Genomic DNA, 115,343 nt, shown 5'->3' with positions numbered 1-115,343 from the left:
ATTTGATGCGATCAGCGCGAGTGGGGGCAGCAACCATGTCCGCGTGGATGTTAGAACTGGGCTGAGCTTGAGCGATTTTCCTTATGAAGAAGGACAAGTTGTCAATCTTCAAGGTGTATCCTCAATCTTTAAAGACGTATATCAATTGAAGGTTCGAGGAATAAACGATATTTCGCTTGCGCAGGCGAACGTTCCTCCGGCAACCTCTGCCGCTCTATCGGAGCAGCCGAACACGAACGGTTGGTTTAACCGGAATGTGACCCTTACTTTGACGGCTACGAGTTCGGAGCCGGCATCGACGACCTATTGGTTGAATGACGGAGCTGAGTCCGTATACTCGGGTCCTGTGGTTGTCGACAGAGAGGGGATCAACATCATTCAATACTACTCTTCTGCCGGTGGTGTGGCTGAAGAGACGAAGACGATGCAAATCAAACTGGACAGGACAGCCCCTGCCGTGACGTTGACCCAATCGGGAAGCCGAATCGGAGACGTATGGGAGCAGGATACCCTGAAGTTTGAGCTTCACAGCACGGATGAGATCTCAGGCGTCATTACCCAGAAGCTCCTACTGGACGGACAACGGATTGAAGCGGGTCAAACGATCAGCGCCAAGAAGCTGGGAACAGGAGAGCATGTCATTGAATACCGCGTAGAGGACGCCGCAGGAAACGCGGCCTCAGACCGCGCTGTATTCCAGGTGAAGCAGAAGAATGCCGCCGCAGCGCCGGGCATACCTGTACTGTCAGACAATAATGGTTATAATACAGGCCTTCGAGACGGAAATTACAAGGTAACGATGAATTTGTGGTGGGGTAATAACGGCTCGGAGTTCAAACTGTATGAAGACGGCATCCTGATTCAAACCATCCCATTAAAGGAGGCTTCTCCCTCGATGCAGACAGCTTCTGTCGATATTGCGGGAAAGGCCAACGGCGTATATACTTATGTCGGCGAATTGGTCAATGCATGGGGCGTATCGCAGTCGGAGCCCCTTCGCGTAACGGTGACGGATGCTTCACCGGGCAAGCCCGTATTGTCGCACGATAATTGGGACGGAGATGGCAGCTATCTGATTAGCGCGAACCTGTGGTGGGGGACGAATGCTACCGAATACCGTCTCTATGAGAACGGCGTCCTGATCGATACCCAGGCTTTGACCAACACTTCGCCTGGTATGCAGGCGGCTGTTACGGAAATCCATGATCGGGCGCCGGGTACTTACGAATATTATGCCGAATGGATCAATGCTGCAGGCGTAACGCAAAGCGACCGTATTCAGGTCCGCGTCAGAGCATCGGGCTACCTGCCGCAGCACGCCGCATAATTCATTTAATAGGATGACTTGCGAAAGGCCGATCGGACCGGGGGAACTCGGAGCCGATTGGTCTTTTTCTTTTTGGTATCTACACATGAAACCTTTCTTGGTTGGAAAGGGCTATCATGCCTGCCGATGGCTTTCGCAAAGAGTTTAATGGTTTTCTTGATTGAAGTATCGACGGTCTTCACCAATGAGGACCAGTTTGCTCTGTTTCCGAATTCAACATGCCCTCCGTGTATGGAGAACCATTAAATTGTATCCCTAGAGAGTGGGCTTGCCCCACTCCTTTTTTAATGGGCAAGGATTATAATCCATCGTGACAGCGAAAAGTTTGGATGAAGGGAGCGTGAACGTCAGAAAGCGATCTGCTTGCTTCCGATAAATGTTAGCGCCTTCACAAAAAACAAGAAGAATACAACCGAGCGAACAGAAGCTCCACTGCCTTATTGTCCTTGGGCAGATGAATAATCTTGAGGAGGTATTTATGCTTGCCATTAGAAAAGCAGTTAGTTTGTTGGTAGTGCTTGCCGTAATGATCACAGGATTCTCACCCCGAACTGCCGATGCTGCAGAAATCGATAGTTATTCAATTTCTTCAATGGATATGACGGATGCCGCTGATTCGGCATCTTTGGCACAGACCGCCAATGCTCCGGCCACGATACAAAATTACCCGATGCCATCCATCTATGCAGCATCCAGCGTGTTTTCGTTGAAAGCGAATAACGAAGCGATTCCTGTGATCAGTTATCTGGCTGATTATGATTATGCCCAATTTTCTTTTTCCGGCAGTGTCCGTATCGAAGTAACCAACAATGTGCCGATCACATCATTCTCCATCAGTCCTCAGGCTAAAAACATCGAAGGCGCGGTCAACGGGAACAAGCTGACGTTCACGCTTTCATCCTCAACCTATGTCATCGTAAAAATCAATGACCAGAGGAAGAAGATTGTCATCGCGGCAGACCCCTTGGAAACGGATATCCCCCCGTCCGCCGGTGCCGGGATATATAATGTGACGCAGTCGCCATATCACGCGGATAACACGGGAACATCGCTGGCATCAGACGCGATTCAGCAGGCGATCGATGACGCCCATCAAGCGGGCGGCGGCGTAGTATTCATTCCGGCAGGTGTTTATAAGAGCGGGAACCTGACATTAAAAAGCAACGTAACCTTTTACCTGGCCGGAGGCGCCGTCATTGTTGGCACGGGCAAAGGGGAAGACTACGTGATTGATTTTCGCAAGGATTCACGAAATGCGGATGGAACGTATTTTATTCGTACGGCCGTAGACTCCAGCAATATTACGATTCGGGGACGGGGAACCATCGATGGTAAAGGCATTGCGATGCGCGAGCGAAAAATGCCGGCGCCGAATAAAAATGAAGGATTTCTCAATAACCTGCTCGTTCCGATCGCAACATCCAATTTTACGTTTGATGGTTTAATATTGCGCGATGGCGGTTTCTGGTCGTTTATGGTGGTTCGCTCCGACAATGTAACCATCAACAATCTTAAGGGATTCCAGGATTTATACAAAATCGAGAATGACGTCATCGATATCAACGAGAGTCAGAATGTGCTCGTTCAACATTCGATAGCTATATCGGATGACGACACGTATTCCACTAAAACCTGGCTGCAGACGGGGATGTCAAAAGACTGGCCGGGCGAGCTTGAACATTTGGAGAATGTGGTTTTTGATGATGCTTTTGCATGGACAAGATGTGCGGCTTTCAAGATTGGCATGGGGGTAGCCCAGCCGCAGATCGGTGTTACGATCCGAAACTCGTATGTATTTCAAAGCGCCCGGGCATTGCTTATTGATCATGGTTACCAACTGAATACGCTACCTGAGGAAGGTTACGCCCAAAATATTACGTTTGAAAATATCGACATCGAACGCGTCGGTATCAATCAATTCGGGAACTATTGGCTTGGGGTTTCTACCAGCACTTCCGGCGATGTAAGCAATGTTGTCGTCAAGAACATCAATGTTCGCGAGACCGGTACTCAGAAATCCAGAATTTCCGGAAACGCCACCAAAGGCGGAAGAGTTAACGGCGTCACGTTCACGGATGTTTATGTTGAAGGCAAGCTTGCCGCAACCTTGGACGACTTGAATGTTACCGTTAATAACAATGTAAGCGGCATCGTCTTTGCCAACTCCAAGCCGCCGCTATTCAGCGACAATTTCGAAGACGGAAATACGGCGGGGTGGACGTCGGTGTCCGGCGGCTGGACCGTACCGAAAGTCGGCACGAATCACGTGCTGTCCAGCGGGAATCAGACAACCACATCCCTGATTACTGCGAATAGCGGTGGTTCATGGACGGATTACGCGTATGAAGCCAGATTAAGAATGCCCATCACCAACGCCAACGCGGGCGTTGTTTTCAGGGTGCAGGATGCACACAACTATTATATGTATCGAATTCACTCATCGAATCAACAGCTGGAGTTATTCAAATCCGTGAATGGACAACTGTCGCTTGTAAACAGCACGCCGTTCACGGCCATTGAGAAGCAGTGGTATACGGTTAAAGCGGTTATGCAAGGGAACACGATTGCCTGTTATGTGGATGGAGAATTGAAGATGGAATGGACCAATCCTGTAACCGAATTGACGGCAGGGGGGATCGGATTTCGGACCACCTCGGCTGGCGTCCATTTTGACGATGCCGTGGTTTCCCTCATCAGTAAAGCACCTGAGGGGATAGCCCTTTCACACAACAGCGTTGTTGAAAATACCACTGCAGGGGGCATGGTCGGAACATTTTCCACCAGCCATCCTGATGCGGAAGAAACCTTTGTTTATTCGCTGACAGCAGGTGATGGGGATGCAGACAACAGCAGCTTCATCATATCGGACAATAAGTTGTTTCTTGCCGTAACGCCTGATTACGAAGCCAAGGACACCTACAGCATCCGGGTGAGGAGCACAGATTCAGGGGGCCTGTATGTTGAGAAGATCTTTACGATCCATGTCACGGATGTGGATGAACCTCCTATGGATCCGGATCCTGCAGTCATCCAATTCAGCGACGATTTTGAAGATGGAAATACGCTAGGATGGACGTCTGCTTCAGGTTCCTGGAATGTGACCACTGACGGCACGAAAGCCTTGATCCAGAATCATTCAGAAACAGCGCTCATTACTGCCGGCGATTCTTGGACGGATTATACGTATGAAGCCAAAGTGAAAATGCCCATCACCAATGCCAACGCGGGCTTGATCTTCAGGGTACAGGATGCGAAGCATTTCTACATGTACCGAATCCATTCCTCAGCCCAAAAGCTGGAATTGTACAAATCCGTGGACAACGTCATGACCCTTGTATCCAGCACCCCGTTCACCGCTCAGGCGAACCAGTGGTATACGATGAAGGCTTCCATTCAAGGGAACACAATGAAAGGTTATGTGGATGGAGAACTAAAAATGGAATGGACCAATCCCGAAACGGAACTGACAGCAGGGAAAATAGGATTCCGAACCACCTCGGCCGGCGTAACTTTTGATGATGCTTTGGTTCTGACGCGTGACCCGATTTAGTTAGCAAAACATTCTGTATCGGTTAGTTCAGTAAAAAAGCCGATTCACAGGTCGGTCACAGTTCATGGGATCCCAAGAAGGAGCTGCCCCTAAAGCCATGACATGGCTGCTTGGGGCAGCTTCGTTTTTTTACGTTGTCGAACAGGAGCTGCAGTGACATAATCAAAGCAAACAATTTAACGGAAGGCGTGAAAAGCTTGGAGTACCTCCGCAGGCAATCGTTCCGCAACAAACTTAAGGTCGCTTTTCTGGCCGTCATCGTGCTTTCTGTTCTGATGACCGGAGGATTGTCTTATTATATCTCGACTGCGACGCTGGAAAAGAATGCGCTGAAGCTCACGCAGGACACGGTGGTCAGATCCGCACAGATTGTAGATGAGAAACTGAATAAACTGATGTTGATTATGATGACGTTTATGATCAGCCAGCCGTTCTACGATATGCTGAAGGATGCCGCCTCCGGGGATAGTAGCAGATATTACATGCATCTGAACGATCTTGACAACGTTTTCTCGCAGGCTCGGATCGCCGAGCCGCTAATCCAATCGATCTACGTCTTTACGCCGATTGGCGAATTTTATCCTTCGTCCATGAATCGGAATCGGCTCACTGCATTTGAAGATACCGTTTTGCATGCGCGCATTGAACAGGAGAAAAAGAATCTTTGGGTGGAAGGTCATGAGGATATGCTATTCTCCGGCAAGGAACGCGTGATCTCGCTCATATTGGAGCCGATCTTTGACACGCCGGTCAGCGGCGTTTATATTGTCGTGAATATCCGTGAGGACGGCTTCCGCAAGCTGGTACAGGGGAACACCGCGGAAGGGGCGTCCAGCTTCTTGCTGAACGCAGAAGGTGAGACGGTCTATCCCGTGAAGGAACCGCTGGCCAGGCAGGTGGTGGACGCGGGAAATTTAAGCGGGATGATAAACCGCTCAGAGGGAAGCCAACCCTTTGAACTGGACGGACAAACCTATCTGCTCAATTATGCCCGTCTCGGCATAGCGGATTGGACGATGACCACCATCCGTTCCCGGGACGATGTGCTCCATGACATGGTATATGTCAAATGGCTCATCGCCGGGGTTACACTGGCTGCTTTTACCGTTACTACGCTAATCTCGGGGGCATTTTCGCGCTATTTGCTGAAACCGCTGCAAGGGCTGCTGAAGGTGATGAAACGGGTTGAGAACAACGATCTGAGCGCCCGATTTGAAAGCGGCAGCGGAGATGAACTAGGTCAGGTGGGATACCGGTTTAACCGCATGCTCGAACAGATTGTAGTGTTAATCGACGAGGTCACGGAGGCGCAGACACATAAGCGGACTGCCGAGATCAAGGCACTGTCGGCGCAGATGGATCCGCATTTTCTGTACAACACGCTCAACACCATCTATTGGAAGTTGAAATTGAAGCAGATCGAGCCCTCGCAGCAAATGGTCATGTCGCTCTCCCGCCTGTTCCAGCTCGGGCTGAACAACGGTCAGGAGATTACGACCTTGTCGAAAGAACTGGAGCATGTGCGCCAGTATCTGGAGCTGCAGTTAAGCTGCTATGAAGGTTTATTCTCTTATGAGATCCATGCAGGTGAACCAGAGGTGTCATCGCTTTCGATTCCGCGCATCATTTTGCAGCCGCTGGTGGAGAACAGCATTTTGCACGGTTTCCGCGACCTGAAACACGGCGGCCGGATCGAGATCGAAATCGCCGGGGACGGGGAACGCTGGACGATTGCCGTACGCGATAACGGCATCGGCATGAACGAAGACCAGGTGCGCGCGCTCTTCTCCCGGGAATCGAAGAAAGGGTATGCGGTGTCCAATCTGATCCTGCGACTCCGCCTCTATTATGGGGACAGTGCGGAATTTCATGCAGACAGTGCGCCGGAGCGTGGAACCGAAATACGGATTTCTTTGCCCAAGAAAGGGGAGCATTTGGATGAGCAATTCTAAGGCGATCAGTCTCTGCATTATCGACGATATTAAAAGCGTGGTGGAGGGGCTGACCGCGATGAACTGGGAAGAGCAGGGGATTCGGGTCGCAGGCGTTTCGAGCAATGGGGAAGAGGGGCTTAAGCTGATCAATGGGTTGCGGCCGGATCTGGTTATTACCGATATCCGAATGCCGATCATGGACGGGTTGAGCATGCTGCGTTTGGTGCTGGAAGAGAACCCCGGCTGCAAAGTCATTCTGATCAGCGGTTATGCCGACTTTGAATATGCGCAGCAGGCGGTGCAGCTCGGAGCGTTTGATTTTGTGGTGAAACCCTTCTCAGAAGAAGACATGATGTCGGCTGTGCTTCGAGCAAGGGCAGAGATCATAGAAGAGAGGTCCAAGCGGATAAGTCTGAGGGAAATGGAGAACAAGCTCCGTGAGAGCATGCCGGCGCTGCGGCAGGAATACTTTGCGCTGCTCGTAAGCCACCGCACTTCATGGGAAGAGGCATCGGAACGGTGGGCGTTCTTGAACATTGAGCTGGAGCCGCGCGGTTTCGTGGTGATGCTGATTGAAATTGACCGTTTCCGGGAGCAGGTTGCCGAACAGTCTGTCCAGGAGATGGAACTGATCCGGTTTTCGCTGTTGAATATTATGCAGGAGACGCTTGCCCAGTATGCGTGCAGCGTTCTTTTCCGAGCCGGTCATGACCAGTACTTGGCCGTACTGAACGATACCGGACCGGACCGTCCGATCGAAATTGCCGAGCAGTGCTGCCGGAATATGGAACGATATACCAAGTTTACGGTCTCGGTCGGGGTCGGAGGCAGAGTGGAGGAGATCAGCGGGCTGCCGGATTCCTATCGTCAGGCCCAGCGTGCGCTTTCCCATCATCTGTTTACCGAAGGCAATGCGGCCATTATGTATGACGATATCCAGCAGAGCGGAAGTCAGGAGCCGCTGGCGCTGGAGTACAAGGAAGAACTGCTGCTGGCCCTACGTTCCGGGAATGCCGTCCGGACGGACGCGATGCTGTCCGCGATTTCGGAAGCGCTGCAGAAACGGATCTCCCGGCAAAATCCGGATTATCTCCTCAGTCTGTACGATGAGCTGGCCGCGTCTGCGATTCGAACCCTTTACGAAATGGTTCCGTATTCGGAGATACACCCGCTCATTCAGAGATTCAGAACGGTGCAAGGGACGGCGGGGTTGCCGTTGGCCTCTTTGCAGCGACAGCTGCTTGCCTTGTGCACGGAGGGAGCCGAACTGGTTCGCCGGAACAGCTTATCCGAAGGGCAGAAGGTGATTTATAAAGCCACCGCCTATATCATGGGCCGCTTGTCCGAGGATATTACCGTCGGTGAATGCGCCGCCCATGTGCATCTCAGCGCGAGCTATTTTTCCAGCCTGTTCAAGCAGGTGACCGGAATGACGGTCACACAGTATATCACCTCGGAGCGCATTCAGAAAGCGAGGCTGCTGCTGGTAGAGGGGGCGCAGGTGCAGGAGGTTGCTGCGGCAGTAGGGTATGAAGAGCGCAGATATTTCAGCGAGATGTTCAAGAAGATCACCGGCCAGACGCCGTCGGAATTCAGGGCGGGCTATCACATGGACCGGCCGGAGGCGTGAGGTTCGTGCTGGAGCAGACCATAGAATTCTATCCCTTGAGAGTGAATTTGCCTCACTCCTTTTCCGACTACGGGATTCTATAATTAAAAACGAGCTCACAATACTAACGTTAATCAAAGGGGTAGAATGTATGCGAAAAAAATGGTTAGGTCTCGGCCTGAGCCTCGTTCTGGCCGCCGGAATCGCAGGCTGCGGCGGGAGTGACAACAACAATGGCAATGACGGTACGTCGAATGGCAAGCCCGACGGCGGAACGGCAGCTCCACCCACCGAGGCGGGCCAACCCGTACAGCTTAAATACTGGACTGACGACCGTCATGACCAGGAGTATATCAAGGAATTGATCAACAAGTTTAATGAAACAAACGACGATAACATCCAGGTGGAATTGACGGTCATGTCCGAGAATTACGCGCAAAGCGTCGACATTGCCTTCTCCAGCAACCAGGCGCCGGATGTGCTGCGCTTAAAGAGCGCCAATACATCCGGATTTGTCAAAAAAGGGTATCTTGAGCCGATTGACGAGTATCTGACCGATGACTTGAAAGCGAAGTTCGGCAGCTTGCTGATCGACGATGTCAACCGGTTTGACGGCAAGGTGTACTCGCTCGCCAACACCGGCCTCACCATGCGTCTGGTCTACAACAAGGATCTCTTTGCCAAAGCGGGCATCGAGAATCCTCCGAAGTCGCTGCAGGAAATGGTGGACGATGCCAAGAAAATTACCGAAGTCGGCAAAGCCGAAGGCATTTATGGTTTTGCACTGAACTTCAAAAATCCGAAACAAGCATTTGACCGTTCCGTGCGGGAGATTCTTTCTTTGAGCGGCTACCAGGGACTTGGCTTTGATCTCAAGACAGGCCAATTCGATTTTGAGCCGTACTCGCAGGTCATCGAATATTTCAAGCAAATGTATAAAGACGGAAGCATCCTGCCTGGCGCGGAAGCGCTGGACATTGATCCGCTTCGCGCCCAATTCGCCGCAGGCAAAATCGGTATGTATCTTTCTTTCTCGACGGAGCCGGGCGTGTACATGGATCAATTCCCGACTGAAATCAACTGGGGAGGGGCGTTGGCTCCAACACTGGATGGTCAGATCAAGGGAACTTCCGAAATCGTATCCGCGGGAACGTGGCTCGGCATCAGCGCTCAATCGGCCCATAAGGAAGCGGCTTGGAAATTCATGCAGTATATGCACGGCGACGAGGTTCTGAAGACCTATCATGAAAAAGGCTTCGGGATAGCCATCGTGCCAAGCATTGTAGAGCAGGCTAAAGATCCGGAGATCAATGGCATGGAAGGTTTCCTGGTCGGGGAACACGACTCGCTCTGGCCTGCTTCGCCAAACGTTACTCCTGAGGGTTCCACCTACGCTGACGCTTTCTTCAAATATATCCTTACCGATGAAGATCTGAAAGCGATTACGGAAGATTTGAACACCAGATACAACGCCGCATTGTCCGGAGCGGTGGAGAAAGGCGAGGTCACTGTAACTCCGAACCCTGCCTTTGATCCAACCAAACCGCAGGGAGAATAACAGGCGAGGATGGGGCTGCTGCGCACTTTTTGGCGGACGCCCCTTTTCTTTCCCCTAAGGAGGAACGAATCGTGAGTTTTAAATGGAAACGCGCAGGGGAAAATGCTCTGTTTCTGTCCCCGAGCATCATTTTGACGGCGGCTCTGGGCATCTATCCCTTGTTATGGATGCTGCGCTATATGTTTTATGACTATGCCGGATACGGTGATGCGTTGTTTGTTGGTTTGGACAATTTCCGTCGGCTGATACGCGACGCGCTGTTCTGGGAATCGGTTGGCAATACCTTTATTTACGCCGGAGGCAAGCTGCTTCTAACGATTCCGTTGTCTCTGCTGCTCGCAGTCATCCTGAACGGCAAGCTGCGGGGCGGGAATCTGCTGCGCGGAATCTATTTTATGCCGACAATCATCAGCACTGCGGTTATATCCGTGGTGTTCTATACGATCTTTAATTCCTATAACGGAATGGTTAACACCGTATTGATGAAATTGCACCTGGTCTCGCAGCCGATCGATTGGCTCGGGCCGAAGCATGCGATGCTTACGGTCATTATTGTAGCGGTATGGGGCGCGGTCGGCAACTATATGCTGTTGTTTCTGGCCGGATTGCAGAGCATTCCGCGGGATTTGTACGAGAGTGCGGCGATGGACGGCGCGAACGCCGGAAGACGGTTCTGGAGCATTACGCTTCCCATGCTGGCGCCAATTGCCCAGTTGGTCATCATGCTCGCGATTATCGCATCCCTGAAAGGCTATGAGAGCATTATGCTCATTACGGAAGGCGGACCGATCGGCAAAACCGAGGTCATGTATCTCTATCTGTACAAACTGTTGTTCCCGGTATCCACGGGTTCGCCTGTCCAGCAGCAGCTAGGATACGGAAGCGCCGTAGGCTTCGCGAGCGCTGTAATTGTGGGAGCGATCACGGGCTTGTATTTCTTATTGAGCCGTAAAATGAACAAGTTGTATTAAAGGGTTCAAAAGTTTACATTACAACTTTGCGAAGGCCATTACGATTTGACAACAACGCCGCAGATCGGTTGATCATGAACGGCTGCAGGCGTGCAGGAGGATCAGCATATGAACGAACAGGTGTTACCCCAACAGCCGGACGCGCGAGGTGAAATCGCCGCCCGCCCGCCTTCCGGTCGCGCAGGCAGAATGATGGGCCGTGCGGTGATGTGGCTGTTTTTATTGATAACGGCGATACTGACACTATTTCCTCTATTCATGACATTGTTCGGTTCGCTCAAGACCGGCGCCGAAATGATGACCGGAGGAAGCTTGCTGCCGGCCAAGCTGCAGTTCGTCAATTATGCCGAAGCCTGGAAGCAGGCCCATTTTGCCCGTTATACCTGGAACAGCGTTCTTGTCAGCATTATGGTTACCGTCGGCACCTTGCTGGTCGCTGCCATGGCGGCTTATGTGGTAGAACGTCGCCATTTTCCTGGCAAATCCCTGTATGTGACGACGCAGGCGTCGATGATGTTTATATCCGTTGGTGCCATTGTGCTGCGCCCGCAATTCGATTTGATGGTTGCGCTGAACTTGAATACCACGCTGTGGGGAGTGATCCTCATTCTGATCAGCGCCCATTCCAGCACATTTTTTATGCTGCTGGGATTCTTCAAAGCGATTCCCCGCGAGCTTGATGAGGCAGCCATGGTGGACGGCTCCGGGTTCGTCCGAACCTTCTTCCGGATTATTCTCCCGCTCCTTACGCCGGGGCTTGGCGTGGCGGGGCTGTTTGCCTTCCGCCATGCCTGGAACGAATATATTCTGCCGCTGGTGTTCACGATGACGAACCCGCAGCTGCAGACGCTCACCGTCGGGCTGGCGAATCTTCGTTACGGTTCTTCCGCGGCCATGCAAATTCATTTGATGATGGCGGGAGCATGCCTGTCGATCTTGCCGATGCTTCTCGCTTACATTGTGGCGAATAAGTCCTTTATTCAAGTAACGGCCGGTTCAGTCAAAGGTTAAACTCAATTCCATATACAAGTGCGTGTTCAAAAAGTCCGGTTTTCAGCACCGAGAAGGTTGGATGAAGCCAGGGGCTGAGGAGCGGAGCGTACGTTTTGGGTACGTGAGCACCGGAAGGCACGTATGAATGCAAGATTCGATGCCGAGTTACTTCCTGATTCACTTCGTGATCAAAAGTGAACTTTTTGAACAACCTCTACAAGGAGCATGATGCAAATGAGAGATTCTATAGTAGGACCTTTGTTTTCCAGCCCGATCATTACCCGGCATGCCGCGAATCCGATTCTGACTCCGGGTGATGTACCCTACGGTCCGGCGTTGGTCTTTAATGCCGGGGTTACCAAATTTAAAGGCAAATACGTGATGGTGTTCCGCAATGACTACGGCGATGAACATCAAGGAATCATGGCTCCTCATCATACGACGAATCTTGGGCTGGCCTTCAGCGATGACGGTATAACGTGGGATGTGCAGCCGGAACCGTGCTGGTCCTGGCATGATGAGGAGGTGATCCGCGTGTATGATCCTCGGCTAACGGTGATCGGCGAGCAATGTTATATGTGTTTTGCGGTCGATACCAAGCACGGACTGCGCGGCGGCATTGCCGTCACCGAGGATTTCCGCTCCTTCGAGGTGTTGAGTCTGTCGCTGCCGGACAACCGCAACATGGTATTGTTCCCGGAGCGGATCGGCGGTAAGTATGTCCGGCTGGAGCGGCCGATGCCTGTATACAGTCGGGGCGGGATTGACCGCTTTGACATGTGGATGAGCGACTCGCCTGACCTGAAATACTGGGGCGATTCCAAGCTGCTGTTGGCGGTTGAAGATGTAGCTTATGCCAATGACAAGGTAGGCCCCGGCGCTCCGCCCGTCAAAACGAACAAAGGCTGGCTGACCCTGTTCCATGCCGTGGACATCGATCGCAGGCGGGGCAAGAACGGCTGGGAGGACAGCTGGAAGAAGCGCTATACATCCGGCATTTTGCTGCTTGATCTTGCCGATCCCAGCCGGATCATCGGCAGGGCAAAGACGCCGCTGCTTGCCCCGGAAGCCGATTATGAGACCGATGGAGGCTTTCGCAATCATGTTATTTTTCCGGGGGGCATGATTCTGGAGGATACCGGGGAAGTCAAAATCTACTACGGCGCCGCCGATACCGTAGAATGCCTGGCAACTGCGCATGTAGATGATTTGCTGCATCTTTGTCTGGAAGGTACAGTCAATAAGCAACTATGATCAGTTAAAGCAGAATGGAGGGGGTTTCGATGAAAGGACATATTACGTTGCCGTCCGTCAGCATTCCGGCTGCCCGCGAAGTGGATGTGCTGGTGATCGGCGGAGGAGCTTCAGGAATCGCCGCGGCCATTGCCGCTGCGAAAGGGGGAGCGCAAACGATGCTGGTGGAGCAGAGAGGCTTCCTTGGCGGCATGGGTACGGTTGCACTCGTTCCGGCTTTCTGTCCCTTTACGGATAAGCGGAAGCCGATTATCCGGGGGCTCGGCCTTGGTCTGATGGAACGAATGAAACAGGCATGCGATCCCCAGTACCGCGAGGAATATCAAGAAATGCTGGATTGGGTGCCAATCGATCCCGAAGTACTGAAACGAGTTTATGACGATGCCATTCTGGAAAGCGGCGTGATGCCGCTGTACCACACTTTTGTTTACGATGTTGTCCTGTCTGATGACCGTCGGAATGTTGAGGGTGTCATTGTCGTAAACAAGTCAGGACGATCTTTCATTCCCTGCCGGTATATTATCGATTGCTCGGGAGATGGGGATATTGCCGCACTGGCGGGAGTTCCTTTTCAGAAGGGCGGGGAAGCTGGCGAACTTCAGCCCGGCAGCATGTGTTATCTGCTTGCGAATGTAGACCGTCCAAGGTTCAAACGGTACCTGGAAGAGAGCGGGGACACGGGCCAACTGCACAAAACGGTGGAGCTGGCGATCGAGGACGGCGCACTGCCGGAGGGCCGCAAGTCGATCTCCGGCCTTGCTTGGGTCAGCGACTATTTGGTGGGTGTCAACTTCGGTCATGTATTCGGCGTTGACGGCACCCTTGCCGAGGATTTGACGCGGGGGGCGATTGAAGGACGCCGCACGGCGGAACGCCAGCTTCAATTCTTTCGCCGCTACGTGCCGGGTTTTGAGCATGCCCACATGGTGGCGAGCGGGGAGCAGCTCGGCATCCGGGAGACACGGCGTATCGAAGGGGACTATATCCTGACGGTCGAGGATTTCATTGCTGCGCGCTCCTTCCCGGACGACATTGCCCGCAACGCATACTACATCGATATTCATCTCGCCAACAGCAAAAGCGAAATGACCTTTAACCACCTGCCGCCGGGGGTTTCACACGGCGTACCATACCGGATTATGCTGCCGATTGGCATCGACAACCTTTGGGTTGCCGGCCGCTGCGTGTCTTCGGATCGAGCAGTGCAAGGCTCCCTGCGGGTGATGCCGAACTGCTTCTCCATGGGCCAGGCATCGGGGACGGCAGCTGCATTGGCGCTGCGGGACGGCACCGGCTCGCGCGGCATTTCCGTAGCCGAGCTCCAGGAGCGGCTGCTGGAACAGGACGTATGGCTGGGAGAAGATTTCATTCCGGACGAGAAGCAGAAGGAAGGGAAAACGACGTGAAGCAGCTTCCATTAACGGATGAGTGGTTTCACGGCGCGGTGTCGCTCGAGCGCAGGGAGAATGGAATCAAGCCCTGGCGTATTCCTTACATGGATTACGAACTGTATCCACCTGCGGGAATCGATGGCAAAGCCGAGATATGTGCCGGTATTCGCCTGCGGCTGCGCACGGACTCCACCGAGGTGGCAGTAACTTTTGCACCGCTTGCGGATGACGCCGCCATGGATTGCATGGCAGGAGGAGAATTACGCTTGACGCTCAGTCTGTCCGCTGGAGCGACAGAAGCCTTGTTCAGCGGACTTGAGAACGGATCCAAGGATTTGGAGATTTGGCTTCCGCAAAATATAGGGATGATCGTTACCGGCCTGCGAATTGGGGATCAAGCTCACGGAGTCCCGCTGCCGGATACCCGGCCCCGCTGGGTAACGTACGGCAGCTCCATTACCCAGTGCGTCGGGGCTTCCAGTCCCTCTCGCGCCTGGCCTGCCATTGCCGCCGAAGCCTGCGGTTTCAGCTTGACCAATCTCGGCTTCTCGGGCAACTGCCACATGGAACCGATGATCGGACGGTTGATTCGCGACTTGCCGGCCGATTTCATCTCCATTTGTGCGGGCGTGAACATCTATGGCGGAGGCACCTTAAGCCCACGTATGTTCAAACCGCTGCTGATTGGGCTGCTGAAGACGATACGCGACAAACATAGGTACACCCCGCTGCTTGTCATTTCTCCGATTTATGGCACTCTCCGCGAAACGCAGCTCAATTCGCTGGGCTTCACCCTGCCCATAATGCGAGAATTCATCCGCGAAACAGTGGAACTGCTAAGAGCTCGGGGTGATCGCCATTTGTACTATCAGGATGGCTTGGACTGGTTCGGTCCGAAGGATGAAGCCTTTCTGTCGGATGGCCTGCATCCTGGAGCCGAGGGATATGAGCTGTTAGGCCGGCGTTTTCGCGATCTTCATGAATTTGCGTTACAGGGTGTACATCAAAACGCGGAGAGCTGAATTTTTACTATACGGGTACGACCAATGGGAAGTCCTAACATAGAGGCGTTGTCTTTTTTAACTTGGTTGAACGAAAAAACCTGAACACTTCATAATAAGTCGCATTAGATGCGGCTTATTTGTTTTACCGGCACAAGAAGTTTTCTTTCATCTCTAATTTATAAAAAACCATTGCTACACCACTTTTTATAGCTTATCTCATTATAACGGGGCTATTTTTTTGTGCAGTTTTAGGAGCAGTTTACCGGAGTGGCAGCTGCTCCTTTTCTTTAAAGTTAGCGGGCGCCAAATACACAAGACTTATATTTATACCCGGGTGATATTGATATTTTGTTTTTACCCGGGTATAATTATTGAAAAAGAGCTGTAAAGATGGAGGTATAGAATGCAGACTGAACTAACTCAAATAAGCTGTACTGCCTTTGTAGGGGGAGAGAGCATTGCCAAAGGGTCATTGCAGCACGTTGTTGCTACCGTAAAGGATACCCTGGATGATGAGGAAATCGCCCGACTACTTATTTTTAACGATTTGACCGGAAAACCAATCGATATTGATTTTCGTGGAAAAACAGCTGAGGTACTTCAACGGTTGAGTGATCTCGCTGGCCATACTGCAGATGCGGAAGAAAGCAAACAACCAAGCAGGCGGGTTGGTCGTCCCAAGTTGGGGGTGGTATCTGGTGAGGTTACTTTGCTTCCTCGACATTGGGATTGGCTTAAATCTCAACCTGGGGGAGCTTCTGTAACTTTACGAAAACTGGTCGATGAGGCTCGTCGTTCCGGGAAATATGAGAGTGAGGTTCGCGCGGCACAAGAAGCAAGTTATCATTTTATGACGGCAATGGCGGGCGATTTCCCTCAGCACGAAGAGGCCTTGAGAGCACTGTATGCCGGAAACCGGGATCGTTTTTACCAATTAATTGACGATTGGGCACCCGGTATCAGAGACCATATCAAAACATTAGCCGAGAATGCCTTCATAAAGGAAGAGACCTAAGAACAACGCCAAAATTTGTTGACAACAGCAAAAAAAAAATCGAGAGGAATGTTATGAACGTGACTGAATTGATTCGTTACATTGAACCGACTCAAAACAACGGCATGAAGTTTGTACGCCGAAACATGGAGGGGGCTATATTCATGTTAAATCTGCTGCGTTTTCGTGATATCGCAGACTACACATCTCACCCTGAACTAGCCCCTAATGAACCGATCAGTGGGGCGGAAGCTTTCGACCGATACATGAAACACACACTCCCTTTTTTACATGAAAGTGATGGGGAGATCGTTTTTATGGGCAATGGAGGGGAATATCTGATTGGCCCCGAAGATGAAAGTTGGGATTTTGTCATGTTGATTCGTCAAAGCAGCATGCAGTCGTTTCTTGCCTTTTCGGATCATACAGCGTACTTGGCGGGTATTGGACATCGGACTGCGGCCCTTGAAGATTCCCGCCTGCTGCCCATAGCAGAAATTCCTAAAGTCATTTAGATGGAGGAGAAAACAACAATGAGTATTCTGAAAGTAAATGGTATTGATCTCGCCTATGACAGTTATGGCAACGAAACGGACGAAACGATCCTTCTGATCGCCGGGCTGGGAACTCAAATGATCCGTTGGACAGTTCCATTTTGTAAGATTTTGACGAAACGAGGATTTAGAGTCATTCGCTTTGACAATCGTGATACCGGACGATCCACACATTTTAACCAATACGCTGCATTGGATTTTGAAGCACTCGCAAAAACACTGATGTCGGGACAACTCCCCGATATTCCATATACACTTAATGATATGGCTGACGATGCGATCGGGCTCCTGGACGCACTTGGGATAAAAAAGGCACATTTGGTTGGCCGCTCAATGGGCGGCATGATTGCCCAGCTTACAGCCAGTCGATACCCTGAACGGGTTCTGTCCCTTACTTCCATCATGTCGACAACAGGAAACCCAGACCTTCCCCCAACATCCCCGGAAGTCATGGCATTGATGACTCGGCCTGCACCGAATCCGATGGAGGATGAGGCAGGGTATTTGGCTCATAATCTGGCTTTTGCCAAGCGCATTGCCGGTTCCGGCTATCCGTTCGAAGAGAACGAGTATCGTTCACTCATTCGAGAGGAAGTTCAGCGAGCTTATGACCCGGGCAGTATTGGGCGGCAAATTGCAGCAATTGCCGTTTCGGGCGACCGCCGTCCGCATCTGGCAAAAGTAAACGTTCCAGCATTGATCATTCATGGAATGGACGATCCGATGTTTGTCCCCGCATGTGGCAAAGACACGGCTGAAACCATCCCTGGCGCAGAGTTCATGTTGCTTGAAGGCATGGGACATGATCTGCCGCCGCAGCTGTTTGAAACCATTGCCGATGGAATTGAACGGACAGCCCGGCGCAGCGGATGATTTTAAAAATACGATGTTATCGCATGACTAGAACACTTTATCATTGAAAGCCGCTATTTTTAGCGGATCTGAGATAGCATTTTCTGCTGCTTCAGAGAATAAAAGATCTATAGACACGTCTGTCGCTAGCAGTAAGAGTAATTTGACACACGAAGACCTTGGGTTATAAATATTGATTATGATATTCTCCGTTGACAGATTTACATTATGCTTTGTCCAGTGAGCTTGTTTGGCAGCTTGTACTTTATGGAATTCACTTTGTGACATGGCTGTTATTCGGGGTTCTGATTGATTGGATAATTACACGATTGAGATTAAGATAGGAACCGCCATACTCTGGCGGTTTTTTTATGTCCATTAATAAAGGAGGACGCTAGGGCCGAATTGAGATAAGAACGGTTCTAAAGAGAGGTTCTTCTGAAAATGTCCTGATATGAAACCAAACTTTATTTGATACTATGTGTTTTATATATGTAGATACTTAAAAAAGTCTTAGTAGATGGCAAAAGTCGATGCCTCTACCGGGTATGCGTTGGTAAGCAGCATGGTCGGTACCGTTGCTTTGGCACGCGCGGTTAGTGATCCGAAGCTCAGCGATGATTTATTATTGGCAGGGAAAACCCAGGCTAAGTTAATCATAGAGTCTTATCTAGGTTAAAGGTAAATCTATTCATAGTGAACAGGGGGATAAATCTGATGATCATTAGAGAAGCAAGTAGCGCAGACTATCCACAATTGAGACAAATTTATCTTGAATCCCGTCGTGAAAGCTTTCACTGGGCCAATGCTGATGAGATGACGCTTGATGATTTTGACCAGGATACGTCCGAAGAACAAATTCTTTTGGCTGATGAGAACGCCCAAGTCCTTGGATTCGCCTCATTATATGTCCCTAATCGCTTTATTCATAATCTGTTTGTACACCCGGCTGCTGCCGGCAAAGGCATTGGCGATCTGTTACTCAAACGCGCTGTGGCAGAACTGGGGACACCCGTCACGTTAAAATGTGTCTCCGAGAATCATAAAGCGCTTCGTTTCTATAAAAAGCGGGGCTGGAAGGCAGTAGTAGAGGAAGGGCAATCTGGGGCGAAATATTGGGTTCTTGTTTATGAATGAATCCTGATGAAAAGAACTTGTACCGATTGCCCGGAATGGACAAGAACATAGTACTATTGCAGATTAATTTGAACACAAGGAAAAACTCCTTTTACAATCATTGTCAGTACGTTATAATACAATCACCAGGTGGATACCCAACAAAAAAGTGAAATATTGTAATTAATTAGTGGAGTCTAAGTGATAGCTGATACTGATTAACGGAACCTAGCATTGGGTGATGGACACCACGTAAATTTAGGTTGGATTATCTCCTTTTCACAGTCATGTAGTTACCCTCGGCTCGTCATAGTCTTGAGCCGCTTATTACATAATAGATATCGGAGGTATGGTTATGGTCAAGAAGAAAATTTTCACGGCGCTCAGCGCAGCTTTAATCGTCTCTATTCTGGCTACTGGCGTAATAGTCGCTACCCAAGGTAAAACAACGTTAGAGGTAGAGAAGACAGCAGGGGATAAAAAGGTTGAAGTTATTAAAGCATAAGCGAGACTTGCGCCTGAATTCAAAAGTCAATGGAATCAAAAAACTTTAAGAGTGGCAGCAACCAAAGATGAAGTGCTCCCTGCTAAGTAGAAAGTCAAAAACAAAAATAGTTCATTTATTAACCCCAGCTCGGTTAACCCAGCTGAGGTTTTTTCATTATCAGTATGCATTGAAAAAAATGCTGACCTGTGGATCCAGCTGTTTTGCTTTCCAGATGAAAATAATTATGGCCATCCACTGTGCGCCCAAGCCAGTCAAGGTTTGCTTCATTATTGGGCAGCAGAGAACTTGCGGGAGATTTCCCGATATGCTGTTGGTGACATGCCTTTTTTAGCCGTAAATTGTTTTATGAAGTAAGTGTCATACTCAAATCCGGTAGCACGTGCAATTTCATTTAAGCTCATGTCTGTATGAGTCAGAAGACTCCCCGCAACCTTCAAGCGGTGCGACAGTAAGTAACTCATCGCTGTGCACCCGCATCTTTCCTGAAACATCTTATTGAGAGAAACGCGGTTCAAGTACGCGCATTTTGTCAAATCTTCCAGGATGATTTTGTCCGGATAATTGGTGTGTATATATTCAAGAACTACATCCACAGGTGATTGTTCGCTGTCACGGTTTAAATCCTCAAGCACCCCTAATATTTGTATAAGGTATTTTTTTATTCTACATGCCCAGAGCGCATCGCTTTGCGCATACACTTCTGTGCCAAGCACAAAAAACCACTCAAATAATTGAGGATATGCCTTCTCGGTTATACGAGGTATCCCAGTTCGTCCAGGAGACTTATGAAACAGCGAAAGACCTGTTTGTATTTTCAAATCGGTCGGAAAGTAATTTTGTGTTTCAGAATGGGGGATCGAGTTAAGAAAATCAGGATGAAAACAAAATGATGATGCAGAAGCGTTGTGCTTATCTAAAACTTGTATCGTATCCTCTGCAGACAAACAAAGAATAGCGGGTGCTGAAATGGTGACCGGGCGTTCGTTCAATATCCCTTTTATACTTCCATTCGTAACAAAAACAAGAGTAAACCGCTCCGGGTAGGGGAAATGTGCAAAATCTTCGGCAGCTACAAATTCGATATTTACGGTTCTGTTTTTATGGCGGTCAATTTGTGACATAGTTCTCACCTGACAGATAGTATAGTTAAATCCTTCATTTATAACAGTGTATCACAAAAATACAAGGGATATAATTTAGATATTGACAGAAAGGTGGTTATAATAATGGCAATTAACATCGCAATTAACGGTTTTGGCAGAATTGGCAGACTTGCATTTCGGCAGCTTTTTGATACGGAAGGATATAGAGTTGCAGCCATCAATGATCTTACAAGTCCGCAGATGCTTGCGCACTTGCTGAAGCATGACACCACGCAAGGGCGTTATGATGCCAAGATTTCTTATAGCGAGAACAGCTTGAACGTGAACGGACTGGATATTCCGATCTATGCCGAACAAGACCCCGGAAAGCTCCCGTGGAAGGAACTGCAAATTGACGTTGTTCTGGAATGCACGGGCTTCTTCGCATCAAAAAAAGCGTCAGCGGCACATATTGAGGCAGGCGCCAAAAAGGTGCTGATCTCCACCACCGCCGGGAAGGATGTTCCCACAATTGTTTTCGGTATCAATGAACATACATTGACTAAGAACGACACCATTGTTTCGGCTGCTTCCTGTACGACGAACTGCCTTGCGCCAATGGCGTATTTCTTGAACGAGCTTGCACCACTCAAAAAGGGCTTTATGACCACCATACACGCTTACACAAACGACCAGAATACCTTGGATGGACCCCATGCCAAAGTCGACCTGCGGCGTGCGCGTTCTGCGGCGGGCAACATCATCCCGACCTCAACCGGAGCAGCAAAGGCAATCGGATTAGTGATCCCGTCCTTGGATGGCAAGCTGGATGGAACATCGCAAAGAGTACCGGTCATGGCGGGCTCACTGACAGAATTAACCGCAGTGGTAGGCGGCTCCGTGACAGCAGAGCAGGTCAATAAGAAGATGGAGCAGTCCCAATCGAATGAATATGGGTATACAGATGAACAGCTGGTTTCGTCTGATATTATCGGCATGACTTACGGCAGTTTGTTTGACGCAACCCAGACAAAGGTAACAGAGCTAGGAACAGATACATTGGTGAAAATTGCGGCATGGTATGATAACGAGAACTCCTTTACCAGCCAGTTAATACGCACCGCAAAATACCTAGCAAAATTGTAATGTTTAGCGGGCTAGAGGATACTAAAAAATGAGCGAATAACCACAAGAGCTGCCATAAGCGGTGAAACAGGGCATAGCACTTAAATTCACTTTAAAGTGGGGACAGATCCCCTAACGTGAGACAAATTAAAAACACCTTGAGGAGGATGCAATCATGTCGTAATGGTGCTTAAATTCCCAAACTTATTTTTGGATCTTTTCTTTATGACATGGCTACGAACTAAAATGGTTAGCGATATGATGTTGCCGGATTATGCGAATAATGCTAACCATGAGATTGTGCAGCTGAGTCATGATTTAATGAAATTTTAAGTCAAAATAATATCAAATCGGAAATACATGTTCAGTAATTGGGCGTTAATCTGAATATGAAAATCGAAATATATAGTTTTTCGTAGCATCCTTGACTAAACTAACGGGAAACGATAATTGAACAACAACAGCGGCAGTCTAAGACTTTATTTATCAAGTCTTGTTCTGTCGCTGCTTTATTTATTGGACCCACAAGAAGTGTCGAGGGACAAGTAGATGATCCCAAAGAAAGTTGTCGGAGGACAAGAACATAGTCCGATTGCCGATTAGATGTGTATCTAAAAAAAAGCGATTTAGTTAAACTGATCCTGTCATTTTAGTTGCTTAAAGTAGAAGCTTCCGCGTTTTCGTTGTATGATTCACGTTATAAAAGTAAACAAGTTTTAATTCGAATTTCCGAGGGTGATTTTTATCAAAATTTTCATCGAAGTAATAGACCATACAGAAGAAGAGGAGATCCGCATCAGGTGTCACCAAGTAGACGAAGAAATACATGAGCTCGTTAATAAAATAAAAACCGAAACTCTCATCATACTTGGTTATCATGAGGATAAGATCAGCCGCATCAAAATTAGTGATATTTATTATTTTGAAGCTGTTGACGGAAAAGTTTTTGCGTATTGTAAGAACAACGTTCATGAAGTCAAACAAAAGCTTTATGAACTGGAGGAACTTTGCAAAGAGAAACATTGTTTTCGCGCCTCCAAATCCACCATTCTAAATATAGCTAAGATTTCCAGTATTCATCCGTCGATCAGCGGCCGTTTTCAAGCATTATTAGATAACGGGGAGAAGGTAGTCATATCACGGCAGTATGTGCCAATGCTTAAACACCTACTTGGATTATAAAAGGGGGATCTATATGAAGTATTCCAAGCTCATAAAAGAAATGATTAGAGATTTCTTAATTATATTTGCCTCCATCATTATAATCATCGCTATTTTGCGGCAAATCTATGCTCCTGATGCAAGTTTCGAATTAAAGACGATTTTTACAATTATGGTTTTCTCTTTTCTGGGTGCTTTGACCGGAATCATTTTATATACGCCGCATGCAATTAGCGAGAATAAAATGCGCCTCCGAGTGATTTTACATTTCCTTTTTCTGGAATCCCTATTAATTTCTCTGGCTGTCCTATTGAATCTCGTATACGGCACTTTCGGCATACTATTATTGGCTTTGGAAATTGCCGTAGTTTACGCTATCGTTCGCCTGCTGACGTATAAGAATGACAAAAAGGAAGCTCAGAAGATCAATGAAAGACTAAAAACATTTAAAGACGAGGTTTAGAAGATATACACAAACCGCTCCTAAATAAAGTCGTATTCCCAGCGTAAGTACAATTTTTTGCGTTGTTTTTTACAACCTATTGGCTCTCAGCTACAGCTTATCGTTTATGCGTATACACCTGCCTCTTCCATTTATTATGATGAACTCAAAAATGTTGGAGGAGGAGATGAGAAGTCTTATGGAGATTTTAATACTTGTTGTTACGTTGGTCTTCGAACTGGCAATTGCCGTTTATTCCATTGTAACCAAGCAAAGCCGCAACAAGATGAAGAGTTGGACGAGGATCGCAATGTTTATAGGATTCATAATGCTGAGCTTGGGGAAAGTTGTCGTATGGGAGTACACTTGGGGGCTGTTTGTAGGCTTGCTCTTTATATTAGCGTTCAAGGAGATGGTTGCACTCCTGCGCAAACAAATACACATTCCGCGTTACAAAGCTTTTTCTACGATATGGAAATTTCTTTTGTTAGCACTGACCGTAGTCGTTACGCTTGTTCCTGTTTTACTTTTTCCACAGTATAGGTTGCCGCAAGTGACAGGTCCATATCCAGTGGCCACCGCCACTTACACCTATACGGACAAGAATCGTATCGAAGAATTTAAGGATCAGGATGACAATCGGTCTGTTAACGTGGAATTTTGGTATCCTGAACAGGCAGACGGAACCTATCCTTTACTTGTGTTCTCCCATGGAGCATTCGGTATTAAAACCAGCAACACTTCTACCTTTACAGAACTTGCGAGCCACGGTTATGTCGTCGTTTCGATTGACCATCCCTATTATTCTTTTTATACCGTTTCCGAGGATGGAAAGGTCGTGACGGTTAATCCCGAGTACTTGCAAGATTTCAGCAATGCAAATATAAAAGGGGTTTATCCGCTTGGTAAGTTTTTCGAACTTAATCAAAAATGGATGAAATTGCGAACGGATGATATGGATTTTGTCATGGATACGATTTTGGATCAAGCTGAGCAAAAAAAAGATTCTGTATATGAACGCATCGATACACAGAAAATAGGCGTGTTCGGCCACTCTATGGGGGGGGCGGCAAGCGTAGCACTGAGCAGGGAACGCGATGACATTGACGCCGTAGTAAATATAGATGGTCCGTTTTTTAGCGAGCTTGTGTATGATAAAGTTACGAACGAATTAACTGCAAAACCCGAAGCTTACACCATCCCGCTTCTTAACGTTTATTCGGATGATGTATGGATACAGCTCGACAACAGTTCTTCGTATATCGCGAATAGTATTTCGAATGAAAATTTTAAAGGTGCATTCAACGTTCATTTTAAAGGCGCAAAACATTTAAGTTTAACCGATTTACCTTTATTCTCGCCTATATTGGCAAACCTGTTGCAAGAAGGCAGAAAAGCAGATATTGATAAGTATTATGCGATTGAATCTCAAAATGAACTTATCCTTCGTTTTTTTGACTATGCGCTAAAGAATCAAGGTCAGTTTGCTCCAAAAGCGACGTATTGAGTATCTTTTCCGCATGCAGGAGAAGATAGGAAAAATATAAAGCACCCGAACAGTGATACCGTATCCTTGCTTGCTTGTTAATGAATATGAAGTAATGTGGGAAAAAGCAATTGTGACGCGGGATAAATTATGCGAATGATTTGACTACAGGAAGCAGTGTAGTCTTTATCTGCTAGTTATGGGGATACCGCCAAAGTGAGAAGTTATTTTTTTATCAACAACCAGGAGGGATTCCGTGAACGTTTACAACATGATTCAAGAAAATGACCCTACATACAACATGATGGTCGGCGGCCCAAACCCGCAAGCTCCTGTAATCCTATCCCTGCTAGGGGGGACTCTATTTTCAATCCAACGGTGTAGAGACGCTGGGTTCGATAGAGAGAAAGGGTAGCTCTGGATCCTCACACGGACAGGATCAGAGCTCAGTCTGAAGGAATACCAGAATGATCGCTTAAAAGACAACTCTCTTTTTAATTCTCGTGCGAGCGTGGTGATCTGATGTCGGTGGACAAGAACATGGTCCCTTTGAAAGTCGCTATTAGCGGCTTTTTTTGTTTTATCGGTACAAGTTCTTGTCCTTGGCTCGGGACAAGAACTTGTACCGATTGCCGTAAAGGACAAGAACCTAGTCCGATTACCGATTAGATAAGCATTTAACTACATTTCACTGCTCTAGTTCATTAAGCTAACGGGCAGGATGCTTCTCGAATATTTTATCAGTTGGATAATTTAATGAACTTTGTAAATAAAACGTTGTCTGGATAAATGTGAGGGTGATTCGTTTGAAGCAAGGACTAATTGTGTTTATGAACGGAACTTCAAGTTCAGGAAAGACTAGTATTTCTATGGAACTGAAAAATCAGAAAGAGATTCCTTTTCATCATTTATCCATAGATGATTTTTTTGGTAATTACAATGATTTTATTGATAATAAATTTCCAGATATTGAACCTACAAGAGAAGTGGATAATGTCGGACAAATACTTTTTAATCCCATAATCTCAGTGTACTATGCAACAATTAAATTGTTTTCAGAAATGGGTCGATCTAATCTGTCGAAAAGGAGAAAATTTTTCTTTACCAATTGACAAATAACGAGGTTCGCCCTAATATTAGAATGAACGTTCGATCTAAACTATCGCGAAAGGAGATTTCATCTTTCTTAAATCAATTTGAATCAATCATGATGATGTTCATTATTGGAATTCAGCGGACTATTAACTGCGAAAGCAAAATATACTCTAAAATTAGAATGATCATTCAATCTAAATTGCTTTTGCAAAACCAAGCTTGGCTTACTTTATTACCGGCGCCTGCGGGAATGTTTACGGTAGCGAGATTGTACTACTTATAGAATGAATATTCAGTCTAACCAATTAGGTTGAATATACTCTTGCTAAGTATAAAGGAGTGAAAAAAATGGACGACATCCAAAAGCTTGTCGCAATTGAAGAGATTAGCAATCTTAAGGCTCGCTATGTTCGGTATGCTGATGAGAAAATGTGGCCAGAACTTGCAAAATTGTTTACTACAGATGCTACTTTTGAAGCCTATGATGAAAAAGAAAACTTGCTTGTCAGAATGAAAGGTCAACAAGATATTCAAAGCACTATTAATGACAACGTTGGATCGGCACAACCGATTCATCACATTTTCTCGCGTGAGTTTGAATTCACATCGCCAACTATTGCGAAGGCGGTATGGTCAATGGAAGATAACATTATATTTTCAGAGGGCTCGGAGTTTTCATCGATTCGCGGCTTTGGTCATTATCACGATACGTACGTGAAGGTCGATGGCAAATGGTTCATTCAGTCCTTAAAAATTACTAGAGTTAAAATGGAATTCATCAAATAAATTATTAAATTAACGGAGGTATAACTATTATGTCACTTCAACAATATAAAATGAACATTCATGTATCGGATGAACAAATTGCTGATCTCAAAAGACGCTTGAAGGATACTCGCTTCATCAGCAATCCGGGAAATGAAGACCGATACTATGGTATCGACGCTAAATATATGAATGAATTGGTTGACTACTGGGCTAATGAATTCGACTGGCGCAAGGCAGAAGCGCAGATAAACGCTTTCGACCACTATAAAGTAGAAATAGATGGCGTACCTATTCACTTTATGCATAAGCCTGGTAAAGGACCAAATCCAATTCCGCTTATTATCAGCCATGGCTGGCCGTGGACGTTCTGGCACTGGAGCAAAGTTATTGGCCCATTGACAGATCCTGCGGCATACGGTGGAGATCCTGCAGATGCATTTGATGTTTATATTCCTTCGCTTCCTGGCTTCGGCTTCTCCACGCCGCTTACGAAGCCAGATATGAACTTCTGGAAGATAGCAGATCTTTTCCACAAACTCATGACGGAAGTATTAGGCCATAAAAAATATGCAGCCAGTGGTTCCGACTATGGCGCGCTGATTACAGGTCAACTTGGTCACAAATATGCGGATTCCCTTTACGGCATTCATTTGGGTCATGCGATTCTGCTCAATCTTTTCCAAGGCGAACGTCCATGGGACCTAACCGACGGATTTAAAGTGCCGGCTGGCGTACCAGATGATATTCGTGAAGGAATTCTTCACTTCCAACGCACTTATGTATCTCATGTTGCCGTTCACATGCTTGACTCTGCGACTATCTCCTATGGGCTGAACGACTCTCCGGTGGGACTTCTTGCTTGGATCATGACTCGCTGGTTGAAGTGGGGCGACGATACAGGCTACAATATCGAAGCCAAGTACACCAAGGACGAGCTTCTGACTATGGCATCGATTTTCTGGTTCAGCAACAGCATTGAGATGACGATTCGGATGTATACAAATGCGAATCGTTATCCATGGACGCCGTCCCATAATCGTACACCGATCGTTGAAGCGCCTATGGGTATCACTTTCCTTGGAGGCGAAAATCCTCCGGGTACTACTAAAGAAAATCGCGTTCAAGCGTTCCTCGACAGCCCTGACGCTGCTTGGTATAACCCGATTTACTTGAAAGCCCATGAAAGAGGGGGGCACTTCACGGGATGGGAAAACCCAGACGCTATTATTGAAGATATTCGTGGAACATTTAAAAAACTTAGATAAAATTGGAAGTATAAGATATGGAAGAATGATTGAAGTATTGACTAACGAAAAACGATAGTTAAGTGGAACCAGCGGTGGCATTCTGAGTCGTATTTTATTTTGGTTTCCATCTATTTTGTACGTTGACTCCATACATCTGACGGCGAATAATAATGCAAAAATGAATCTAAAGAGGGCTCTTTTCATAGGAACGCTAAGCAAAGAAAGTTATTGCTGCCGAAACCCATCCCTCGGTTCCATTTGACAGTTAGAAAATTTTACACCCCAAATAGAATGAACGTTCAATCCAATAAATTATGTATGAGTTAAACAACTGGAGGTTTTTAGTATGAGTAAAACAGTATTTATCACAGGAACAAGTTCAGGCTTGGGCAAACTAACGGCGATTCGGTTTGCTCAAATGGGCTGGAACGTAGCGGCCACCATGCGTACGCCTGAGAATGAAACGGAACTTACGGCATATGACAACATTAAAATTTTTAAATTGGACGTCACAAAGGTCGAGCAAGTTCAAACAGCAGTGGATCAAGCCATAGCGGCATTCGGGAAGATTGACGTCGTCGTCAATAATGCCGGTATGGGTACTTACGGTCCTTTGGAATTGGCAAAAGAGGAAGCGATCGACTGGCAGTTCGCCGTTAATACACGGGGACCGATCAATGTTATTCGTAAGTTTTTACCACATTTCAGAGCTAATGGCGGAGGCATGTTTATCAATATCAGCTCCTTCATGGGGATCACGACAGCGGTTCCGCTTGGATCGCTTTATAACATGTCCAAATTCGCTTTGGAAGGGTTGACGGAAGGTCTATATTATGAATTGAAACCGATGAATATCGAGCTTAGATTGATTGAGCAGGGCGGCTCTTCAGGTAATAAGTTTAAGGAAAGTACTATATGGAACCGAGATGAAAACATTAAAGATTACGATGATCTGATGACGAAAGTGCAAAATTTAATGAATACCGCGGAAACCAACGGCATTTTGGATGATCCTCAAATTATCGTTGATGCCATTACCGCTCTGGCAACGGGAGAAAGCAAGAAGTTCCGTACAGTCATCGGAGCAGCGGGTAACGAATTGATGGCTCTTAGAAACTCCGTTCCGATCGAAGAATATTTGGAAACATTAGCTAAGGACTATATGTAACGTATGCTGTAGTTGACAAATACAATATTCAATGGCTAATATAGAATGAACATTCGTTTTATTGGGCGGATTATCATTTTTTATTGGAGGCAAGTAACGGTGTTTGATAAATATCATAAAGTCCAGAAGGCGGTTCTGGAGACTACATTGTCCCTCATTATCGAGAAGGAGCTTCAGGCGACTTCCATGTCTTTGATTGCCAAAGAATCAGGTGTTTCAACAGGGAGCATCTACCACTATTTCGATAGCAAAGAATCGATTATTAATGAACTTTACAAAGCGATCGTAACGTTTAATGGAGAAAAAGTTCTTGAGGGTTTTTACTCCGATGAACCCATAAGAGTCCGCATAGAGCGTGCTTGGGAGAATTTGATTCGACTGTCTCTTGAATATCCTCAAGGATTTCGATTTATTGAACAATATTCTTTCTCGCCGTACATTTACGACGACGTCAAAAAAGAGGCGTATGAAGGCGGGTGGTGCGGTCCTTTGAAAAAGCTGTATGCGCAGGCGATTCAGGAAAAGCTGTTCATTGAGATGGATCCGTCGTTTATGGCTCAAATGCATTACGGCTCTTTCGTATACGTAGTAAAAGCATATCTGCATGGCAAGTTTACTCTCTCGGACGAAGAAATAAAACGTCTGATCGAAGTCACATGGAATAGCGTCAGTGCTCGCAATTAAAGCGGATAATATCAGCACCGCGTCGACAGAGCGAGCTCGTACAAATCTGTAAAACGGAGGCCATCGCTTTAATCCTGCTTTGTTCAAACTGCAGATAGCAGGTGGGGGAATTCCGTTAACCGAATTATGACATTTTACACAGTTTGTTTTAGCCTGATAGCAGTGACGGGCGTTCGTTAAACTAACGGGAAACGATAGTTGAATAAAACTTAATGTTGAGCAGACTACCACAGTCTGCTCATTTTATTTAGGCTTTAGCCAGTTGAGTGCGTGAAACGCGCGAAACAAAAAACCACCCGCTATGCGGGTGGAGGGAACAAGGGTTTGACCAATAAGACCATCCCGATAGAATTGAGATGTTCAGACGGGGTGAAAGGAATGGTCTTATATAGAAAACAAGAACTACAGTTTGGCTCACACAAAGTGGATATGCAAATACCACATTGTATTCACCCCGAAGTATAGACGGAAAGAGATCTATAATCAAGTGAGGAAAGATTTAATCGAAATTTTGAAACGTTTATGTAAGTACAAGGGAGTAGAGATCATAGAAGGTCACATGATGCCAGATCACGTACACATGCTGGTAGCGATACGACCCAAAATTTCAGTATCATCCTTCATGGGATATCTGAAGGGGAAAAGTGCGCTAATGATCTTTGAGAAGCATATGCAATTAAAGTATAAATATGGGAATCGGAAATTTTGGGCAGAAGGATATTATGTCAGTACAGTGGGTTTGAACGAAGCAACCGTAGCAAAATACATTCGTGAACAAGAAGCACATGACCAAGCAATAGATAAACTGAAGAATCCATTCAGCGACAATAGGAGCAAAAAGAAGTAAACCAGTTTAACTGGTAAGTGGAAGTGACAAATTACACTGAGCCTGAACAGATTTGTGGTCAGGCTAGCGTCTTTAGGCGCAGTTTGGAACAGGGGGTTATACCCCAAGAGCAAACCACCCGTTGGACGGGTGGTTATGATTTTATCGGTACAAGTTCGTGTCCCGAGCCAAGGACAAGAACATAGGCCGATTACCGATTAGATATCTATTTAATGAATTAACGGCCGTTAATTCATTAAGCTAATAGGCAGAAATTAAATGGAGGGACTCGTAAACAAAATAACACCTCCATCTTTCTCACCAGAAACTTAATTTTATCTTCTAACTCATCTATGGGACTACTGACATTCAGTTTTTAGTAGTTTTTCGTGTCCGTCAACCGGAAGAATTGGTGTGTTAGATTCTTGGATGGGGGAAGATGTCGTAGTCACTTAACCTGAATGTTTCAAAAATCGAGTATGAGAAGAAATCGAGTATGAGAAGAAATCGAGAAAATGAAAGAATGCTACTGACATACTGTTGGCAGTAGGGGGCTTGTATAATCAAGACATCCAAAGTGAGAGTGAGGTTATTTACATGACTCTATAATGAAACGAATGGATCGCTGATGCTTATTTCGAGGCGATGGCGAATAACCTACGAGCGAGTTATGAGTAGAGAGTTCTGGCTTTTGAGACAAAAGCTCTAGACACGATTAGTGCGTTATAGTCATGCCGTATGGTCACAAAGAGCTTCCATTGACATGTGCATTGTATTGGCGGTTTCCTTGAAAAGATCCCTGGAGAAGTATCCAAATCTATCTGTGATTGTTTTTTACTCATGTCAGTATTACAACTAATAACATAACAACCCCATATAACAAAGGAGGACATTAACATTATGTCAGCAATTGGACCCGACTTCATTTCACTTCAAGTGAGTAATCTTGAAAGCTCTGCAGAATTCTATCAAAACTATCTTGGACTGGTTCGCTCACAGGCAGGGCCACCTCATGCTGTAGTCTTTGAAACAAAGCCTATTGCATTTGCTCTTCGTGACCTGTTGCCTGAAACAGAACTCGGTTCAGGTACTCAGCCTGGACTTGGTGTCGCTCTGTGGCTTCATGCCCCCAATACGCAAGAAATCCACGACAAGCTTATTGCAGCAGGCGTAAAGATTACATCTTCACCAATAGATGGACCATTCGGACGAACTTTTACATTTGCCGACCCAGACGGTTACCTAGTTACCCTTCACAGTAAAGCCTAATACAAAAGTGTATCTAGCTTAACAATAGTGCTAACTTCTTCTGTCACAGTGAGCCAAATGTTATTACAACATTAAGACCTTATTCCTAAACAATTGTATTCTCCCCATACGGTAGACAGGTGAAATAATAAATCCTGTTACTGTAAGGGGAGTTTTTTCATATTGACGAATTGTCAAGTTATCAGCAACACTTCTTCCTGGTTATGCTATTTTGTTTTATCAACAGGTTTACGAACATATGCGTCTTCAAAGCTATCTTATTACATGAGCTTGGTAGTTCAATGTAGCTGACCCTATCCTTAGACACACAATATGGTCGTATTCGTACGGAAACAGCCCCAGTTTCACGGATTGTCTTTGCTGCCATTACTTGCGATCAGATATTCTGACCACCCGAAACCTCGATTCTCTGCCCGTTAACCCAGCGATTATCGGAACCAAGTAAGCTGGCGACTGCGGGACCAATGTCCTCGGGTACCCCGACTCGACCAAGGGCAGTCATCGCGGCAAACGTTTCATTGTAAGCAGGTATGTCGCGTACAGAACCTCCTAGAAAATCGGTTTCGATTGCTCCAGGTGCAATGGTATTAGCGGTGATACCTCGGTGACCAAGTTCTTTGGCCAAATAGATGGTTAGAATCTCGACCGCCCCCTTTGCGGCAGAATAGGCGGAGAATCCAGGAAAAGAAACGCGAGTAAGACCCGTTGAGAAGTTCACAATACGACCACCATCTGCAAGAAGAGGCAGAAGGGCCTGTGTCAAGAAAAACACACCCTTAACATGCACATTAAACAGGCCGTCGAACTGAGCTTCTGTAGTTTCGGTAAAGCCGGTCATTTCTCCGTAGCCGGCATTGTTCACCAGATGATCGAAAGTGGTGCTATTCCAGGTTGACTGCAGGGTCGAACGAACTGTCTCAACAAAGGCAGTAAAGCTGGAAATATTCCCAACATCAAGTTGTAATGCCACTGCTTTACGACCTAGAGATTCGATCTCAGCAACGACAGACTTTGCTTCTTCTGCTTGGCTACGATAGGTCAGGATGACATCACCGCCATGACGTGCAATACTGATGGCAGTATTGCGACCAAGTCCGCGGCTGCCGCCAGTAACGATTGAGATATTTGCCATTGTAACTTCATCCTCTCAGAAATCATTTTAATTTACATTGATATCATAAAAGATAAAGTTCACTTGAAGTCAAGGTTATTTTGATTATAATAATAAGTGCCTAATTAAAAAGATAAATTCACTGATTTCATTATTTTTCTCTATTTTTTATAGCGTAAATTTGGAAAAATCAATTTATGTTGCCAAATATTCTTTTAAAGTACACTTTAACAGATGGCGGTGAAGATTTAGTTATGTTGACTATAAAAGAAGTTGCCGAATTGACAGGAATAACAGCTCCCACCCTTCGATATTACGAAAAAGAGGGGCTGCTTCCCCATGTAAAAAGAAATGAAACTGGGAAGCGGCTATATGACGATGAGGATTTAAACTGGATATCCTTTGTTACCGCGCTTCGAGCCACAGGAATGCCGATTGCTCAAATTCAGAAGTATGTATACTTGTATAAAGAAGGGGACTCGACGATTGCGGAACGAAAAATGATGATGCTTCATCATAAAAAAGAAATTGAGAAGAGCATAAGGGAACTATATTTTAACCTGGATAAAATAAACTATAAACTTGCTCTATATGATGTAATTGAATCTCAGATTGAACGAACTAACATCAAAATTTGATTATACAAAAATACATTTCCAAATAGCCATACCTATACCGTCAGATACAGAGTGCTGCACCATGTATTTTTCGAGTCCGTACCGAGCTCCGACGAGGCGACGCGTACAGCGTGGCTGAAACAAATCGAGGAGGTAGCGGGCAAAGCGTAAACAATATGGTATTAGACACTATAATTAAACAACGCATCTCTTGATGCTTTCACTGTTTGATCCAATATGTCAATGGAACAATGGATATGGTTGTAGACAAGAGATAAGACAACTATCATTTCAATAGTTGCCTTATCTCTTTTGTATTAATTTTCACCAAGAATTTTAGTTGGATCAAGCCCTGGTGGGAATATTTCTTCAAAATGGTCCTTTTTCTTATATAAATTATACCAAGCTTCAGCAATAACATCTGGGTCCCCTGCTGTTCCGGGTTGTATCATGGCTCCGATTGAAAGATGTCCGACAAACACACCTTTTTCTTTCAACTCATTGTGCAGGTTTGCGGCATAATTACGAATACCAGCCCCAACGATTCCGGCATTCCCGGCATAAGGTAAAGGGAACATAGTAGATACGCCTGTTGTAAATAAAATTGCACCAGAACCGTTATTTATCATATCCGGTAGAACCTCATTTACGGAAAGAACACCAGCCAGCAAATAGCTTTTCATTATATCTAATACACTTTGAGGCGTAGTTTCTAGCACGTTTGTGAACTTATCCTCCCTGGCATAGGGGCTAAATTCTAGTACATCAATCGAACCAAACTCTTTTTTAGCTGCTTGAATGGCTTGTTTTAAAACAGCTAAGTCCGTGACATCCGCTAAAAAAGATTGCGTTTCAATATTTAATCCTCTAAGTTCACGTTCGATAATTGCTAATTTCTCAGGGTTACGTGCAATCACTGCTACCCTAAATCCATTCTTTCCGAATTTTTTGGCTAGAGACAAACCTAATCCAAGACCTGCACCAACTATGACAATAGTTTTCATTTTTCGTTAGCTCCTTATCTATGATATATTAAAAGAAACATATGTTGCTTTAATGAAAACTATACAGCCAAAGGTTTAATGCAACAATCAACAACCCTGTGCGAATGTTGCTATAGCCACAAGAATAATAAATTGTTGGTTTAGAGGTGAAGGAAATGGCCACAAAAGCAAGGAATATACGAAGGACACAAACGAAACAATCATTGATTAATGCTTATTACAATTTGGTTTCTAAGAAGGATTTTGAAAAAATTACAATAGCGGATATAACAAGGGGAGCGCAGGTTAATCGGGCTACATTCTATGCACACTTTAATGATAAATACGATTTAATCGATTTTATTATGGGGGATTTCGCCTCAGCCTCTATCGAAAACCATACTTCTGGTGTTGTGAAATTCGATCTGGACAGCATATATCAACTCGTTTTAGCAGTATGCGATTTTTATCAACAACCGAACATTAAATGTCGCAGCAGCTATGGTGGCTTGGTCCTACCGCAAATGAAAGAAAAAATACTAAATGAATTGAAAGTTTTTTTGTCGAAAAGTTTGGAACATATTTATACAGATAACGAAAAGAACATGTTTGTGCCTATTTTTGCACAAATCATTCATGAAGGTGCCTTACAATGGGCCACTGGTAGCATCACCACAAATAAAGAAGAAGTCGCCAAGAAGGTTGCATTATTTGTAGTGGGTGGATCTCAGTCTTTCGAAGGAGCATTACGCTAACCGGCACGGCGAGCCTGTGCGGATGTTGACGGCCGGCATAGCTGTCCGTGGTGTAATGGACCCTTGACCCATGTTGATCTACCTTGATGCGCAGCATCTGGCATTGACCGGGCTTTCCTGGAAGGTGGATCTTTTTGTCATCCAGACCATGTTGCTTGCAATTGTTACGGTACGGTGTATATGGAGACTGATGGGCAGGGAGAGCCTGTCTGTAATGAACATAATGCAATGCCGTACGGAGCGGGAGAGATTAGCTATAATAAACATTAACAATCGTATGTTATGGATACGGAACGATTCCAAATTGCGCGGGAGCCCCCACAACCGTTTCATGGCATTGAGTAGGACGTACGGTTGCGCACATCGGTTTTTTTTAGATAAGGAGAGGACGAGCGGAACATGAATGTGGAAGTGTATACGTTAAATGCGTTTGCGAAAGGGGAGCGTGACGGTAATCCAGCAGGCGTTGTCTTGGAGGATGGCCTCTCGCTGGATGCTGCCGAAATGCAGCTCATAGCGAAGGAATTGCGATATTCCCGAGGAGAGCGCGACAGGAACATCCAACGGTGTCCTGCTCAGTTATTTGTACCAACATGGCCAACGATCTTTGCGGGAAGTGGAGCATGTTATGTTCAGGCAAGGGTATTCGATGGATTGTCCTTCTGAAATCAAGGTTGGATTGCGCCTGAGCGAGAGCGGTGAAATCAACCAGGTTCGGGTTGGCGGTGTAGTGGTTGGCATTGAACGAAGACATATCACGATATAAGCGGAATCAAAAAGCCTAAGCCGCTGATTATGCGGCTTATTATATTTATGTTATCAAGTTCTTGTCAAAACACAATGACAAGAACTTGATAACATTCCCGACTGATGACAAGAACATTAAGTGTATTTAGATTTGATTGATTAAATGAATCCACCATTAACACGGATGGTTTGCCCCGTGATCCACTGCGATTCTTCGCTCGCAAGAAAGAGAATCACACCTGCAATGTCCTCGGTCTCTCCGAGACGTCCAAAGGCGTTCATGTTGGCTAGTCCCTGGATTTGTTCGGGTGTTTTGCCAACCGTGAAAAGCTCGGTATTTATAGGGCCAGGTGCTACAGCATTAATCGTTATTTTTCTATTTCCAAGTTCCTTGGCCAATTGCCGCGTGAATTGTTCAACGGCTCCTTTGGAGCCCGCATAAAGACTGTATGAAGGGAACATCTGACCCGCCACTGAAGTGGAAAAGTTGATAATGCGGCCATTAACGTTTAAATGCTTAGCGGCAAGCTGGCATGAAAAATAGGTCCCTTTGACATTAATCGCAAATAGCTGGTCGTAATCCGCTTCCGTAACATCGCCGACAGGTTTTGTAATGATGATCCCCGCGTTATTCACCACAATATCAAGCTTTCGGAACGTTCTCATTGTTTCTTGATAGAGTCTCTCCAACTCGCTCAATCGGCTGATATTCGCCTGAATTGCTGCGGCTACTCCGCCATTCCTTTGAATATTCTGTACAACTTCTGCCGCCTGATCTGCACGATTCGCGAAATTGATAACCACCTTGGCGCCATGATTCGCTAAATACTCGGCAATTGTTCTGCCGATTCCTCTGGATGCTCCGGTGACCAAGGCAACTTTGCCGGCAAGCTTCTTATCCATTTCAGCAATCTCTCCTTTCTAATGTGTTTTAAAGGGGAACATTAAGCAAACGGGTAATCCATAACGACGATTCTTTCAACAAACGGGCCTATGGATTGCAATAATCCTTGATGCAGGGGGTGCTGAATATACTCCCGGCAAGCCTGTTGATTCTCGAAAGTGACTCTGATCCCCAGCGTAAATCCCTGCATATGCTCTATTTCTTCCGTAACATTAATCCCGGCGCTAAGTTCCACGATCCCCGGAATGTTCCCTTTAAAGTCATGCGCGCGCTTTATTGCACTTTCTTTTACTTCAATAGAAACATCGGGCTTGAATTTCAATAGCACGATATGTTCAAACATCTTACTCCCTCCAAGGTTTCTGTTTATTTTTGACTTTGGAGCTGCTTCATTTGGGAGAGCTCCTTCATCCATTTCACGAAATTGTCGGTTACTAGATCAAGGTACTGAATGGTAGGTTCATCGGTCAGCTCACCCTTCTCATCAAGCTTCTCATGAACAAGACCAATGTACATTTCATTTCCAGGCAGAAGCGGCGAGGAAATACCGGATGCGAACAGAATGTCACGCAGATGGCCCTGCGCTTTGACCGATCCCAACAATCCCATGGAAGATCCGACGATCCATGAGGGCTTCCCGATCATGACTCGATCCACGCGGGATAACCAGTCAATCGCGTTTGCCATGACGCCGGGAATGGTCGAATTATATTCCGGAGTGATCCATAACACCGCGTCGGCAGCAGCGACTTTCGCCTTAAAATCGATAACCGGCTGCGGCGGAACAGACTCGATATCCTGATCGTAAAAGGGGAGATCCCGAATGTTCAGCACATCCAACTGAAAAAGATGCTGATAACGGTTTTGAATATAACGGGCTAACTTCAGGTTGTATGAATCTTTGCGAATGCTTCCGACTATGGCGGCTACTTTCATTTTCATCACCTCAATGATAGGATGTGAATGGAGTTAAATAGGTGGGGCGGATCATCACTGTTTATCCATTCTTGCTATTCCTCCTAAGGAGGACATAAACTAGTCTAAATGGACCCGAAGAGGCTAGGAAGAGATCTAGATATCGTAGGATTGGGAATCCTACGTTCATGAATAAGTAGGAGGCATGGAGATCATGGCAAACAGATTGGACCGTTATGAGGAATTGTCCCGTTTTTTGCGTTCACGCCGTGAACGAATAACTCCAGAGCAAGCAGGATTGCCGGATTCCGGACGCAGACGAACACCCGGACTTCGCCGCAACGAGGTAGCTCTGCTGGCAGACGTGGGATTGGATTGGTACACCTATTTGGAACAAGGGCGTCATATCAACGTATCCGCTGAGGTCCTTGATCGAATAGCGAAGGTGCTACGGTTAGATGAATCGGAACGCAGGCATCTGTACCATCTTGCCCGTAAGCAATTTCCCTTGACCGGTACGAAGCAACCCTCTAAGGTAACGCCGGAACTTCAACGTTTTTTGGATAGCCAGAACCTTTCCCCTACGAATGTCATGGATGCGCGCATGAACATCATTGCCTGGAATGAAGCCTACTGCGCATTACATGGGAATCTCACGGTTATGTCGGATAGGGAGCGGAATTTGGTCTGGATGACGTTTACTTCTCCCCGTTTCCGCTATGTAAAGGGAGACCAATGGGAACTGCATGCTCGGCGAATCGTTGCTAATTTCCATGCTGGATATGCGCGTCACGTCGACGATCCTTGGTGGTCCGAGCAGTTCGAGGCGCTTTCACAGGCTAGTAGGGAGTTTCGAGAATTTTGGGATTCCCACGAGGTTCTCGATGCTATTGATGCTCCTAAGACGCTGCATTGTCCGAATCTCGGAATATTGAATTTTGATCTTGTTTCGTTTCATTACTTGAACGATTCTAATTTGACCGTTTCCATTCATGTTCCTCATCCAGATGGCACGGTGGATAAGATGCAGCAACTGTTAATCGATTATCATAGCCAGCATTCAGAGCTGGTCTATTGAAAGCTACGTTTGCTGGCTAAATTAAAAAGGCGAGGTGTTAGATTATGAATACGTTAGAACACTTACTAGAACCGGAAGCTTAAAAAAGTTAATGATCGTTCAAGCAGCTCTGAATACGATTCTTTGTGAGACGGAATGGCTTCGTTATCATAGCTTTGTTCAAGAATAGGATGAAGGAGTTTGTATGGCAAAAATAGATAATGGGGCAGGGGATCATCTTGTCATGTTGTTTTCCGTTGGTAAATACAACATGACGAGGTTACAGTGGATCGATCGGCGGCCTCGCTCTGCTTATGTGCAGGATAACTTGATTTAGTTGATGTTGTGAGGTGAGACATGATGCAGCTTAGTATCAATTCGGTTTGAAGAAAGGTCGAGTCTGTGTTATTATCAGAAGAATCCAAATATAGCGAAGAAGAGAAGGCTATGCAATAGCGTTTATGTCCAGAGAGCAGAGGGATTGCTGAAACCTCCGTCGTAACGCATGTATAGTGTCGTCTCGGAGCTGTTGACCGAACGCAGAAGGCGTGATTGCACGCCCGCAAGTAGAATCAACCGGCCTGGCATCCGTTAACATGCTGCAGGTAAAGCATCGGCTTTACCTCATGAGACTGCAATTGCGAGGTTGCAGTAAACTTGGGTGGTAGCGCGATTCCCCTTTCGTCCCAAGGCTTCTAGCAGCTGCTTAGAGCCTTGAGAAGGAAGGGGTTATTTGTTTATAACAGCAGGCGATGAAGAGAAAGCCGGCAATGGCGCTTATGCCCAGAGAGCAGAGGAAACGCTGAAACCTTTGCCTTAACCCTTTGTATGGTGTCGTCTCGGAGCTGTTAACCGAAAGCGGCTGGTCTCATTCCATGCCCACAAGTAGGCTTAACCGAAATGGTGCTCGTTAACGCGCCGCAGGTAAGGCATCGGCCTTACCTCATGAGGCTGCATTCGCGAGGGTGGCAGCGAACTTGGGTGGTACCGCGAGAAAATCCCCTTTCGTCCCTGGATGAGCTGACCGCTGTCAGCTTGCCTAAGGAGGAGAGGGGATTTTATTTTGCAAAGGAGGCTGCCCAATGGAACAGCAATTAGGAATGACGAATGAAACAACGACGCCATCAGAGGAATATATCACCGGTTCGGAGGTACTCTTACGCGGCTTGCTGCAGGAAGGCGTAGAGTGCGTATTCGGCTATCCGGGAGGAAATGTGCTCTATATTTACGACGCGATGGTACATCAGCCTGACTTCAAGCATATCTTGACCCGGCACGAGCAAGGCGCGATCCACGCGGCAGACGGCTATGCTAGGTCGACGGGGAAGGTTGGGGTATGCATCGCGACATCCGGTCCAGGAGCAACAAATCTGGTGACCGGCATCGCAACCGCCTATATGGATTCGGTGCCGCTGGTGGTCATAACGGGGAACGTATCTACGAGCGTAATGGGCACGGATGCTTTTCAGGAAGCGGACATTATTAGCATCACGATGCCGATTACGAAGCACAGCTACATGGTTCGCAATGTACACGACCTTCCTCGCATCATTCATGAAGCGTTCTACATCGCAAATACGGGCCGCAAAGGTCCTGTCTTGATCGATATTCCAAAAGACGTGACCAACCAGCGGATGGCGTATCGTCCAGCGTACACGGTTCAGTTGCGCGGATACCATGGAGCCCCGGAACCGAATCACGCAGAAATAGATGCGCTGCTTCTGGCGATCGCAGAAGCGCGCAAGCCGGTTATTATCGCGGGCGGCGGCGTTGTCTATGCGAACTCCTCGCAGGAGTTAATCAAATTCGTCCACACTACCCGGATTCCGGTCGCGACGACCCTGCTCGGACTCGGCGGGTTTCCGAGCGACGACGAGTTGTGGCTGGGCATGCTCGGACATCATGGCGTATATGCTGCGAACATGGCGGTGCAGAATGCGGATCTCATTATTTCGATCGGCTCGCGTTTCGATGATCGGGTCACGATGAAACTGGACGGATTTGCGCCTCAGGCCAAACGTATCGCCCATATCGATATCGATCCGGCGGAAATCGGCAAGAACGTCAAGACAGATCTCGCGTGCATCGGCGATATTAAACACGTGCTGGCTTATGCGAACACGAAAGCGCAAGCAGCCCAGACGGGCACCTGGCTCGAGCAGCTTCAAGAGTATGAGGTGCAGCATCCGCTTCGGTATACCGATTCGGATACCGTCATTAAACCGCAATATGTGCTCGAGATGATTAGTGAGACGACGCAAGGACATGCGATCATCACCACCGATGTAGGCCAGCACCAAATGTGGACCGCGCAGTTTTACCGCTTCAAGCATCCTCGCTCGCTCATCACGTCGGGCGGACTTGGCACGATGGGCTTTGGCTTTCCGGCCGCGATCGGCGCTAAAGTCGGAAATCCAGATCGTCTCGTCGTCTCGATCAACGGCGACGGGGGCATGCAGATGTGCGCGCAGGAGATGGCGATCTGCGCGATTCATCAGATTCCGGTCAAGATCGTGGTCTTGAACAACCAGGTGCTCGGCATGGTTAAGCAGCAGCAGGAATTGATGTACGAACGACGCTACAGCCAGATTGATCTTTCCGGCAGTCCGGACTTCGTCAAGCTTGCGGAAGCATACGGAATCAAGGGATTAAGGGCAACGAACAAGGCTGAAGCCTCCAAGGTCTGGCTTGAGGCGCTGGAGACGACAGGACCTGTGCTCGTCGAGTTCGTCATCCCAACCAATGAGAACGTGTACCCAATGGTGCTTGCCGGCACGCCGCTGGACCAAATGATTCTAGGGGACGACGAATAATTGCGCTGAAGAGATAAAAATCTGTTTAAAGGAGCGAGGCATACTCATGGACACCGATAGCTTAATACTTTAATGGGTTTAATTTAACGGATAACATTAACGTTCAATGAAAAAGCGAAAGTCTAGGACATTATTTTCTCGTCCATGGCTTTCGCTTTTTCGATTTCAAGGGTCAGCTATTACTTTTTTTATGAGGCCTGCGATATGGAAATTCACATCCATTCTATTACTATCGCTGGGTACGAGGTCAAGGTGCCTCGGAGCGGCATGATTGTCTGTAGGATAATTACTGATTATGAACTGAAACTTTTATTCGTTGTTTAGTTTTAGCATCCGCCCCCAGCTATCATGGAAGTTTACATTCGTCAAGGTGCTTATGCTTCGTCTGTTCACGTTCAGCGTAACACTCAACTCTTATGGGAAGACGTCTAGCAATGTAGTTCACAACGGAATCGGATATGGACGCTTCACTTATGAAATGGCTTGCAAAATATGAACGATCTTCATTTCAATATTGGAATTATCTACGATCTTCAGATATTCAGGTTTTAGCAATTGGTACTGCTTCATGTAGTAGAAATCCATAATCGCTTGTTTCAAAGTGATATCATACTGAATCGAAAATGACGGCTCGATAAAGCGTCGCAGCACAGCGTCATCTTGAACCATAAACAACACGGCATTCAATTTGTTGAAAATCTGTTGCTCCATACCGGATTCAAAAAAAGTTTGTAAGCTTTTATTCCGATTTTGTAGGGCAACGGACAGATTCTCAAAATGGTGTGGATAAAATTCCTTAAGATCTTGCAAGAACAAATCAGAGATAAACGCGGCACACATCAAAGATTGTAAAAATGTTAATTGAAAACGATCCAAAAAAGAGACGGAATCGTCTTTAACAACGATGTCAGCCTTCTTCGAATAATCAATGTAATAATCCACGACTTGTTCGATGATGTCGTCTTTGGAGGAAAAATGCTTATAGAGTGTCACTTTGCTAATATCCATATATTTTGCGAGATCGTCGACTTTCAGTTGGCTGAACTTTGTTTTTCTTATAATGGGTTTTATTTTTTCCACATATGTATCTACACTCACAGCTTTTCTCACGGATAAGTACCTCCCTTTGATGCCTATAAAAAACATTATAACAAATTTGCTGCTCTTTATGCACGAAATTAATTAAATGAACTAATTTAATTAAATTTGTTTACTTGTTAAATTTATTGCTATATAATCGCTCCTGTACCTAATCATCCGATTACGGATTATACAAAGGGAGGACGATTTTAATGGAACCATTCAGTAAGGGTAAATTCTCTGACAAAAAGGTCGTGATCACGGGAGGTAGCAGCGGAATTGGCCTTGCGACGGCGAAGTTGCTAGTGGATGAAGGCGCACACGTTCTGATTACTGGACGTACTCAGGCGACGCTGGATGCGGCTCGTGAACAACTCGGAAACAACGCGATCGCGGTCTTAAGCGATGCCGCCTCATTGAAGGAGATCGCCGCATTAGCCAATCGAGTGGAGGCTGAATTTGGAACAATAGATGCCCTGTTCGTTAACGCTGGGGTCACGGGGTTTGTCCCTTTCGAGACAATGACAGAAGAAAAGTACGACGAGATACTTACAATCAATGCCAAAGGACCGTACTTTACCGTGCAGAAACTCGCTCCGTTGCTAGGCTCAGGTAGCGGGGTAGTCCTTACCACCTCAATCGTGAATGTAGTGGGTCTCCCAATGCTCAGTGCTTACGCAGCTAGTAAGGCAGCGCTGCGCTCCATGACTCGAGGTCTGGCACGCGAGTTATTACCTCGAAATATTCGAGTCAACGCAGTCAGTCCCGGCGTTATTGACACAGGCATCATGGAAAAGTCAATGCCGGAAGAAGCTGCCGAGCAGACAAAGGAACAGATGAGACAGCAGATCCCAGTGCTGCGTTTAGGCGATCCAGTTGAGGTAGCCAAGGCTGTTGCATTCCTAGCATTTGAGGCCACCTATACCACCGGGGCTGAGTTCCCTGTCGATGGAGGCGGCTCCCAGATCTAAGCTCCTCAGTTTGCATACCTGACTATTAAAGCGAGGGCAGGGGGGCATAGCTTCCCCTCATGACACCCTGCCTTCCAGTGAACTTTATAGTTTAGGATTTCGCTGTTTTCCTTGGAAGACTGTTCGAAATCACAGAGAACACGATTTTATCAGAGCAAAATGGAGGGAACATCACAATGGAGAATACCATGCGCACCATCCGGTTCCACGAATATGGAGAACCAATTGATGTCTTGTGCTTGGATGAGGTGGCGATCCCAGAGCCAGGGCCGGGACACATTCGCGTGAGAGTACGCGCTTGCGGCTTAAATCCGGTTGACTGGGTGACGTGCCAAGGCCACTTTGCCGGTCAACTGCCCTTGCCTCGCGGAATCGGGCTTGACGTGGCAGGTATTGTAGACGCAATCGGAGAGGGCGTAATCGATGTTGCCATCGGCGATTCCGTTCTGGGTGCCGCAGATTTCATGAATGGATCGAGCGCCGGTGCGTCGGATCAAGCGATTATGTACTACTGGTTCCGCATGCCGACCGGACTCGACTTTGTTCAAGCAGCAGCGTTGCCAATGGCAGTCGAAACCGCTTACCGAGGCATTGATACTCTTGGGGTGAAATCGGGTCAGACCGTACTCGTGCATGGAGCCGGCACCACGGTAGGGTTCGCAGCCGTTCAAATTGCCCTAATGCGCGGTGCCCGTGTGATCGTAACCGCTGGTCCCACCTACGCCGACAAGCTCCGCTCAATGGGGGCGTTGGTGACCTCATACGGTGATGGAATGGTCGAACGAGTGACCGAACTGGCAAAGCAGCCGGTTGATCTCGCCCTGGATACCGCGCCAATCAGCGGTTCATTGAAAGATCTGGTCCAAATCGTCAACGGGCATCCCCATCATGTCCTAACCGTCAGCGATTTCGTTGCAGCCGCTGAACTTGGCGTTCGCACCAGCTATGGAGAACTACATACCGCACGTTATGACGTTGTCGGCGACTTTGCCCAATACGCAGCGGACGGCAAGTTCACTATTCCGGTCGCGAAGACTTTCGAACTCGACGAATGGCGTTCAGCTGTCGAAATCAGCCAGAGCGGGGGTGCCCACGGCAAACTGATTCTCCTGCCCGACTCCGACGGATGAGCACATATAACCGATGAAATTCTGAATGAAGGAGGACATACATTGAGTAAGAACCAACGAGAACATATTGCACTGATTACAGGCGCAAGTAACGGGATCGGGTTGGCATTGACCCGGAAAATGCTGTCGGAGAACTGGCAGGTGGTTGCTTTGAACCGGTCGGATTTTCCAGCGGACGATAAATTCCTCCAAAATCATCTCAAGGACGGACGGCTCCGAGCCTATAAAGTGAAGGATCTCACCGATTATGGCAGCTTGAGACACTCTTTGGAAGAAATAAAAAGAAAGGAACAGCGGATCGATATTTTGTTTAACAACGCCGGAGGAGGCTTAAGTGAGCTGCGCTATTCGAAACAAGGCCGCGAATTGCATTATGAATTGTTGACGGTCGTTCCTTATATTATTCTGATGGAATTGAAGGGGCTGTTGAAGAACGGCAGCTTAAAAACGGTGATTAACACTTCATCGCAGGTGTTTAGATTTACGAAGGAGTTTACGATCGAAAAATTGGAGCATCCCCAAACCTTCCGCAAAATGTATGGACCATATGCGACTTCAAAGCTGGCTCTTTCGTTGTGGACCCAAGCCGTCGCACCGCAGCTTGCCAAGGAAGGCATCAAGATCCGCAGCGTTGACCCGGGCATTAACAACACGCTAAGAAAAGGAAAAGATTCCGGACTGACCGCAGGGTTTGAACTGTTTATGAAGTTTTTTTCCTCTCCGCCTACTCATGGAGCCAACCTATTATATGAGGGAGCTCTGGGCAAAAACAGCAATGAGACCGGCGTGTTTCTTTTCAAAGATCGGATTGCGGACTTGAAATTTACAGAACATGCGCAGCGTGTGCTGGAAAAAATATCTGATATATATAGCCATGAATTTCTTGGCGGGAATGTTCAAGTTAATGGCTGAGTTCCAGAAGCGCAAAGCGCCGGTTGGGTTGGAAGGGTCGTTAACCTGCTTGCCAAGGGAGATTAAAGCAATTCGAATTAAGTAAATTATCATTTACGGTTGATAAATCCACGGTGTCAGGGCCATCTCTTTGTTGCGCATTCAAATGCAGCTTGCCGGTACAAGCAGCTCTTAGTACCGTGGGGAATGGTACCGACAATAATGTAATTTTTCAACTCTAACGGGAAACTTTAGTTTCATTAAAACATCACAAGGTTGCCGCGGAATAGATCGGGCAACCTCGTTAAACAATTGGACAGCATAGCTCAATATATGTGACATCAACGTGCTGATCAGAAAAAGAGAGTGAGATTCCTTACAGGCATTGGGCCGGCGGGGGAGCTTACTCTCTTTTTCTAGAGCTTTATTTGGGTTCAATTCGACCAATTGAATTGGCCGTCTCAGACAAAGTCTTTTTCACTGCCGACCAGCTGGATTGCTCAATATCGAGTACATGTCGAAGGTAAGCCCATGTAACCTTCTGGATCAGGGCAACTCGTTCTGGGTTATCGTCTGTTGTTTCCTTAACCTCGTAACCAGCGATTCCTCCAAGTGAGTGTTCTGCGCCAAAAAGGGTGAGCAGGCTCTCGGCTCCCGGGCTGAGGAAGTAGGGGTCGGTCATCCAATCCGGCCCGCGAACGGTCAGTTGATACTTGTTAGGAGTGACTTGGAGTCTGCTCCAAGATGTATAATGCTCAAAACGGCAATTTCGGGAGGGGACATATATGGAAGAACAAACTTTTACGATCAAGCAAGTCGCCGAGCAAACCGGTATTTCTGAGGACACGATTCGCTATTACGAAAAGATCATGCTGCTCCCTCAGGCAGAACGGAAGGAAAACAGGCATCGCTCTATCGAAAAGAGGACATTTATAGAATTAAGCAAATAACATGCCTCAAAAAAACGGGAATGTCGCTTGAGGCTATGCGGCCATTTTTGGCGGCCTCAGTCGACTCCGGTTCCGTCAATTATCCTGAACTGGTGGATCAATTAAGAAGTCAACGTGAACATATTATGATTCAAATTTCCTCACTTCAGCAAATCGTTGATTTTATTGACATAAAGCTGAAAGAAGGTAGGTAATTAAAGCTCGATGCGGGCTTTTTTTATACGCAAGTTGTAATCGACATAGTTACAACGATAGTGTTTACAACAAATCAAATATTGGAGGCAAAATGCTAATAATTGAATAACCAAAAAGAAGCAAAAATGTCATGTAGTAAGGATATAAAAAATAGAAAAGAAATCTTCTACTTAATAATTTTCATCCATATCAATGTCCCTCCCCGCAAAATGTACTCAGCAGTACATTTATCGAAAAGGAATAATTCTGTTGCATTTCTATTGTATACTTCATATACTGTTTATAATATATACAATTAAAGATGAATGGAGCGAATTTAAATATGACGAATATGAGAAGGATTCTTATTTCCGGTGCAAGCATTGCCGGTCCGGCACTCGCTTACTGGCTGAACCGCTACGGCTTCCATGTGACGATTGTGGAGCGCGCACCCGCATTGCGGAGAGGTGGATTTGGGGTGGATATTCGAGGCGCGGCTATTACAGTTCTTGAGCGGATGGGCATTCTTCATCATGTGCGTGCGGCTGACACGCAGATGACCGGTGTTTATTTTGTAGACAGTATCGGCAAGATCAAAGGACAGATAAGCGAGGCCAGTATGGGGAACGTGCACGATGTGGACATCGAGGTCATGCGTGATGATCTCACAGACATTTTGTACAATTTGACCAAAGATACAATCCATTATATTTGGGACGATTCGATAACAGCGATTCAACAGACGGAGGAGGGGGCCAAGGTCCAATTTGCTCATAGCAAGTCACAAACATTCGACGCAGTGATCGGGGCAGATGGCCTTCACTCCAATGTACGCAAGTTGACCTTTGGTGATGAATCGCAGTTTAAGCGAACGTTGGGCTGCTATATTTCAGTTTTTACCACGAGCAATTACCTTAACTTAAACTACTGCCAACAGTTCTATACAATACCTGGAAAAACGGTGGGGATGTATAGCGCGCATCATAATACTGAGGCGAAGGGAATGTTCGTGTTCAAATCGGCACCTTTGAAATACGATAAGCACAATCCGGAAAGCCAGAAGCAGCTTATAGCCGAGACATTTGGAAGTGACACCGGCTGGGAAACTCAGAGGCTGCTTCAGTCAATGAAGGAGGCCGATGATTTTTATTTTGACGAAATCTGCCAAATTCATATGCCGACATGGTCCAAAGGCTGTGTTGCGCTTGTTGGTGATGCCGCCTATGGTCCGTCGCCGCTATCAGGGCAAGGAACAAGCCTCGCACTTGTCGGAGCTTATGTATTGGCCGGTGAACTCAAGTCCGCGAAGGGTAATTATTCAAACGCATTTACTGCCTATGAACAAGTGATGCGAGCGTATGTAGAGAAGAACCAGAAGATCGGACTCACCGCGGCAGAAGGTATGGTCGCAAGCTCAAGGTTCAAGATTATTTTGCAAGATTGTATGCTACGCGTGCCCTTCATAATGACTAGCATGTTTAAAATGATTACAAAAATGATTGTGAAAGCAGCCAATGGAGTTGAGTTAAAGGACTACTTGAAAAGTGGTTGAGCAGGGATACTTATTTAGAAGTTAATGAATATGCTATTGCAGTGTCGGGAGACAAGAACATGATGCCATTGAAAGTCGCTATTTTAGCGGCTTTTTTATTTTATCGGTACAAGTTCTTGTCCCGAGCCAAGGACAAGAATATAGTTCGATTACCGATTAGATGAATATCTAAGTAATCCCAATGCTACTTCATTAAGCTAACAGGCAGTTTAGTTATAACAAAACTCCCCCAAAATAAGGGATTACATTTGATATAATCATCTAAGCAGTTGATAAAACGGCTGTTGTTTACATAGATGGGTAATCTATGTAAACAACATGATAACGAATTTCGCACGGGCTCGATGAGATCTATTTAATGGCGGTTACCTTTTGAATATTATTTTTGATGATGAGAAAAAAAGGGAGATATATACTACTCAACAAGAGGTCAGATAACGAGGCCATAAAAAATACTGAAGGTAGATTGTCGCAACGGCTAGGATTTAATATTACTCAACTTCCGGTTTATTGAGCAAATCTTCCAGTTTGCAAGCGAGTAAACAGGCGAAAACATAACTTTTATAGTGGGAGTGTGAAATATGAAAAAAATATTATTGGTTTGTATTATGATAATGTTGATGCTAGCATCGGCTTGTGCAAATGTTGAAATGACATCAAATCCAAATACTTCTAGTGAGCCTAAACCTGAAAAGGATGAGTCTATTATTCCAAAAAACACATCCGAATATTGTACTGTAGAACGTATAAATTTGGATAGTAAAACTGAAAAATATTTCTATGGAACTTGGAAAGTTGAGAAGCTTTTAGGATTTGCAAATTCATATAATGATGCTTCTGAATATCCAACAGGGCAAAAATTTATTGGAGATGAAATTATAATCAAAAAAGACTTTTTTTCATCAAAAGGACTTAAAAACTATAGTAATTATCAATATGAACTAAAAAATCCATTATATGAGATCACAGCGACATGCTATAACTCTGACTCTTTTTATAGATTATATAAAATAGATATCCCAGACTTAAATATAAATGATGTAGTAAAAGCAATAGATATAATTGACCCTTCTACAAAACTTAGAATACCTGTAGGTTTAAGTTTTTTTGTTGTTAATAACGATAGGCTTATCTTGTTATCAGAGGCAACTATTTTTGAGCTTAAAAAAATTACTGATTAAATGAATTAAAGTTATGTATTAAGTTCTGTGCTAATAGAATTGAAAATATCCTTCGCTGAAAGCAAAGGTATCCGTAAAAACGAATCCCATTCATAAAATGCTTATAATAAGTTTATACCAGCTTGTGGAAGTAAGAGCTGAGCAGAATCCCAAGTATGCCCTATTAATAAATGCTTAATTAAGTCAAAGCAGTGAAGCAAATTGAATTTTCCATTAAACTAACGGGAAACAATAGCTCAATCACGATACGACGGCAGCCGGCCAAAATAATCGGCTGCCATCGTTACGTTAACAGGCAGTTTAGTTGAACAAGAAAACGAAGCATTTGAATTGAGAAATGCTCTTACATTATCGACAAATTAAAAGCCACCTCATTCAAATTTCTAATGAGATGGCTACTGTTTATATTTTATTGATGTAATCTATATAATTATTGTGACTGAATAATATGATCATTAACAAATGCTTTTATGAAAAATAATTCATTATCATTAGGGTCCCTTTTATTTTCTGCCTTAAAGGACTCTATCGCATTTTCTAGTGAGGTAGACTTTACAACTTGACTTGCTGTTGTTAACTCTTCCCAATATATATTCATTTCATTTAAATCACAGATAGACTCATGACCAAGTAGGAACATTTCCGCATCATATTTTTGAATGTCTTCAATCATTGGCAATAACAATGATTGCTTGTAATGAAATAAAGAATTTGTGGTTGTACCATATGCACAATCACCTAAAAAAACAACTTTTTCATCAGGAATATAAATGATTGTAGAGTCATCTGTATGAGTACTTTTGGTACATTCGAGAATGCAAACTTTGTTACCTAAATCAATAGTTAATGTATTTTCAAAGATTACATCTGGAGATTTCAACTTAAAACTGTCCCTGTTTGGCATCTCAGTTTGTATAATCTTCATACACATAGCACTCATTTGATTAGAAGTCACATACTTTTGTAGTGAACTATCGTCATAAGACAAACTTTGCCATTCTTTTATCACTTCGTTTGTTTGACTATTAACTATAACTATTGCATCAAATTCATTCATTCCTAGGAAATGATCCCAATGTGCATGGGTAATAACAACATATTTAACTGGTGGTACATTTAGGTTTTCGATTTCTAGTAAAAAATCCTTAGCGTGCTGAGGAGAATTACCAGAATCAATTATTAGACTATACCGGTTACCACTTACCAGTCCTAATGTTGGTCGATCTCTATCATTTTGATTAGATAAATAATAAATAGTATCACTTAATTTATTTAACATGTTATTTTTCCTCTTTTCTATATATTCATTCATGAAAGAGAAAATCTACATGTTTATTCTAAAGTTATTAAAATAATTTAAGATTTTCTCTTATTATTTTTTTACCATTGGACTTGTACCTCCTTCTTTTATTAAGGAAAAGTGTAACACATAATCCAAACTATACATTAAGAAAATTCGGATATTAATTGTTTTTACTTCAGTTACAGTTATTTATAGTTCGCAGTTCGAACATTATTTGTAATAGAAGAGAAGGTGCTTGTTCAACTAACGGGAGACGTTAGTTTAAAACTTTATGGAGCAGTTTGTTGTTGTCACGTAATCTATAACTCACATTATCTATATTTCATCAAATAAAGAATGGCAGTGAGCTTGCCATTCTTTATTTTTATATTTGCCCTTTCACCCAAAGGGCAGGAGGGATACTACGCTGGGTGCAGGATGGTACTTTTATTGAAATTGACAGCAAAGTGTTTTTACTAAAGAGGAAATGATCTATTTGGCAAAATCAATGTTCGACTAACGGGCAGGAAAGCGAGCTCCACATTCATATGAGAGTTTTCTCTTCGGAAGCGAGAGTTCGTTACCAGTTATAACATACTAATGACTTTGGTATTTTTGTCCTATATTACAAGAAACAAAAGTATCGGTTCCAATGATATCTGTAGTCGTAGTTAGGTAAATAGATATAGGTCCGAAGTTCAAAAATAGGAACAATTGCCTTAATCAGCCAACATCCAATATCTAAGTAATAACAGAAGAATAGACAGGGATAGGAGACAGATAATACTGAATCTATTAGAGTAATGGCGTAAATATGTGGAATTCTGTCGAGGGACAAAAACGTGTGTATGTCTCTGTTCTTAATCAATTTTTGTGTGTAAAACATATCTTGTTATTTGAATAAAATAGTTTTAATAGGTAGTTAAGTGAAGTAGAGTGAAGTCGCCGAAAACAAAAATTAGTAAAGATTAACTATCAAGACCTAGAGTTTCATGATGGTTATCAATATCAACAAATCAATTCTAGAAAGACAATATTGAACAAAAGACCTATCGATTTTCATTTGGAAACAAGATACAGTAAATGTAAAACGAATACATAATATGAACATGATTAACAATTTAATACCAGTTTTGTACGATAATAGCAAACCCACCGAAAGGTGGCGACGCAAAGCTATAGGGGCTAATGCGGGATCTACTGCGACCGCGATGCCAGCCAGTTGCCGAATACGACGGGAGACCTCCGTTTTATTCATTTGAAGAAAGGGGGTTTTTTGACGTTCCAAAAAACAACGGCCAGCTTCACTGTAAGAAGAAACTAAGTTTGGGGCTATACAAGGCCACAGTCATAATTGCTCAGGAGGGGGGATACTTCTTCATCGCAGAATGCGAAGACGATTCTTCTGTTCGTTATTAATCAGACATTAATGAATCGATAATCCGGGAGTTGATGGTCATGGAACAAACGACATGTGAAGTATCAATTGACGAATTTCCGTGGGGGGGATGGACCAACGATGAAGGAAGCCGGGTTAGTTTTTGCCTTGATTCTGTAACGACCCGAAAACTCTATGAACTTGCGTTCAATTTCGGAATAACTGTAGATATGGCACTTATGGCTTGTTATGTAATCCTGCTTGCCAAATATACCGGCGAGGATGACCCTGTAATTGGGTATTCGTTGGAAAGCCAGATGCTTCCTATACGATATTCTCCTACTGTACATAAGCCATTAGGTAAGTTTCTGCTAGAAGTCAAGCGTACCACGATGCAAGCACTCGAAGATCGGAATATGCGTAAGAATCTGAGCGGCAATCCGTTCATCAAAGCGGCGTTTACTTGGCAAAAAGCCAATACCACTCCTTTGAAATCCGATCAGTTGGGGACGTTTGAGCTGGCTTTGACGGCTTCTAAGAAGGAATCTATCATGATACACCTTGATTATGTGACCCGCTTGTACAGAAAAGAAACGATTGAGCAGATGGGCGACCACTTGAGCCGTATTGTGCAGGAAGTAGCCGATTTTCCCGAGAAAGTGATTGCCGACATACGCTTGTTGTCTAAAGAAGAGGAGAGACAGATTCAGGCTTTCAGCGGAACTAAGACGGACTATCCTTCCGGCAAAACGGTCCATTGCTTGTTTGAGGAACAGGTCCGCTTAACCCCTGATCACCCGGCGGTCATGACCGAGGACCATCAGATGTCCTATCGGGAATTGAACGAACACGCGAATCAGCTTGCAAAAGCACTACAGGATCTCGGCGTAAAGCCGGAGAGCGTCGTTGGCATTGTCGCGGATCGGTCTGTCAGTATGATCGTCGGGCTTACAGCCATATTGAAGGCGGGCGGCGCTTATATGCCCATCGAAGCCGATTCTCCGTGCGAAAGACTCGAATATATGCTCGAGGACAGTCGGGCCGGATTTTTGCTGGCTCCTTCCAGTTGGAAGCCTGACTTTGCATTTAAAGGAAAAGTAATTTATTGGGACAACACGCAGCTTTACCAAGACAGCTGTCCCCATACGATATCTGCAGTAACCTCGCAAAGTCTAGCGTATATCATCTATACTTCCGAATCAACGGGGATACCGAAAGGGGTCATGGTTGAACATCGCAACATCGTAAGACTGGTGAGGAATACAAATTATTTCAATTTTTCCATGGATCATCGGATTTTGCAAACCGGCGCAATCGCATTCGATGCGTCAACCTTTGAAATTTGGGGATCCCTTTTAAACGGATCTACCTTGTATTTGATGAAGGACAAGGATCTATTAGACCTTTTCAAATTGAAGGAAACCATCATCGGCTACCGCATTACGGCTTGGTTTCTGACTACGGCTTTGTTCCATAATCTGGCCGAACAGGATCCGGACGTCTTTCGTACGTTGAACACCTTGCTAGTCGGTGGAGAAGCGTTATCACCGAAGCTAGTAAACGCCGTAAGTAAGACGTGTCCCGATCTGCGGATGGTTAATACATACGGTCCGACGGAAAACACGACATTCTCCACTTACTTCCCGATCGAACGTGAATTCGAATCTGCCATTCCGATTGGCAGACCAATATGCAATTCCTCCGCTTATATCCTTGACAAACAGTTAAAGCTTCAGCCCATCGGAGTAGTGGGAGAGCTTTGCGTTGGAGGGGATGGTATCGCGCGGGGGTATGTGAACCAGCTGGAATTGACAGAAGCCAAGTTTGTGGAACATCCGCTCCTCGGGGAAAGGTTATATCGAACGGGGGATATGGCCCTGTGGCTGCCGGATGGCAATATCGAAATTATCGGGCGAATCGACGATCAAGTGAAGATCAGAGGGTATCGAGTGGAACCGAGAGAAATCGAGGCTCGGCTACTGGAACACTACGGAATCTCGAAAGCCGCGGTAGCCGTCAAAGCCAACGAGAGTGGAAATCCGATAATATGCGCGTATTTTGTAGCGAAACAGGTTTTGTCCGAAACGGATGTCAAGGCGTATTTAGCCCGAAATTTGCCTGCATATTTCCTGCCCTCTCTTGTGGTACAGATGGAAAGTTTGCCGCTTACCCCTAACGGAAAAGTCGATAAAAAAGCTCTGCCGGACCCTGATCTTCTTCGTCCGATGCTTGTCAACTGAGACGAACCACTAAACGACGCAGCAAATGCTCAAAAGGATCTGGCTGGACAAGGATGCCGAGAGGATCGAGAACGCATTTGGCTCATTGAGATTTAGCGAAATTCATAAATTTGACTCATTATTAAGTCGGAAGACAAGAACATAGTCTCATTAAAGTCCGCTTTAAAAGCGGATTTTTTATTTATGGGTCAAATTCTTGTCATTAATTGATGACAAGAATTGCGTTAGTCATGAGCAAACCAGATGATGAGAATAAACAACTCCGAAAATCGGTTGATCTATATGTTAAAAAATTGAATTTTTAAAACCCGTTGATGATCAATTCCAACGGGTTTTTATTTTTTAATAAAACGATGATGGAAGAAATCTAAGAGGGAAAAGGGCTAGCTCTTTGACATTCGTTTATCAGCAACCTCTCGGTTATGTCACTTGTTGCTGGTCTTCTTGATCAAGTCAACGCCATCGTATGCCAGACTTTCCACACTTGCAGCCTTCTGCAGTATGTAATGATCAAAAAAGTTCTTCGTATAGTCTGTAATAAGATTTCGCATCTCCATAGCATCCCGCTCGCCTCTGAGTTCCTCATTAACACTGGTAAACACGATGTCGCAGTAATCTAAATGCGCAACACGATCAACAGAGAAATAATAGGTTTCCATGCTATTGTTAGCGCCAATTATCGCATTCATATTATAGTTAGGTTCACAAAACAGTAGCAAGAAAGGTTTCTTAAGGTCGCTGCCCTGAAGGCCGAACGCACCGCTATCCAAGCCAATCCCGCAGGCGAACCGGTCGTCGTCCCGGCAAACAATCGCCGTCGTAGGCCCTCCATAAGAATGTCCGACTATGCCCATGCCGATGTCAAGCAACAATCTGCCCTTAAAGATGGAATTCAGCTCTCCAGAGTCCAGTTTGTAAAGATAATCGGCTACATACCTTACATCTTCTGCCTGTAATTTACTATACTCTGTTAACTTGGCAAGTATCGGCAGTGTAAGCACGTTATGGCACATCTCAATGGCAGTTTCATCGTCAGGCCGCATCTCCATCTTACCAGCCAACGCCACCATCTCCGGATCTTCAGAAAACGCCATAATGACATCCGAAAAATCCTTTGATACATTAAACAGGCGCCCATCTTTACGCTTATACATCGTGCTATTCTGATGGCCGATGCTTACCACAACATACCCCATGCTTGCCAAGTCTGTACAGATCACTGTACCCCATTCTGGAGAACCGCCCCCGCCGCAAACATAGAATAACACCGGATAGCGCTTTTCCTTCCCGGAGAGAGCAAGGTCGTCGTAACACTGGGTCTTGATATCTATTGAGAAAAAATCCTCCCCATTTAGATACGCAGTGACAAGTGGCTGTTCATTCAACATTTCGTAGACTTCAGGAAACATGTACGTTGATGTAGTCTTACCTTCGCTACTGTCGGACGGATAGTACACAAACGCCGTCAATTCTCTTTTTGAGTAATCTGATGCTGTGTACTCAAAATCCATCTGGGTTCGACCGACAGTATAGCCGCCAATTGGTTCTGGAAAAGCGTCATAAGTTTTCATTTTCTTGTTCCCCCTTAATTAATAAAAGTGGCGAATGTGAAATACATACATTGCGCTATAAGCGCTTTTCAAAACTGTGAAACTATTACATCCTATCTTCAGTGAATCATATCTACTCCTTGGCTTTCTTAAAATCTCTAACAATTTCAGAATATTTATGATCTTCAAGCAGCCCATGGCTCATAAAGTCAGTAAAGTACTTGCTAATCTTATTTTGCAGCGTAGAGTCCTTAATATTGAACTCCCTATAAAACATGACTAAATTAAACTGCATTGACTCAAACATAAAAGAAATCAGGTCGTCGTCAATATCAGGTCGGAGATATCCATCAACCCTCATTCGGCGCAAAATGTCCTTGATCAAGGGGAATGACTCGCCCTTTAGCACATTCAGATATACTTTAAGTAAAACGTTCTCAGGAATGTATAAAAATGTTTCAGTGAGTTTGATTTCCAGCTCATTCAATGGCTCAGTCACAGTGCCATTAACGTTACCAAATAAGCCAGTAAGGAAAAACCGGTAAAGGGAATCTTCATTACTGTTATTAAAATACGCAGCTCTTTTCTGGGTCACATTACGTACTAAGAGACAATAAAGGTCATCTTTGTCTTCAAAATACCGATAAAATGTTCCGGGGTGCATGGACAAACTATCCAAAACCATCTTCATAGTTATATCCTCGTAAAGATGATCAACAAAAAGATGCATAGCGTTATTAGATATTTCCTCGCGCCTTGCTTCATCTAAACGAATGAAAGAATTTTTTGGCATAGATTCCTCCTTAATGTGAAGTGTGAACTGATTCACACTATACCGATAATTAATTCACATGTCAAGTAGTATTGAAATATTAATATCATCATAAAAGATTAAAACCATTGCATAGAACATTATCGGGTATTTGAAAAAATAGTGACTACGTTTAGCGATAATTTCTTTAAGGCGTGGTTGAGTATAGCAGGGAAGAGAAGTCAAGAAACTAGTGTTCCTCGCTGGGACGATATCGAAAAAATGAGGGATTTGAGTTTTCCTGACATAGCTTTTAAGTACGCCCAGAAGAAAAATGCCTCCTTAAGTTCCGTTGAATTTTACCATTAAAATTGTCGTAGGACAAAAACATGAGGCCTTCCCATCGATCCTGCTCCAGTTACAATTACGTCATAATGCATTGTAAATTAGCCCTCCCTATAATAAATCCTCCTGCAGCTTTTAATTGTTAAGTATGGCAAGCATTCTTATTACTAATGATTATTAGCACTTAACAATGGTTGTAACATGCCCCGTTAGCGTAATTTGCTTCAAGTATAAAACCTGATTCAGCTTGAAGAATCGGGTTCTCTTTTCAAATTCATTTATATACCTCGCCGCCAGAATAAATAAACCGGTTAAACCCTAAAGAAAAGTAGAAATCGTATGTTAAAATGTCGTTTTTGATAGCTGTATCAAGGATGACAATCCATTAAAGTGGTAGATATCATATGATGGTGGGAATTCACCGGACAGTTAGAGGAGGTTATTATATGGAGAATCATGATTTGGTACAACGACAGCAATGGTTTGTGAATCAGAGATTCGGAATGTTTATTCACTTTAATAGTGCTACGTTTCAGTTTGCGGAAACGGATATTAAGGATTGGGAATACAGGCATGAGAATCATGATGAACCTCGCAGATTCCCATTCGATCCAAAACTCTGGAATCCTGAGCAGTTGGACTGTGCGCAATGGGCGAAAGCAGCTAAATCCGCGGGGATGAAATTCGCTGCACTGACAGCAAAGCATCATGAAGGATTCAGCTTGTGGCCTACCCGATACACGGAGCATTGCATCCGCAATGCAACCGACAAAAGGGATGTCGTCAAAGAATATCTTGATGCGTTCAGAGAGGAAGGTATTGATGCAGGTCTTTACTTCTCTATGCTGGACCTGCATCATCATATCGGCCGAAAAAAATGCACATCGGAAGATAAGCGGTTCATTAAAAATCAAATCGAAGAATTGCTGACAAGCTATGGCGACCTTCCGTTTTTGATCATTGACGGATGGAATGCACATTGGGGAGGGCCTAATTACGAGGATCTTCCTTTTGAAGAAATTAATGAACTCGTGAAGAACTTGCAGCCTAAGTGCTTATTGATGAACATTAGCTGTGAATCGACTTTGGATCATACGGATATCGTTTTTTATGAAAATGCTGCAGGTCAAGAAATTGAAGAATCGTTTGTAGGTCCGGGGGCGAGCTGCAATATTTTAACTGAAACGTGGTTTTGGAGAACTTCGGATACGACAGTGGAACTCAAACCGACTGCTTGGGTACTGGATAAAGTACTGGATGCGAACAACCATAACGTGTCATTCTTATTAAATGGAGCTCCAAATCAGCGCGGCTTGTTGGATGCCAATGTTTTGGACCGTTTTAAAGAAATCGGAGAGCGATATCGTCATCCGATGGAACTCCAAACTATTCCAGAAAACTGGCTGATTAGAAAATAACATGTCCCCTTTTGGATTCTACATGGAAAGCGCCTGACCATTGAATGGTGACGGCGCTTTTTTTCGATTGGGAGGACGTTTATTCCTGTGTTAATCCACTCGAAATACCTGATACCGCTTCCGGTACTCTCCAGGTGTAAACGAAGTTTGGCGTTTGAATAGGCGCATAAAATAATTGTTGTCACGGAATCCGCATTGTTCACCGACTTGGATTAGAGGTAGTTCTGAATTCGCTAGGAGCTGTTTAGCCCGTTCGATCTGGAGATGATGCCTGTATTGCAGAGGACTCATTCCCGAATACTGTTTCAGACAGCGCGCCAAGTAATCGAAGTGGTAATGCAGGTCGTTCTCCATTTGTACGGAATCAAAGGGATCCTCTAAGCAATCTGCCAAATATGAGGCAACTTTTTCCCCAAGAAAAAGGGAGCGGGCCTGTGGGCTGCTTTTTTTCATGCTGCTTTGAAGTTCAATGAGAAATCGGCCAAATAAAACTTGCAGCTCGTAGGAGCGGTATGCTGAAAGGACGCTGTGTATTTTTATCATCTCCTTCAGAAGGGGGACGACTGTACGCAAATCTATTCCGGTAAATTTGGGGATATCCACCATGCCTGGATGAGCTTCGGTATCCTGGTCCGTCCTGTTCAGCAGAGGCTGCTGCCAATTGTTTTTATCGACTAGCACAGGCTTCGACAATAGCGGGTATTCAAAATGAATCCAATACACCTCCGTATTGGTATCGGTTGGGCGATAGCCGTGATGCATTTTTCCAGGCTCAAGCACCAATACCATGCCTTTTTGGATATCATATTGAATCCCGTTTTCCTCCATATAAAGTGTGCCATTCACGCAAACAATAATGTCAAAAACATCAAATTGTCGCCTTGCATGGACAATTCCCGGTGGCCATAATGTATGGCCGACCGTGGCTAGCAGGGGGAATGGAGGAACCTTCAGCTCAAGCACTAGCATCATCAATCACCTACAAAATTGGATGTAGAGATTGTACTATACTTAAGGCACTTTGTCAGCATCATCAAGGTCATCCTCATTATGGAGAGCTGTATCAAAAGGTAGGATTTATACTATATAAGGTCGTCATTGTAGGCTGTACCAAAGGTGAAATTTCTATAGAGTAATAGATATTGTCACGTTTAAAGGCCTGCTGGGGGTGTAATTTTTAGGGCATGTTTCTACGTAATAACAAGGTTTTAATGAGGCAAGTGGAAGCCTATCTATTGTATAAAGGAGAATATGATCATGAATCTTAACCGATTGATTGATATGAACAATTGGTATATACGACTAATGCTTCCATTCGCCCTGTTAGTCACCCTAGCCTTGAGCGCGGGGTGGCTGATTTACCGACAGACGCTCTCATTAGTTGGGGAGGAAGCCCGGAACATCAATATGCATATGCTTGAACAGGTAACATCGACGCTTGATGGAAGACTGGCGGAAATCGATACAATTGTAATGCAGGTGGCTAACGATCCAAAACTTGTTCAACTACAGCAGCTCAAGGATCCTTTCGAGGGAACGAACACCTTCAAATTATTATCTGCTCAAAAAGGGCTGTATAATTTCAGCAACAAGTTCATTCTCAACTATATGATTTACTACAGAAATAGCGATATTATTGTCGCACCTTCAAAGTTGTATAAAGCGGACGCTTTTTATGAGCTGGTCCTAAACTACAACGATTTGCCTTACGATAAATGGCACAAGGATTTTTTTGAAGACACCAATTGTAAGCGCTTCCTAAAGGCGATGCCAGCAATCTTTAAAAATAAAACTCATTCTATCATCACATACAGCTATCCTTTGGGATCTATCCCAGGTTTATCACAAGGCAGTGTTGTTGTACTGATTGACAACGATCAAGTTTTAAAGCTATTAACGAGTTTGGTGGATGGAAATGATGGGTGGGCCTATATTGAGGATGATCAGGGAAACGTCATTTCATCCATCGGAAACTATATCCAGCTTGACACGGATATATGGAATAGTAGTCCCGGAATTAGCAGTGATTCTTTTCAATTAAACGGATATATGGTTACACATACCCGCTCCTCTGAAAATGGCTGGCATTACGTTGTTGCCCAGCCACCACATGTCGTGCTCGCAAAAGTCGATTATATCAAACGGATCACTCTAAGTACGGCACTTTTATTTTTAGTGATCGGCATAGTTCTAGCTTACTTCTTTACATCAAGGAACAGCCGCAAAGTTGCTTACATGCTGGATAGCAATAGGACGCTTCAGGAAGAATTAAAAAAACAGGAGCCATTACTACTGGCAAGCTTTATGGAAAGGTTACTGAAGGGGGACATCGTGAACGGTAGCTTTACGGAAAGTATGATGAAACACCTTCACATTTCGCAACGAATTTCTTCCGTTGCTGCAGCGATAGTTCAAATTATTCCAAGGGAATGTTCTGAAGAAAACCGACTGAAAGAAGTGGACCGTCTAAGAGTACTCCTTAAAGGAGTTCATCGAACCTGCCCAGAAGGGACGGTTCACTTTTATGATGCCACTGAGGATACCATCGTCCTGTTGTTTATGGAACCCGATAAAATGCACGACAAATTTATACTTCAGATGGAGTCTCTATTTGTCAGGATGAAAGACGTGATGGCTCCCGAACCATACGTCTCATTAAACTTTGCCGCCGGAGGGATATACACGTCACTGATCGATGTTTCCCGTTCTTATGGGGAAGCAAAGCAAACATTAAATTATTTAAACAGGCATCAGCATCAAGGAATTAAATGGTTTCATCAGCTACCAGATCTATCAGATTCACACTATTTTCCGAGTGAGATTGAAATCCGCCTGATGAATAACGCGAAGATTGGTAACAAAGACGAGGTGAACCTGTTGCTTAATGAAATTTATGAACAGAACTTTCACATAAGGAACTTGTCCATGCCTATTCAAAAGCTCCTTTTGTACGATATGGCAGGCAGTCTCATCAAGCTGAAAGAGCAATTATCGCTTGAAGATGAATCCGATATTCATCCCTTGCTGCATCAAATGATCGATACCGATAATCCTGCTGAAGTATTCCGATTTGTTAGGCAATCCTATGTTTGGATTCTCGACCAATTGCAATCGCGAAAAAAGAGCGGAAACGCTCAGTTACTGCAAAACATTCAGAGGTATATTCAACTTCAATTTGAGAATCCAAATTTAAACCTTGACACGATCGCTGACGAAGTAGGTATTTCCAGAGTGTACTTCTCGAAATTTTTCAAAGAACAGACAGGCACTAATTTCTCTGATTATCTCGAATCCATACGGATGGAGAAGGCTTGTGCTATGCTTCGTGAAACGTTGGAAACGGTCAGTGATATCGCAAAGCAGACCGGGTACAGCTCAACGAATACATTCTCCCGGGCGTTCAAACGAATTCATGGTATAAGTCCATCGTCATATCGGGATCATTATTCCCAATAGATTATGAAAGCTTGTGAAATTAATAAAAAATCTTAACAATTGCATCGATTGAAAGCAATTGAATATAACCTGACGTTAACGAATGTATACGTTCATACCGATTGCAGATACCCACGGTTCGATGATTCAAGTAACATTTAGAACCAAACCAGAGAAAGGGGGTAACCCAAATGAAATTACGATTAAATAAGATACTGCGAGTATGGCAACTGTATGTTCTTCTCTCTCTCCCGATTCTTTACATTATTATTTTTAAGTATGTTCCCATGTATGGAGCACAAATTGCTTTTAGAGATTTCACAGTCTCAAAGGGGATGTGGGCAAGCGAATGGGTTGGACTAAAGCATTTTAGTCGGTTTATTCATTCATACGAGTTCGGGAGAATCGTAAAAAACACATTGATCCTAAATCTGTACAATTTGCTGGCCGGATTTCCTTTCCCACTACTTTTGGCACTTGGTCTGAACTATGTACGAGTTCGCTGGTTCAAAAAAACGGTTCAAATGGTAACTTATGCTCCCCACTTTATTTCCACCGTCGTTATGGTCGGAATGCTGTTCGAACTCTTAGACACCAGAAACGGGATTGTTAACAATCTTCTTGGAGTGGTGGGCATTCAGCCGATTAATTTTATGGGAAATCCGGACTTCTTTAAATCCATGTTCGTATGGTCAGGGATCTGGCAAAGTGCGGGTTTTAGCTGCATTATTTATTTGGCTGCGCTTTCAAGCGTCGATCCATCTCTGCATGAAGCTGCAGTAATCGATGGAGCAAGCCAGCGCCGACGCATGTGGCATATCGATTTACCAAGTATTCTTCCCGTAGCCATTATTCTTCTCATTCTTAATATGGGCAGTATGTTGGATGTTGGCTTTGAAAAGGTTTTTCTAATGCAGAATCCGCTTAATATGCGCACATCGGAAGTCATTGATACGTATGTCTACAAGGTTGGCTTGGTTTCGCAAGCTATGAACTATTCGTATTCAGCCGCCATTGGATTGTTTAAATCGGTCGTTGGTTTTATTCTCATTATCACCGTAAACCAGATTGCCCGAAAAACCAATCAGGCGAGCCTGTGGTAAAAGGAGAGCATCTTAATGAACAATTTCAAAGTGAAAATGAATTTTAGCGATCGGATGTTCACCTATACCATCTATGGCTTATTGTCGTTGTTTTTTTTAATAATTTTATACCCTTTAATATTTATATTAAGCGCTTCCATTAGTGATCCTTCCGCTGTCGTGGCAGGTAAGGTATGGCTGTGGCCTGTAAAACCGACTTTTATGGGGTACGAAGCCGTTTTTAAACATAAGTTGATCGGTTCCGGATTTCTTAATTCGATCTACTATACGCTATTCGGAACGGCCATTAATATCGTCATGACGTTACTTGCAGCTTATCCTCTCTCACGCAGAGACCTCTACGGAAAAAATGTAATCATGTTTCTGTTTGTATTTACGACAATGTTCTCTGGAGGGCTAATCCCAGGATACTTGTTAGTCAAGGATTTGAACATGCTAAACACGGTTTGGGCCATGGTATTACCGGGTGCCTTAAGTGTCTGGAATGTTATTATTACCCGTACCTTTTTTCAAACATCCCTTCCTATTGAACTGCTGGAGGCAGCCCAGATCGATGGCTGTAATGATTTCAAATTTGTTTGGAGAATCGTAATCCCGCTTTCCGGTCCGATTATAGCAGTCATTACTTTGTATTATGCAGTTGATCATTGGAACCAGTATTTTAACGCAATGATCTATTTAAACAAACAAAGTATGTATCCGTTACAAATCGTACTGCGAAATATTCTCATCCAGAACGATGTGAATGCACTCATGCTCACCGACATTGAAAATGCGGCTAAGAGGGATGCGCTTCGGGTACTTTTGAAATACTCTCTGATCGTGGTGTCAACTTTGCCGTTAATGTTCGTTTATCCGTTTGTTCAGAAGCATTTTGTTAAGGGCGTTATGATTGGTTCTCTAAAAGGCTAAATTCTTTAGACAAATGAGGAGGTTTTACCGATGAAGTTTAATAGAAACATGCTTATCGCAATGACGTTGATGATGCTGTCCATAACGATTCTCAGCGGATGTACTAAATCGAATGAGAGTACATCGAGTGAGCAGCCAAATGTGAAACCTGCAAACATTGTAACTCCGGCTGGGCAGATGCCGATCACGAAGGAAAAGACGACCATTCGGGTGATGGTTCCCGATAACTCCGTCGTCGAGGATTTTGCTACGAATGAATTTACCAAATACCTGGAGGAAGAGACGAATATCCAGATTGATTGGGATGTCATTCCAAGCTCATCAGCTGCTGAAAAGCTGAATCTTGTTCTTTCGAGTGGGGAGGGGCTTCCTGACGTAATTATGGGCTTTGGGATGTCAAATTCCCAGCAAATGATTTTCGGTAGTCAAGGTGTTATTCTTCCATTAAATGATTTGATAGAGAAATACGGTTTTGAAACTAAAAAAATGTTCGAAAAGTTACCTGTTGTCAAGGATTCAATTACTGCACCAGACGGTAATATATACGCTTTGCCTCATACCAATGAGTGCTTCCACTGCACACTACCGCGCAGGATGTGGATTTATCAGCCGTGGTTGGATAAATTGGATTTGAAGATGCCAACAACGACGGAAGAATTCTATCAGGTACTAAAGGCTTTTAAGGAAAAGGATCCAAATGGAAATGGCAAGGCTGATGAAATTCCACTGTCAGGATCCCCGACAAGTTTCTATACGAGCATTGACTCCTTTATTATGAATGCCTTCATCTACAATCCGGGTGGTGACCGAGTATATTTAGAACAAGGGAAGGTCGTTGTCCCTTATGATAAGCCAGAATGGCATGAGGGATTACGATTTTTGAATAAGTTGTATAAGGAAAAACTGCTCGACCCGCAAGCGTTGACTCAGGATGGGGATCAGTTGAAAAGGCTTGGTGAGAATCCAGATATGGCTATTCTAGGATCTACCGCTGCCATGCACATGGGCGTATTCAGTGAGTTTTACGGCTCAAGTAACCGATGGCTGGAATATAAGACTATTCCGCCACTGAAGGGACCCAATGGTCTGCAAATCGCCCCTCTAGAAGGGTACCATTTGGTCGGAACCGGGGAGTTTCTGATCATGAAATCAAGCAACAATGCGGAAGCGGCATTTCGGTTAGCTGATTACTTATATAATGAAGAAGTAACACTCCGTTCGACAATCGGTCGTCCAGGGATTGAATGGGTGGATGCTGAAGAGGGGGAAATAGGTATTAACGGTAAACCAGCTAAGTGGAAACAGATCGCTGACTGGGGAGGGGTTCAAAATATTAACTGGGGGCAGACCGGACCTTCGCTACGTATGAGTGAGCTCAGGCTCAGTGAAGTGGCCAATCCGGACAAACCACTTGAAATTATTATGTATAATGAGGCTAAGAACAATTACGAACCATACGAACAGAAGCTTGAGAATGTGTTGCCCCCACTGTTCTTTACGAATGATCAAGCCATCGAAATCGCGGATTTGTCCAAGACGATCAATGATTATGTTAACGAAATGATTGCCCGCTTTACCACGGGAGATGCCAACCTCGATAAAGATTGGGAGAGCTACATCGATAATTTGAAAAGTATGAACATAGATCGTTTATTGGAAATCTATCAGGAAGCTTATGATAGTAAATATACAAACTAAGGTAGCTCGCTGAAATTTTAATCTCCTAAAGTAACTTAAGGTGAATCAAAACGAAAGTCGCGGAAATCGCGACTTTTTTGATTAACGATGTAAGTTCTTGTCCTAAGCTACAAAAACTTATATGCATAGCCGATTAGATGATAATTTAATGTATTCACCTACCATTTTTTGATATTCGGGTTTTACAATCAATCGGGTGATAATATTGGAAGAGATGAAGGTTATTTTTGAGTTCTTTAAAATTCCTTTAAAATCGGAGGATAAACTAAAAGGGATAGTTGAGGAGGGGTAAGACATGCTTGATGCACAGATTTTAATCGTTGAAGACGATCGAAAAATAAGAAATCTTCTAAAATTGTATTTGGAAAAGGACGGATACAAAATCATAGAGGCAGATGATGGGTTAAAAGCGAAAGAAGCTATCCAAAAATTCGATCCCTGTTTTATAATTACAGATTTAATGCTTCCTAATCTAAGCGGAGAAGAACTATGCAAATGGATTCGGACTGAGCTCAATAGTGATACGCCACTTATCATGTTAACCGCCAAAATAAGGGAACAAGAGAGGATTGAAGGTCTTCAAATGGGGGCTGATGACTATATTATCAAACCTTTCAGTCCTCAGGAAGTGGTGATCCGCGTAAATACAATCTTAAGGCGAACGAATAACCGATGCAGTAAACTCAGCTTCAAAGGTCTTACCATCAAACCATCGCGTGGTGAGGTGAAATATAACGGCATGAACATTTCGCTGACTCAGCATGAATTCAAGTTGCTGTATTTTTTAATGAGGAATCCGAATCAAATTTTGTCGAGAGAGCAAATCTTGGGAGAACTTTATCCCAATGAGGAAAAAAGTGTAATCGACCGAACCGTAGATGTGCATATGGGTAAACTCCGAGAGAAAATTGAGATGTCTAATGAAACACCTCGTTTTTTTGAGACGATTCGTGGAATGGGGTATCGCTTTGTTTCCTATTAAACAATTTGCTTTATGGAAGCAGCATGTGGCTTGGAAATTAATCGGGGTTAATATACTGGTCATGCTAATTGTCATATGGCTGGTCGGTGTTTCGGTTAAAGATTTTGCATGTCTACTTGTAGCCCAGTATCAGCTAGTTGGAGAAGAGCGAAATTATTTCTTTGATCGGACCATGCATTTTTATCTAATTCGTGCTAGCATACTGGCTGTTGTTGTAGCAGCCATCATTCATTTTGTATTTATCAAGAAAATACTGTCTCCACTCAAGAGACTAACGCAATCTACGCGTCAGCTTACAAGTGGATCATACCCGAAGCCTGTAGAAGTCTCATCAGCAGATGAAATCGGCGAACTGGCAAGGCATTTTAATGCGATGACCTTAACTTTGAAGCAAACCGAGGATAACCGCAAACGAATGTTAAGCAGTGTTTCCCATGATTTACGGACTCCTCTCAGCAATTTGCATGGTTACCTGGAAGCTTTGAGAAATGGAGTGATCGTTGGAGACAGGGACTTGTATTTGTCACTACTGGAAGAGACCCGGCATATCACTCGGCTTGTAGAGCAATTGCACCAGCTTTCCGTATGGGAAGACCGTCAAACAGGAAGTATTGCCTTAAGTAGAATTCATATGCATGAGTTGATTTTGCGAAGCACGCAATCATTTCAATTGGAACTCCAGAGTAAGAATATAGAGCTGGATATTTCAGTCGAACAAGAAATAATAGAGAGTGACGAGGATGGGCTTAAACAAGTTTTAACAAACCTGATACAGAATGCAATCAACTATAACACTGGGCAAATGATCTGGATATCCGGTGTTGTAGAACATCATGAGTATCGAATAACGGTCAGAAATATTGGCGAGCCACTGCCGGAGGAACTGCAAGAATTAATATTTGAGCGATTTTACCGGACGGATCCGGCAAGGCATCGTGGAGGGAACACATCTGGAAGCGGTCTTGGCTTGGCCATTGTGAAGGAAATCGTCAAAAAACTCGGTGGAAATGTCGGATTGACCTCAAAGAATAATATGCATTCATTTTGGATTACCATACCTCGCAATTAGGGGAGAATTAGTAGGGCTAACCAACAGAGAAGTCTGTTGGTTAGCCCTTTTAGTCATGTGAATTTCTTGATTAGAGAGATTGAGGTTTGCTCTTCAAGTAATGGAAGTTTTTTCGGAACCTACTTTATCATTTCTTTAAAGAAGATAGGTAAGCTTTATAGTGAGAGGGGGCAGGAGATTGCACAATATTCAAATCGGAACCATGGTCTTGAATGGGACACTGGTTCTGTATCTCACGCTTGGAGCAACAGGCTGGTTGATCATGAAGTACCGTCTTCGAAAAGTGGCGGAACGGGATTTAATCATAGCATGTACAGCGAATGCGTTCTGGTTGTGGCTGATCGTTTGGAAAGGAAGCTATATTATGTTTCATCCGATTGAGTTTATTCATCAACCCGTGGCCTTGCTTTATTTCGACGGGGGAACACGCGGGATATGGATAGCTAATTTGATATCCGTGTCGTATATCGGATATCGGTCTTGGAGACACAAATGGTCTTATCTAATATGGATGAAGGTCGGGGTTTGGCTGATATTGGGATGCTGGTTTGTCTATCATAGCTTATTGATTGCTATAGGTGGAGAATCTGTTTTGTATCATGCAGCCAATGCTGCCTTGTCTTTAGGTTTTTTAATCCAATTATTCAGGTCGCAAAACCGGACAGATACTGGGAAGGAAGCTAGTTATGTCACCTGGTTCTCTATAGGCAATGTTTTGCTGATGTTTATTGTATCTAACCGCCCGTTATGGTGGCTAACGTTCAGTAAACAACAAATTATATTTTTGCTGGCTGCGTTGTTTATAACCGGACTGAGCTTGTTTGCTGAAAAGATGAAAAAGGAAGGTAAACATGGATAATATCACAATTTTAATTGCTTTTGCAGCAGGTATACTGTCTTTTTTATCGCCTTGTGTTTTTCCGCTCATTCCCGCTTACGTGTCCTTTTTAACAGGCTCGTCCTTTGAAAATGGCAAGCTTGTGGGACATCGGGGGAAACTGATTTATCAATCTTTATTTTTTATTTTAGGTTTTAGTGTGATTTTCATCGCTATGGGCGCTTCGGCTAGTTTTATTGGCCGTTTATTTGCACAAGAACGTGAACTGGTCCAGAGAATAAGCGGACTACTTATTATTGTATTCGGTTTGCAAATGGCAGGATTGTTAAATCTCCGTATATTAATGTCGAGTAGAACATGGGAAACCAAACCGGGCAAGAACCGTGGTGCAATTCGTTCGTTTTTTACCGGACTGGCATTTGGAGCCGGGTGGAGCCCATGTGTGGGACTAGCACTCTCTTCTATTCTGCTATTGGCCGGCTCCTCAGAAACGCTTTGGAGCGGAATCGGCATGTTGGCTGTCTATTCGCTCGGGTTAGGCGTGCCATTCCTGTTAATCTCGTGGCTGCTCACGTACTCGATTAGCATTATGAAAAAAATGGGTAGATGGCTGCCGCATTTATCGAAAATCAACGGTTGGCTGCTTATTGCAATGGGATTATTGCTGTTTACTGGACAATTGCAAAGGCTCAGCGCTTTCCTGGCACAGTATACAATTTGGGAAATTAATTTTTAAATAAGGGAGATTGATGGGATGAAAAAAAACTGGATCACAATCATTGTATTGCTTGGGTTAATTACGTACGGCGCTTATGACTATTTTAGTAAGTCTTCGGCCAACCAAGCGGAAGTTATGAAAACAGAAGACACAGACTTGGTAATAGGTATCGAGAAGGGCCAGGCAGCTCCGGATTTTGTATTACAAAATTTGCAGGGCGAAGAAGTTCGTCTATCTGATTTTCAAGGCAAGACCGTCATGGTTAACTTTTGGGCGACATGGTGTCCGCCATGTAGAATCGAAATGCCGCATATGCAAAAATTTTATGAGGATTATAATTCAAAAGACGTTGTGATTATTGGTGTTAACATGACACCTTCTGAGAAAACACTTAGTTCCGTCAAGACCTTTGTAGACGAACAACAACTGACGTTCCCGATTGTATTGGATATGGATGCAGGTGTTACGCAAACCTATCAAATTATTGCCTATCCTTCGACAGTCCTAATAGACTCAAGAGGTGTTATTCAGGAAAAATTCCGGGGGGCAATTAACTATGAAATGATGAAAGAAGCGGTAGCAAGAGTCAGATAACAGTGTACGAATGAAGGATTGCTAAAATTTTTGCATCCGAGTATGTAGGAGCACATACAAGAATACTACATAAGAAGTCGCAGAAATCGCGGCTTTTTTGTCTTCTCGATAAAGCCACTTCTATCTAACGAGACTCGAATAGTACTGTGTCCGAGTTTAGTGGAAAGCGCCTTGATAGTGGCACCAGATATGATCGAAATGCTGGCATGCTTAGCTTAGCCTTGATTCACCGTAGAAGGCCAAATGTCCACATTTGTATATGGAATGTAAACACATGTATATCGATGCTTCATTGCCCTCTACTTATAATGAAGTTGCCGCAGCAAATAGCATGGAAGGTCATGCGAGTTGCTTGTGGTATTCGTGCAAATTAACGGGAGGGATATTCGTGGGTTTACGGCAGAGGGTTATTTTTTTAGTCATATTTGTTACCGCTTTCATAATGGTGACCACCCCTTCGGAGAGGTCCAATGCCGCAACAGGGAATATGGCTCTAGGGAAGACGGCTTATTCGTCGTCGAACGAAGTGGATTTTTTCGGACCTGAGAAAGCGGTCGATGGGGGCACCGAAAATGCAAGCCGCTGGTCTTCGGAAAGAACGGACGATCAGTGGTTTTACGTTGATCTGGGCGAGCCTGTAGAAATCGGAAGAGTAATCATTAACTGGCAGACTCCGGCGGAGCAATATCAAATTCTCGTATCCGACGATGCCGTATCCTGGCGGAACGTATTCGCGGACAACCGCGTGCTCGTCGCGTCCGGGCCGGGTGAAGATACGATCGATTTCGAGCCGACAGTGGCGCAATACGTCAAGTTTCAAGGGGAGACGCGACGTCCTATTGAGGGCGTTTATTACGGATACTCCTTCTGGGAATTCGAGGTATACAAAGGCAGACCGCAACTGCAGCCAATCATGGACGCGGTGAAAAACAGCATCGTCGTCTCCGAAGGGGATACCCTGCTGAATCTGCCCGCTGTACCGGAAGGTTATACGCTGACGCTGGTGAACACGGACAGCTTGCCGGTGATCGACGTGCAGGGCAATATTCATGCGCCGCTTGTCGATACTCAGGTTCAGCTGCTGTTGCAAATCCAGAGCGACAGCGATCCGACATATCTCTTAACGGATAATTCGCTAGTCACCGTACCCGGACTCTACGAGCAGACGAGCGATCGGAACCCGGAGCCGCGCGTCATTCCTTCTTTGCGTGAGTGGCTGGGCGCAACCGGCGAGTTCCGCTTGTCGGACAAATCCAAAATCGTCATTCGCGCAGATGATGAAGCGGCTCTGCGGGGGACGGCTGACATTTTGCAGCAGGACTTATTGGATTTAACGAAGTTGTCACTGACAGTTGAGGTTGGTTCTCCTCAAGAGGGAGATATCTATTTGATGCTGGATGCCGCGAAAGCGGGATTGGAGAAAGAGGGATATGAGCTGAATATCGGCGAGTATGCTTCTGTTGCTGCGTCCGAGCAGACGGGAGTCATGTTCGGCACGAGAACGATCTTGCAACTGCTCGGCCACGCTGCCGATCATAAGGCGATGCCTAAGGGGCAATCGCGCGATTATCCGAAATACCCAGATCGGGGCTTCATGCTCGATGTGGGCCGCAAGTTTTATACGATCGAGTTTTTGCAGGACTATGTCAAGCTGATGTCCTACTATAAGATGAACCGGTTCCAGATTCACCTGAACGATGATGTCGGCGATGTCGGTTACTTCCGTCTGGAGAGCGAGAAATTTCCGGGAGTGACGAGCAAGGACGGCTATTATACGAAGCAGCAATTCAGAGACCTGCAGCTGCTTGGGATGGAATACGGCGTAAACGTCGTGCCGGAATTTGATACGCCGGGCCACTCCGGCGCGTTCATCGCCTACGATTCTCGATTGGGCAGCAACAATCAGCTGGATATCAATCGTCCAGAGACGCTCGACTTCATTAAAGCACTCTTTGACGAGTATATCGACGGCAGCAATCCGACCTTCGTCGGCCCGGATGTGCACGTCGGCACGGATGAATATTTCGGCGACGACAAGGAGGCGTTCCGCAGGTACGTGGATATGCTCCTTAACCACATTAACAGTAAAGGCAAACGCGCCCGTCTATGGGGCAGTCTGTCCGCATACGACGGCACGACGCCGGTCAGCAACAAAGCGACGATGGACATCTGGTATGAGCCGTACGGAAGCGCTCAGCAGGCCATGGAGCTCGGCTACGATATTATCAATACCAATACGAATTTGCTCTACATCGTTCCGCAGCTGTACCGCAACTATTTGAATTACGATTTTATTTACAACGAGTGGGAGCCTAACGATTGGCTGGAGACGAAGCTCCCTTATGCGCATCCGCAGGTCAAAGGCGGCATGTTCGCGCTCTGGAACGATGTGTCCGTAGAGAAAGGCGTATCCATGGCGGACTCCCATCAGCGGATCTTGCCTTCCATGCAAGTGCTGGCGGAAAAGCTGTGGAGAGGCAACCGCATCGATCGGAACTTCGCAAGCTTCCAGGCGGATGCCGCAAGGTACGTGGACCCGCCGGGTGTTCATCAGTCACACAAGCTTCAAATCGACAATGAGCGGCATCTCGTGCTGGATTATACCTTCGACGAAGGCTTCGCGGACCGTTCGGGGAACGGCTTTGACGGCAACGCGGTGAATGCAGGCACAGAGAAGGGAATCTTCGGTCAAGCCGTGAGGCTAAACGGCGGGGCCAGCTACGTGGAAACGCCGCTTCGCACGCTTGGTTTCGGCTGGACGATGTCCATGTGGATCAAACCGGACGCTGACAACCCGCAAGGAGTTGTGCTGCTGGAATCTCCGGACGGACAGCTGAAATACAACATTGGGGGCAGCGGCAAAATCGCCATCACAAAAGAAAATTACGTCAGCGAATTCAATTATAAGCTGCCGACTGATCGCTGGACCCATGTCATTATGATCGGCGACGACACGGGGACCTCCATCTTCATTAATGGCAGTGAATATACGGCTACTCTCAAAGACGGCTCCAAGCTGGAAACATTCGTTCTGCCGGTATCCAAAATCGGCAGCGAAACGAATGCTTTTAAAGGCTTGATTGACGAACTCATCGTAAGGAACACCTACTTGGACCTGCATGGAAATCTGGCTTTGCATAAGCAAGCTGAATCCTCGCAACCGGAATCCTCGTCCTACACGGCGGATAAAGCGGTGGACGGCAGAGGGGATACCAGATGGTCCAGCGATTGGGTGGACGATACCTGGTTCATGGTGGATCTAGGTGAAGTGAAGAACATTGATGCTGTATCTATTTTGTGGCAAACGGCTTATGGTTCGAAGTACCGCATTCTCGTGTCCGAGGACAAGGAGAACTGGACGAACATTGTGAAAGACAACAACGGGGAGATTAACGGAAAGCCGGGACGAGTCGTGACTACCTTCCAGAGCACGCCAGCCAGATACGTGAAGTTCGAAGGCGTGTCCAGAGCTACTATGTTCGGCTATTCCTTTGAGGAATTTGAAGTGTACGGCGAGGAATATAAACTCGGCAATCTACGGCCGATTATCGACCTGTTGACGGCTATCGAGGCCGACAAGCTTGTGGAGGACAATTACTCTCCTGAGGGCTGGGCACAGCTTCAGCAAGCGATTGGGCAAGCGACTGCGGCTATTCAAACCGCCCAGCTGTCTCGTCCTGAGGCCGAACAGGCGTATGCAGGGCTGAGCGTTGCGCGTGATCGTCTAACGATCGAAGACGTAATGGGTCTGATCGAGCTTAATGTAAACGGAAGTATCGCATCCAACCTTTACCTTCCGCAGAAAGGGCAGCTCGGTACGCGCATCGTCTGGAGCAGCTCAAAACCCGACTACCTGAATGCGAATGGACAGTTGTTGAAACGTCCGTCAAGCGGGTCAGGCGACATGGAGGTCGTGCTGACCGCGACGATCAGCAAGGGAGCTGCATCCGCGGAGAAAACGTTCAAGATCAAAATCAAAGCGCTGCCTGGCTCCGGCGGCGGAGGATGGGTTCCGACTCCAGTAACTCCAGGTCCGGAAAAAGGCCAAAACGGCGGTTCAAATCCGGGAGGTGAAGATCCAGACAATGGCACTGAGAATGGTAGCGGCAATGAGAACGGCAGCGGCAAGGGCGGGGAGTCCGGCGGATCGACAACGGTTCGACTGAACGATATTGCAAGGCATTGGGCAGAAGCGTCCATCAAACGGGCGGTTGAGCTTGGATTCGTAGCGGGCTATACCGACAAGACGTTCAAGCCGAATAAGACGGTCAGCAGAGACGAATTCGTCGTCATGCTGGTCAAAGCGTTGAAGCTGCAAGGTGCCAACAGTTCGCTGGACTTCGCTGACGCAGATTCGATTCAAACCTGGGCGAAGCCTTATATTGCGCAAGCCTTGGAATCCGGCCTGATCAGCGGCTATGCGGATGGGACATTCCGACCGAAGGTTTCGATTAGTCGAGCAGAACTGGCAGCAATGATTGTTCGCGGCTTGGGTCTGAAGACTGCGGAAGGGCATGAGCTCTCTTACGCGGACGCGGATCAAATCCCGGCTTGGGCGAAGCCGTACGTGGCAGCAGCCCAGGAGGCGGGAGTGATGAACGGTCGCGGGGATAACCGGTTCGCGCCGGCCGCCTCGGCGACGAGAGCTGAAGCAGTGACCGTTATTCTGAATATGCTTGATACGCTTGCGGAGTTGAAGGAACAGGAGCAGAACTAATTATGCATAGAAAGAGAGCGTGAGATTAGGTGAAAACTAGACGAAGTTTGACTGCTCTGCTGCTTGTCCCGGTCATGCTGTTATCGTTAATATCGTCTGTGAATGCGGAGGAGGCGGGCAGAGAAAGCGCCGGCTTTTATAATCTGGCCCAAGGGAAAACGTACACATGGTCGGAACAGCCGGAGGGCGCTTTCCCGGATGACGGGACGAAGCTGTCGGACGGCAATACCGCCGACCCCTCGCGTGACAGCGGCAACTGGGTGGGCCACCACAACAAGAAATCCCGTTCGGTTGTGTTTGATCTAGGCGAGCAAAAGACGGTTCAGGAGGTGAGCGCGCGTTTCCTGCACGATTGGCCGAACAACGAAACGCTTGTGCCGCTCACCGTTTCGTTCTACGCGTCGGACGATGGGGTGAGCTGGGGCGTATTGTCTCATAATGCAACTCAGTTGTTATGGGGAGACCAGACCAACATCGAGACATTTGCATGGGACGGCAGCCCTGAAACTGGAGCTGTCAAGCGTGGCGATTATACCGAAGGACTCGTATACGCTCGGTATGTGAAAGTAGTGTTCTCCATGCATCCGAGGGCATGGAGCATGATTGACGAGGTGACGATTACCGGGGCGGATGGCTTGATCGCCGGAGCGCAGCCGGTACAGCCTGAGCCTTACGCCCTCCTGCAGCCTGGAGATGCTACTGGCGGGATTCAAAACCTGGGCTTGCTGTATAACGGACACTACGCGGACGGCACAGGAAATTGGACGAAGGAACGGGCTATCCCTAATATCAGTTATGTGAACGAGCAGGGAGAGCCTGTCGATTGGCTGTTCGACGGCGTGCTGTATCTGGGCTTGACATCGGATAACGGCAGAGGCTTCGGAGCGACAGAAGCGGCCGGCAAAGCCAGAAAACAGGAATGGGAATGGTATTTGGATAAAACGTTTAACGCTGGCGGCGATATGAGCGCGTTGAACGAGGCGACGGCCTGGGCAGGCGTGAAGCTTGGCGAGCCCGACCATAAGACGAAGGTTGTTCTGATGATTCCAGAACCGGGCGAGTATCAGTCCGACTTCGGCAGCATTGACGGCGAGGATCTGAACTTCGATGTAGGTGCGGTCGGCGATGCCGCATCGCTGGATAACAGGGCCAAAGCGATTCAGTGGTGGGTCGATGAAGTGCAAGCCAGATGGACGGCTGCGGGCTACTCGAACCTGGAGCTCGTCGGCATGTATTGGCTGGAGGAACAAATCAGCACGCATGCAACCGGGCCGGAGATGGTCAAGAGAGCGAGCGACATCGTTCATAACGCAGGCCTGAAGCTGTTCTGGATTCCTCATTTTATGGCCTATAAGGCATTCATGTGGAAGGATGTCGGCATTGATGCCGTATCTCTGCAGCCGAACTATTTTTTCGAGAAACTGGCCCCTTCACGCCTGGAGGATACAGCGGATATGGCGAAGCGATACGGCATGTCGCTGGAGCTGGAATTCGACGACCGGATGATTAACGACGCCGTCTTCCGCGAGCGGTTCATCGAGTACTTGAACAGCGGCGTGGATACCGGTCTGATGCAGCATGGATATAAAGCTTACTATCAAGGCAACAACGCTGTATACAACGCGGCGAAAAGCACAGACCCTGCTACCCGCGTGCTTTACGATTGGCTATACCAATTCTCTAAAGGCACTTATCAGAAGCAAGACGCTGCGCCGCCTGATGTTGTAGCGCTCATGAACGGGCAGCCGATCTCGGAGCATACGATCGTGCCTGATACGACACAGGCCGCATTCACCTGGACCATTCCGGGAGATGACGGGAGCGGGAATGTTAAAGTTACGGCCAAGTATGACGGCAAGCCTTATACGGAAGGAACTGTTGTAGATCTGACGGGTAAGCCGGGTAAGCATGTGCTGGAGCTGACGGTGGCGGCTGCCAAATCCAAGACGGTTAAATTCGTAATAGAAGCTCGTTTGGGCGCTGAAGGCCTATTGGCTCTTGTTGATAAGTACGCGGACAACAAGCAGCTTAGCAATGCCGATACGGTACGCGCTATGCGCAACGCCTTGATCATGATGGAGCGTACGCAAGAGAGCGACCCTGAGCAAGCCAGGGACTATTTGCTGGCATTCAATGCGAAGCTGGAAGAAGCTAAAGGCCTTGAGTTTGTAACGGAAGGCGCTTATACGGCGCTGAAGGAAGGTGTGTATTACGAGGCTGGCAGCATCGTACAAGATAAAGAAGCTGAGGCATCCTCGACGGAGGCCCCAGGTCTGGAGCCTGCGAAGGCGCTCGACGGCGCACCGGCCACGCGTTGGGCGAGCGAAGTGCGCGATACGGCTTGGTTCCAGGTTGATCTGGACAGCCAGCAAACCTTCGATACGATCCGCATCGATTGGGAATATGCGCGCGCGGACCAATACCGTCTGAGCGTCTCGGATGATAAGCAAACGTGGGAGCCCTTGAAAGTCGGCAACAATGGCGTGGTTAAAGCTGCCGACGGCAAGAACACCCTGGTATTCCCGGCAACGACGGCAAGATACATCAAGTTTGAGGGATTGAATCGGGCAACGTTTTACGGTTATTCCTTCTATGAATTCGGCGTGTACGATCTTGCCCCGCAGCAAGAGCTAAAGACGTTGGACGGCATACAAGCCGCTGTGGACGCTTCCACGAAGATAGTCACGATTGACGGTCTGGTCATGAACGGCAAGAAAGAACATGTGTATGTGAAAGTGCTTGACCCAAAAGGCAACATTCAATATACCGGTCAGACGGGCACTGAGGATGACGGAAGCTTCCGCACCACCTTTACGTTGACCGGAGAAGAGCAAGGACTGTATACGGTCGAGCTTGAAACGGATGACATGACGATTCCCGAGCTGGTAACCTTCGAATACCGCAAGCCGCCTACGAGTGGTGGAGGCAATGGAGGCGGCGGTGGAGGTAATGGTAGTGGCAGCGGTGGTGGCAGTAATGGAGGCAGTGGCGGAGGCAGCGGTGGAGGCGGTCAGGCGCAAGACCCGTATACGTTGAAAGCGGACGGTTCAGTTAAAGTCGTGCTTGTCCCGACGATGAACGGCCAGCAGGCTGCCGCTGCGGTCGGGGCGTCGGATCTGAATGCCGCCATTCAGAGGGCAGTGGCCGACAGCAAAGGTAATAAACATGTTCATGTTGAATTGAAGTCGTCGAACGCGGCTGGGAGCTATGCTTTGGAGCTTCCGGCGGCTAATCTGACGAACAAGTCTAATCTGATTCTGCATATCTCCACGCCGTACGCTCAGCTTGTTTTGACTGGTGACATGCTGGCAGGAGTCAAGAAGAATGCTGGAAAGCTGCTCGTAATCGTGAGCGATGATGCGGGCGAGTATCGCAGTAACGAAGCGGCCGGGCGGATCGGCAACAGGCCAATCGTAGAAGTTGCATTGCAACTGGACGGTGAAGCTCTGTCTTGGAAAAATACGAAGGCACCGATTTCGATTGCCATTCCGTATTCGCTTCAAGCAGGAGAGCAAACAGTTGATCTGCAAGCTTTCGAGCTGATGGGCGACAGCGCGGCGGCAATTAATGGCGCGTCTTATGACAAAGACAAGAATATGCTGCGATTCTCCATCGACCATGTCGGCGTCTATGCTATCGGCGGCAAGAATCCGGCAGCATTTACCGACCTTGGCAAGCATGAATGGGCGCGCGAGGCGATCGAGAAGCTGGCCGAAAGAGGCATCGTCAAAGGCACCTCGATCGAAAAGGGCACTTTCAGCCCCGCAAATCTGGTAACGCGGGCTGATTTTATCTTGATGCTGGTGAACATGTTTGACCTGCGTGCCGAAATCGCCTCGACGTTCGCCGATGTGAAGCCGAATGATTATTACTACGATGCGGTGTCCATCGCCAAGCAATTGGGAATCGCTTCGGGAGTGAACGAAGTTAACTTCGCTCCTCGTGATTCAATCAGCCGCCAGGATGCTATGGTTATGCTGACCCGAGCGCTGCAAACGACGGGGGCAAAAAAGCCTTCCGCATCCGGTTCAACGCTTGAGGGCTTCCGTGATGCGAGCCAGATTGCGCCATATGCTGCGGACAGCGTGGCAACGATGTTCGAGTATGGGCTGGTTACGGGCTCTAACGGCTACATGAAGCCGAAGAGTACGACCAGCAGGGCTGAAGCGGCGACGTTCTTGTATCGCGTTCTTCAATTAATCGAGGGGCAGCAGCAGTAGTAGACGCGGGAACAGCACATTCCGATTAGCGCGGCAACGCGCCCGGGGTGTGCTTTTTCGACGATACTGTCGGGAGACATTATGTGCTGACTTTATTGCTGAAAAAAAGATATGGCACTTAGTCTAGCGATGTGGGATATATCTCTGGGCAAGGGAGTTGACGACCTCACCGATAATGGATATATGCCTCAGATCTCTAAGATGCTGGACTGAGGAGATCAGTAGCTCATCATCATCCATGAGAACAATTATATCAATTGTTTTCAAAAATAGAGGGAGAAAGCACTGTCAGATAGTGTTTCGCCAGATTCCTTTCTAATGCAATCCGTCGTAAAAAAGGACGCCATTTAAAATGGCGCCTTTTTATTAACTTATTGTGCTTTCGTTTCGGCTGTTAATTAGAATACACCATGCGTATAATTAACAGATACTACAATTGCTCTTAGCCAACTGGAATATAATTCTTTAGAGTGTGCATCTTTTGTATAGTCAAGACAAGGACTTTCAAAGGGCCTGTGGCCGTAATATAAAATGGTAATGCAATTTTTGAATTAATCGCACTTCGAGGTTGTATTCCACCATTATTCAAAGGATTATCATTAGCTCCAAGCCTTCTTTCTTCCCTGATTATGGCTTCATGCTCAGCAGCTGAATCAAAAGTATATCCGAGTGTCTCAAGTTTGTCGAAATTATAAACAAACTCATTTCCTAAAATGTATTCCACTCCATTTAATTTACCAACAGCAAATGTTTGATACCTAACTCCATTGTAGAAAAACTCATTTTCGTTTTGAACATTATAATCTAACCCGATATAAAAATATTTAATATCTTGATATAACCCTCTATCGATATCACTAAAATAGGGTTGAATTTCATTTATGTCCTTTTCGGATATTTCTTTAATTTCTGATATTTCAATAGAATCGACCGAAAGAATACCGGTACGGTTTTTTTGTTGTTCTTCACCTGGGAAATCTGTTAACCGGTTATCAGGAGAATATAAATTAACGTAGCTATCCCAATCCTTATCACTAATAGAGTTAACATATTTTTTTATTACTTCTGGTATGGGACTTTTTACAAATTGATCTGAATTTGAGGCATGAATTTCAGAATTGGTGCCTATGATGCCAACAAAAGTAAAAAGAAAAGCTGCTAAGGCCATTACATGTAGTTTCTTGAATTGAAACAAGATCAACACTCCTTTTAAATTTGAATGTTTGGGAAGATTACATATACTATGCTCATTTCCTATAATTTCGAATACATTAAATAACAACCAAAATAAGTAGAAAGTTATGTGGCTGTAACAAATTTTTCTCTCTGTATTACAGTGCCATAGGAAGTAAAACCATGAAACAGGGTTCTAACAAACTGCTTGTAGAGCAGCTTAGTGTAATCCTCCAGTCGACTTTTTAAATGAGTTTGTTGATTTGAAAACCAAAAGGATGATCAGAAGTTGTATATCATATGTGTTTCGCCAGATTCCTCCACGAACAGAAGAGGCTCTTGACTCAAAACGATGCCCATAGATGCATTCCAATTGGAGCTTGGCATGATTATTTTGATACGTTTCAGATAGACAACGTCCTCAGCGGATCCTTTTTAATTGATCTCACGCACGATATCATCATTAGCGGCAAAGGCAACGATGCAAATGTTCGCTTACAAGATTTGGCGGGAAACTACCATGAACTTAAGAGCGGGAACGTCACATACAGCAACATAAACGGTCAGAAAATGTATGTGGTGTCTGTCAAATCGGATTATTTGAATATGCTCTTACTGCGTTATTTTCCCCAAGAGCTCATCTTTGTGCCGTTACGGGATTTTTATATCTGGCTGTGGGTATTCACCGGTGCAGGCGTAATGATTATGTTGTTTTACTCTATCTACACCTATAACTTAATTCACAAGCCCATGCGTAAGCTTGTCGGATCGTACGGACACGTCGAGAGCGGAAATTTTAACGTCTCGATCCACGTAAACAGCAAAAACGAGTTCGGTTATCTTTATCAAGGCTTTAATTCCATGGTACAGAACGTATCTGCTTTTATCGAGCAGGTATACAAGCAGAAAGTTCTAAACCAGAGAGCGGAGCTAAAGCAATTGCAATCGCAAATTAGTCCGCATTTTTTATATAACAGTTTGTTTTTGATTAACACGATGGCCAAACTAGGGGACGATAATTTAACCCCATTTACTAAGCTGCTAGGTGATTATTTTCAGTTTATTACAAGAAATGCTTCGGATTTTTTGCCGCTGCGTGAGGAAGTGGAGCACGCACGGACCTATAGCGAGATCCAGTTCATGCGTTTTCCAAGCCGGTTGACGATCCAATTTGAAGATCTTCCGGATGAGGTCAAGGAAATACAGGTGCCTAGATTGATTCTTCAACCGATTCTTGAAAATGCATTCAAATATGCTGTGGAACAAACCAAAGTCAAAGGCTTGATCACAATGCGCTTTCAGCAGGACGACCACGCATTGCGTATTATCGTAGAGGACAACGGAACGGATCTGTCGGAGTTCAAATTATCCGCGCTCCAAAAGCTCCTTTACGATACGTCCAATATCGAGACCTCAGGTCTGATTAACATTCATCGCCGGCTTCGCTTGATATATGGTGACGAACACGGCCTGATTTTGGAACGAAGCGCGATGGGCGGCTTGAAGGTGACGCTGCAACTTGACCCGAAAGCGAGTGTGTAAGGGATGTACAGACTCCTGATTGTCGATAACGAAGAGATCATAGTGAATCATCTTTATGAAATTTTTCGAGGTTTTGATCATTTGGATCTCGATGTCTATAAAGCCTACGGTGGAGAAGAAGCCATCGAGTGGCTCAACCGAACAAGAATTGATATCGTGTTGACCGATATCGATATGCCGCATATTGACGGTCTGCAGCTAATGGAAGAGATTTTCCGAAGCTGGCCTCAGTGCAGAGTTATTTTTTTGACAGGGCACAGTGAATTCAGATATGTATACAAAGCGATTCAGTATCAGGATGTCAGCTATATTCTGAAGACCGAGAATATCGACAAAGTGATTCAGGTGGTCGAAGAGACCGTATCAAAAATCCGCCAGGAAATCAAAACGGAAGATCTGATCCGGGAGGCCAAAGAGCAAATAAACATAGCGCTGAATTTGTTTCAAGAAGATTATCTTCTAGGCATGTTAAAAGGCAGCCGCGGGTTACAAGCCAGCCAATCACAGTTCGAAGAATTGTCGATCCCGCTGAATGTAAAGTGGCCGGTTGCCCTGGTCGTGGGCAAGATCGATAAATTCCCCGACTCTACCGGTTATATGCAGAAGATGCAGCAAATCTATGCCGTACGTCAAATCATGCACAGGTACTTAGCCACCCGTGTCAATTTTGTGATTGTGCTGGATGATAGTCGCAGATTCGTGATTTTTATTCAGCCTAAGGAGTCGTTGTCCGCTACCGGTACTGAGAGTGCGGAGACGATCCTGCAGACGTTCAATAAAACAGTGTCGTTCCTTAAAGGAATATTGGAGGTCATCCAGTCGGCATGCCAGGAAAATATCGGACTTGCGATCAGCTTTACAATCGGCAGCCAAGCGGATGGGTGGGAATCGGTTTCCGACAAGTATCACTCTCTCCACCACTTGCTTAATTACCGGATCGGACTCGAAAATACAGTTCTTCTTATCGATGATGTGGTTCATGATGAATCCGATGAGACAGGCAATGTTCAGGGTTTGAAGGAAGAGGATCCCGAAGGAGAAAGGCTTGCGCGGGTGCTTAAGTCCAACGATCTCTCGCTTATCGAGCAGTATCTGGAGGCAGGACAAAGGAGTAAGTATTTTGAAGCCTTGGAGCTGCTTCCTGGTCCTATCAGAGACGTTCGCACGAAAAATAATGCTTTTGCCCAGGAAATTTATTACACTGTGTCCTTGTATTTGATGTCCTATATCAATCGATGGGCACTCAATGAGAAGATTGAAGCTCAGTTGGGTCAAAACAGACTGATGCGGATCGATTTTTTTGACAGCTGGAGCGAAGCTTCCTTCTATTTAACGGAGTTATCGTCTGTGTTGTTCGACATGCAAAAAGTAGAGCAGAAAAAACGCGCGGATCATATCATCGATTTTTTGCAGGAATTCATTCGGAATCATTTGGATGAAGAGCTGTCGTTGGTGCGATTGGCGGAACAAGTATATTTGAATCCGTCATATTTATCCCGCATCTACAAACAGGAAACCGGAAACAATTTGACGGAATTTATCGACTCCACCCGTCTGATGCAGGCCAAGCGTTTACTTAAAAACGAGAATCTCCGAATCGGTGAAGTTGCCCGACGTGTGGGCTACGAAACCGCCTCCTCCTTTACTCGTTTCTTTAAAAAGGCTACTGGTTGTTCACCGCAGGAGTACAAGGAAAAACATATGATTCAACCCTAAGAGATCATGACATAAAGGATACCATGATGAAGAACTTATTCATTTTTGGCTTTTAATAAATCGGAGACACACCCGAGAATCGAAGCCTTCATGGTATCGTTCACGAAAAGAGGGAAAAACCCGCGAAAATGCTCCGATAACGTTGAGTGATGCTCCGGTGCTTTTTTAGCTTTATTCGTCACTTTATGAGTGTTACTATCTTTGATCATGCTTGACACAACCTTCCTTCTTTTATAAGGTACATATAATTATCAGGCGCATTCCCGCTATTTAAGTACTCGTCCATTTTTTTCGATATTGATGCGGCGTGATTCCCATTTGCGACTTAAACAATTTGCAAAAATAAGAGCTATTCGTTAATCCGATCTCCTCCGCAATAAGGGAAATCGGTTTTTTTGTAGTCGCTAGGAGCTGTATGGATTGATGAATCCTTCGGGCTGCTATGTATTCCGTGATGCTGATCCCTGTCGCTTCTTTAAAGAGATGTGATAAATGGTAGGGAGATAGATGCAGCGACTTCGCCATGTCGTCCAATCGGAAAGGAATCGTATAATTCGTCTCAATCCAGGTTAAGATGTGCTCCACCCGATGATTTTTACGGGTTTGGTAAGTTAAACTCCGTTCTTTCCGCTTATCCCAGATTGGTTTCAAGGAGCGAAAAAGTGCGACAAGAAACAGCGAAATTTCTTCATATTTTTCCGTGTCGGATAGCGTCGGGAATCGATCGTTCATGCTCTTGTATGCACCGTCCAGGTAAGGGTCGTCGACCTCATATAAACAAGGGAAAGGAAGATTGCCTAGATAAATAAAGTTGTAAAATTCATGGAGAGCGGGCCACTGTTTAAAATAAGCCTCAAACACCGTCGGTTCAAAAATCGCAATCGAACGTTCGAAGCATTGATGATCATCGTATTCAAGCTTTAGGTGGTGGAGTTGACAGGGCTGAAATATACAAAGCATGCCCGGTTTAATCTCATAGCTGTTGTTGTTAACGATCATGGTTCCCCTTCCTTGATGAATGAACAACACTTCAAGACCAAGATGGGAATGGAAAGTCTCTTTATGCTCGTAATTTTCGCTTTTACGTCTATAGGCAAAGTACAAGGGAGAGATACTGTAGTTGCTTGCAACGAATGACAACTTGTTTGCCTCCTTCTACCTCGTCTTCGTACATGCATTGAATATACCATACAATCCGCAATCTAGCGTTATTTTTCCCCCATAGCAAAACACATTTACAAGTTTGCACCGCATATAATTTTTTATATAAAAAATAAAGTTGGGAGGTAAAAAATAACGTATGTTAAAGGTTGCGATTATAGGTACGGGTGCAATTTCGCCCAGTCATATCGAAGCATATCTGCAGTTTAAGGACCGCTGTAAAATTGTTGCCTTATGCGATCTTTATCCAGAGAAAGCTGAAGTAAGGCGGGAGCAGTACGGACTGGAAGCTAAAATCGCACACGATTATAAGGAACTGCTTCAAGACGGAATCGATCTCGTGTCCATTTGTATGCCTCCGTACGTTCATGCGCAGGTTGCGGTCGATTTCCTGAACGCAGGAAGCCATGTCATTGTTGAGAAACCTATGGCAGCGTCGCTTAAGGAGTGTGATGACATGATCGAAGCGGCACGAATTAACGGCAAGGTGTTGTCCGTGATCGCCCAGAATCGATTCAGAAATCCGATTATGAAGCTGAAACAAGTGCTGGATAGCGGTCTGGCCGGCAAGATTCTGCATGCCCAAGTGGATTCTTTTTGGTGGCGGGGCCATAGTTATTACGACTTATGGTGGCGCGGCACTTGGGAGAAAGAGGGGGGAGGCCCTACGCTGAATCATGCCGTACATCATATCGACGGATTGCTGTGGATGCTTGGTCGTCCTAGCCACGTACAAGCCTACATGGCTAATGTCGCGCATGACAATGCCGAGGTTGAGGATTTATCCATCGCGATGATGAAATATCCGAATGGAGCTTTGGGACAACTTACCAGCTCGGTCGTCCACCACGGAGAAGAACAGCAATACATCTTCCAAGGACAGTATGCACGGATTTCTGCCCCGTGGCGGGTAACGGCTTCCACTTCCTTGCCGAACGGATTCCCTGATCGCGATTTGGAACTAGAAGAAAAAATCCAGAAATACTATGACGAATTGCCGGATTTGCCGTACGAAGGTCATACTGGTCAGATCGACAATGTGCTGAGCGCGATCGAGCATGGAACGCCGGTGCTCATCGACGGAGAAGACGGCCGCAGCACGCTAGAGTTGATCATGAGCATCTACAAATCCGCAAGCATGGGAGAGAACGTGCAACTCCCGCTACAAAAGAATGATCCCTTCTATACGCAAGAGGGTGCTCAACTAAACGTTCCTTATTTTTACCAAAAGGGCAAGAGCATTGAGAATTTTGAGGATGGGAAGATCACGACAGGAAGCAATTATGGCGAAAAAAAATGATATGGGCGGAGGATTATCATGATGCAGAAAAGCGACGGAATGAACTATGCCCCGAAGGGGAAGCCCAGTCCGGTGGTGAAGCCGGGTGAATTTATCATCGCCGCTGTTGCGCTCGACTATGGACATATTTACGGTATGGTGAACGGGTTGATTGAAGCGGGAGCAACGTTAAAGTGGGTATATGACCGCGACCCCGACAAAGCTGAGGCATTCGCGCGGACCTTTCCTCAAGTTAAAATAGCTTCATCGGAAGACGAGATATTCTCCGATCCGGAAGTTCTCCTGGTTGCAGGCGCTGCTGTTACATCGGAACGCTGCGCGCTCGGTCTTAGGGCCATGGATGCAGGTAAAGATTATTTTACGGATAAAGCGCCGTTTACGACGCTTACGCAACTGGAATCGGCTCGAGCAAAAGTTCGCGAATCCGGAAGAAAGTATATGGTGTACTACAGCGAAAGGCTGCATGTGGAATCGGCGGTTTATGCCGGACAGCTTACCCAGCAAGGCGCGATTGGCCGAGTAGTCCAAGTGACAGGGTTCGGTCCGCACCGCCTGAATGCACCAGCGATCATGTTTATCTAGTCAACAAAGAAGGAGAGTATCATTTTCAAGTGTCCGGCAAGGTTGGACATCCCTTCTTCGGCGAACTGATTCTCGACTGCTTGAATCGAACCGAGAACGCCATGACCCAAGCGCACGCTTTTATGGCGGCAGAACTGTATCTGAAAGCGCAGCAGAAAGCTATGCGGATAACGTAGTGGATATAAGAATGTAGATTGAATAAGTGATTATCAGGGGATCATCAGGGTCCTCTATGGTTTCTCTAAAGCAGGGCCTAGGCGGAAAGAGCTTAGACCTCTTTTTTTATGATCCCGATTACAAGGAGGAGCCAGAAAAATGAGCCTTAAGGGAAACATGCAAGTGATGAGGAAACTAGCAACCGATCGGGGAGGCAAGTGTCTTTCTGGTACTTATATTAATAGTCAGTCAAACGCATTATCTGTGGGAGTGTAAATATGACCATCAAATAAAATTCTTTAAATAAAAATTGGGGAGAAACAAAACTATGGAAGCTGGAAGCATCTGCATTTTCACATTTCAAGACTATGTGTTTATATGATTTCTCTCCTATGTGATGGAATGCACATTTACTCATTTCGATTCAATATACAATTTGACTTGCTGTCATACCCGTACATAGCCATGCATATATATCCCCGAGAATGTAGGTATGGGAGGTGGATGAATGGACGGTAACAAAGCTAACAATCAGGCAAACGATCGAGGCTGGCATAGAGGCAATGCTCAATCACAATGGAGTGCTATGCAGTCGCCGGAACACCATTCGCAGACGGTGGGGGAACGGGGACCGATTCTGGAACAGGACAGCATGCTGCATGAAACACTTGAAACCTTTGTCCACGAAAAGATATTAGAGCGTCCGGTCCACGTGAAGGGGTTTGGTGCCATGGGTTATTTTGAAACCCTTCACTCGATGGCCGCCTATACGAACCTGTGCTTCTTGCAGCAGCCGGGACAACGGGTACCCGTTACAGTTCGTTTCTCACTTGCGGTCAGCAACAAAGGGACACCAGATACATCCCGCAACGTGCGTGGATTCTCGACGAAATTTTATACCGAGCATGGCGTATTCGACCTGCTCTGTAATCATATCCCTGTGTTCCTCGTTCGAGACCCGATCCGGTTCCCTGAGTCAATTCATGCTTTCCTGCCATCACCAGTTAACAATCTCATCGATCCGAATCGATTCTGGGGTTTCATTGCTACAGCGCCAGAGGCAACCCATTTCGTCGTACGTCTCTACTCGGACGAAGGGACGGTCAAGAGCTTCCGCCATACGCCAGGACACAGTGTTAACACCTATGTTTGGAAAAATGCACAGAACGTCCGCTTCTACGTCAAATATCGCTGGATTCCGTTGGCTGGAGAGCAATATATCGATGCGCAAGAAGCAGCTCGTTTGGCCTGCGAGAACCCGGATTATTCGGGTAAAGATCTGTATGACACGATTGCCAAAGGCACACCAGTCCAATATGGGCTGTATGTGCAGTTGATGAACCCAGAGGATGAGGCGATGCTGTCGTTCGATCCGCTGGATGACACGAAAGTGTGGGATGTGCATCAATTCCCTCCGCTGCCAGTTGGTCGACTCGTATTGGATAAGAACCCTACTGATTATCAGGAGCAGATCGAGAAGTTGGCATTCTCCCCGTCAAATCTTCTGGATGGTGCCGAATTGTCCGATGATAAAATGCTGCAAGGTCGCAGCAATATTTATTGGGATTCGCAGCGGCATCGCCTTGGAACGGATTTCCGCAAAATTCCGATTAACCATCAAGCAAACTGGTCACCGACTGAACAGATAACGAGCGGAGCAGGTCGCTATGTTGCCGGCCGGCTCGTTCGGTCTGATATTCCGAAGGCCGATAATTTCACGCAAGCGGGACAATTCTATAAATCGCTCACACAAGTTCAGCAGGATCATCTTGTTCAGAACCTCGCTGATGACTTATCGGCGGCTTCTCATGAGATTCAGAGGGTAGTGTTAGGATATTTATTCCAGGCAGATGCAGCATTAGCCGAGAGGGTTGCACGTCAGATAGCCACACCGAAGAAGGGATGATTCACGCAATTACATGAAGGAGAATGAGGTCAACCAATCCATTCGGTTGGCCTTTTTTGGATCATGGGAAGATACAAGCTTATAATCCAACCATGCTGGTTTTCACTAAGGAAAATAATTTTGTGGCTGTCTATACTAAAGGCGACACTTAAAAACATTTCTTAAAGAAAACAATCTATACAATTCAGAATTATTTTTAGGTGACACTCCATTGCACTAACGGGACATGTTAGTGTAAGTGCAATTTAACACAAGGAGAGCAAGATAAGCGATTGGCTGTTTTTTATCCGCAATTTAATTCAATTGGTCAATGAATATTTAACTGGGTTAAAGAAGTTAAAAGGATACGGGTGAAGCCAGAGACGTTTTGATATATATCCAATTAATATTCGATAGCTCTTTCATTAAGCTAACGGGCAGTTTAGTTTAGTAAGACTCAAGAAATTCCTCAAGAATCTATACTATTTGAGGATAACCTCACGCTTTTTGCGTCTATACATATAAGGACTGTAAAATATAGGAGGTTTTAGTGATGAAGAAATTGGTATTATTTTCTTTTGCTGTTCTATGTTCTTCGCTTTTGTTACTTCCAACCAATGAGGCAGCCGCAGCAGTAAAAAGTCCAAAAGGAACACAAGTTGTTGTGAATAATCATGACTTAGATTCAAAAGATATTCTCATTATGAACAATCAGGTGTTTTTTAGTCTGACTTCACTCAAAGGTTTAGGTGGCTTAACGTTTGCCTGGAATAATACTACTAAGCAAGTGACAGTCAAGGGGAGCGACACAAACTTGCAGTTGACTATGAATAATAAAGTAGCACAAAAAAATGGAACTTCAGTTTCATTAAGTACTGCTCCATTTATTCAAAACGGTAAAACAATGATTCCCTTACGTTTTGTTGCAGAAGCGTTGGACGGTTCAGTAACTTGGAATCAAAAGACCCAAACGGCGTTTGTTTCAAAACCAAGCACGAAACTGCTGACCGACGTTAAGAGTAGTGCATTAAGCACAGCCAGAAATGCTGCAATCAATCTTCCTAGAGTTTCACAGCTCACGGAGGACTTTGAACCAATTATGGAAGCATCCAGTCTTCAATATTATTTTCCGGAAAACACCAATGACCGATTCATCGAGGTCAATAATAATGTAATCCGCTATTATAAAATTACGAAGAACACAGCTTACCTGAAGTGGCAAGCTTTCATTAGCGAAAAGACCACTACGCATGATAACCTTTATTTCATTAACCGCTCCTTTACAAAAGAGAACGGCTCCCTACCAAATTTTATAGATACGACATTTGCCAACTTTCGCTGGATGCCTCATATTACTTCTACTGGATGGTTTAATCACTAAGGAGAATTGGAATGACGTTGTTTTTAAACAAGCCGAACTGCCTCAAATTAATCTAGAAGAAAACTATATTATTGTTGATATTCCAGAAGAAAAATAATTAGAAGTTGTCATAAAAAGGAGTTTGCAGTTGACACAATTATTATCGTAACGCCGCATGTCGGTATCGGTCCTTTTCGGCTAGGGATGTACAGGGAAGAGGTGGGGCGGACTTTCAGTCCGGTCGCACAGGGTTAGCTCTAGTGTCAGTGCTTACCGTATTGTTTGCTGAGTACTGGATTGGTGTGACTGAGCAAGAAGAACAGGGACGTCTAAAAGCTTGTCGTCATATTTTTGGTAACGAGCCAAAGGATCCGGGGATATCGTTAGCGAAAAAAAAGATGGAATTGATGAACCTTACGAAGGTAGGAACGGATGCGCATCGAAGTAAAAACACTCGAGTAAATCCGAAAAGACTAGCTCCCAGGCGTCTAAAGAGATAGGGGCAAATAGTCAAAAACCCAGTAGCGTCTTTAGATGAAGCAGGTGGGACTGACCCATAGCGTTTGAGACAAATTAAAAAAACCTTCAAGAGATGCAACTATGTCATAAGAGATGGAACAATTTTGGGAGGTGTTTTTGCGTTGGCAACAAGCGTCAGTTATCCAGTAGAATTGAAAAAGAAAGCTATTGAAATGAGGTTGGATGGCATAGTAAAGGTCTGAATATACATCAGAGCTCTAGAAGGTACAGGCGGAAATTTTAGTTTAAGTAGGATAAGTTTTATAAGGAGTTGGGATCAGCATGAATTACTATAAAGGAGCAGTACCTGGATCAGATAACTTCATTTACTTTAAAAGCGAAGTCAAATTGAAGGAAAGTGATGTTGTTGTTTTAGATGATAAGAAGTACTTCATTGAGAGTATTGATAATGGATTGTTGATTCTTCAGAGGGTTGGGTCAATTATATCAGTAAGTGTCTAAACAGGCAAAAAGCTACGGTTGTCTGAAGCCAGAGACGTCTAATAATAAAGGAGTTCGTAAATTCGGAGAAAAGGAAGTATAAACTGTCCTTAAGCTTTTTTATGTAGAAAGGATCCCAAGAGGTCTAGGGACAAGAACTGTCGAGGGACAAAACATGATCTCATATTAAGTCGCTAATTTAGCGGCTTTTTTGTTTTATCGGTACAAGTTCTTGTTAACGGGCAGGATAATTCAATGCTCATATGGAATATAAAGGTAATCGATTAAAGGAAGATTTGCGTGCTTTTTCAATTTACCGAAGACGCTAGTATCAAAGTAGACGGGATGAACGGTTACAGAGGGAAGAGTGAGAAAGAAGCGAAAATGTGTTGAATGAAAGAAGGTATAGAAAATGATTCGAGAAATTGAACAGCAATTCAATGAAGAGATCCTTACCGAAGCAATAAAGCGATATGACCTTAATAAAGACACTGTTCGTTCATTGGGCGGTTATGAAAGCTTTGTTTATGAATACCAGAAAAACAACACATTTTTCATATTAAAAATCTCACATACAATTAGAAGATCAAGAAATAATATACGGGGTGAACTTGAATTTTTAAATTTTTTGTCGAATAAAGGACTGGCAGTTTCAAATGCTGTTCCATCGACCAGAGGTAATATGGTTGAAGAAATTGCTGCAGAAAATGGTTCGTTCCTAGCCATTTCATACGAAATGGCTCTTGGAAAAGAAGTGTCGGACGAGTATTGGAATGAATCGCTTTACGAAAAATGGGGCGAATTTATGGGGAAAATCCATCATGCCACAAAGGGTTATGAATGGAGTAATCCGGCGTTTAAACGACAAGCCTGGGACCAAGAAGTTCAATTAAAGGCGGAGAAGTACCTGCGACCTGATGATGTAATGATTTCAATTCTAAAAGAAAGATTAACAAAACTTACTTCTCTGCCCAAGTCCAAAGATACATACGGTTTGATTCATAGTGACTTTAGTCAAAGTAATTTTTATCTGCATAACGGCGACATTTATTTGTTCGATTTCGATGATTGCAGCTATACGTATTTCGTAAACGATATTGGGATTACATTGTGTTATGCACTTTTTTTTCCGTATAAGGAATTTGAAACTAAAACGGAATATTATAGATTGTTTTTCCGCCATTTTATAAAAGGATATCTAAAGGAAAATACAATCCAAGAAGAAGAAATAGAATATTTACAAGAGTCTATTAAACTTCGTTATGTATTGCAGTATATTTATTTTTATCAAGCAAACGATGTGTCAAATTTGGATGAAGAATCATTGAACAGGTTAAAAGAGCTTCAACGAGTAGCCGCTTCTGATGATCCTATGCTGCCGATTGACTTTGTTCAAGAATTTAAAAGCATTTATAATAGTATTCATTAACCTGAAGCATCGTATTTTACTAAAGTAGGGGTAGGAGCCGGCTGTGTTGTCGGGTGACAAAAACATAGTAACGTTAGTATCCGCTGCTTCTGATTATGCTGCTTTAAATATATGTTATACTCGTGCACCCGGTGGTGGTCAACGTAGGCGAGCATTTATTTGACATTCTTAAGGAGCGGAAGGACTTCCATCTCGTGGACGTCAAAACACTTACGGATGGTTCCCTCTTGGTAACCTACGAACCCGCTAAAGCTTAGCTCGACCGGGCGAAAGAAAAAAGAACTAAAAACCAAAATCTCCTGGACAATTTGAATTTATCTAAGTCTAATGCGGTGGTATTTATGAATTTTGATAAAATGAAACAGAAGTTGCTTGAACGAAAGCTGGATCTTGTGAAAGCTGAAATGGGAGAATTACCTTATCAGACATTTGAGTTCATAACCACAGGTTGTGAGAAAGATGTTTTAGTCTTAGACAAAAAAACGGTTATTTCTTTCTATCGTAATGGGCTTCAGTTAGATCCTTATGGTGTAAGACAGGAACTGATTCGCAGATTAGGGAACACAGAGGCAGCCTTGCCAGAATGTTTATATATTTCTCCAACCAAGGATTTCGTTGTAGAAAAATATGTACCTGGCTATCGAATTACTCCTGAGTATGTAAAGGGGCATCAGGAAAATGCAACACACATAGGAAGATCTATAGGAAGGTTTCTAAGACAACTCCATATGGAATCCAAACAAGGATTGGACCTTAAAACCGGTTTTGAGCAGGATGTTCGAAACGACATGGAAGAAGGGATTAAGCTTCTAGAGACTAAACTTTCCGAATCCGAGATGAGTCAGGTTATAAATTTCCTGAATTTGTATTATACAATTTCTGCATCGATTCAGACATGTGTTGTTCATGGGGATTTTCATTATGATAATATTCTTTGGGATGAGAATACCCGTCGCCTTGGGGTTATAGATTTCAATGAAGGTGGAATCGAAGATCCGGCCCTGGACTTCATGTATATGTGTTATTATCCCGAAGAATTTCGGCATGCGGTATTTGAAGAATACGGTTCAAAAGATAGTAGTCTGTATGAAAGAAGCCAAATGTATGATAGGATTTATGGCTTGTATGATATGTTTGAAACAATCCAAAATAATCCTCGGAAACCGGATTTTCAAAAAGGATACTTAAGGTTTTTCGAAAAAAGATAAGCAAACACGAGTGGCCATGGTCTCATCCATTGTCTAATGACACTAAAGTATCTACATTCATTAAAGCAGAAAAGCCTGATCTATAGCAGAGCTGCCTATTCTCCGGAAGAAGCTTTGCGTGAACTTGGCATCGCGATAACACAAGACGGAATTTCTATCTCTCGCAAGGGAGAAGCGGAAATAGGTATTCCGTTCATTTTGGGCAACTTTTTCATGGAATAGGACGTCTAAATGAATAGGTCTGGAACAAATTAGGGCTGATTTGAGGGGGAGGGCATTTGAAAAAGTTATTGATTAGCATATCGACGGTCATGATCTTTTTTCTCGCGAACGTCATTCCAACACAAGCATCAGGCAATGAAGTAATCGAGCATGGTATTCTAAAGAACAATCGAGTGCTGATCCCTATACGGGCAGTATCTCAGAACATGGGTATCGATGTGAAATGGAACCAATTTCAAAAAACAGCTCAATTGACCAAAGGCGAGACTATAATCACACTCGCGGTTCAATTCAAAAGGGCCTTAGTAAACCAGGACCGCGTTGATTTTGATGCTCCGGTTGAGCTCATCCATAACACAACTTATGTACCTTTAAGGTTCGTTAGCCAAACCATGGGAGCAGATGTGAAGTGGGATCAGAAAACCAAAGAAGCCACCGTTATCCTGGATGGCAAGCAAGTCGTCGTTAAGTTGATGAAGCCGAAGTATCAAGTACCTACCAACCAACGACTAAGTGATACTCGTATTGCGCGGTTATCGGAGAAATTGAACGAGGCATCTGATCTATCGAAAGTGAAACAGGTTCGCCCTTACTTCAAACCTTATTTTACGGATCGTCTAATTCAGCAAATCATAGAGCAGGAAGGACTTCACTTTAAAGAAATGAATTTTGATATGAATACGGCAACGGTAAACTATGCAAGCAATACTAGCGCGATGCTTATTCAATCCTATATTCCAGGAAATATATTAACGGGCGAGCTGCATTATGTTTTTGATCGGGAAGCGCACATTATTTATGCTAATGGAGCATGGAAGGTGGACAAGGTAAGCGATCATTTGAGACAGATCCCTAATATGAGCCTGGAACCCGATCTTCAGTAGTGATATCTAACCAAATCATGCCCAGCTCAATGGATAGAGAGAATCTGAATTAGTTATTATCCATGTAAAATAAAGAAGCCGCAATTTTGATATGATCCCCTTTAAGTAGACAGTGTGTAAAAAGCGCATTAAAGACAGTGGAACGATCAAACCTCGGTTGACTCATTCCAAGGTGAAAGTTTTGAAGTCGATGAGGCGCCTTAAACAAACGGGATACGATAGCAGAGGAGCTTGCAGCGATGTGGCTCCTCTTTTCTTATTGAAGTAACGGGCAGTTAATCGTGAAAGGATCTCGATATGGATTTTGATAACTTCAGATTTGAATATGGAGATATGAAAGAGGAAGATTCACGATTCGCAGGAATTCATAATAAAGAATGCATGTAAGAAGAAGGAATAAGGAGTTGCGAGTTAGGTCTTACTATATAAATCATAGTTCTATATTACTACTTTCTGTCTGTCCTATTGGACCTAGATCTGTTATTATAAAACAAATAACGGAAAAGGCGAGGACATCAGCATGGCTAAAAAATTGAATATCTTTTTATCTTTTCTAATATCTATTATCATCGCGTTCAGCTGCGGCGTGTATTTCTCGGAAGACTTGGGTTATAGTCGGAGTGAACCAACTATAGTTAAAGCTGGGCAAACAGTGGCAGATGATGATGAGCAAACAGTGGATGCCGAAAACGAACCATCCAACGGAGATGGCGAAAAAGGCGCAACGATTTCCACGGCTCAGAATCAAGGAGGTAACGAAATGGCCAACGACGAACCCGAAGCTACCCCAGTGACAGCGGAGAATCGATTCAGCGACCCAAGAGAGTTCAGATATAGTGTCAATTCAGCGAACGGTATCACGCTGACGTGGCTCGTCGATAATTTGACCGGCAAAACGATCAACTACTATACCGTGAAGGTCAGCACATTTAATCCCGTAGGAGACCCTTCGTATGACGAGCACTCCGGAAAGAACTCTTTCAATCTTCAATATGTCGGTCCGATCATACCTGGATTAGAACTCGGTGTGTTTGAGCTCTTCACGTATCAAGGTGCTTTGGATTCAATCCGTATCGACGAAGTTGACCTGGAATACGCGGACGGCACCAAAGAAACCGTCGTCTACAATCGCACGACTAAGGACGATAGCGGGCTCAATAATAGATAGGGAAGTTTATTGCCACTTGCTTAGTATTCATGTAAGAGGAAAGAACATACATATCCATTTAAGTCCGCGTTTTACGCGGATTTTTTATGGTTTGAATTTTCTTCTTTGTCTCGTAATTTAGATTGAAATATCTTCGAGTGTATATCAGGATATTGAATGTTTATGGTGAACAAACTATATTTTTATCGATGTCAGATGAGGTACTAGATCCGATTTCAGTCGTTCAACTAACGGGGACGATAGTTAAATAAAGAAAAGTAGGCAGCTGTTCAGAGTGATCAGTTGCCTTTTTAAGCTAACCGGTAGGATAGATTAATTCAATTACTCAAGCTTGTACCAACAGAATCCTATGAAATTCAAGAAGGGTGGGGAAATGTTATCAAGTTCTTGTCAGTACCGATTGCCGAAAAGGACAAGAACATGAGCCGATTACCGATTAGATAAGCATCTAATGTTTCCATGCAATTTCATTAAGATAACGGGCAGATTAGTATACGAATGGCTGATTTCTCCAAATGACGTTAGAATGGGTCAAAGAGATAGAAGGCACATTGAGCGTGCATCATCTCCTTCCAAATATATTTCTATTCAGAAGTATTTTCTAGTTAATCATCGTTGCTCCCTGTTTTGCAACCATTTAACCGTCCCAATGAAGCCTGCCAGTCCTATTAAAAATACCAGAAAATAACTGGTATCTGCCAAGGGAAATGATGCGATGCCGTTTTCCTGCAAATGCAAAGCAGGTACAGACCAGGGCAGATACGTGCCAATGGCAGTAGGCCCAAATACCAATGCCAGCATCAAAGTTGTAAAAGCAAAGCCGATCGGCACCAGATAACCGCGCGATATACAGGCCAATAGGGCAAGAGGGGCACTTAATAGTAGGTGGAGAGCACCAATGATAAGTATTAGGAACAAATAATGTTGTACAATTGCAAACGAAAAGCCAGGAAGGCCAATAGCAAAACCAAGTACTAAGGCATAAGCAAAGCTGATCAACATCATTACAAAACACCAAAATATAATTGCGACATATTTGGCAATCGCTATTTTACCGCGCGATATAGGCAAACCGAGCAAATCCTTAAGCGTCCGATCAGAATACTCACGGCCAAATGTCCAGCTTGTCACCAATCCAAACCCCAGCAGCCCAAACACGGATGCATACAAAAACGCAGTCCGTTCAAAAAAAGAAGGCCAATCGGGCTGTCCCAAGAACAACGTGATGACAAACAATATAAACAGAAGCGTGCCCCATAAAACAAAGGATCGACGCAATTTGTAAATTTCAACGCTACAGGCTGTCAACAATGGTCTCATTTTCGTTTTCCCTCCTGGGCTCCGATTACTTTGAGAAAATAATGTTCCAAATTCTCTTCTTCAATGTTAAGCATGGTGAGCGGCACTTCGTGATGAGCAAGCAATCTCGCAATATGTTCGGGATGCTTCACGGCATGATCATCCGGTAGTGCAAGGCAGTTATTCGAAGTCGAATGTACCGCATACCCGGAGTCTGAAAGAATAGCTTGAGCCTTCCGAGCATCCTTCGTACCGATCATCAACTGCTTTCGGCGGATGGTTTCAAAGTCTTTTGTTGTCAGTTCTTCAAGCAATACGCCTTTGTGAATAATGCCGATTCGAGAAGCCATTTTGGACATTTCCTCAAGGATATGGCTCGATATAAACACGGTAACCCCTTGTTGAGAAGCTAGAGCTTTCAGCATCTCCCTGATCTCGACAATTCCGGCTGGATCAAGCGCATTGGTTGGCTCATCAAGAATCAGAACGTCCGGCTTATGAATTAACGCTTTGGCCAATCCAAGTTTCTGCGCGTTACCAAGTGACAAATCTCTTGCCTTACTATCCGCATATTGGGTCAAATTCAATTGCTCCATAATTTCGTCAACTGCCCTCGGAACCGGTAATCCTCGCAACCTGGCCATCAAACTCAAGTTTTCCCTAACCGTAAAGTTAGGGTAGGCATAAGGAACTTCCACCATATAACCTACTCGTCTCGACAAATCTGGATTCCCATTCGCCCAGCGCTGACCAAACAAATACACTTCTCCGGAAGAAGGCTTACTCATTCCGAGAAGAGCTCGAATGGTTGTCGTTTTCCCTGCGCCATTCAACCCCAGGAATCCATAGATTTCTCCTTTTTTAACGGAAATCGAAACGCGATCTACAATGACTTTATTTCCGTATTGCTTTGTCAGGTTAACGGTTCGAATAATTTCTTCCATAGAAACAGTCCTTCCCGTATCATCAATTTAAACTCAGTTCATTAATAGTGCCGGCAGTCACCTGAGATGTTGTAAAAGATCGCCGCCGGCTTTTCCAAATCAGTTTTCGCGATAAATGAAATTCAAGTAATTCAAGATCGATGTGGTATCATCAATGGAGGTACGCAGTGCGATGTAACCGTCGGGACGAATCAATACGAGTTCTTCACTTGCTACATCGTAAATTCTATAGGCATTCCGTGCTGTGTCTATTATGCCTTCCGCCCCCTCCACGTTCGATGGCAGGATATAATGCACATGGAGTTCGTCGTTGGTGAAGTTCTTCAGAGAAGGATCGATGCAGTTTGCAAAAGCCAAAAGCGTCCAGTGCGGGCCGCGCAATAGGTCAAAGACACTTCCTGCAAACCTGGTACCTTGCAGGCCCGTAGCATTAGGAGCACGATCTCCAGGAAATGAACGGGTAACATTCGTTCGAGCAGACGGGTGGGTAAGAGAACTTGACCGATAGGAAATGAGAAGCCCGCTCGTCAGATCGTCGGATATGGTGCTCAAGGATTGGGATAACGCTCCGCGTTCAGTGGCCGTCTCTACGACCCCTCCCATTTTTTTCGTGCTGTCCTCGAGCACGGCTTGAGCTACGGGGCGGCGCTCCTCATCGTACGTGTCGAGCAAGGCGGTGTCAGCTCCGCGTACGACGGCTTCCAGCTTCCATCCGAGGTTGTATGCGTCCTGCATCCCTGTATTCATGCCTTGACCGCCGGCCGGCGAATGAACATGAGCGGCATCGCCGGCAAGGAAAACCCGGCCGTTGCGGTAACATTCAACCATGCGGACGTTGATCCGATAGATGGACAGCCAGGAGGCATCCGTGAGCCGAACACGTCTGGCACCGGCTCGTCGGTCAAACATGGCTTGATACACTTCTAGCGACGGCTTCTCCGGTTCTTCGATGTCTGCCGGAATTGTAGCCTGCAGCTGCCAAATGTCAGATTTTGGTATCGGCGTCACCCCAACCATCCCCTCAGGAGAGGTCCAGATATGGATACGGTCACGATCCAGCCCTTCCAATCGTACATCGCCAAGATACCACCGCTCATGATCGTGTGTTTCCCCAACCAGCGGCAAATAGATAAACTTGCGGATATTGCTTTTACCCCCGTCAGCGCCGACTACATAACGAGCGCGAATTTGCTCTTCTCCTTGCGGTGTATTCACGGTTACCGTTACACCATCCAAATCCTGAACAAGCCCTACAGCTTCAACGCCTAACTCGACTTGACCGCCAAGTACCGCATATCGGTCGCGCAATGCTTTTTCCACATCAAATTGAGCAATCCAGACCGGATCACGATAGGGTGTCTCAAGTTCGGCGCTGGCTGCAACGGTAATAGCCGGCTTGTCCACACTCCTGCCATCTGCGGTATAATAACGAACAGGCAAATCCACGACACCTGTGTCAATAATGTAACTAACGGCCTCCAAATCATCGACGACCTCAAGCGAGCGGGGCTGGATTGCTTTGGCGCGAGACGCTACGTTATATAAGGTGCTTCGTTCAATAATACGATGGTCGACGTTTCGACGGGCAAGGTCGCAGGCAAGTGTAAGCCCTGTTGGTCCGGCCCCGACAATGAGAACATCAACATAAGACTGCACGGTTTTCATGGATAAAATCCTCCTTGATCATTGATTTTGATATATTGCATTGATTACACTACACCGTGCAGTGTAGTTTGTAAAGTGGAACTCATTTTTGATAGTATACCTGTAGGGGGGAAACGTAAGCATGGATAATACGGAAAACAAAAAAATCCGCAAAGGCTCTTCAGACAAACGAGCTAAAATTATTGCAGCGGCACGAGATCTGTTTCTTTCAGATGGGTTTGATCGCTCCAGCGTCGATGCGGTCGCAGCTAAAGCGGGGGTTTCCAAAAGGACCGTTTATGATTATTATGGCGACAAACAGAACTTGCTGCTTGCTGTTGTGGAAGAAACCAGTCGGGCGGTTCTGGACATGATCAAGCAAGGGATATCAGACTACCTCTGGGAATTCGAGGATCTGGAGGAGGCGCTCATCTTATTCTGCGAACAATTCGTAGCTTCTGCAAACGGTTCGTCCGATTACAGCGCTTTGATCCGTCTGGTTACAATGGAAGCCGCCAACCTGCCAGCCTCGTTTTTAGAAAAGCTGGATAACGCAACGGAAGAGGGGATTATCAGGAGGTTTACCGAGTTTGGACAAACCGGACTGCTCGATGTGCCAGATCCTGTAATGGCTACAAAGCACTTCGCTGCCTTAACGTTTTTATTGGTATTTGATCAACCGAGAAAAACTGGGACATTAGAGGAGGAACAAACCAAACGTATCATCACTGAAGGCGTACGCGTCTTTATTTGCGCTTATGCACCACGTAACGTTCAAAACGAAAATCAACCATCATTCTGATTGCGGTTTTGCTTAACGATAGAAGACTGGTGGGGCCACCAATTTAACGTAAATATACGCTAAGGACTTGTAGGCATTTTAAAACTGATTTCCAAGTAAATGACCGCTAATGTTCAGAAAATGTTGGCGGATCCAATAAAAAAACAGAGCGAAGTCCCATTTGGAGGGATCGCTCTGTTTTTTTATACCCGATAGCGTGGGGTGATACCGATCTCGCGTGTCGCCGGCGTGTCTGCTGTGGCCGCTTAGTTGGTATAGGAGCAGCAAGTAATCGTTTTGTAGGTAGCCGAAATAGTTACGAGCTGCCACGGAAAGGATGATAACTACGTTTGACAAAATTATGGTGGCCATTGATAAAGCTGAAATAACGAACAAACTCCTTGATGCAACCGTTGAAATAGCCCATAATAAACAAACTCAAATTACCACAGAAGGCGGGGACTGGTATTCCTATACCATTCATGGCGTGGAGAGTGCGAGGGTCATCTTTAGGGATGGCAGCGGCAAACAAAACCCTGGACAGAACCAACCTGGGTTCCTGCGCGACTCGGATGGCTGGTATGACGGTGCCTGGCATGGATCAAACCCGGATGGCGAAGGGGACCAGGAAGCTCCTACAACTCCAACAAACCTTCGAGCGTCGGCCATAACAGATAAGACGGTCACCCTGTCCTGGAGCGCATCGACCGATAACGTCGGCGTAATCAGCTATGATATATATCGGGACTCGGAGAAGGTCGGTAGCACGGCGGAAACATCGTATACAGATAAAGGCCTCGTTCCAGAGAGACATCGTATGTTTATGTCGTCAGAGCCCGCGACGCTGCAAGCAATGAATCTGAGGCGAGTGAAGCGCTGGAAATTACGACCGAACCAGTCGGTGTCGGGGGCAATCGGGTAACCGTGTATTACAAGCAAGACTTCAGCACGCCGTATATACATTACCGTCCGGAGGGCGGAAATTGGACGGCCGTACCGGGCCTTCGGATGGAGACGTCGGAGGTAGCGGGTTATAGCAAGTTAACGATCGATATCGGATCGGCACAAAAATTGGAGGCTGCATTCAATAACGGGAACGGTCAGTGGGACAGTAACAACCAGCGGAATTATTTCTTCGAGGTAGGCACATGGACTTATTCCGGAAATGGCAACATTAAGGAGGGGGCTCCCGATCCGTTCACATCCAATACGGTGACTGTATACTATAGGCATGGCTTCGGAACGCATTACCGTCCAGAAGGCGGAACTTGGACGGCTGTACCGAGAATGTGGATGGAGACGTCAGAGGTGGCGGGTTACAGCAAGCTGACGATCGATATTGGATCGGCTGAACGACTGGAAGCCTGTTTCAGCGACGGAAATGGACGGTGGGACAGCAATAACGGCAAGAACTATATATTTAACGAGGGGATATGGACGTACAATAGTGATGGAATAATTCGGGAGGGAGCGCCGGGCGTTGTGCCTGCGTTGGAGGAAATCGCATAGTTATTGGTGCCAGCGGAATCCTCATCTGGGCACTTATTTAGAAGAGGGGGCCGGCGAATCCGTTCAAACGTGCGATGACGCCGATTTGACCGATATGGTACGACTCATGATCGAAGACATGATGGAAAATCCAGTGCAGCGTCGGCGGCGAAGGCGGTTCCCAACCGTCTGAAAAACGAGGGAGCCGTAAGGCTGGTGCATGTTCATCGTAATCCATGGAATTGAGCTTGAGATCCGTTTGGCTCCGGATGTTGATATAGGCCTGTAAAATTTGCTGCGAGTGATCCAAAGTCTGAGAGAGTTGACACTTTCCCTTAAAACCAATCTCGTTGATCCATTCGTCTTCGCTGCGCGCGATGTGCTTAACGATCCAAGCGATAGAGTTGGGATGGTCGGGGTGCGTTGCATACCACTGTTCTTCCGTCAAATGGTTTAAATAAGGGATCAAGATCTTCCTTGCATCATTTCGGTAAGGAAAAAAAGCAACTAGTTTCATGATTCCTCCTAAGTATAAGTTGAATTTCTGTCTTCATAGGATTCATTGTAACTTGTTTTATGGGCGGAAACAACGGAATCTCAAGTAAAGAAAAGAGGAAATCGGCGATAAATCGATTCTGGCTATGGTATAATTTAGTGGACATTTGATACCTGATACCCATCTAATTAAAAGGAGCAGTCAATGTAAACCATCAAACCGATTGCCGTCGTAGATAATCAGAGAACCGAGATACAGGATGATAATTGGGGAGGGGTTTTATCAATTATTCGCCTAAACGAAGACTTTTCCGAAGAATCGATAAGGGAATCGAGGGGTTTTCGCATTTGGAGATCCTGTTTTACTTCCATAAAGTATCCGACGATAAAATTCAATATGAAGCCAGGCATCCAAGGAACAACAAGGAGTGGCCGGAAGTCGGAATTTTCGCTCAACGCGGGAAAAACCGGCCGAACAAATTGGGCAGCACGATTGTCGAATTCGTCGAACGGAAACAGAAAGAACTGATCGTAAAAGGGTTGGATGCGATTCAGGGAACTCCCGTCATCGATATTAAACCGGTGATGAAGGAATTTATGCCGAAATCCGAGGTGAAGCAACCTGAGTGGTCCATTTCCCTTATGGAACGTTACTGGAACTAAGGTTTACGATCAGCAGTCTGACTATTCAATCAACTGAGCCGGACCTGCTGATCATTTTACATGGTCGACTAATATGTGTATGTTGGTCCTAATCATTGTAGTCAAATAAATTCAAAATAAGCAAAAGGCATGTTGCAGAGAAGTCGCCATGGCGGCGCCCTCCGCACATGCCTTTTCCCTATCCTTACACCCGGTTACGCTCCATCCATGTGGCTGCCCAGTCAACCAGCTGCCTTTGGCGGATCAACCTGACAAACGCGTCCCCTACCTGATGCACAGCGATACGGTGCTCCTGCTCGAATTCGGCGCCAAGCGGGACAAAATCCCGATCGTCAACCTCTTGCGTTGAATAGGTCACCCACCTACGCTCCTCGTCAATGATCATGGCGCTGCTTTCTTCCGTATACGTCTTTCCGGGAAAATCGGCCCTGGTTTCTGCGAGATGGAGCGAGGTGTTTTTCTCATGCCTGACACCGATGAGCAGTACATAGCCATCCAGTTCGTACAGCTTGTCGAGAGGGGAGCCTTGGCCAAAAACATGACTTAAATCATGGCTTTCCGTCAAATACTCCGCATGCTTGCCAACGGCCGCGAAAGACCGCGCCGGATGGTCTGAGCGCCTTGCTCCCGGCCATGTGCGGAGCATCTCGGCGACAACGCCCATCCCGATCGCCGGGGTGATCGCCTTATCATAAGCGGGCCATTGCTCCCGGATAATCGGCCACCAAGCCTCTTCCGCATCCCAGTGAACGCCGGTCACCGGATCAAGATTTTTCCACGTTTGCGCCGGCACCATCACCGTCCCTTGCTCTCCAATGAGCGTGAGCAGCGCGCGGATGAATGTTTCCGCTCCGCCTACAACATAGCCGAGGCTTTTCAAAGAAGTATGGACGATTAAGGTCTGTCCTGCTGACACCCCGCACCGTCCAAGCTGTTCGATAAGGTCTTGCTTCGTTAAAATCATTCTCGGCTGTTTTGCCTGCTCCTCCATGTGATCCCCTCCCGATATGACAACATAAAAAAACAACCCCGCTGCATGAGCGGGGTTGTTGCTGGCTGCTCGCCAGAAAAGCATAGCCCTTATGTTGTAGAATAAAGTTCCTCCCCGAATTATACATAAAAGGTCTGAAAAGTACAAATAAGTCCTATGAGAACGTATTTGAACCAATATTGGGAAGAGTACAGGGACTCAAATTATAAAAATGGGCCGTTCCGTAAGGAGTGGCCCTTTTTTATATTAAAACTTATTAAATATCCAACTCTCTTTGGGTTGATGCTAATTTGCAGTTTGAAGATCCCGATAAACCTACTTTTCCAGATGTATAGTTATATTCAATCAATGTCCCTCAGTTTTCCTACAGGTTAATGAACTCCTAAAGGGGGCAGAATGGGCAAGCTCTTCGCACAGCCGGTTGAGAGGAGTATTCAACCGATCATTAAGCTGATGGAAATCCTCCATCCCAGCCCCTCATCGCCTGGGACCGAACCAAGCCCGTTGATCTCGATCTCCCGACGCTTAGCAAGAAGGACGCACTAAAATTATATCAGTTGACCAAGCATATTCTTTAACATTTGGCCGAAATTGATGTTGGATAGGCCGCTATTGATATCTATTTGAAATATAAAGAATGAATGATGAATTGACAGGTGAATAATTGCAACAGTCAGACCTTACATAACTGTTTTTTCTGTGTAAAGCGAATAGCCGAAAAAGGTAATACTCTCTGCTTACGGCACTCATAATTCCCTGTGCGGGCGAAGGACACTTGAAAACGAATGTGGCCATAAAAATATGTGATCTTCTCGGGAAGGGAGGAAGCTTCTCGGAGATTGTCGTTGTTGATTATGAGGATGAGACGATATTGCTTAGCCATGACGGGCCGTTTCATATTGCCATCTCAGAAGGCAAGCTGATTTTGAGAGGGACGGGTTTGTATCACGGCAAACAGGGAACTGGGGTGTCAGTGAAGGCTAAGGTAATAACCTGGCCGGTCACCACCTTGAATGTTACACAGACGTGGGACGGCAGACTTAAGCTGATCATCAGCGAAGTAATATCGACCGACGGCCCCATTATGCGGATCGGCAATACTCAGACCCCCGTTAAGTTCAGGCAGCATCCGGATGGCTATATGGCCAGTTGGTTTGCTGAGGCCCCGACGTCGAGACGCTCCCGTATACGGGCTGCATTAATAGAACGAGCTATAGTGATGGAAGCGGAGCAACTCTGCGTTACCCTACTATGAGACCATTGTGGCGTAATATGCCAAGGGTGTGGAGAGAAGACGGGGCAAATAAGAAGTCTGATGGATGGAATCGGCCTGCGTTACTCGCCTATGACTCTTATCGATGGGGTAGTATTGACCGGGCTCAAGGTGTGACGACCATTCGCTTTGGAGTCTTGAAAACCCTTGTTGTACTTGAATCTTAAGTATATTCTTGAAGAAGGGAGGTGGCCAGATGGAAAAGAAACGTTCCACCAAATATAACACGCCAAAGGATTCACGTTTGCTTGAATCAGACAAAGAAATTCGTTTCGAGCTTCCATACGAGACCGAATTTGAAAATTTATCTTATATCGGAGTCGTTTTATACGAAACATGGCATGTGCCCGGTCACCATCATGAACATTTTGAACTGTGTTATGTGGAAAGTGGGCAAGGGTGGTTTACGATAGACGGATCTTACTACACGGTTAGTCAGGGAGATCTTTTTATAACGAAACCAGGCGAAAGTCATCAGGGAGCTGCCGCTGGAGACTTGCCGTTTAGGTTGTATTACCTTGGCTTTAATCTCGAGCAGATGAGAAGCTTGGAAGTGGAATATTACAAAATCGGTTTTAATCGGGTAGAGAAGGACGAAAATGGTCTCATAAAAAGCATATTCGATAACATTTTTGAAGAACTGCGCATGAAAATCTTTTTAAGTAAACCGATGGTACAAGGATTGTTTATCCAATTGCTTGTCTCCATAGTACGAATCTATAAGGCCTCATCGCAAGAAAGAAATCATGGAGCGAAAAAACTGCCTTCGGACATTATCGAAATATTAAACTACTTGCATGCCGAAATTCGTGCCGATCTTACAATCAATGACCTTGCGCATCAGTTCCATATCAGTCGTTCCCATCTGGCCCGGGAATTTAAAGAGCATTTGGGGGTAACCATCGGGGAGTATATTCGTTCACTCTGTTTGGACAAGGCGAAGCACTTGCTGCTTGAAACCGGCGAATCGGTAAGTTCCATCGCCGTGAAGCTGCATTTCACATCGATCCATACGTTCAGCATATTCTTTAAGCGGCACAGTGGAAAATCCCCCCTAGAGTTCCGAAATCACAACACCTCTCGTTGACCGGTCCATCTTGGGCAGTGCAAGACGCAGAAGAGAGTTTAATTGGTGAAAATGTTTAAATTTAATGCAATTATTTAAAAATACATCCCGCAGTATCACAAGTATAATTACAGCAGATTCAAAAAAAGTTAGGATGAGGTGTTGACAGATGGTAAATCATCATGATGTACGTGTGAATTGTCTTCCAACGGAGCGGGATGTTGCTTTTTTTGACGAGAATGGTTATTGGATGTCTCCGGTCATCTTCACGCAGGAAGAGCTTGCTCAGATTAAGGAACATCAAGACAAGATGTACAAAGGTGAATACGAGACGGGGAGAGAACCGGTATGCAATTGGTTGGAAGGTCAAAATAACCCGAAAGCGTTGCGGAAAACGGATAACTCTCATTGGTCCGACAGGACGCTTCGTCAGGTTGCGACCGACCCTACCATCGGAGCCATTGCCGCCAAACTGATGCATGCCGATGCGATTCGGCTGTTTCACGACCAACTGCTTTATAAACCGGGCAGAGGTAATGGTAAAGAAACGGCTAATGTGGGCTGGCACCAAGATTATTCGTATTGGCAATGCTGTAAGGAGCCGTCGCTCATTACTGCGTGGGTGGCATTTACCGATGTGGACTTGTCCAATGGGTGTATGCAAATGGTGCCGCGAAGTCATAAATGGGGGCTTCTGAACGTGAGTGATTTCTTCGAGCAAAACATGGAGAAACAGCAGGAAACGATGGATATTCCGGAAAATGAAAGCTTCACTACAGTTCCGATGGTGATGAAAGCCGGTCAGGTAAGCTTCCACCACGCGCTGACCATTCACGGCAGCGGACCTAACATAACCGAAGGCGCTCGCCGCTCGATGGCTGTGCATTTGATGACGGGGAAGACGAGATACACCTACACTCCAAGAGGAGATGGCCATTTTAATGCGCAAATGATGGCAGGTAAAGATGGAGAGCTATTCGAAGGTGAAGCCTGGCCTGTGCTTTATGAGGCAAAGTTCTAATGAAGGTCGCGATATATAAGGCTTTGTGAGGCATGACCAAAGTTTCAAGCAAATCACTGAAGCGGGATACGATGGGGTTGAAGCTGGCCTTCCCGGCCTGCAGGATCAACAGCCATTTATGGATTTACTGGAACAGTAGTGTTTCATTTGAGGAGCAGTTACTGCGAGCGAAACAATTCTCCACAGTGAAAATTGTTTCGCTCAGTGCGCAAGACTGCATGCCGTTCCGAGATCAGCTGCGGTTCTTTGGTAGAGCCGTATTGCTGTATGATTTCATCACGGCGATATTTTATTAAACTAACGACGGAGGGGATTCCGATGAAATTGCCATCTTAGGACAAGTGATAAATCTATTGATCGTGCAAAACACGCCAATTGTGAACCTTTGACAACTGTCGAGGGACAAGAATATGGTCTCATAGAAAGTCGCTTTTTTAGCGGCTTTTTGTTTTATCGGTACAAGTTCGTGTCTCAAGCCAAGGACAAGAACTTGTACCGATTGCCGGAATGGACAAGAACATAGTCCGATTACCGATTAGATGAGTATCTAAATGAAAAGCGATGTAATTAAAACCTCATTAAGTAGCATTATGCAGGACAGTTTTCGCATTTCGATTAGATGAAGATCTGAGTAGACGTATTGTGTCTCTTTTGAGTGACTGAAACGCTGAATGCTGTTTTATGGTCAAAGAAACCAGTTTCAATGATCGGAAGTACTTCAATTTAAACTGTGATCTCATTTGAATTAGATAAAACAAACTCGTCAAAGCACTTTAGAAAAGTTACGATCTCTTCACCAAGAATGGCTGAATCAAGACTTTGCGATCATTTTATTAAAAAGTCGTACAAACTTCGTATGGTCGTCATCCTGCGCTATTTTCACGACTATGCTCTGAAATCGCAGACATAATCAGTACAAAAATAAAAAAAGGACCGTAAGTGTTCATCTTATGTCCTGGCAGCATCTTTATAAAAATATCTAATGAATGACGGTATCGGTTTCCGCCTCTTATTTGTTAACGTCTTCGGAAATGCTCCGTCGCGTGCAAGAGCGAAGAAGATGAGCGGGGCAATAATCGAGCCAACGATGGCTGGAATAATATGAAATCCGCCAATCACCGGCCCCCTTGGTACCAGCAATTCTGTTCCTAACCAGGAACCGATAAAACCCGCAATAATGTTCCCAAGTACACCGCTCGGTACGTCCCGCCCAATCAAGTTGCCGCTTAACCAGCCAATAAGTCCACCAACAATGAGTACCCAGAGCAGATCCATGGATTATTCTCCATTCTTCGGGTTTATTACTAGTTATGTTGGGCTCAGTGGAATATACCTTATCTTCCAGTTGGTGGAGGAATCTAAAGTGTCTGTGCTAAGATGAGGGTAAATTATGATTCAAGCTGGGGAAGAAGGCTAGAAGGGGTGCACATTGAAGAAAATACTTGTCATTGACGATGAAGTCGCAATCAGAGATTTAATTGAGCTCGTTCTGAGAAGAGAAAACTACGTCGTTCAAACGGCTGAAAACGGTAAAATAGCCCTGCAGCTGCTGGATGCTTTTGGGCCGGACCTGGTGGTGCTTGATTTGATGCTGCCTGACTGCTCCGGATATGACCTGTGCAAGGAAATCACCGGGAAACGTGCCGTTCCTGTGATCATGCTCTCTGCCAAAAATGAGGTAATCGACAAGGTGTTGGGACTAGAGCTAGGGGCGGAAGATTACATGACCAAACCCTTTGACAATCGTGAATTGCTCGCTCGGATCAAGGTGAATCTGAGAAGAAACGAGAGCAAGGAGGAATCAAGTGAAGGAACAGAAGTGAAATCTACACGCATCATTCATGAAGAGCTGACATTTGATCTGGAAAGCCGAAGGGTGCTGAAAAACGGTGTACCTGTGTCTTTAACAGCCAAAGAGTTTAAAATTCTGGAAACGTTACTCAAAAGGCCAGACAAAATCTTTACCCGGGATGAGCTGCTGCAGATCGGATGGGGATATGACTTTATGGGAGACAGTCGCAGTGTGGATATGACCATCATGCGATTACGGAAGAAGCTGGAGGATAACGCGGACGAACCGAAGTATGTCAGGACGATCTATGGATTTGGCTATCAACTTGGAGGTGGCGAGGCCTGAAGTATGCAACCCGGTTACTGCTGAATTATTTATTTTTCTCCGTGCTGTCCTTTGGCATCATCATTTTTGCGGTGAATAAAGCCATCGATTACTACAGCTTCATTACCATTGAAAAACAGATGATGGAGAAGGCGGATCTGTCCGAGTTGTCCTTCCGTGAGGTGTTGGCACAGCATAGATCATCGACAGGAGAGCCGCAGACAAAAGAAATCGTCAGACTTGCTCTGGAGAAGCTGAAAGCTTCAGGCAAGGAAGTACGTATCTATGATAGCTCCAAGCAGTTGCTGGGCTTGGCTGTGGATGGCATCATCATTAATGATGGCAAACCTCTTATTTTGGAAAAGAATATTGAGAAAGCCCTGAGCGGCAGTTATGTCTATACCGTAACGGAAGATCATCTGCTTTATTTTGCCACTCCCATTCAGGATCAATACTACCAAAACGCTTATGTGTATGAGTTCGTGGAGGACATTTCCTACTTTTATGCGATTATGGATCAAATCCGTTATATTCTGTTTGCGGGTGCAGGCGGATTTATTGTACTGATTACGTTATCCAGTCTGTGGATTGCCCGCAACACAACCAAGCCGATTAAGCTGTTGCTTGGCGCTGCGCAAAGTTTCTCTAGACAGGAGTTTCGGAGAGTTCATCTAAACCGGAAGGATGAGCCGGGCATGCTGGCAGATGGCCTGGATTCCATGGGGCGGCAGCTTCATGATTACATTCAGTACCAGAAACAATTTGTCTCCAACGTATCTCACGAGTTAAAAACACCATTGGCAGCAATTCGTGGTTTCTCTCAATACTTGTATGAAGGGGAGAACGAGAACAAGGAGCTGCAAAAAATCTATGCTCATCTGCTGCAGGAATCGGATCGGCTGACGCGCTTGATTAATGAACTGTTGTTGCTATCCCGATTCGACAAGGCTGGTTCTAACGAACTGGAAGCCCGGAAGACGGAAATGAACGAACTGATTCAGCAAGTCGCAACGAGTATGGGTGCCAAGGCCAAAGATAAAGGAATCGAGATTATGTTCAGGGAGGCGGAAGCGGAACCGGAGGATAAGCTTCTGACGAGAGTCCACGCCAACGTGAATCCAATGCTGATGTCCCATGCGATCGCCAACCTTGTGGACAATGCCATCAAATATTCAGGCAGTCCATCGCTAATCGAATTGAAGCTTACACATACGCCAAGCGAGGTAGTTATACGGATACGTGATCAAGGTATCGGTATCGCGGGTGATGAGCTGGAGAGAGTGCAGGAACGCTTTTACCGGGCGAAAAATGCAAGCACAGCGAACGGTTCAGGTCTTGGACTTTCTATTTGCAAAGAGATTGTAGAGCGGTTTAATGGATATATCGACATGGAAAGTCAAATCGGGGAAGGAACGACCGTTACGATTGTGTTACCCCGTGCGTAAACACGCGCGTAAATAGTTAACGTTACAAGATTGATACAATTCTGTTATGAGACTAACAAATGCTTTTTTTATAATCACTTCATAAGAAGAAATCACACATTTATGGAGGGATCATGATGAAATTGATAAACAAAGCTACAGCTGTTATCCTGCTGAGTATTTTACTAACGATGGCACTGACGGGCTGTCAGTCCAATGGTGCCAAGTCGCCAGAAGCGACGCAGAACTCGGCTGAAAAAAACACGACGAACGAACAGGCCAAAGGCGAAGGAGCATCAAATTCTACTGCGCCTGCTTCAGAAAATTCGGAAGGACAGAGTGCTGAAGCTATTAAGGAAGGTTCGATGGAGAAGGAAGGCAATGTGGTGCTGAAGGAGCTTGCTTTTGTTTATAATGAGCACACCATTGCGATTTCGGATACAGCGAATGAAGATCAGATGGAACAGATGCTGGGCAAACCGGATAACCTGAAATCTCATACGTACAGTGCCGGGGATGGAACAAACATGGATACGTTAATCGGTTTTACAGAAAAGGTTTATACGTATCCTGGTCTGGAGATTAAAACAATCAGTATACCGGAGGGGAAACAAGACTCCATCTTTCATATCGAAATTACAGATCCTAAGTACGCGACAGTGCGAAACATTAAAGCAGGAGATAGCCTGGATACACTCAAAAACGCCTACCCTGAGGGGAAACTGCTTGGTGATGGAGCCCCTAATGAGGAGGATGACTTCCGTTACGAGCCATCCAATTATGTGGATGTGATGTCGTTTCATATCAAGGATGCCAAGGTGGAGAGCATTCAGATCTACAGCCTTCTGGACTAATATTTAGTGATCGATGTTGGTAAGCCATTCATACGATTCACCTTTAATACCTGCCCGGGAGAGGGGTAGGTATTTTCTCGTTATAGACTCGTTTATAGAATGGTATCGAGCTGACAGGTTTTCTCTTAAAAAAACTTAGACATGTGTCGAGGGACAAGTACATAGTCCGATTACCGATTAGATGAATATCTAAGTAACCCAATGCTACTTCATTAAGCTAACGAGCAGGAAAGTGCGAGAAGGCTGTGGAATAAATATACAAACGTTACTGCATAAGGAGGTCGTAACTATGCCATTTCCAACGCATATCGTAGCCACAGGTGGATTTGTAGAAGATGGGCAAGGAAATATACTTTTAGTAAAAACTCGTGACGGTGGTTGGGTTTACCCTGGTGGACAAGTGGAAGTTGGAGAAAATCTGATAGATGGTTTGATTCGTGAAATCAAAGAGGAAAGTGGAATTGACACTACAGTTAGCTACTTAATTGGTGTCTATTCAAATACAGGGATTTTTAAATGGTATGATGGTGTGACTGATGTTCCAACGCAAGTTGGGTTTGATTTTGTATGTAAACCTGTTGGTGGGGAGTTATTAGCTGTTACTGAGGAAACAACCGATAGTCGCTGGGTGGCGAAAGATAAAGTTCTTGATTTCATTGAACACCCCGCTATTCGCACGCGCTATCAGGCATATTTGGATTTTAATGGAGCGGTAAATTACATAGCGTATTTAACGAAACCTGAGTTCATAATCAAACACCAAACATATATTTCAAAGTAGATTTTTACTCGTCGCTGAACAAACAGGTACATATGTTGAGGAGCTGCTGATTTGCTGCAGCTCCATTGATTTTTATACAAACATTTCTTTCCATCCCACTTAATTGTTACTCCAGATGATAATACAAATCTGGCGACATGACACATAACCTTATGAGCAAAACGCTCAATTATAGGTAAATTAATGAATCTTTGGAGGTTCAGACTTCATCGTATCGTTAAGGTGGGTCACAAAAACACCTTCGTTCGGGCCAGGGTTATTTCTAAACATTTTCGCTTCTTCGACCAGAACTTCGTCTGTATCCGTACCAAGTACCTTTATCGTCGCATCAATGAATGACGAAAGTGGCATCGCACGCGGTTCATCGTTGTTGCTTTGAACCCACGGTGGCACCATTTCTATCACTTTTACCGAAGTGTCTTTAAGCATGTATCTTTGGGACAGCGTATAGGTATGAAGCGCTGCCTTCGTTGCGGAATATATAGCAGTTGCGGCTAACGGTACAAAACCAAGGATCGAAGTCGTGTTGATGACAATAGCTTCTTCTTTGGACTTCAAATGAACGATTAATGCAGAAGTCAACCGAATCGGGCCTAAGAAGTTTGTCTCGACCGTCGAAATCAAAACATCCTCATCGATCACGCCCGCCGCGTCATCGGGCTGTATGATGCCGGCGTTGTTAATCAAGACATTATTAAATTGATTTCAAAACTTTTATGCAGGTATCACACTTCAAATTTAATTCGTTTACCATAGCTGCAGCCTTGCTTCCAAAATTCTAGCCATCTGTTCAACCATCTCTTCTGGCGTATATGGCATAGATTGGACGACCCACCACTCAATCAACCCCGTAATGGAAACGGATAAGAATTGCGCCAATACATCCTTGTGGATACCGGTTTCTAGCTTCATTTGGTTTACCACCAAGGTGATATTCGCTTCAATCATCTGTGTCATACGGTGTCTGAACGTCGGAATACCTTTATTGGTAATCAAAACGCCATAGATTTCTGCATGCTCTTTCAGATACGTGAACGCACGAATCAGCAGGTCCCGGGACAGTTCATTGGTTGGCCCATCCTCCGGCACACAACTGTCAGCAAGCATCATCAGATACGTTTCCACGCTCTGTTCCAGAAGGTCATATTTGTCTGTAAAATGCAAATAGATCGTTCCGCGGTTGACATTGGCCCGATCCGCAATACCTTGAATGGTGACCCTCTCAAATTCCTGCTCTCCCAACAGCCCAATGAACGCTTGCATAATCATTTGTCTTGATCGCACGATGCGCCGATCCATGCTTTTCCCCCTCTTTCCTGAACACATCCAGCATTCGTTGTTCATTTCTCAACAGAAACGAAAGCAATTAGCCATTGCACCTGCATCCGTTCCAATGATATCTTGATTGTAATACACAGGTGTTATATATTCAACAACTGTTAATTATAAAAGGAGGGATCATATTGAATATACTTGTGTACGGTGCAGGTGTGCAGGGAAGCTATCTGGCACATGTCCTAGTAAAGGGCGGTCATGACGTGACTGTGTTGGCAAGAGGAATGCGAGCGGAGGAGCTGGAAAAGGAGGGACTGTTCATTCGGCATTACCTTCAGCGCAAGACAACTGTTGATCGGGTTCGTGTAATTCGTAGACTAGAGTCAGGTGACGCGTATGACTTGATCTTCGTCATGATGAAATATTCGGATTTCGGGGCTGTGCTACCGATCCTCGCAGAAAACGTTAGCCGTCATATCGTATTGGTCGGCAACAATATGAATACCTACGCCATGCAGGACCATTTGAGTAAACATGGACAGTCGCCTAAACAGGTCGCTTTTGGATTCCAAGCTACCGCAGGTACACGTACCGACGGACGAGTCATTTGCATTCGTGGCGGCCATGGGGAGATGGTCATCGGGGGGCTGGACGGTCCCGTTCCGTTTCGCTCCCTGCTGGAGCAGGCATTCATGCCAACCAAGTACAAGCTCAGTTACCATGATCAGATCGATGCCTGGCTGAAAAACCACATGGTGCTGGTCGTGCCCATGAACATGGTCATTCTGTTCCATAGCTTCCAGATGAAACAGGTTGTCCGTGACGACAGGCGAATGCGTCAGTTAGTGGCGGCGATGGGAGAGGGCTTCCGTGTACTTGAATCATTGGGGTACCCGTTAACCCCTGCGAAGCAGGCGTCTTGGATTACCGGCTATCCAAACTTAATCCGCTGGGCGTTGAAGATTTTCTTCATGTTTCCGGTTAGCGGGTTGATTGATGGGACATCAGTTGAGCTCACAGCCTTGAATAAGGACTTTGCCAAATGGAGGGCAAGGTCGGATGTGCCTACGCCAAACTGGAATGCGTTAGAGACAGATTGGCTTATTCAATCATAGTCACTGCTGCAAGCCGTGTGATATATCGTGAAGAGTGATGTCGGGAAGTGTTGAAGCACTTACAGGGCCGTACTTACGGCCTGTCTTTCCGGTAGAGAGTGAGAAGAACATTGTACTATTGCCGAAAAGGAAAAGAACGTACTTCTTATTATTTAGAAGAAATACGCTCGTATCGCTATGTTCCAGATGATCTCGAATCCTTATACATGTCAGTCATCGAAGCTCATACCATTGAAGAGATCCGAATTGCTTCTTTTAATATGTTGAACAGCGTTACGAGGTTACATAGAGCAAGATGTGTGATAACTTCATTGTTAA

At 45.3% G+C, this 115,343-nt stretch carries 93 protein-coding genes, 5 pseudogenes and 1 riboswitch (1 of these 99 only partly in view); of the genes and pseudogenes, 77 read left to right on the top strand and 21 right to left on the bottom strand.

Going from position 1 to position 115,343, the window contains the following annotated elements:
• From ABEW73_RS29685 to ABEW73_RS29610, 16 genes are all read left to right on the top strand, one after another.
• Positions 1-1,327, top strand: the 3' portion of a protein-coding gene (locus tag ABEW73_RS29685) for an endonuclease (RefSeq protein ID WP_430171464.1). Its footprint begins 2,000 nt before the window's first position; the window shows 1,327 of its 3,327 coding nt (coding positions 2,001-3,327); its start codon lies beyond the left edge, outside the window; it ends in the stop codon at positions 1,325-1,327.
• 478 nt (positions 1,328-1,805) lie between these two features.
• A complete protein-coding gene (locus ABEW73_RS29680) occupies positions 1,806-4,877 on the top strand; it encodes a family 16 glycoside hydrolase (RefSeq protein ID WP_430171466.1) in 3,072 nt (1,023 codons plus the stop codon).
• Positions 4,878-5,074: 197 nt separating this feature from the next.
• Positions 5,075-6,829, top strand: coding sequence for a cache domain-containing sensor histidine kinase (locus ABEW73_RS29675; RefSeq protein WP_430171468.1), 1,755 nt, complete (start codon positions 5,075-5,077; stop codon positions 6,827-6,829).
• Positions 6,816-8,441 (top strand): response regulator, encoded by a 1,626-nt coding sequence (locus ABEW73_RS29670; RefSeq protein ID WP_430171470.1) that lies wholly within the window; start codon positions 6,816-6,818, stop codon positions 8,439-8,441. Before ABEW73_RS29675 ends, ABEW73_RS29670 begins: the two co-directional genes overlap by 14 nt.
• Before the next feature lie 130 nt (positions 8,442-8,571).
• On the top strand, positions 8,572-9,978 hold the full coding sequence (locus tag ABEW73_RS29665; protein WP_430171472.1) for an ABC transporter substrate-binding protein: 1,407 nt from the start codon (positions 8,572-8,574) through the stop codon (positions 9,976-9,978).
• 71 nt (positions 9,979-10,049) lie between these two features.
• Positions 10,050-10,949: a carbohydrate ABC transporter permease gene (locus ABEW73_RS29660; RefSeq protein WP_430171474.1), complete on the top strand. Its 900-nt coding sequence runs from the start codon at positions 10,050-10,052 to the stop codon at positions 10,947-10,949.
• 108 nt (positions 10,950-11,057) lie between these two features.
• Positions 11,058-11,960 (top strand): carbohydrate ABC transporter permease, encoded by a 903-nt coding sequence (locus ABEW73_RS29655; RefSeq protein ID WP_430171476.1) that lies wholly within the window; start codon positions 11,058-11,060, stop codon positions 11,958-11,960.
• A gap of 216 nt (positions 11,961-12,176) precedes the next feature.
• Positions 12,177-13,196 (top strand): glycoside hydrolase family 130 protein, encoded by a 1,020-nt coding sequence (locus ABEW73_RS29650; RefSeq protein WP_430171478.1) that lies wholly within the window; start codon positions 12,177-12,179, stop codon positions 13,194-13,196.
• 29 nt (positions 13,197-13,225) lie between these two features.
• Positions 13,226-14,602, top strand: coding sequence for an FAD-dependent oxidoreductase (locus tag ABEW73_RS29645; protein ID WP_430171480.1), 1,377 nt, complete (start codon positions 13,226-13,228; stop codon positions 14,600-14,602).
• Positions 14,599-15,609: an SGNH/GDSL hydrolase family protein gene (locus ABEW73_RS29640; RefSeq protein ID WP_430171482.1), complete on the top strand. Its 1,011-nt coding sequence runs from the start codon at positions 14,599-14,601 to the stop codon at positions 15,607-15,609. The genes ABEW73_RS29645 and ABEW73_RS29640 overlap by 4 nt, the downstream gene beginning before the upstream one ends.
• Positions 15,610-15,994: 385 nt before the next feature.
• Positions 15,995-16,606: a DUF2239 family protein gene (locus ABEW73_RS29635; RefSeq protein WP_430171484.1), complete on the top strand. Its 612-nt coding sequence runs from the start codon at positions 15,995-15,997 to the stop codon at positions 16,604-16,606.
• A gap of 53 nt (positions 16,607-16,659) precedes the next feature.
• Complete coding sequence (locus ABEW73_RS29630) at positions 16,660-17,100, top strand: DUF1330 domain-containing protein (protein ID WP_430171486.1); 441 nt, start codon at positions 16,660-16,662, stop codon at positions 17,098-17,100.
• An 18-nt stretch (positions 17,101-17,118) separates the two neighbouring features.
• Positions 17,119-18,012: an alpha/beta fold hydrolase gene (locus tag ABEW73_RS29625; RefSeq protein WP_430171488.1), complete on the top strand. Its 894-nt coding sequence runs from the start codon at positions 17,119-17,121 to the stop codon at positions 18,010-18,012.
• A 499-nt stretch (positions 18,013-18,511) separates the two neighbouring features.
• Entirely contained in the window at positions 18,512-18,670 is a 159-nt protein-coding gene (locus ABEW73_RS29620) for a hypothetical protein (protein WP_430206414.1), read from the top strand.
• Positions 18,671-18,708: 38 nt separating this feature from the next.
• Complete coding sequence (locus tag ABEW73_RS29615) at positions 18,709-19,128, top strand: N-acetyltransferase family protein (RefSeq protein WP_430171492.1); 420 nt, start codon at positions 18,709-18,711, stop codon at positions 19,126-19,128.
• A gap of 334 nt (positions 19,129-19,462) precedes the next feature.
• Positions 19,463-19,612, top strand: a complete 150-nt coding sequence (locus ABEW73_RS29610) for a hypothetical protein (protein ID WP_430171494.1) — start codon at positions 19,463-19,465, stop codon at positions 19,610-19,612.
• A 269-nt stretch (positions 19,613-19,881) separates the two neighbouring features.
• Here the strand turns inward: ABEW73_RS29610 and ABEW73_RS29605 are convergent, their stop codons facing one another.
• A complete protein-coding gene (locus tag ABEW73_RS29605; protein WP_430171496.1) occupies positions 19,882-20,736 on the bottom strand; it encodes a helix-turn-helix domain-containing protein in 855 nt (284 codons plus the stop codon).
• Between the two features lie 105 nt (positions 20,737-20,841).
• Between ABEW73_RS29605 and gap the strand changes: the two genes are divergently transcribed.
• The 11 genes and pseudogenes from gap to ABEW73_RS29550 all read left to right on the top strand — a co-directional run bounded on the left by gap (position 20,842) and on the right by ABEW73_RS29550 (position 31,968).
• Positions 20,842-21,843 carry a type I glyceraldehyde-3-phosphate dehydrogenase gene (gene gap / locus ABEW73_RS29600; protein ID WP_430171498.1) on the top strand — a complete coding sequence of 334 codons (1,002 nt, stop codon included), beginning with the start codon at positions 20,842-20,844 and terminating at the stop codon, positions 21,841-21,843.
• Between the two features lie 714 nt (positions 21,844-22,557).
• Complete coding sequence (locus ABEW73_RS29595; protein WP_430171500.1) at positions 22,558-23,004, top strand: LytTR family DNA-binding domain-containing protein; 447 nt, start codon at positions 22,558-22,560, stop codon at positions 23,002-23,004.
• Positions 23,005-23,017: 13 nt separating this feature from the next.
• The gene (locus ABEW73_RS29590; RefSeq protein WP_430171502.1) at positions 23,018-23,446 is read left to right on the top strand and encodes a DUF3021 family protein; all 429 of its coding nucleotides are present in this window, start codon (positions 23,018-23,020) and stop codon (positions 23,444-23,446) included.
• A gap of 178 nt (positions 23,447-23,624) precedes the next feature.
• Positions 23,625-24,932 carry an alpha/beta hydrolase family protein gene (locus ABEW73_RS29585; RefSeq protein ID WP_430171504.1) on the top strand — a complete coding sequence of 436 codons (1,308 nt, stop codon included), beginning with the start codon at positions 23,625-23,627 and terminating at the stop codon, positions 24,930-24,932.
• Between the two features lie 785 nt (positions 24,933-25,717).
• Positions 25,718-25,978, top strand: a pseudogene (locus tag ABEW73_RS29580) (phosphotransferase-like protein); the annotation flags it as partial.
• A gap of 376 nt (positions 25,979-26,354) precedes the next feature.
• Positions 26,355-26,792 (top strand): nuclear transport factor 2 family protein, encoded by a 438-nt coding sequence (locus ABEW73_RS29575; protein WP_430171505.1) that lies wholly within the window; start codon positions 26,355-26,357, stop codon positions 26,790-26,792.
• A 29-nt stretch (positions 26,793-26,821) separates the two neighbouring features.
• Positions 26,822-28,039 (top strand): epoxide hydrolase family protein, encoded by a 1,218-nt coding sequence (locus ABEW73_RS29570; protein ID WP_430171507.1) that lies wholly within the window; start codon positions 26,822-26,824, stop codon positions 28,037-28,039.
• Positions 28,040-28,367: 328 nt separating this feature from the next.
• Positions 28,368-29,189, top strand: a complete 822-nt coding sequence (locus tag ABEW73_RS29565) for an SDR family oxidoreductase (RefSeq protein WP_430171509.1) — start codon at positions 28,368-28,370, stop codon at positions 29,187-29,189.
• A gap of 99 nt (positions 29,190-29,288) precedes the next feature.
• Positions 29,289-29,873, top strand: a complete 585-nt coding sequence (locus tag ABEW73_RS29560; protein WP_430171511.1) for a TetR/AcrR family transcriptional regulator — start codon at positions 29,289-29,291, stop codon at positions 29,871-29,873.
• A 388-nt stretch (positions 29,874-30,261) separates the two neighbouring features.
• Positions 30,262-30,720, top strand: coding sequence for an IS200/IS605 family transposase (tnpA, locus tag ABEW73_RS29555; RefSeq protein WP_430171772.1), 459 nt, complete (start codon positions 30,262-30,264; stop codon positions 30,718-30,720).
• A gap of 879 nt (positions 30,721-31,599) precedes the next feature.
• Positions 31,600-31,968 (top strand): VOC family protein, encoded by a 369-nt coding sequence (locus tag ABEW73_RS29550; protein ID WP_213646880.1) that lies wholly within the window; start codon positions 31,600-31,602, stop codon positions 31,966-31,968.
• Between the two features lie 376 nt (positions 31,969-32,344).
• Here the strand turns inward: ABEW73_RS29550 and ABEW73_RS29545 are convergent, their stop codons facing one another.
• Positions 32,345-33,100, bottom strand: coding sequence for an SDR family NAD(P)-dependent oxidoreductase (locus tag ABEW73_RS29545; RefSeq protein ID WP_430171513.1), 756 nt, complete (start codon positions 33,098-33,100; stop codon positions 32,345-32,347).
• A 233-nt stretch (positions 33,101-33,333) separates the two neighbouring features.
• Between ABEW73_RS29545 and ABEW73_RS29540 the strand changes: the two genes are divergently transcribed.
• Entirely contained in the window at positions 33,334-33,717 is a 384-nt protein-coding gene (locus ABEW73_RS29540; RefSeq protein ID WP_430171774.1) for a MerR family transcriptional regulator, read from the top strand.
• Positions 33,718-34,013: 296 nt separating this feature from the next.
• On the opposite strand, the gene ABEW73_RS29535 is transcribed toward ABEW73_RS29540, so the two are convergent.
• On the bottom strand, positions 34,014-34,700 hold the full coding sequence (locus ABEW73_RS29535; protein WP_430171514.1) for an SDR family NAD(P)-dependent oxidoreductase: 687 nt from the start codon (positions 34,698-34,700) through the stop codon (positions 34,014-34,016).
• A gap of 155 nt (positions 34,701-34,855) precedes the next feature.
• Here ABEW73_RS29535 and ABEW73_RS29530 point away from each other — a divergent pair, with 155 nt between their 5' ends.
• From ABEW73_RS29530 to ABEW73_RS29520, 3 genes are all read left to right on the top strand, one after another.
• Entirely contained in the window at positions 34,856-35,434 is a 579-nt protein-coding gene (locus ABEW73_RS29530; protein WP_430171516.1) for a TetR/AcrR family transcriptional regulator, read from the top strand.
• Between the two features lie 399 nt (positions 35,435-35,833).
• Positions 35,834-36,100, top strand: coding sequence for a hypothetical protein (locus ABEW73_RS29525; RefSeq protein WP_430171789.1), 267 nt, complete (start codon positions 35,834-35,836; stop codon positions 36,098-36,100).
• Positions 36,018-36,200, top strand: coding sequence for a hypothetical protein (locus tag ABEW73_RS29520; protein WP_430171518.1), 183 nt, complete (start codon positions 36,018-36,020; stop codon positions 36,198-36,200). The genes ABEW73_RS29525 and ABEW73_RS29520 overlap by 83 nt, the downstream gene beginning before the upstream one ends.
• A 140-nt stretch (positions 36,201-36,340) precedes the next feature.
• Here ABEW73_RS29520 and ABEW73_RS29515 read toward each other — a convergent pair whose 3' ends face one another.
• Genes ABEW73_RS29515 through ABEW73_RS29505 form a run of 3 tightly spaced genes read right to left on the bottom strand, consistent with a single transcriptional unit; the run spans position 36,341 to position 38,021 of the window.
• On the bottom strand, positions 36,341-37,084 hold the full coding sequence (locus ABEW73_RS29515; protein WP_430171520.1) for an SDR family oxidoreductase: 744 nt from the start codon (positions 37,082-37,084) through the stop codon (positions 36,341-36,343).
• Between the two features lie 41 nt (positions 37,085-37,125).
• Positions 37,126-37,428: a Dabb family protein gene (locus tag ABEW73_RS29510; RefSeq protein WP_430171521.1), complete on the bottom strand. Its 303-nt coding sequence runs from the start codon at positions 37,426-37,428 to the stop codon at positions 37,126-37,128.
• Between the two features lie 23 nt (positions 37,429-37,451).
• Positions 37,452-38,021, bottom strand: coding sequence for an NADPH-dependent FMN reductase (locus ABEW73_RS29505; protein ID WP_430171523.1), 570 nt, complete (start codon positions 38,019-38,021; stop codon positions 37,452-37,454).
• Between the two features lie 193 nt (positions 38,022-38,214).
• Here ABEW73_RS29505 and ABEW73_RS29500 point away from each other — a divergent pair, with 193 nt between their 5' ends.
• Together ABEW73_RS29500 and ilvB are read left to right on the top strand one after the other, a co-directional pair.
• The gene (locus ABEW73_RS29500; RefSeq protein WP_430171525.1) at positions 38,215-39,078 is read left to right on the top strand and encodes a helix-turn-helix transcriptional regulator; all 864 of its coding nucleotides are present in this window, start codon (positions 38,215-38,217) and stop codon (positions 39,076-39,078) included.
• 1,061 nt (positions 39,079-40,139) lie between these two features.
• Positions 40,140-41,870 carry a biosynthetic-type acetolactate synthase large subunit gene (gene ilvB / locus ABEW73_RS29495; protein ID WP_430171527.1) on the top strand — a complete coding sequence of 577 codons (1,731 nt, stop codon included), beginning with the start codon at positions 40,140-40,142 and terminating at the stop codon, positions 41,868-41,870.
• A gap of 471 nt (positions 41,871-42,341) precedes the next feature.
• On the opposite strand, the gene ABEW73_RS29490 is transcribed toward ilvB, so the two are convergent.
• Positions 42,342-42,980: a TetR/AcrR family transcriptional regulator gene (locus ABEW73_RS29490; protein ID WP_430171529.1), complete on the bottom strand. Its 639-nt coding sequence runs from the start codon at positions 42,978-42,980 to the stop codon at positions 42,342-42,344.
• 182 nt (positions 42,981-43,162) lie between these two features.
• Here ABEW73_RS29490 and ABEW73_RS29485 point away from each other — a divergent pair, with 182 nt between their 5' ends.
• From ABEW73_RS29485 to ABEW73_RS29460, 6 genes and pseudogenes are all read left to right on the top strand, one after another.
• On the top strand, positions 43,163-43,921 hold the full coding sequence (locus ABEW73_RS29485) for an SDR family oxidoreductase (RefSeq protein ID WP_430171530.1): 759 nt from the start codon (positions 43,163-43,165) through the stop codon (positions 43,919-43,921).
• Positions 43,922-44,097: 176 nt separating this feature from the next.
• A complete protein-coding gene (locus tag ABEW73_RS29480) occupies positions 44,098-45,051 on the top strand; it encodes an NADP-dependent oxidoreductase (RefSeq protein ID WP_430206413.1) in 954 nt (317 codons plus the stop codon).
• A gap of 42 nt (positions 45,052-45,093) precedes the next feature.
• The gene (locus ABEW73_RS29475) at positions 45,094-45,963 is read left to right on the top strand and encodes an SDR family NAD(P)-dependent oxidoreductase (RefSeq protein WP_430171532.1); all 870 of its coding nucleotides are present in this window, start codon (positions 45,094-45,096) and stop codon (positions 45,961-45,963) included.
• Positions 45,964-46,727: 764 nt separating this feature from the next.
• Positions 46,728-47,083: pseudogene (locus tag ABEW73_RS29470) on the top strand (MerR family transcriptional regulator); the annotation flags it as partial.
• Positions 47,084-47,409: 326 nt separating this feature from the next.
• On the top strand, positions 47,410-48,618 hold the full coding sequence (locus ABEW73_RS29465; protein ID WP_430171534.1) for an FAD-dependent monooxygenase: 1,209 nt from the start codon (positions 47,410-47,412) through the stop codon (positions 48,616-48,618).
• Between the two features lie 581 nt (positions 48,619-49,199).
• Complete coding sequence (locus ABEW73_RS29460) at positions 49,200-49,799, top strand: hypothetical protein (RefSeq protein ID WP_430171536.1); 600 nt, start codon at positions 49,200-49,202, stop codon at positions 49,797-49,799.
• Between the two features lie 430 nt (positions 49,800-50,229).
• Here ABEW73_RS29460 and ABEW73_RS29455 read toward each other — a convergent pair whose 3' ends face one another.
• Positions 50,230-51,078 (bottom strand): MBL fold metallo-hydrolase, encoded by an 849-nt coding sequence (locus tag ABEW73_RS29455; protein ID WP_430171538.1) that lies wholly within the window; start codon positions 51,076-51,078, stop codon positions 50,230-50,232.
• 1,138 nt (positions 51,079-52,216) lie between these two features.
• Positions 52,217-52,311: riboswitch (cyclic di-GMP riboswitch) on the top strand.
• 228 nt (positions 52,312-52,539) lie between these two features.
• Here ABEW73_RS29455 and ABEW73_RS29450 point away from each other — a divergent pair.
• The gene (locus ABEW73_RS29450; protein ID WP_430171540.1) at positions 52,540-54,699 is read left to right on the top strand and encodes a non-ribosomal peptide synthetase; all 2,160 of its coding nucleotides are present in this window, start codon (positions 52,540-52,542) and stop codon (positions 54,697-54,699) included.
• 425 nt (positions 54,700-55,124) lie between these two features.
• Here ABEW73_RS29450 and ABEW73_RS29445 read toward each other — a convergent pair whose 3' ends face one another.
• Positions 55,125-56,270: a choline esterase gene (locus ABEW73_RS29445; protein WP_430171542.1), complete on the bottom strand. Its 1,146-nt coding sequence runs from the start codon at positions 56,268-56,270 to the stop codon at positions 55,125-55,127.
• A 112-nt stretch (positions 56,271-56,382) separates the two neighbouring features.
• Positions 56,383-57,042, bottom strand: a complete 660-nt coding sequence (locus tag ABEW73_RS29440) for a TetR/AcrR family transcriptional regulator (RefSeq protein WP_430171544.1) — start codon at positions 57,040-57,042, stop codon at positions 56,383-56,385.
• A gap of 749 nt (positions 57,043-57,791) precedes the next feature.
• Between ABEW73_RS29440 and ABEW73_RS29435 the strand changes: the two genes are divergently transcribed.
• Positions 57,792-58,763, top strand: a complete 972-nt coding sequence (locus ABEW73_RS29435) for an alpha-L-fucosidase (RefSeq protein ID WP_430171546.1) — start codon at positions 57,792-57,794, stop codon at positions 58,761-58,763.
• A 90-nt stretch (positions 58,764-58,853) separates the two neighbouring features.
• Here ABEW73_RS29435 and ABEW73_RS29430 read toward each other — a convergent pair whose 3' ends face one another.
• The gene (locus ABEW73_RS29430) at positions 58,854-59,732 is read right to left on the bottom strand and encodes an AraC family transcriptional regulator (RefSeq protein WP_430171548.1); all 879 of its coding nucleotides are present in this window, start codon (positions 59,730-59,732) and stop codon (positions 58,854-58,856) included.
• Between the two features lie 288 nt (positions 59,733-60,020).
• Here ABEW73_RS29430 and ABEW73_RS29425 point away from each other — a divergent pair, with 288 nt between their 5' ends.
• The 11 genes from ABEW73_RS29425 (at position 60,021) to ABEW73_RS29375 (ending at position 79,049) form a co-directional block, all read left to right on the top strand.
• Positions 60,021-62,219 (top strand): helix-turn-helix domain-containing protein, encoded by a 2,199-nt coding sequence (locus ABEW73_RS29425; RefSeq protein WP_430171549.1) that lies wholly within the window; start codon positions 60,021-60,023, stop codon positions 62,217-62,219.
• Between the two features lie 170 nt (positions 62,220-62,389).
• The gene (locus ABEW73_RS29420) at positions 62,390-63,301 is read left to right on the top strand and encodes an ABC transporter permease (RefSeq protein WP_430171551.1); all 912 of its coding nucleotides are present in this window, start codon (positions 62,390-62,392) and stop codon (positions 63,299-63,301) included.
• Positions 63,302-63,316: 15 nt separating this feature from the next.
• Complete coding sequence (locus ABEW73_RS29415; protein ID WP_430171553.1) at positions 63,317-64,213, top strand: carbohydrate ABC transporter permease; 897 nt, start codon at positions 63,317-63,319, stop codon at positions 64,211-64,213.
• Positions 64,214-64,243: 30 nt separating this feature from the next.
• Entirely contained in the window at positions 64,244-65,911 is a 1,668-nt protein-coding gene (locus tag ABEW73_RS29410) for an ABC transporter substrate-binding protein (RefSeq protein ID WP_430171555.1), read from the top strand.
• Positions 65,912-66,206: 295 nt separating this feature from the next.
• Positions 66,207-66,893: a response regulator transcription factor gene (locus ABEW73_RS29405; protein ID WP_430171556.1), complete on the top strand. Its 687-nt coding sequence runs from the start codon at positions 66,207-66,209 to the stop codon at positions 66,891-66,893.
• Complete coding sequence (locus ABEW73_RS29400) at positions 66,880-67,962, top strand: sensor histidine kinase (RefSeq protein ID WP_430171557.1); 1,083 nt, start codon at positions 66,880-66,882, stop codon at positions 67,960-67,962. The genes ABEW73_RS29405 and ABEW73_RS29400 overlap by 14 nt, the downstream gene beginning before the upstream one ends.
• Before the next feature lie 178 nt (positions 67,963-68,140).
• The gene (locus tag ABEW73_RS29395) at positions 68,141-68,821 is read left to right on the top strand and encodes a hypothetical protein (RefSeq protein WP_430171559.1); all 681 of its coding nucleotides are present in this window, start codon (positions 68,141-68,143) and stop codon (positions 68,819-68,821) included.
• The gene (locus ABEW73_RS29390; RefSeq protein ID WP_430171561.1) at positions 68,814-69,536 is read left to right on the top strand and encodes a cytochrome c biogenesis CcdA family protein; all 723 of its coding nucleotides are present in this window, start codon (positions 68,814-68,816) and stop codon (positions 69,534-69,536) included. Before ABEW73_RS29395 ends, ABEW73_RS29390 begins: the two co-directional genes overlap by 8 nt.
• Before the next feature lie 18 nt (positions 69,537-69,554).
• Positions 69,555-70,112, top strand: coding sequence for a peroxiredoxin family protein (locus ABEW73_RS29385; RefSeq protein ID WP_430171563.1), 558 nt, complete (start codon positions 69,555-69,557; stop codon positions 70,110-70,112).
• Between the two features lie 388 nt (positions 70,113-70,500).
• The gene (locus ABEW73_RS29380; RefSeq protein WP_430171565.1) at positions 70,501-74,829 is read left to right on the top strand and encodes an S-layer homology domain-containing protein; all 4,329 of its coding nucleotides are present in this window, start codon (positions 70,501-70,503) and stop codon (positions 74,827-74,829) included.
• 29 nt (positions 74,830-74,858) lie between these two features.
• A complete protein-coding gene (locus ABEW73_RS29375; protein WP_430171567.1) occupies positions 74,859-79,049 on the top strand; it encodes a DUF4855 domain-containing protein in 4,191 nt (1,396 codons plus the stop codon).
• Positions 79,050-79,491: 442 nt separating this feature from the next.
• On the opposite strand, the gene ABEW73_RS29370 is transcribed toward ABEW73_RS29375, so the two are convergent.
• Entirely contained in the window at positions 79,492-80,244 is a 753-nt protein-coding gene (locus tag ABEW73_RS29370) for a hypothetical protein (RefSeq protein ID WP_430171569.1), read from the bottom strand.
• A 317-nt stretch (positions 80,245-80,561) separates the two neighbouring features.
• Here ABEW73_RS29370 and ABEW73_RS29365 point away from each other — a divergent pair, with 317 nt between their 5' ends.
• Positions 80,562-81,764, top strand: coding sequence for a sensor histidine kinase (locus ABEW73_RS29365; RefSeq protein ID WP_430171571.1), 1,203 nt, complete (start codon positions 80,562-80,564; stop codon positions 81,762-81,764).
• Between the two features lie 3 nt (positions 81,765-81,767).
• Positions 81,768-83,480 (top strand): response regulator transcription factor, encoded by a 1,713-nt coding sequence (locus tag ABEW73_RS29360; protein ID WP_430171573.1) that lies wholly within the window; start codon positions 81,768-81,770, stop codon positions 83,478-83,480.
• 270 nt (positions 83,481-83,750) lie between these two features.
• On the opposite strand, the gene ABEW73_RS29355 is transcribed toward ABEW73_RS29360, so the two are convergent.
• On the bottom strand, positions 83,751-84,620 hold the full coding sequence (locus ABEW73_RS29355; protein WP_430171575.1) for an AraC family transcriptional regulator: 870 nt from the start codon (positions 84,618-84,620) through the stop codon (positions 83,751-83,753).
• A gap of 160 nt (positions 84,621-84,780) precedes the next feature.
• Here ABEW73_RS29355 and ABEW73_RS29350 point away from each other — a divergent pair, with 160 nt between their 5' ends.
• The 10 genes and pseudogenes from ABEW73_RS29350 (at position 84,781) to ABEW73_RS29305 (ending at position 95,795) form a co-directional block, all read left to right on the top strand.
• A complete protein-coding gene (locus ABEW73_RS29350) occupies positions 84,781-85,941 on the top strand; it encodes a Gfo/Idh/MocA family protein (RefSeq protein ID WP_430171577.1) in 1,161 nt (386 codons plus the stop codon).
• Positions 85,942-85,962: 21 nt separating this feature from the next.
• A pseudogene (locus tag ABEW73_RS29345) lies at positions 85,963-86,699 on the top strand (Gfo/Idh/MocA family protein).
• A gap of 488 nt (positions 86,700-87,187) precedes the next feature.
• On the top strand, positions 87,188-88,585 hold the full coding sequence (locus ABEW73_RS29340; RefSeq protein ID WP_430171579.1) for a catalase: 1,398 nt from the start codon (positions 87,188-87,190) through the stop codon (positions 88,583-88,585).
• A 532-nt stretch (positions 88,586-89,117) separates the two neighbouring features.
• Positions 89,118-89,945: a copper amine oxidase N-terminal domain-containing protein gene (locus tag ABEW73_RS29335; protein WP_430171580.1), complete on the top strand. Its 828-nt coding sequence runs from the start codon at positions 89,118-89,120 to the stop codon at positions 89,943-89,945.
• 239 nt (positions 89,946-90,184) lie between these two features.
• Complete coding sequence (locus tag ABEW73_RS29330) at positions 90,185-90,424, top strand: DUF2992 family protein (protein WP_430206412.1); 240 nt, start codon at positions 90,185-90,187, stop codon at positions 90,422-90,424.
• Between the two features lie 301 nt (positions 90,425-90,725).
• On the top strand, positions 90,726-90,905 hold the full coding sequence (locus ABEW73_RS29325) for a hypothetical protein (protein ID WP_194542786.1): 180 nt from the start codon (positions 90,726-90,728) through the stop codon (positions 90,903-90,905).
• A 391-nt stretch (positions 90,906-91,296) separates the two neighbouring features.
• Positions 91,297-92,313, top strand: coding sequence for a phosphotransferase enzyme family protein (locus ABEW73_RS29320; RefSeq protein ID WP_430171582.1), 1,017 nt, complete (start codon positions 91,297-91,299; stop codon positions 92,311-92,313).
• 341 nt (positions 92,314-92,654) lie between these two features.
• Positions 92,655-93,521: a phosphotransferase family protein gene (locus ABEW73_RS29315; protein WP_430171584.1), complete on the top strand. Its 867-nt coding sequence runs from the start codon at positions 92,655-92,657 to the stop codon at positions 93,519-93,521.
• 278 nt (positions 93,522-93,799) lie between these two features.
• Positions 93,800-94,627, top strand: coding sequence for a copper amine oxidase N-terminal domain-containing protein (locus tag ABEW73_RS29310; RefSeq protein ID WP_430171586.1), 828 nt, complete (start codon positions 93,800-93,802; stop codon positions 94,625-94,627).
• Between the two features lie 652 nt (positions 94,628-95,279).
• Entirely contained in the window at positions 95,280-95,795 is a 516-nt protein-coding gene (locus tag ABEW73_RS29305) for a hypothetical protein (RefSeq protein WP_430171588.1), read from the top strand.
• A 609-nt stretch (positions 95,796-96,404) separates the two neighbouring features.
• Here ABEW73_RS29305 and ABEW73_RS29300 read toward each other — a convergent pair.
• The 3 genes from ABEW73_RS29300 to ABEW73_RS29290 all read right to left on the bottom strand — a co-directional run bounded on the left by ABEW73_RS29300 (position 96,405) and on the right by ABEW73_RS29290 (position 99,703).
• Positions 96,405-97,115, bottom strand: a complete 711-nt coding sequence (locus ABEW73_RS29300; protein ID WP_430171590.1) for an ABC transporter permease — start codon at positions 97,113-97,115, stop codon at positions 96,405-96,407.
• Positions 97,112-98,038 carry an ABC transporter ATP-binding protein gene (locus ABEW73_RS29295; protein ID WP_430171592.1) on the bottom strand — a complete coding sequence of 309 codons (927 nt, stop codon included), beginning with the start codon at positions 98,036-98,038 and terminating at the stop codon, positions 97,112-97,114. The genes ABEW73_RS29300 and ABEW73_RS29295 overlap by 4 nt, the downstream gene beginning before the upstream one ends.
• Before the next feature lie 99 nt (positions 98,039-98,137).
• The gene (locus tag ABEW73_RS29290) at positions 98,138-99,703 is read right to left on the bottom strand and encodes an FAD-dependent monooxygenase (protein ID WP_430171594.1); all 1,566 of its coding nucleotides are present in this window, start codon (positions 99,701-99,703) and stop codon (positions 98,138-98,140) included.
• Positions 99,704-99,824: 121 nt separating this feature from the next.
• Here ABEW73_RS29290 and ABEW73_RS29285 point away from each other — a divergent pair, with 121 nt between their 5' ends.
• The 3 genes from ABEW73_RS29285 (at position 99,825) to ABEW73_RS29275 (ending at position 101,972) form a co-directional block, all read left to right on the top strand.
• Positions 99,825-100,484 (top strand): TetR/AcrR family transcriptional regulator, encoded by a 660-nt coding sequence (locus tag ABEW73_RS29285; RefSeq protein WP_430171595.1) that lies wholly within the window; start codon positions 99,825-99,827, stop codon positions 100,482-100,484.
• 316 nt (positions 100,485-100,800) lie between these two features.
• Positions 100,801-101,385 (top strand): starch-binding protein, encoded by a 585-nt coding sequence (locus tag ABEW73_RS29280; protein WP_430171597.1) that lies wholly within the window; start codon positions 100,801-100,803, stop codon positions 101,383-101,385.
• Between the two features lie 2 nt (positions 101,386-101,387).
• Positions 101,388-101,972, top strand: coding sequence for a carbohydrate binding domain-containing protein (locus ABEW73_RS29275; protein ID WP_430206411.1), 585 nt, complete (start codon positions 101,388-101,390; stop codon positions 101,970-101,972).
• A gap of 37 nt (positions 101,973-102,009) precedes the next feature.
• Here the strand turns inward: ABEW73_RS29275 and ABEW73_RS29270 are convergent, their stop codons facing one another.
• A complete protein-coding gene (locus ABEW73_RS29270) occupies positions 102,010-102,468 on the bottom strand; it encodes a DinB family protein (protein WP_430171600.1) in 459 nt (152 codons plus the stop codon).
• Positions 102,469-102,660: 192 nt separating this feature from the next.
• On the opposite strand from ABEW73_RS29270, the pseudogene ABEW73_RS29265 reads away from it, so the two are divergent.
• Positions 102,661-103,109 (top strand): annotated as a pseudogene (locus ABEW73_RS29265) (SAM-dependent methyltransferase).
• A 184-nt stretch (positions 103,110-103,293) separates the two neighbouring features.
• On the opposite strand, the gene ABEW73_RS29260 reads toward ABEW73_RS29265, so the two are convergent.
• A complete protein-coding gene (locus tag ABEW73_RS29260) occupies positions 103,294-104,100 on the bottom strand; it encodes an aminoglycoside N(3)-acetyltransferase (RefSeq protein WP_430171601.1) in 807 nt (268 codons plus the stop codon).
• 775 nt (positions 104,101-104,875) lie between these two features.
• Between ABEW73_RS29260 and ABEW73_RS29255 the strand changes: the two genes are divergently transcribed.
• From ABEW73_RS29255 to ABEW73_RS29240, 4 genes are all read left to right on the top strand, one after another.
• Positions 104,876-105,355 carry a hypothetical protein gene (locus tag ABEW73_RS29255; protein WP_430171603.1) on the top strand — a complete coding sequence of 160 codons (480 nt, stop codon included), beginning with the start codon at positions 104,876-104,878 and terminating at the stop codon, positions 105,353-105,355.
• 214 nt (positions 105,356-105,569) lie between these two features.
• A complete protein-coding gene (locus ABEW73_RS29250) occupies positions 105,570-106,460 on the top strand; it encodes a helix-turn-helix domain-containing protein (RefSeq protein WP_430171604.1) in 891 nt (296 codons plus the stop codon).
• A 148-nt stretch (positions 106,461-106,608) separates the two neighbouring features.
• Positions 106,609-107,460, top strand: coding sequence for a phytanoyl-CoA dioxygenase family protein (locus ABEW73_RS29245; protein WP_430171605.1), 852 nt, complete (start codon positions 106,609-106,611; stop codon positions 107,458-107,460).
• 32 nt (positions 107,461-107,492) lie between these two features.
• On the top strand, positions 107,493-107,756 hold the full coding sequence (locus tag ABEW73_RS29240; protein ID WP_430171606.1) for a hypothetical protein: 264 nt from the start codon (positions 107,493-107,495) through the stop codon (positions 107,754-107,756).
• 652 nt (positions 107,757-108,408) lie between these two features.
• Here the strand turns inward: ABEW73_RS29240 and ABEW73_RS29235 are convergent.
• Positions 108,409-108,735: a GlsB/YeaQ/YmgE family stress response membrane protein gene (locus ABEW73_RS29235; protein ID WP_430171608.1), complete on the bottom strand. Its 327-nt coding sequence runs from the start codon at positions 108,733-108,735 to the stop codon at positions 108,409-108,411.
• A 154-nt stretch (positions 108,736-108,889) separates the two neighbouring features.
• Between ABEW73_RS29235 and ABEW73_RS29230 the strand changes: the two genes are divergently transcribed.
• The 4 genes from ABEW73_RS29230 to ABEW73_RS29215 all read left to right on the top strand — a co-directional run bounded on the left by ABEW73_RS29230 (position 108,890) and on the right by ABEW73_RS29215 (position 112,635).
• Complete coding sequence (locus ABEW73_RS29230; protein ID WP_430171609.1) at positions 108,890-109,597, top strand: response regulator transcription factor; 708 nt, start codon at positions 108,890-108,892, stop codon at positions 109,595-109,597.
• A gap of 71 nt (positions 109,598-109,668) precedes the next feature.
• Positions 109,669-111,021, top strand: a complete 1,353-nt coding sequence (locus ABEW73_RS29225) for a sensor histidine kinase (RefSeq protein ID WP_430171611.1) — start codon at positions 109,669-109,671, stop codon at positions 111,019-111,021.
• 116 nt (positions 111,022-111,137) lie between these two features.
• The gene (locus ABEW73_RS29220) at positions 111,138-111,854 is read left to right on the top strand and encodes a hypothetical protein (RefSeq protein WP_430171612.1); all 717 of its coding nucleotides are present in this window, start codon (positions 111,138-111,140) and stop codon (positions 111,852-111,854) included.
• 289 nt (positions 111,855-112,143) lie between these two features.
• Positions 112,144-112,635, top strand: a complete 492-nt coding sequence (locus ABEW73_RS29215) for an NUDIX hydrolase (protein WP_430171614.1) — start codon at positions 112,144-112,146, stop codon at positions 112,633-112,635.
• 180 nt (positions 112,636-112,815) lie between these two features.
• On the opposite strand, the pseudogene ABEW73_RS29210 reads toward ABEW73_RS29215, so the two are convergent.
• Positions 112,816-113,328: pseudogene (locus ABEW73_RS29210) on the bottom strand (SDR family NAD(P)-dependent oxidoreductase); the annotation flags it as partial.
• A 54-nt stretch (positions 113,329-113,382) separates the two neighbouring features.
• Positions 113,383-113,934 (bottom strand): TetR/AcrR family transcriptional regulator, encoded by a 552-nt coding sequence (locus ABEW73_RS29205; RefSeq protein WP_202618935.1) that lies wholly within the window; start codon positions 113,932-113,934, stop codon positions 113,383-113,385.
• A 164-nt stretch (positions 113,935-114,098) separates the two neighbouring features.
• Here ABEW73_RS29205 and ABEW73_RS29200 point away from each other — a divergent pair, with 164 nt between their 5' ends.
• Positions 114,099-115,025: a ketopantoate reductase family protein gene (locus tag ABEW73_RS29200; RefSeq protein WP_430171616.1), complete on the top strand. Its 927-nt coding sequence runs from the start codon at positions 114,099-114,101 to the stop codon at positions 115,023-115,025.
• The last annotated feature ends 318 nt before the right edge of the window (positions 115,026-115,343 follow it).

The sequence above is a fragment of the Paenibacillus lautus genome (assembly GCF_050482385.1).
GTDB lineage: Bacteria > Bacillota > Bacilli > Paenibacillales > Paenibacillaceae > Paenibacillus_AQ > Paenibacillus_AQ lautus_B.
The sequence above is the reverse complement of the archived record's forward strand: the minus strand, read 5'-3'. Positions and strand labels throughout refer to the sequence as shown.

What these genes read in the sequence shown, in the direction of transcription:
- ABEW73_RS29325 (WP_194542786.1), top strand. Translation starts at nt 90,726, where the DNA reads ATGAATTACTATAAAGGAGCAGTACCTGGATCAGATAACTTCATTTAC.
- ABEW73_RS29285 (WP_430171595.1), top strand. Translation starts at nt 99,825, where the DNA reads ATGGATAATACGGAAAACAAAAAAATCCGCAAAGGCTCTTCAGACAAA.
- ABEW73_RS29500 (WP_430171525.1), top strand. Translation starts at nt 38,215, where the DNA reads ATGGCAAACAGATTGGACCGTTATGAGGAATTGTCCCGTTTTTTGCGT.
- ABEW73_RS29215 (WP_430171614.1), top strand. Translation starts at nt 112,144, where the DNA reads ATGCCATTTCCAACGCATATCGTAGCCACAGGTGGATTTGTAGAAGAT.
- ABEW73_RS29515 (WP_430171520.1), bottom strand. Translation starts at nt 37,084, where the DNA reads ATGGATAAGAAGCTTGCCGGCAAAGTTGCCTTGGTCACCGGAGCATCC.
- ABEW73_RS29545 (WP_430171513.1), bottom strand. Translation starts at nt 33,100, where the DNA reads ATGGCAAATATCTCAATCGTTACTGGCGGCAGCCGCGGACTTGGTCGC.
- ABEW73_RS29235 (WP_430171608.1), bottom strand. Translation starts at nt 108,735, where the DNA reads ATGGATCTGCTCTGGGTACTCATTGTTGGTGGACTTATTGGCTGGTTA.
- ABEW73_RS29350 (WP_430171577.1), top strand. Translation starts at nt 84,781, where the DNA reads ATGTTAAAGGTTGCGATTATAGGTACGGGTGCAATTTCGCCCAGTCAT.
- ABEW73_RS29540 (WP_430171774.1), top strand. Translation starts at nt 33,334, where the DNA reads ATGTTGACTATAAAAGAAGTTGCCGAATTGACAGGAATAACAGCTCCC.
- ABEW73_RS29525 (WP_430171789.1), top strand. Translation starts at nt 35,834, where the DNA reads ATGAATGTGGAAGTGTATACGTTAAATGCGTTTGCGAAAGGGGAGCGT.
- ABEW73_RS29290 (WP_430171594.1), bottom strand. Translation starts at nt 99,703, where the DNA reads ATGAAAACCGTGCAGTCTTATGTTGATGTTCTCATTGTCGGGGCCGGA.
- ABEW73_RS29410 (WP_430171555.1), top strand. Translation starts at nt 64,244, where the DNA reads ATGAAGTTTAATAGAAACATGCTTATCGCAATGACGTTGATGATGCTG.
- ABEW73_RS29405 (WP_430171556.1), top strand. Translation starts at nt 66,207, where the DNA reads ATGCTTGATGCACAGATTTTAATCGTTGAAGACGATCGAAAAATAAGA.
- ABEW73_RS29420 (WP_430171551.1), top strand. Translation starts at nt 62,390, where the DNA reads ATGAAATTACGATTAAATAAGATACTGCGAGTATGGCAACTGTATGTT.
- ABEW73_RS29575 (WP_430171505.1), top strand. Translation starts at nt 26,355, where the DNA reads ATGGACGACATCCAAAAGCTTGTCGCAATTGAAGAGATTAGCAATCTT.
- ABEW73_RS29590 (WP_430171502.1), top strand. Translation starts at nt 23,018, where the DNA reads ATGAAGTATTCCAAGCTCATAAAAGAAATGATTAGAGATTTCTTAATT.
- ABEW73_RS29550 (WP_213646880.1), top strand. Translation starts at nt 31,600, where the DNA reads ATGTCAGCAATTGGACCCGACTTCATTTCACTTCAAGTGAGTAATCTT.
- gap (WP_430171498.1), top strand. Translation starts at nt 20,842, where the DNA reads ATGGCAATTAACATCGCAATTAACGGTTTTGGCAGAATTGGCAGACTT.
- ABEW73_RS29260 (WP_430171601.1), bottom strand. Translation starts at nt 104,100, where the DNA reads ATGGAGGAGCAGGCAAAACAGCCGAGAATGATTTTAACGAAGCAAGAC.
- ABEW73_RS29205 (WP_202618935.1), bottom strand. Translation starts at nt 113,934, where the DNA reads ATGGATCGGCGCATCGTGCGATCAAGACAAATGATTATGCAAGCGTTC.
- ABEW73_RS29570 (WP_430171507.1), top strand. Translation starts at nt 26,822, where the DNA reads ATGTCACTTCAACAATATAAAATGAACATTCATGTATCGGATGAACAA.
- ABEW73_RS29240 (WP_430171606.1), top strand. Translation starts at nt 107,493, where the DNA reads ATGACCAAAGTTTCAAGCAAATCACTGAAGCGGGATACGATGGGGTTG.
- ABEW73_RS29335 (WP_430171580.1), top strand. Translation starts at nt 89,118, where the DNA reads ATGAAGAAATTGGTATTATTTTCTTTTGCTGTTCTATGTTCTTCGCTT.
- ABEW73_RS29465 (WP_430171534.1), top strand. Translation starts at nt 47,410, where the DNA reads ATGACGAATATGAGAAGGATTCTTATTTCCGGTGCAAGCATTGCCGGT.
- ABEW73_RS29630 (WP_430171486.1), top strand. Translation starts at nt 16,660, where the DNA reads ATGAACGTGACTGAATTGATTCGTTACATTGAACCGACTCAAAACAAC.
- ABEW73_RS29440 (WP_430171544.1), bottom strand. Translation starts at nt 57,042, where the DNA reads ATGCCAAAAAATTCTTTCATTCGTTTAGATGAAGCAAGGCGCGAGGAA.
- ABEW73_RS29340 (WP_430171579.1), top strand. Translation starts at nt 87,188, where the DNA reads ATGGACGGTAACAAAGCTAACAATCAGGCAAACGATCGAGGCTGGCAT.
- ABEW73_RS29605 (WP_430171496.1), bottom strand. Translation starts at nt 20,736, where the DNA reads ATGTCACAAATTGACCGCCATAAAAACAGAACCGTAAATATCGAATTT.
- ABEW73_RS29655 (WP_430171476.1), top strand. Translation starts at nt 11,058, where the DNA reads ATGAACGAACAGGTGTTACCCCAACAGCCGGACGCGCGAGGTGAAATC.
- ABEW73_RS29445 (WP_430171542.1), bottom strand. Translation starts at nt 56,270, where the DNA reads ATGAAAACTTATGACGCTTTTCCAGAACCAATTGGCGGCTATACTGTC.
- ABEW73_RS29385 (WP_430171563.1), top strand. Translation starts at nt 69,555, where the DNA reads ATGAAAAAAAACTGGATCACAATCATTGTATTGCTTGGGTTAATTACG.
- ABEW73_RS29680 (WP_430171466.1), top strand. Translation starts at nt 1,806, where the DNA reads ATGCTTGCCATTAGAAAAGCAGTTAGTTTGTTGGTAGTGCTTGCCGTA.
- ABEW73_RS29665 (WP_430171472.1), top strand. Translation starts at nt 8,572, where the DNA reads ATGCGAAAAAAATGGTTAGGTCTCGGCCTGAGCCTCGTTCTGGCCGCC.
- ABEW73_RS29480 (WP_430206413.1), top strand. Translation starts at nt 44,098, where the DNA reads ATGGAGAATACCATGCGCACCATCCGGTTCCACGAATATGGAGAACCA.
- ABEW73_RS29250 (WP_430171604.1), top strand. Translation starts at nt 105,570, where the DNA reads ATGGAAAAGAAACGTTCCACCAAATATAACACGCCAAAGGATTCACGT.
- ABEW73_RS29625 (WP_430171488.1), top strand. Translation starts at nt 17,119, where the DNA reads ATGAGTATTCTGAAAGTAAATGGTATTGATCTCGCCTATGACAGTTAT.
- ABEW73_RS29415 (WP_430171553.1), top strand. Translation starts at nt 63,317, where the DNA reads ATGAACAATTTCAAAGTGAAAATGAATTTTAGCGATCGGATGTTCACC.
- ABEW73_RS29460 (WP_430171536.1), top strand. Translation starts at nt 49,200, where the DNA reads ATGAAAAAAATATTATTGGTTTGTATTATGATAATGTTGATGCTAGCA.
- ABEW73_RS29610 (WP_430171494.1), top strand. Translation starts at nt 19,463, where the DNA reads ATGGTCAAGAAGAAAATTTTCACGGCGCTCAGCGCAGCTTTAATCGTC.
- ABEW73_RS29530 (WP_430171516.1), top strand. Translation starts at nt 34,856, where the DNA reads ATGGCCACAAAAGCAAGGAATATACGAAGGACACAAACGAAACAATCA.
- ABEW73_RS29295 (WP_430171592.1), bottom strand. Translation starts at nt 98,038, where the DNA reads ATGGAAGAAATTATTCGAACCGTTAACCTGACAAAGCAATACGGAAAT.
- ABEW73_RS29670 (WP_430171470.1), top strand. Translation starts at nt 6,816, where the DNA reads ATGAGCAATTCTAAGGCGATCAGTCTCTGCATTATCGACGATATTAAA.
- ABEW73_RS29455 (WP_430171538.1), bottom strand. Translation starts at nt 51,078, where the DNA reads ATGTTAAATAAATTAAGTGATACTATTTATTATTTATCTAATCAAAAT.
- ABEW73_RS29650 (WP_430171478.1), top strand. Translation starts at nt 12,177, where the DNA reads ATGAGAGATTCTATAGTAGGACCTTTGTTTTCCAGCCCGATCATTACC.
- ABEW73_RS29390 (WP_430171561.1), top strand. Translation starts at nt 68,814, where the DNA reads ATGGATAATATCACAATTTTAATTGCTTTTGCAGCAGGTATACTGTCT.
- ABEW73_RS29565 (WP_430171509.1), top strand. Translation starts at nt 28,368, where the DNA reads ATGAGTAAAACAGTATTTATCACAGGAACAAGTTCAGGCTTGGGCAAA.
- ABEW73_RS29220 (WP_430171612.1), top strand. Translation starts at nt 111,138, where the DNA reads ATGAAATTGATAAACAAAGCTACAGCTGTTATCCTGCTGAGTATTTTA.
- ABEW73_RS29435 (WP_430171546.1), top strand. Translation starts at nt 57,792, where the DNA reads ATGGAGAATCATGATTTGGTACAACGACAGCAATGGTTTGTGAATCAG.
- ABEW73_RS29300 (WP_430171590.1), bottom strand. Translation starts at nt 97,115, where the DNA reads ATGAGACCATTGTTGACAGCCTGTAGCGTTGAAATTTACAAATTGCGT.
- ABEW73_RS29430 (WP_430171548.1), bottom strand. Translation starts at nt 59,732, where the DNA reads ATGCTAGTGCTTGAGCTGAAGGTTCCTCCATTCCCCCTGCTAGCCACG.
- ABEW73_RS29510 (WP_430171521.1), bottom strand. Translation starts at nt 37,428, where the DNA reads ATGTTTGAACATATCGTGCTATTGAAATTCAAGCCCGATGTTTCTATT.
- ABEW73_RS29505 (WP_430171523.1), bottom strand. Translation starts at nt 38,021, where the DNA reads ATGAAAGTAGCCGCCATAGTCGGAAGCATTCGCAAAGATTCATACAAC.
- ABEW73_RS29620 (WP_430206414.1), top strand. Translation starts at nt 18,512, where the DNA reads ATGGCAAAAGTCGATGCCTCTACCGGGTATGCGTTGGTAAGCAGCATG.
- ABEW73_RS29485 (WP_430171530.1), top strand. Translation starts at nt 43,163, where the DNA reads ATGGAACCATTCAGTAAGGGTAAATTCTCTGACAAAAAGGTCGTGATC.
- ABEW73_RS29535 (WP_430171514.1), bottom strand. Translation starts at nt 34,700, where the DNA reads ATGAAAACTATTGTCATAGTTGGTGCAGGTCTTGGATTAGGTTTGTCT.
- ilvB (WP_430171527.1), top strand. Translation starts at nt 40,140, where the DNA reads ATGGAACAGCAATTAGGAATGACGAATGAAACAACGACGCCATCAGAG.
- ABEW73_RS29245 (WP_430171605.1), top strand. Translation starts at nt 106,609, where the DNA reads ATGGTAAATCATCATGATGTACGTGTGAATTGTCTTCCAACGGAGCGG.
- ABEW73_RS29450 (WP_430171540.1), top strand. Translation starts at nt 52,540, where the DNA reads ATGGAACAAACGACATGTGAAGTATCAATTGACGAATTTCCGTGGGGG.
- ABEW73_RS29615 (WP_430171492.1), top strand. Translation starts at nt 18,709, where the DNA reads ATGATCATTAGAGAAGCAAGTAGCGCAGACTATCCACAATTGAGACAA.
- ABEW73_RS29315 (WP_430171584.1), top strand. Translation starts at nt 92,655, where the DNA reads ATGAATTTTGATAAAATGAAACAGAAGTTGCTTGAACGAAAGCTGGAT.
- ABEW73_RS29635 (WP_430171484.1), top strand. Translation starts at nt 15,995, where the DNA reads ATGCAGACTGAACTAACTCAAATAAGCTGTACTGCCTTTGTAGGGGGA.
- ABEW73_RS29360 (WP_430171573.1), top strand. Translation starts at nt 81,768, where the DNA reads ATGTACAGACTCCTGATTGTCGATAACGAAGAGATCATAGTGAATCAT.
- ABEW73_RS29425 (WP_430171549.1), top strand. Translation starts at nt 60,021, where the DNA reads ATGAATCTTAACCGATTGATTGATATGAACAATTGGTATATACGACTA.
- ABEW73_RS29320 (WP_430171582.1), top strand. Translation starts at nt 91,297, where the DNA reads ATGATTCGAGAAATTGAACAGCAATTCAATGAAGAGATCCTTACCGAA.
- ABEW73_RS29645 (WP_430171480.1), top strand. Translation starts at nt 13,226, where the DNA reads ATGAAAGGACATATTACGTTGCCGTCCGTCAGCATTCCGGCTGCCCGC.
- ABEW73_RS29280 (WP_430171597.1), top strand. Translation starts at nt 100,801, where the DNA reads ATGATAACTACGTTTGACAAAATTATGGTGGCCATTGATAAAGCTGAA.
- ABEW73_RS29270 (WP_430171600.1), bottom strand. Translation starts at nt 102,468, where the DNA reads ATGAAACTAGTTGCTTTTTTTCCTTACCGAAATGATGCAAGGAAGATC.
- ABEW73_RS29585 (WP_430171504.1), top strand. Translation starts at nt 23,625, where the DNA reads ATGGAGATTTTAATACTTGTTGTTACGTTGGTCTTCGAACTGGCAATT.